This is a genomic window from Cyclobacterium xiamenense (assembly GCF_900109255.1).
GTDB lineage: Bacteria > Bacteroidota > Bacteroidia > Cytophagales > Cyclobacteriaceae > Cyclobacterium > Cyclobacterium xiamenense.
Genome location: NZ_FNZH01000002.1, coordinates 644,963 through 760,305, shown reverse-complemented (window position 1 = coordinate 760,305; position 115,343 = coordinate 644,963). Strand labels below are relative to the sequence as shown.

General features: G+C 49.1%; 88 protein-coding genes (1 of these 88 cut by a window edge). 38 read left to right on the top strand and 50 right to left on the bottom strand.

Annotated features, from left to right (window positions below; all coding sequences use genetic code 11):
• From BMW71_RS07945 to BMW71_RS07925, 6 genes are all read left to right on the top strand, one after another.
• Positions 1–150, top strand: partial view of an efflux RND transporter permease subunit gene (locus BMW71_RS07945; protein WP_092171821.1) — the end only. It extends 3,669 nt beyond the left edge of the window; only the last 150 of its 3,819 coding nucleotides appear in the window; its start codon lies beyond the left edge, outside the window; its stop codon occupies positions 148–150.
• The gene (locus BMW71_RS23680) at positions 151–309 is read left to right on the top strand and encodes a hypothetical protein (RefSeq protein WP_177179592.1); all 159 of its coding nucleotides are present in this window, start codon (positions 151–153) and stop codon (positions 307–309) included.
• A complete protein-coding gene (locus BMW71_RS07940) occupies positions 309–1,637 on the top strand; it encodes a TolC family protein (RefSeq protein ID WP_092171818.1) in 1,329 nt (442 codons plus the stop codon). The genes BMW71_RS23680 and BMW71_RS07940 overlap by 1 nt, the downstream gene beginning before the upstream one ends.
• Positions 1,638–1,698: 61 nt before the next feature.
• A complete protein-coding gene (locus tag BMW71_RS07935) occupies positions 1,699–2,055 on the top strand; it encodes a four helix bundle protein (protein ID WP_092171816.1) in 357 nt (118 codons plus the stop codon).
• 9 nt (positions 2,056–2,064) lie between these two features.
• Positions 2,065–3,870 (top strand): efflux RND transporter periplasmic adaptor subunit, encoded by a 1,806-nt coding sequence (locus BMW71_RS07930; protein WP_092171813.1) that lies wholly within the window; start codon positions 2,065–2,067, stop codon positions 3,868–3,870.
• A 51-nt stretch (positions 3,871–3,921) separates the two neighbouring features.
• Positions 3,922–5,922 carry a copper-translocating P-type ATPase gene (locus BMW71_RS07925; RefSeq protein WP_092171811.1) on the top strand — a complete coding sequence of 667 codons (2,001 nt, stop codon included), beginning with the start codon at positions 3,922–3,924 and terminating at the stop codon, positions 5,920–5,922.
• Here the strand turns inward: BMW71_RS07925 and BMW71_RS07920 are convergent.
• The 6 genes from BMW71_RS07920 to BMW71_RS07895 all read right to left on the bottom strand — a co-directional run bounded on the left by BMW71_RS07920 (position 5,919) and on the right by BMW71_RS07895 (position 16,242).
• Complete coding sequence (locus BMW71_RS07920; RefSeq protein WP_244891115.1) at positions 5,919–6,995, bottom strand: DUF6340 family protein; 1,077 nt, start codon at positions 6,993–6,995, stop codon at positions 5,919–5,921. The genes BMW71_RS07925 and BMW71_RS07920 overlap by 4 nt on opposite strands.
• 126 nt (positions 6,996–7,121) lie before the next feature.
• The gene (locus tag BMW71_RS07915) at positions 7,122–8,780 is read right to left on the bottom strand and encodes a SusD/RagB family nutrient-binding outer membrane lipoprotein (RefSeq protein WP_092171808.1); all 1,659 of its coding nucleotides are present in this window, start codon (positions 8,778–8,780) and stop codon (positions 7,122–7,124) included.
• A gap of 29 nt (positions 8,781–8,809) precedes the next feature.
• Positions 8,810–12,241: a SusC/RagA family TonB-linked outer membrane protein gene (locus tag BMW71_RS07910; RefSeq protein ID WP_092172806.1), complete on the bottom strand. Its 3,432-nt coding sequence runs from the start codon at positions 12,239–12,241 to the stop codon at positions 8,810–8,812.
• A 222-nt stretch (positions 12,242–12,463) separates the two neighbouring features.
• Positions 12,464–13,483 (bottom strand): DUF4421 domain-containing protein, encoded by a 1,020-nt coding sequence (locus BMW71_RS07905; RefSeq protein ID WP_092171805.1) that lies wholly within the window; start codon positions 13,481–13,483, stop codon positions 12,464–12,466.
• Between the two features lie 786 nt (positions 13,484–14,269).
• A complete protein-coding gene (locus BMW71_RS07900; RefSeq protein WP_092171803.1) occupies positions 14,270–14,980 on the bottom strand; it encodes a glycosyltransferase in 711 nt (236 codons plus the stop codon).
• Positions 14,981–15,036: 56 nt separating this feature from the next.
• A complete protein-coding gene (locus tag BMW71_RS07895) occupies positions 15,037–16,242 on the bottom strand; it encodes a pyridoxal phosphate-dependent aminotransferase (protein WP_092171800.1) in 1,206 nt (401 codons plus the stop codon).
• A 245-nt stretch (positions 16,243–16,487) separates the two neighbouring features.
• Here BMW71_RS07895 and BMW71_RS07885 point away from each other — a divergent pair, with 245 nt between their 5' ends.
• On the top strand, positions 16,488–17,339 hold the full coding sequence (locus BMW71_RS07885) for a toxin-antitoxin system YwqK family antitoxin (protein ID WP_092171795.1): 852 nt from the start codon (positions 16,488–16,490) through the stop codon (positions 17,337–17,339).
• Here the strand turns inward: BMW71_RS07885 and BMW71_RS07880 are convergent.
• A complete protein-coding gene (locus BMW71_RS07880; protein ID WP_092171792.1) occupies positions 17,336–17,692 on the bottom strand; it encodes a YraN family protein in 357 nt (118 codons plus the stop codon). The two genes, BMW71_RS07885 and BMW71_RS07880, sit on opposite strands and share 4 nt — an antisense overlap.
• A 41-nt stretch (positions 17,693–17,733) precedes the next feature.
• Between BMW71_RS07880 and lipB the strand changes: the two genes are divergently transcribed.
• The 5 genes from lipB to BMW71_RS07855 all read left to right on the top strand — a co-directional run bounded on the left by lipB (position 17,734) and on the right by BMW71_RS07855 (position 23,181).
• On the top strand, positions 17,734–18,495 hold the full coding sequence (lipB, locus tag BMW71_RS07875; RefSeq protein ID WP_092171790.1) for a lipoyl(octanoyl) transferase LipB: 762 nt from the start codon (positions 17,734–17,736) through the stop codon (positions 18,493–18,495).
• A 98-nt stretch (positions 18,496–18,593) separates the two neighbouring features.
• Positions 18,594–19,349, top strand: a complete 756-nt coding sequence (locus BMW71_RS07870) for a 3'-5' exonuclease (protein WP_092172803.1) — start codon at positions 18,594–18,596, stop codon at positions 19,347–19,349.
• Positions 19,350–19,392: 43 nt separating this feature from the next.
• Complete coding sequence (rnr, locus tag BMW71_RS07865; protein ID WP_092171787.1) at positions 19,393–21,570, top strand: ribonuclease R; 2,178 nt, start codon at positions 19,393–19,395, stop codon at positions 21,568–21,570.
• Positions 21,560–22,546 (top strand): polyprenyl synthetase family protein, encoded by a 987-nt coding sequence (locus BMW71_RS07860; protein WP_092171785.1) that lies wholly within the window; start codon positions 21,560–21,562, stop codon positions 22,544–22,546. The genes rnr and BMW71_RS07860 overlap by 11 nt, the downstream gene beginning before the upstream one ends.
• 5 nt (positions 22,547–22,551) lie before the next feature.
• Positions 22,552–23,181: a rhomboid family intramembrane serine protease gene (locus BMW71_RS07855; protein ID WP_092171782.1), complete on the top strand. Its 630-nt coding sequence runs from the start codon at positions 22,552–22,554 to the stop codon at positions 23,179–23,181.
• Positions 23,182–23,201: 20 nt separating this feature from the next.
• Here BMW71_RS07855 and BMW71_RS07850 read toward each other — a convergent pair whose 3' ends face one another.
• From BMW71_RS07850 to rplU, 3 genes are all read right to left on the bottom strand, one after another.
• The gene (locus BMW71_RS07850) at positions 23,202–23,510 is read right to left on the bottom strand and encodes an HPF/RaiA family ribosome-associated protein (RefSeq protein WP_092171779.1); all 309 of its coding nucleotides are present in this window, start codon (positions 23,508–23,510) and stop codon (positions 23,202–23,204) included.
• A gap of 141 nt (positions 23,511–23,651) precedes the next feature.
• The gene (gene rpmA, locus BMW71_RS07845; protein WP_092171777.1) at positions 23,652–23,912 is read right to left on the bottom strand and encodes a 50S ribosomal protein L27; all 261 of its coding nucleotides are present in this window, start codon (positions 23,910–23,912) and stop codon (positions 23,652–23,654) included.
• Between the two features lie 36 nt (positions 23,913–23,948).
• A complete protein-coding gene (gene rplU, locus BMW71_RS07840; RefSeq protein ID WP_092171774.1) occupies positions 23,949–24,260 on the bottom strand; it encodes a 50S ribosomal protein L21 in 312 nt (103 codons plus the stop codon).
• Positions 24,261–24,843: 583 nt separating this feature from the next.
• On the opposite strand from rplU, the gene BMW71_RS07835 reads away from it, so the two are divergent.
• The 3 genes from BMW71_RS07835 to katG all read left to right on the top strand — a co-directional run bounded on the left by BMW71_RS07835 (position 24,844) and on the right by katG (position 30,768).
• Positions 24,844–25,827 carry a ribonucleotide-diphosphate reductase subunit beta gene (locus BMW71_RS07835; protein ID WP_092171772.1) on the top strand — a complete coding sequence of 328 codons (984 nt, stop codon included), beginning with the start codon at positions 24,844–24,846 and terminating at the stop codon, positions 25,825–25,827.
• 30 nt (positions 25,828–25,857) lie between these two features.
• Entirely contained in the window at positions 25,858–28,257 is a 2,400-nt protein-coding gene (locus tag BMW71_RS07830) for a ribonucleoside-diphosphate reductase subunit alpha (RefSeq protein WP_092171769.1), read from the top strand.
• 267 nt (positions 28,258–28,524) lie between these two features.
• The gene (katG, locus tag BMW71_RS07820; RefSeq protein ID WP_092171764.1) at positions 28,525–30,768 is read left to right on the top strand and encodes a catalase/peroxidase HPI; all 2,244 of its coding nucleotides are present in this window, start codon (positions 28,525–28,527) and stop codon (positions 30,766–30,768) included.
• Between the two features lie 97 nt (positions 30,769–30,865).
• Here the strand turns inward: katG and BMW71_RS07815 are convergent, their stop codons facing one another.
• The 9 genes from BMW71_RS07815 to BMW71_RS07770 all read right to left on the bottom strand — a co-directional run bounded on the left by BMW71_RS07815 (position 30,866) and on the right by BMW71_RS07770 (position 45,465).
• Complete coding sequence (locus tag BMW71_RS07815) at positions 30,866–32,950, bottom strand: glycoside hydrolase family 3 protein (RefSeq protein WP_244891114.1); 2,085 nt, start codon at positions 32,948–32,950, stop codon at positions 30,866–30,868.
• An 81-nt stretch (positions 32,951–33,031) separates the two neighbouring features.
• The gene (locus BMW71_RS07810; protein WP_241684939.1) at positions 33,032–34,138 is read right to left on the bottom strand and encodes a helix-turn-helix domain-containing protein; all 1,107 of its coding nucleotides are present in this window, start codon (positions 34,136–34,138) and stop codon (positions 33,032–33,034) included.
• Positions 34,139–34,198: 60 nt separating this feature from the next.
• On the bottom strand, positions 34,199–35,314 hold the full coding sequence (locus tag BMW71_RS07805) for a GAF domain-containing protein (protein ID WP_177179591.1): 1,116 nt from the start codon (positions 35,312–35,314) through the stop codon (positions 34,199–34,201).
• A gap of 456 nt (positions 35,315–35,770) precedes the next feature.
• Complete coding sequence (locus BMW71_RS07800; protein WP_092171756.1) at positions 35,771–36,619, bottom strand: DUF6671 family protein; 849 nt, start codon at positions 36,617–36,619, stop codon at positions 35,771–35,773.
• Between the two features lie 21 nt (positions 36,620–36,640).
• The gene (locus BMW71_RS07795; protein WP_092171753.1) at positions 36,641–39,118 is read right to left on the bottom strand and encodes a YbcC family protein; all 2,478 of its coding nucleotides are present in this window, start codon (positions 39,116–39,118) and stop codon (positions 36,641–36,643) included.
• Between the two features lie 56 nt (positions 39,119–39,174).
• Complete coding sequence (locus tag BMW71_RS07790; protein WP_092171751.1) at positions 39,175–40,830, bottom strand: proton-conducting transporter transmembrane domain-containing protein; 1,656 nt, start codon at positions 40,828–40,830, stop codon at positions 39,175–39,177.
• A 922-nt stretch (positions 40,831–41,752) separates the two neighbouring features.
• Positions 41,753–43,336, bottom strand: a complete 1,584-nt coding sequence (locus BMW71_RS07780) for a serine hydrolase domain-containing protein (protein ID WP_092171746.1) — start codon at positions 43,334–43,336, stop codon at positions 41,753–41,755.
• Positions 43,337–43,588: 252 nt separating this feature from the next.
• The gene (locus BMW71_RS07775) at positions 43,589–44,791 is read right to left on the bottom strand and encodes a glycoside hydrolase family 18 protein (protein WP_092171743.1); all 1,203 of its coding nucleotides are present in this window, start codon (positions 44,789–44,791) and stop codon (positions 43,589–43,591) included.
• 176 nt (positions 44,792–44,967) lie between these two features.
• A complete protein-coding gene (locus BMW71_RS07770) occupies positions 44,968–45,465 on the bottom strand; it encodes a nuclear transport factor 2 family protein (RefSeq protein WP_143057576.1) in 498 nt (165 codons plus the stop codon).
• 428 nt (positions 45,466–45,893) lie between these two features.
• On the opposite strand from BMW71_RS07770, the gene BMW71_RS07760 reads away from it, so the two are divergent.
• The 4 genes from BMW71_RS07760 to BMW71_RS07745 all read left to right on the top strand — a co-directional run bounded on the left by BMW71_RS07760 (position 45,894) and on the right by BMW71_RS07745 (position 50,365).
• Positions 45,894–46,790, top strand: a complete 897-nt coding sequence (locus BMW71_RS07760) for a tetratricopeptide repeat protein (protein ID WP_092171735.1) — start codon at positions 45,894–45,896, stop codon at positions 46,788–46,790.
• 312 nt (positions 46,791–47,102) lie between these two features.
• Entirely contained in the window at positions 47,103–48,590 is a 1,488-nt protein-coding gene (locus BMW71_RS07755) for a sulfatase family protein (protein ID WP_244891113.1), read from the top strand.
• A 71-nt stretch (positions 48,591–48,661) separates the two neighbouring features.
• Positions 48,662–49,393: a sugar-binding protein gene (locus BMW71_RS07750; protein ID WP_092171729.1), complete on the top strand. Its 732-nt coding sequence runs from the start codon at positions 48,662–48,664 to the stop codon at positions 49,391–49,393.
• Between the two features lie 9 nt (positions 49,394–49,402).
• The gene (locus BMW71_RS07745) at positions 49,403–50,365 is read left to right on the top strand and encodes an alpha/beta hydrolase (RefSeq protein ID WP_092171727.1); all 963 of its coding nucleotides are present in this window, start codon (positions 49,403–49,405) and stop codon (positions 50,363–50,365) included.
• A gap of 326 nt (positions 50,366–50,691) precedes the next feature.
• Here BMW71_RS07745 and BMW71_RS07740 read toward each other — a convergent pair whose 3' ends face one another.
• From BMW71_RS07740 to BMW71_RS07725, 4 genes are read right to left on the bottom strand one after another with little or no spacing between them, the layout of a single operon-like run.
• Positions 50,692–52,158 (bottom strand): glycine--tRNA ligase, encoded by a 1,467-nt coding sequence (locus BMW71_RS07740; RefSeq protein ID WP_092171724.1) that lies wholly within the window; start codon positions 52,156–52,158, stop codon positions 50,692–50,694.
• A gap of 40 nt (positions 52,159–52,198) precedes the next feature.
• On the bottom strand, positions 52,199–55,033 hold the full coding sequence (locus tag BMW71_RS07735; RefSeq protein ID WP_092171721.1) for a PVC-type heme-binding CxxCH protein: 2,835 nt from the start codon (positions 55,031–55,033) through the stop codon (positions 52,199–52,201).
• A gap of 3 nt (positions 55,034–55,036) precedes the next feature.
• Positions 55,037–55,906, bottom strand: a complete 870-nt coding sequence (locus BMW71_RS07730) for a sugar phosphate isomerase/epimerase family protein (RefSeq protein WP_092171719.1) — start codon at positions 55,904–55,906, stop codon at positions 55,037–55,039.
• Complete coding sequence (locus BMW71_RS07725) at positions 55,903–57,618, bottom strand: PQQ-dependent sugar dehydrogenase (RefSeq protein ID WP_092171716.1); 1,716 nt, start codon at positions 57,616–57,618, stop codon at positions 55,903–55,905. The genes BMW71_RS07730 and BMW71_RS07725 overlap by 4 nt, the downstream gene beginning before the upstream one ends.
• 611 nt (positions 57,619–58,229) lie before the next feature.
• Here BMW71_RS07725 and BMW71_RS07720 point away from each other — a divergent pair.
• Together BMW71_RS07720 and BMW71_RS07715 are read left to right on the top strand one after the other, a co-directional pair.
• A complete protein-coding gene (locus tag BMW71_RS07720; protein ID WP_092171714.1) occupies positions 58,230–60,656 on the top strand; it encodes a TonB-dependent receptor in 2,427 nt (808 codons plus the stop codon).
• 324 nt (positions 60,657–60,980) lie between these two features.
• Positions 60,981–62,414, top strand: a complete 1,434-nt coding sequence (locus BMW71_RS07715; protein WP_092171711.1) for a DASH family cryptochrome — start codon at positions 60,981–60,983, stop codon at positions 62,412–62,414.
• Positions 62,415–62,416: 2 nt separating this feature from the next.
• Here the strand turns inward: BMW71_RS07715 and BMW71_RS07710 are convergent, their stop codons facing one another.
• The 4 genes from BMW71_RS07710 to BMW71_RS07695 form a co-directional block, all read right to left on the bottom strand.
• A complete protein-coding gene (locus BMW71_RS07710; RefSeq protein ID WP_092171708.1) occupies positions 62,417–63,646 on the bottom strand; it encodes a serine hydrolase domain-containing protein in 1,230 nt (409 codons plus the stop codon).
• A gap of 15 nt (positions 63,647–63,661) precedes the next feature.
• Positions 63,662–64,264, bottom strand: coding sequence for a DNA-3-methyladenine glycosylase I (locus BMW71_RS07705; protein WP_092171706.1), 603 nt, complete (start codon positions 64,262–64,264; stop codon positions 63,662–63,664).
• Between the two features lie 78 nt (positions 64,265–64,342).
• Entirely contained in the window at positions 64,343–66,862 is a 2,520-nt protein-coding gene (locus tag BMW71_RS07700) for a M14 family metallopeptidase (protein ID WP_092171703.1), read from the bottom strand.
• A 112-nt stretch (positions 66,863–66,974) separates the two neighbouring features.
• Positions 66,975–67,637 carry a Tll0287-like domain-containing protein gene (locus tag BMW71_RS07695; RefSeq protein ID WP_092172797.1) on the bottom strand — a complete coding sequence of 221 codons (663 nt, stop codon included), beginning with the start codon at positions 67,635–67,637 and terminating at the stop codon, positions 66,975–66,977.
• Positions 67,638–67,813: 176 nt separating this feature from the next.
• Between BMW71_RS07695 and prfA the strand changes: the two genes are divergently transcribed.
• Positions 67,814–68,890, top strand: a complete 1,077-nt coding sequence (prfA, locus tag BMW71_RS07690; protein ID WP_092171700.1) for a peptide chain release factor 1 — start codon at positions 67,814–67,816, stop codon at positions 68,888–68,890.
• Here prfA and BMW71_RS07685 read toward each other — a convergent pair.
• The 3 genes from BMW71_RS07685 to mfd form a co-directional block, all read right to left on the bottom strand.
• Positions 68,887–71,694, bottom strand: a complete 2,808-nt coding sequence (locus BMW71_RS07685; protein ID WP_092171697.1) for a YCF48-related protein — start codon at positions 71,692–71,694, stop codon at positions 68,887–68,889. The two genes, prfA and BMW71_RS07685, sit on opposite strands and share 4 nt — an antisense overlap.
• Before the next feature lie 188 nt (positions 71,695–71,882).
• Positions 71,883–73,106 carry a gliding motility lipoprotein GldJ gene (gene gldJ / locus BMW71_RS07680; RefSeq protein ID WP_092171694.1) on the bottom strand — a complete coding sequence of 408 codons (1,224 nt, stop codon included), beginning with the start codon at positions 73,104–73,106 and terminating at the stop codon, positions 71,883–71,885.
• Between the two features lie 252 nt (positions 73,107–73,358).
• Entirely contained in the window at positions 73,359–76,706 is a 3,348-nt protein-coding gene (gene mfd, locus BMW71_RS07675) for a transcription-repair coupling factor (RefSeq protein WP_092171692.1), read from the bottom strand.
• 177 nt (positions 76,707–76,883) lie between these two features.
• Between mfd and BMW71_RS07670 the strand changes: the two genes are divergently transcribed.
• The 4 genes from BMW71_RS07670 (at position 76,884) to BMW71_RS07655 (ending at position 80,012) form a co-directional block, all read left to right on the top strand.
• The gene (locus BMW71_RS07670) at positions 76,884–77,495 is read left to right on the top strand and encodes a cytochrome c oxidase subunit 3 (RefSeq protein WP_092171689.1); all 612 of its coding nucleotides are present in this window, start codon (positions 76,884–76,886) and stop codon (positions 77,493–77,495) included.
• Positions 77,496–77,583: 88 nt separating this feature from the next.
• Entirely contained in the window at positions 77,584–78,561 is a 978-nt protein-coding gene (gene hflK / locus BMW71_RS07665) for an FtsH protease activity modulator HflK (protein WP_092172794.1), read from the top strand.
• Between the two features lie 39 nt (positions 78,562–78,600).
• Positions 78,601–79,539, top strand: coding sequence for a protease modulator HflC (hflC, locus tag BMW71_RS07660; protein WP_092171686.1), 939 nt, complete (start codon positions 78,601–78,603; stop codon positions 79,537–79,539).
• A gap of 20 nt (positions 79,540–79,559) precedes the next feature.
• Positions 79,560–80,012 (top strand): SRPBCC family protein, encoded by a 453-nt coding sequence (locus BMW71_RS07655; RefSeq protein ID WP_092171684.1) that lies wholly within the window; start codon positions 79,560–79,562, stop codon positions 80,010–80,012.
• Between the two features lie 11 nt (positions 80,013–80,023).
• On the opposite strand, the gene BMW71_RS07650 is transcribed toward BMW71_RS07655, so the two are convergent.
• Entirely contained in the window at positions 80,024–80,494 is a 471-nt protein-coding gene (locus tag BMW71_RS07650; protein WP_092171681.1) for a Fur family transcriptional regulator, read from the bottom strand.
• Between the two features lie 292 nt (positions 80,495–80,786).
• Between BMW71_RS07650 and BMW71_RS07645 the strand changes: the two genes are divergently transcribed.
• Positions 80,787–81,959, top strand: coding sequence for an aspartyl protease family protein (locus BMW71_RS07645; protein WP_244891112.1), 1,173 nt, complete (start codon positions 80,787–80,789; stop codon positions 81,957–81,959).
• A 143-nt stretch (positions 81,960–82,102) separates the two neighbouring features.
• On the top strand, positions 82,103–85,126 hold the full coding sequence (locus tag BMW71_RS07640) for a PAS domain-containing sensor histidine kinase (RefSeq protein ID WP_092171675.1): 3,024 nt from the start codon (positions 82,103–82,105) through the stop codon (positions 85,124–85,126).
• 1 nt (position 85,127) lies between these two features.
• Here the strand turns inward: BMW71_RS07640 and nagB are convergent, their stop codons facing one another.
• From nagB to BMW71_RS07555, 16 genes are all read right to left on the bottom strand, one after another.
• A complete protein-coding gene (gene nagB, locus BMW71_RS07635) occupies positions 85,128–85,850 on the bottom strand; it encodes a glucosamine-6-phosphate deaminase (RefSeq protein WP_092171673.1) in 723 nt (240 codons plus the stop codon).
• A 101-nt stretch (positions 85,851–85,951) separates the two neighbouring features.
• Positions 85,952–86,569, bottom strand: a complete 618-nt coding sequence (locus tag BMW71_RS07630; RefSeq protein ID WP_092171670.1) for a trimeric intracellular cation channel family protein — start codon at positions 86,567–86,569, stop codon at positions 85,952–85,954.
• A gap of 18 nt (positions 86,570–86,587) precedes the next feature.
• Positions 86,588–87,211: a class I SAM-dependent methyltransferase gene (locus BMW71_RS07625; protein WP_092171668.1), complete on the bottom strand. Its 624-nt coding sequence runs from the start codon at positions 87,209–87,211 to the stop codon at positions 86,588–86,590.
• 29 nt (positions 87,212–87,240) lie between these two features.
• Positions 87,241–88,392, bottom strand: a complete 1,152-nt coding sequence (locus BMW71_RS07620) for a BamA/TamA family outer membrane protein (protein ID WP_092171665.1) — start codon at positions 88,390–88,392, stop codon at positions 87,241–87,243.
• 27 nt (positions 88,393–88,419) lie between these two features.
• Positions 88,420–90,822: a TonB-dependent receptor gene (locus tag BMW71_RS07615; RefSeq protein WP_092171662.1), complete on the bottom strand. Its 2,403-nt coding sequence runs from the start codon at positions 90,820–90,822 to the stop codon at positions 88,420–88,422.
• A gap of 66 nt (positions 90,823–90,888) precedes the next feature.
• On the bottom strand, positions 90,889–91,602 hold the full coding sequence (locus tag BMW71_RS07610) for a fatty acid desaturase (RefSeq protein WP_092171660.1): 714 nt from the start codon (positions 91,600–91,602) through the stop codon (positions 90,889–90,891).
• Between the two features lie 31 nt (positions 91,603–91,633).
• On the bottom strand, positions 91,634–92,479 hold the full coding sequence (locus BMW71_RS07605) for a 4-hydroxy-3-methylbut-2-enyl diphosphate reductase (protein ID WP_092171657.1): 846 nt from the start codon (positions 92,477–92,479) through the stop codon (positions 91,634–91,636).
• A gap of 15 nt (positions 92,480–92,494) precedes the next feature.
• Positions 92,495–93,196, bottom strand: coding sequence for a lycopene cyclase domain-containing protein (locus tag BMW71_RS07600; RefSeq protein WP_092171655.1), 702 nt, complete (start codon positions 93,194–93,196; stop codon positions 92,495–92,497).
• Positions 93,196–94,041, bottom strand: coding sequence for a phytoene/squalene synthase family protein (locus tag BMW71_RS07595; protein ID WP_092171652.1), 846 nt, complete (start codon positions 94,039–94,041; stop codon positions 93,196–93,198). Before BMW71_RS07595 ends, BMW71_RS07600 begins: the two co-directional genes overlap by 1 nt.
• Positions 94,042–94,066: 25 nt before the next feature.
• Positions 94,067–95,548 (bottom strand): phytoene desaturase family protein, encoded by a 1,482-nt coding sequence (locus BMW71_RS07590; RefSeq protein ID WP_092171649.1) that lies wholly within the window; start codon positions 95,546–95,548, stop codon positions 94,067–94,069.
• 3 nt (positions 95,549–95,551) lie between these two features.
• On the bottom strand, positions 95,552–96,064 hold the full coding sequence (locus BMW71_RS07585) for an RNA polymerase sigma factor (protein WP_092172791.1): 513 nt from the start codon (positions 96,062–96,064) through the stop codon (positions 95,552–95,554).
• 217 nt (positions 96,065–96,281) lie between these two features.
• Positions 96,282–97,358: a dipeptidase gene (locus BMW71_RS07580; protein ID WP_092171647.1), complete on the bottom strand. Its 1,077-nt coding sequence runs from the start codon at positions 97,356–97,358 to the stop codon at positions 96,282–96,284.
• 36 nt (positions 97,359–97,394) lie between these two features.
• Positions 97,395–98,507, bottom strand: coding sequence for a D-TA family PLP-dependent enzyme (locus BMW71_RS07575; protein ID WP_092171644.1), 1,113 nt, complete (start codon positions 98,505–98,507; stop codon positions 97,395–97,397).
• 4 nt (positions 98,508–98,511) lie between these two features.
• Positions 98,512–98,976, bottom strand: a complete 465-nt coding sequence (locus tag BMW71_RS07570; protein ID WP_218145576.1) for a RidA family protein — start codon at positions 98,974–98,976, stop codon at positions 98,512–98,514.
• Positions 98,977–99,002: 26 nt separating this feature from the next.
• Entirely contained in the window at positions 99,003–100,322 is a 1,320-nt protein-coding gene (locus tag BMW71_RS07565) for a gluconate:H+ symporter (protein WP_092171638.1), read from the bottom strand.
• A 248-nt stretch (positions 100,323–100,570) separates the two neighbouring features.
• Positions 100,571–102,892 carry a T9SS type A sorting domain-containing protein gene (locus BMW71_RS07555; RefSeq protein ID WP_092171633.1) on the bottom strand — a complete coding sequence of 774 codons (2,322 nt, stop codon included), beginning with the start codon at positions 102,890–102,892 and terminating at the stop codon, positions 100,571–100,573.
• A 238-nt stretch (positions 102,893–103,130) separates the two neighbouring features.
• On the opposite strand from BMW71_RS07555, the gene BMW71_RS07550 reads away from it, so the two are divergent.
• From BMW71_RS07550 to BMW71_RS07535, 4 genes are read left to right on the top strand one after another with little or no spacing between them, the layout of a single operon-like run.
• The gene (locus BMW71_RS07550; RefSeq protein WP_092171631.1) at positions 103,131–104,354 is read left to right on the top strand and encodes an Lnb N-terminal periplasmic domain-containing protein; all 1,224 of its coding nucleotides are present in this window, start codon (positions 103,131–103,133) and stop codon (positions 104,352–104,354) included.
• A 55-nt stretch (positions 104,355–104,409) separates the two neighbouring features.
• The gene (uvrB, locus tag BMW71_RS07545; RefSeq protein WP_092171628.1) at positions 104,410–106,449 is read left to right on the top strand and encodes an excinuclease ABC subunit UvrB; all 2,040 of its coding nucleotides are present in this window, start codon (positions 104,410–104,412) and stop codon (positions 106,447–106,449) included.
• Positions 106,446–106,886, top strand: a complete 441-nt coding sequence (locus BMW71_RS07540) for a hypothetical protein (protein ID WP_092171625.1) — start codon at positions 106,446–106,448, stop codon at positions 106,884–106,886. The genes uvrB and BMW71_RS07540 overlap by 4 nt, the downstream gene beginning before the upstream one ends.
• Positions 106,887–106,891: 5 nt before the next feature.
• A complete protein-coding gene (locus BMW71_RS07535) occupies positions 106,892–107,536 on the top strand; it encodes an AlbA family DNA-binding domain-containing protein (protein WP_092171623.1) in 645 nt (214 codons plus the stop codon).
• Here BMW71_RS07535 and BMW71_RS07530 read toward each other — a convergent pair.
• Positions 107,517–108,032 (bottom strand): regulatory protein RecX, encoded by a 516-nt coding sequence (locus BMW71_RS07530; RefSeq protein ID WP_092171620.1) that lies wholly within the window; start codon positions 108,030–108,032, stop codon positions 107,517–107,519. The genes BMW71_RS07535 and BMW71_RS07530 overlap by 20 nt on opposite strands.
• Before the next feature lie 73 nt (positions 108,033–108,105).
• Here BMW71_RS07530 and tpiA point away from each other — a divergent pair, with 73 nt between their 5' ends.
• Both tpiA and prmA read left to right on the top strand, forming a co-directional pair.
• Positions 108,106–108,867, top strand: a complete 762-nt coding sequence (tpiA, locus tag BMW71_RS07525; protein ID WP_092171617.1) for a triose-phosphate isomerase — start codon at positions 108,106–108,108, stop codon at positions 108,865–108,867.
• Between the two features lie 83 nt (positions 108,868–108,950).
• A complete protein-coding gene (prmA, locus tag BMW71_RS07520) occupies positions 108,951–109,787 on the top strand; it encodes a 50S ribosomal protein L11 methyltransferase (RefSeq protein WP_092171615.1) in 837 nt (278 codons plus the stop codon).
• Positions 109,788–109,803: 16 nt separating this feature from the next.
• Here prmA and BMW71_RS07515 read toward each other — a convergent pair whose 3' ends face one another.
• Positions 109,804–111,072 (bottom strand): DUF4270 family protein, encoded by a 1,269-nt coding sequence (locus BMW71_RS07515; protein WP_244891111.1) that lies wholly within the window; start codon positions 111,070–111,072, stop codon positions 109,804–109,806.
• A gap of 73 nt (positions 111,073–111,145) precedes the next feature.
• Positions 111,146–111,958, bottom strand: coding sequence for a glycogen/starch synthase (locus tag BMW71_RS07510; RefSeq protein WP_092171612.1), 813 nt, complete (start codon positions 111,956–111,958; stop codon positions 111,146–111,148).
• A gap of 128 nt (positions 111,959–112,086) precedes the next feature.
• On the opposite strand from BMW71_RS07510, the gene panC reads away from it, so the two are divergent.
• The 4 genes from panC to BMW71_RS07490 are packed head-to-tail and all read left to right on the top strand — an operon-like array spanning position 112,087 to position 115,024.
• Complete coding sequence (panC, locus tag BMW71_RS07505) at positions 112,087–112,944, top strand: pantoate--beta-alanine ligase (protein ID WP_092171609.1); 858 nt, start codon at positions 112,087–112,089, stop codon at positions 112,942–112,944.
• An 8-nt stretch (positions 112,945–112,952) separates the two neighbouring features.
• A complete protein-coding gene (gene panD, locus BMW71_RS07500; RefSeq protein WP_092171607.1) occupies positions 112,953–113,300 on the top strand; it encodes an aspartate 1-decarboxylase in 348 nt (115 codons plus the stop codon).
• Positions 113,297–114,307, top strand: a complete 1,011-nt coding sequence (locus tag BMW71_RS07495; protein ID WP_092171605.1) for a lysylphosphatidylglycerol synthase transmembrane domain-containing protein — start codon at positions 113,297–113,299, stop codon at positions 114,305–114,307. The genes panD and BMW71_RS07495 overlap by 4 nt, the downstream gene beginning before the upstream one ends.
• A 24-nt stretch (positions 114,308–114,331) precedes the next feature.
• Positions 114,332–115,024: a zinc metallopeptidase gene (locus BMW71_RS07490; protein WP_092171603.1), complete on the top strand. Its 693-nt coding sequence runs from the start codon at positions 114,332–114,334 to the stop codon at positions 115,022–115,024.
• The last annotated feature ends 319 nt before the right edge of the window (positions 115,025–115,343 follow it).

Sequence of the window (115,343 nt, the reverse complement as noted above, 5' to 3'; positions counted from 1 at the left end):
TCCGGCCGGGGTTCGGATATCATGATTCCCATGGCCCTTCCCGCATTTGGGGGCATGTCCATCGGCCTGCTGACGCTGTTTTTGGTTCCCGTGCTGTATTGCTGGAGAGCGGAGGGCAAGGTCAGTCAGGAAGGAATTACGAAGGCTTGATTGGAAATTGAAGATGAGATATTTGACGCTGTAAAAAGAATACCAATGATACAAAAACTAAAAGATTTAGAGGTGGTTGAATGGAGTCGATCTATTCCTGAGGATGAAGTTTATACATCGCAACTAATAGGTGAAATGATCAAAAACCAGCAGAAATAATGGAAAAGCGCATAAAATTTAGTGAAAGGAAGGTGTCGGATAGCAGCTGGCAGCGCCTGTTGAAGCGGTTCGGAAGCCTGGTGTTTTTGGCATGCTTCGTTGGCCAGACGCTGCAGGCGCAGACGCTGGAGGAGTACCTGCAGCTCGCCCTGGAAAACAACCCCGAACTTAAGGCTTACGACCGGGACTACCAGGCCAGCCTGGAGACGGTTTCCCAGTCGGGTGTCCTGCCCGATCCGGAATTCAGTGCGGGGGTTTTTCCGGCCCCCATGGATCGGCTAATGGGCCGGCAGCACGCCGACCTGCAGCTCATGCAGTCCTTTCCCTGGTTTGGAACCCTGGGTACCCAAAAAGAGGTGGCCAACCAACAAGCACTTGCTACTTTTCAGGAATTCCGGGGAGCTAGAAACCAATTGATCTACCGGGTAAAATCGGCATGGTACCAACTCTACCGGCGCCAGGAAGAAATTCGGATTACCGAGGCGCATGCTGCCATTCTGAATCGATTGGAACGCCTGGCATTGGTCCGCTACCAATCTCAGGGGGCTACGGTAGACCCCGCTCCGGGATCCGGAAGGTCCGCCGGCATGAGCGGCGTGTTGCGGTTAAAAATGGAACTCAACGAACTTGAAACCAGCCTGGCCAATCTCAAAAGCACGCAGCAGGGCTTGATCGAAGCCTTTAACCAGTTACTCAACCGGGACCCGGGAGAAGCGGTATCCCTACCCGATACCTTACCAACGACAAATCTCCCCAAAGAACTTACGGATAATCCAGAAATCCTTACCGGAGCGCATCCCCGGCTGAAACAACTGGAAGCCACCGAGTCCGCCCTGCAGTACCAAACGGAACTACAGGGGTTGAAGGGAAAACCCATGATGGGTGCAGGGATTAGTTACATGCCCTTTAGCCCAAGGCTGGAAAACGGAATGCCCATGGGTGGACGGGACATGGTCATGCCCATGGTCAAAATCAGCCTTCCCATTTACCGAAAAAAATACCAGGCATTGCAGCAAGAAAGCAAATACCGGGAAGAGGCGATCCGTCAACGTAAAGAAAATACGGGCAACGAATTGCTCGCTCAGTGGAGTCAAACGCGTAGCGACTGGGAAAATGCGGAACGCTCGGTAGCCCTCTATCAGGAACAGATTCGCCTGGCGAACCAAACCCTGGAATTGCTGACCAATGCCTATGCAAACAACGAAGGTGATTTTGAGGCCCTGCTGGAAACCCAGCGAAAAGTACTGGATTACCGGTTCAAGTTGCTCGCCACCATCGTCGACCTGCACCTGCTGGAAGCACGGTTTGAAAATTTGGCCGGTAGCTGATGTGGGGATGTGATAATGTGAGGATGTGGGAATTGTAATCAATAGGAAAAACCTAAATGAAATGGAAAAGAGAAATGAAGTTTTGGAATTGAGTTTTGAATTTGCGTTGCAGGTCATCGAATTTTCGGAATTGTTGGAGGAAAAAAGAAAATTCGTAATAGCCCGGCAATTATTGAAATCAGGAACAGGTATCGGTGCCAGTGTAAGGGAAGCCCAAAGTTGCGAAAGTAGGGCTGACTTCATTCACAAGCTCAAGATTTCCCATAAAGAGGTTCAAGAAACGGAATACTGGCTTCTTTTATGCGCCAAAGCAGCCGCTTATCCGGATCCCCCAGAGACGATGGCTGGGCTGCTTCTTAGCATACAAAAGTTATTGAATAAAATTGTTACGACCTCCCGTGCGAATAATCGAAGATAAAAATAAACCATGAAAAAGCTTAATAAACAGGTGTTGGTATTTACAGCGATTGGAATCATCCTGGGTTTCCTGGTAGCGATGCTAATCAGCCCATCAGCAAATCAACACATCAACACATCAACACATCAACACATCGACACATCATCAGATCAATCCACCGGAGCATCAGATCATCAAACCTGGACCTGCTCCATGCATCCTCAGGTAAGGCAGCCGGAACCGGGGCAATGTCCCATCTGTGGTATGGACCTGATTCCTGCATCCACCGCTGGAGGCAACGGCAATTCCTCTCCTGCTGTCCTTGAAATGAGTGAGGCGGCCATTGCGATGGCCGAGGTTCATACGTTTACTGTAAAGGAAAATGAAACCGGGAAAGAGATTACCACTACTGGTAAAGTCCAGCCCAATGAACGAAGCCGTTCTACCATCGCTGCCAACTTTCCCGGAAGGATCGAGCAGCTCTACGTAAATTTCACCGGACAAGCCGTGCAAAAAGGCGAAAAATTGGCGGATATCTATTCCCCCGAATTGGCAAATGCCCAAAAAGAATTGTTGGAAGCTGCGAAAACCAAATCCAATTTTCCCGACTTGTACGCGGCCGCCAGACAAAAACTCCAATCCTGGAAAATCACTTCGGAGCAAATCGAGTCCATTGAATCCGGAGGAACTTTGCTGGACCGGTTTGCTATTTTAGCCGACCGATCCGGCATTGTCAGCCAACGAAACGTGGCGCAAGGGGACTATGTAAGTACCGGAACGCCTCTTTTTGACCTGGTAGACCTAAGCTCAGTATGGGTCATGCTGGACATTTACGAAACGCAACTTCCTTTCGTTCGGAACGGTGATTTGGTCTCGCTGTCCGTAGAAGGAATTCCGGGCGAAACCTTTGAAGCCCCGATTTCCTACCTGGATCCATTCATAAATTCGGATACCCGAGCTGCTCAGGCAAGACTTTTGCTGAATAATCCAGGGGACCGCCTGAAGCCGGAGATGTTTGTAACCGCCCAGATACAAACGCAGGCAAACCGGGAAAAAGGGATCCTCAGCATACCGCGGACGGCATTGCTCTGGTCCGGGAAGCGATCCGTCGTGTATGTGCAAGTGCCGGATTCCGAATACCCGGCCTACGAAATGAGGGAAGTAAGCATCGGTCCCAGAAACGGGGAAACCTACCCGGTATTGGCCGGGCTGCAGGCGGGAGAAGAAGTGGTGAGCAATGGGGTTTTTTCCATTGATGCCGCGGCACAGTTGGCCGGCAAGTACAGCCTGTTAAACCGACCGGAAAGCAAGACCATGGAGGTTTCCTCCACCTTTCAAGAACAGCTTACCCTTTTGGCAGAAGCCTATTTTGGGCTAAAAAATGCGCTGGTAGCGGACGATGGTTTAGCAGCGCGGAATGCCGGCAAACAGGTTGGAGAAGCGTTGAATAAAGTAGATATGCAGTTGGTAGAAGGAGAGGCACATGCGCTTTGGATGGAAGTAAAAGCGGAAGCCGAAAAGGCATTGGAAGGTATTGCGGAAGCTGATGGTCTTCAACCGGTCCGCAAGCAATTCATGCTGCTTTCGGAAAGCATGCTCGAGATAACCGAATCGTTTGGCCTGGAAAAAGACAAGGTATACCGGCAATATTGCCCCATGGCTTTTGGTGACGAGGGCGCCTATTGGCTGAGCGAGACCGAAGAAATCCGCAATCCCTATTTTGGTGCCGATATGTTGCGCTGTGGGGAAGTACGGGAAACCTACGAAAAAGGGAAACCGGTAATGGAGAAAAGCCCCAACACCGGCAGCCCGGGCGGGGGCGGTCACAACCACTAAACGCATCGGCCCAGCGAGTTGAATAAACCAGTAATAAACCAAAAAGTGATCATGAACGAAGAAAAGCACGAACACGAGCAACACGAAAACCACCACAATAACCACTTCCACCACGATCACCACGCACTGATGATCGAAGACTTCAAAAGACGTTTTTGGATCTCCCTGGTGCTGACCCTTCCGATTCTGGTGCTGTCCGAAATGATCCAGCAATGGCTGGGGTTCACCATCTCCTTCGAGGGAGACAAATCCGTCCTTTTTGGCTTGTCCACCATCTTGTTTTTCTACGGGGGATGGCCGTTTTTGAAAGGCCTTTTTGACGAACTCCGGGAACAAAATCCTGGGATGATGACCCTGATAGCTGTGGCCATCATCGTGGCCTACGGTTACAGCAGTGCTGTGGTCTTTGGGCTGGATGGCACAGACTTTTACTGGGAGTTAGCCACCCTGATCGTGGTGATGCTTCTGGGACACTGGATAGAAATGAAGTCGGTGATGGGAGCTTCGCGCTCACTGGAATTACTCGTACAACTAATGCCCGCGGAAGCGCACCTATTGGACGGGAAGGATGTCAAGGAGGTGAAGGTAAGCGAATTAAAAAAAGGAGACCGGATTCTGGTAAAGGCCAACGAAAAAATCCCCGCGGACGGAGTCATTGAGAAAGGAGAAAGCCATCTGGACGAAAGCATGATTTCCGGTGAAAGCAAACCCGTAAAGCGCTCCAAGGGAGATGAGGTAGTCGGAGGTTCTGTAAACGGCAACCAATCCCTGGAGGTGAAAGTCCAGAAAACGGGGGAGGAGAGTTACCTAAACAAGGTAATCGGCCTTGTAAAGGAAGCGCAATCCAGCAAGTCCAAAACCCAACACCTGGCGGATCAGGCAGCCAAATGGCTTACCTTTATCGCGCTGGGTGCCGGAACAACCACACTGGTGGTCTGGCTGTTGATGGGCAAGCCCTGGGATTATGCCCTGGAACGAATGGTTACCGTAATGGTCATTTCCTGCCCCCACGCACTTGGCCTGGCAATCCCCCTGGTAGTGGCCATTTCCACCTCGGTATCGGCCGGAAAGGGCCTGTTGATCCGAAACCGAACCGCTTTCGAAAATGCTCGAAAAATAACGGCCATGGTATTTGACAAAACCGGCACACTGACTGAGGGCAACTTCGGTGTGTCCCGGTACGAAAGCCTGTCGGAATCGCTCAGCGAAAAGCAAGTATTGGCTTTTGCCGCCTCGCTGGAACAGGGATCGGAACATCCCATCGCGCAGGGAATCGTGAAAAGGGCAAAGGAAGAAAAACTGGATCTTCACGAAGTTAGCCAGTTTGAAGGACTTACCGGAAAAGGAGTACAGGGAGAAGTGAATGGCGAATCCTGGAAAGTGGTGAGCCCCGGCTACCTGGACGAAAAAAACATATCCCTTCCCAAAAAATCCCAGTCCGAAAAAGCGGAAACCATCGTTTTTATACTCAAAGGACAGGACCTGGTAGGCTTTGTGGCACTGGCAGACAAGGTCAGGGAAGACAGCCTACCGGCCATCAAATCGCTTAAGGAAGCCGGAATGAAGGTATTTATGGCCACAGGGGACAACGAAAAAACCGCCAAAGCGGTGAGTGAGGAATTGGGTTTGGATGACTACTACAGCGGAGTGCTGCCGGATGAGAAAGTCGAACTAATTAAAAAACTGCAAAAGGAAGGCTACTTTGTAGCCATGACGGGAGACGGAGTAAACGATGCGCCAGCCCTGGCCCAGGCCAATGTAGGCATCGCAGTAGGTTCGGGTACAGATGTGGCCGCAGAAACAGCAGACATTATCCTGGTCAACAGCAATCCCAAGGACATTGCGCAATTGGTCCGATTTGGCACGGCTACCTACAAAAAGATGATCCAAAACCTGGTCTGGGCCACCGGCTATAATGCCATTGCGATGCCCCTCGCCACTGGGTTTATCCCCGGCCTGCTGATCAATCCGGCCATCGGTGCGATCTTTATGAGTTTGAGCACCATCATTGTGGCCGCCAACGCACAACTATTGCGCAAGCAGATGGACTAATTCGGGGTCGGCAGGGCCAATTGCTCACGTAGCAGTTCCTCCTCCATCATTCGCTGTTCCAATTCCCGCGCATAGGTTCGGCCCTTTTTGAATCCAAACTGGGTGTAGGCTCTTCCTGCCCAGCTTTTTGCTGTGGTCAGGTCTCCCAGTACTTCGTGTGCCAGGGCCAAATTAAAGCAAAATTTCCCTTGGATCTTGGGGTCGGAAACCGATGACAAGCCATTTTCCCAGGCAACAATCGCTTCCTCCCACTGATCTACTTCTGCATGGCGTGCGCCCTGGCTTAATGCCGGGTGGTCCTTCGGCTTGCCGTAATAATTGCGCCGAATAGCCACATACATGGGCGCTACCCTTCGGGCGTAGGAAGCACCGGCCATTTGCCCCACTTCTCGGGTAGCAAGGGATTTGTCGATCAGTAAGGCCAATGCCTGGGTACGGGTTTCCGCTTCGGCAGTCCAGACATTGTTGGTACCAAAGTCTGCCTGATCCACCAAGGTGCCCGTGAGGGGGTCGTACAGGCGGAATCCTGCCTGCACGGAGGCGAGGCCTTCCGTCAAAATTCCCGGCACCTCGATGATGCGGGCATCTTTCCCCGAGCCTACTTCCTTTTTGATCGTTATCTTTTTCTCAGTAATCACAAAATCCGAGTCGAATTTCTCAAGCGTGAGCACCCCGTCGGCCTGGTATTTTTCGCAGAGGTACTCGATCTGCTCCCAGCTAAGGGGCTTGGGAAAGACCTGCCCAAATAGCCCACCCTTGAGCCGTTCGGTTGCCCGGATGATTTCGTAGCGGGGCGAGGTGGACAGTTCCTGCTGTATCGTGGCCATGGTGGCATCAATCGCATTCCTCACTTCAAAAGGAGCCTCTCCACTAAGTATCCCTTCCACAATGGATACCCCCTGACTCTCGGGCAGGGTGCGATCCACCAGCAACAGGCGCTGTACGTGATTGGGCACCGGAATCTCTGCCGGCATCAGACGCGTGAGGGAAACATTTTTTGAACAGGAGGCCAAGAAAATGGCGAGTGCAAAGCAACTCAGGCTGACTAAAATGGTTTTTTTCGAAATACCCATAACGATAACTATACGATCAACGCAAATTTAGAAATTTGCAGGTGGCAACGGATAGGTTCGATAAAAAAAAATCGAGACACCCCGAAATCGAGGTGTCCCGTGTTTTCGATTTCCTTTTCCAAAGGGTTACCAGGGTTTTCCGGTTCCCTGGATTACCCAGGGTTTTGACCAGGCACTGTTTTGGCCATCTATTTCCGAGAAGTTGGTTTCTTCGAGCCGTGACATGGCTCGTTCCGTTTCTGTAGCATTTAGGTTTCGCTCCTCGATCATGTAGTAAAACCGTACGGGTAAAGCAGACCGAATCGCAAAGGGACCGGCTTCCAGTACCGGAAAGCCAGTGCGCCTGTAGTCAAACCAGGATTCGGCAGCAGCCGTCCAGGAGGCGATCCATTTCTGTTCCATCAGCTGTTCCAACGTTCCGTCGAAGCGAACATCTATCTCTTCCAGATAGCTTGATGCCTGATCGCCAAGCCCCCAGGTGGTAAAAGATGCCTGAATCGCCGTATTGTAGTAATTTTCAGCAGTATTCCCCACATTCCATCCTTTCAATGCTGCCTCAGCCAAGATAAAATTCACTTCCGAAGCAGAAATAATTCGTGCGCGCAATAAGGGACCCGTTGCCTGCCGGTACCGATCGTTTAACCAGGAAACGTGTGGATTAAACGAAGCTTGATTGGCATCCGGACTGAGGTTGTACACCTGTGGTCCGGGGATTGCCGGCGGAATCCCCACGTAGTCGGGGTTTTGGCTGATGTCTTCGAGCGCCACATTCCGTTCTGCCAACACATCCGGCGAAAGCAGACGTCTGCCGTTTTCAACACGGTCGGTGCCTGGAGGCAGGCTTTCGTCCACCACCAAAGGGATTTGCACCGGGTTGGCCCATACAGTTAGGCGGGGATCGTTTTTGGAGCGCATGGCCTCTACCAGTGTCTGGCACATTTTTAGTCGGCGGTAATTGCTGGCATCGGCATCGTATCGGGTATTGGCCGGCCAGGAGGTGTCGTTACTGATACCGGCAAATCCCATGCTGGCATCGTCCGTGGGATTCACGATTAAGGGATTTGACGTTGGGTCTGCTAGCAAGGCTTCAATACCTTGCCTGGCAAATTCAGGAAGCTTTTCCGATACCCGCATGTAGTAGCGTAGCCTTAGGGAATTGGCCATCTTCCTCCATTTTGCCGGATCCCCGTTGTAATATACATCTACGCCGTCCAGGCTGCTGTTATAAGCAGCTCGTGGCTGAGAAAGGAGTTCATTGGCTGTTTCCAGGTCCGACAAAATTCCGCGATAGATTTCCTCCTGGGTATCGAATGCGGGAAAAGTAGCCTCAGGGGTACCCTCCGCTCCCCGAAGTGCCTGACTGTAGGGGGCATCTCCCCAAAGATCCGTAATCAAACCAAACATCATGGATTTTATGACCAACGTCACCCCCATGTGTAGCTCCTGATCCAATTCAATGGCTTTGTCGTAGACAAATTGATTGTTGCGTAGAATGGCGTAATACCCAGCCCAGCTATTGCTCCGGTTCCAGGCGTACTGGTTATGTGCCCCGGACCATCCATCTTTTTGCGTGTGTTGCATTACCCCCGCAATGTCCTGATATCCCAGGTTAACGATGGTTTTACCTGCCTCGGTAAGTACCGTAGATAGTACCAGATTTGGATTGGCCGTTTCCGGGTTGGCCCCATTTGGGTTGATATTCATTTCTATCAACTCTTCCGTACAAGAAACGGTCAACAAACAAGTCAGTACAAATCCGAAAATAAGCTTATTATTGAATTTCATAACGATTTTTTTTGATCACCGAATCTTGATTAAAAGGTTGCGTTTACTTTAAAACCAATGGGCATTACCCAGGGCATCACGTTCCATCGTTCAATACCTTGTTTAAACTGGGATCCTGCCTGCACGCCTGCCTGGGGCTGAAAAGCCATTTCCGGATCAACATTGATCTTCGCAGCAGTCCACAGGATAATATTTCGGCTGTAGACCGAAAAATTTATTTGTTGCATGCGCAGTGCCTGGGCGAATCTCTGCGGTGCATCGTACCCAAAAGAGACCTCCCTCAATTTCACAAAGGAGGCGTCATACAGAAAGGCTCTGGCAAAACTCCATGCCGTACTGCCGGCATAGGGAAGCGTGAGGGTACCGCCTGGCTGCCCGATATTCTCCCCGAGGTTTTCGGCAAACTCCGTTGGATTTCCATTTTCATCGAAGGCCGTAGCGTAAACACCTGGAATAAAAACCCCTCCGTAGGGCAGTGTGAATGGTCCGAAGGTGAACGGGTACCCGCCATAATCAGGGGTAGGCCCGCCTACAAGGGGAAAGTTATTCCCATTGATCAGAATCATGGACTCCCTATTTTCCAGCAAGTACTCTTTCAAGGCCGCTCCTGATCGGTCACCCGGGTGAATTAACTTGTCTAAAAAAATCTGTGACCTGCCGTGCTCTTCTCCGAAACGGTAGGTTTGAGACACAAAATCACCTCCATTTCTCCAGTCAAAGGTCAGGTTGAGGTGAAAATTTTTGTAGGAAAGGGAAGTTTGCATACCCAAAATAAAATCCGGATTGAAATTTCCAATTTTATTGCGGCTGTTTACCGCATCCACATCCTGCCATTTTCCTGTCTGATCCAGTATTGGAAAGCCGAAATACGGAGATTCCGGATCTTCTACGGTCACCACTTTGGCATCGTAAATATCGCCGATTTCTTCTCCCACATAAGTCCAGGCCCCACCTCTGGCGTCGGTCCACAAGGTGTAATAGGGGAGTTCATCAGCAAGCTCCACTATACGGGTACGATTTCGGGTTAGGTTAAAGTTTGCAGTCCAGTTCCAATTTGGGCTCTGCACCAGGTCTGCCCCCAGGGTTAGTTCTATGCCTTTACTGCGCAGAAGTCCGGCATTGATATTTTTAGCCGAATAACCGGTAGAAGGTGGGAGTCCGGTGCTGAAAATTTGATTGCGGTTTTCTACCATGTAATAGGTGCCGCTAAACCTGATACGATTGTTAAACAGATGCAGATCCATTCCCCCTTCGTAAGAAGTAGCAATTTCGGGCTTCAGCGAGGGGTTTAGCAGGGTCCCCGGCAGAGAAAGTCGGGGAATATTGCCCCATGCGCCTGCATTGGACAAGGCAGCAATGAGGCGGTATGGGTCGGCATCGTTCCCAACGGAAGCGTAGCCGCCGCGAATTTTTACCAGGCTAAACGGCTCGGAAAAGTCCAGGATTTCGTTAACCAGAAGACTTAGCGAGGCAGATGGATAAAAATAAGGTGCCGCATCCGGAAGGGTACTTGACCAATCGTTTCGCGCCGTCAGGTCCAGGTAAATCATGTCCTTGTACCCAAGATTTGCCAATGCGTACAAACTGTGTATGCCCCGCTCAAACCGGCTATTGGCGTACTGTATGTTGTCCGGGGCAATATTCTGAACGGTATATACCCCGGGTGTAATTAAGCCTGCGCCTGGCTTGGAACCGGCGAACAAATTACTCCCGTTTTGGTACCGGATATTGCCTCCTCCGGAGAGCGATACGCTGTAGGGACCAAAATCTTTCGCATAGGTCAACAAAAAATCAGCATTGGATTCAAAGCCTTGCAGTTCGGTAATGCCGTAGGCTCCCTCGGGCTCCTGACTGTAACTTCGTGCTATTTTACTTTCCCGCGTCTCTCGGTACAAATCAAGTGCGTACCGGGCAAACAAACTAAACGAGGGAGATAGCTGCCAATCCGCTTTTATGTTCCCAAATACCCGATCGCGTATAAAACTATTATTTACCTCATTGGCCAAAAAATAGGGATTATTTGTTACCCGAACGGGCTGGTCGGCATCCACCGTCTTTTGTTCCAACCCTTCCTGACCGGGTAGCCAGTAGTCTTTCAGGTCCAGTATATTCACATGAGGAGACGTTTCGTATACCCATTGAAGTGGATTGGTTCCGCGCTCTCCAGCTGGTCGGTTGTTAGAATTGTTTCGGCTCACGTCCAGATTAGTACTTACATTCAGCCGACTGCTGACTGCTACGGAAGAATTGATATTCAGGGTATTGCGAAACAAATCCGCATTGGGAATAATGCCCTTGTTGCGCATGTTGGAATAGGAAATACGGTAATTCATCGCTTTGGTGCTGTTTGCGATGGAAAAACTGTTGGCCGAAGTGATGCCTGTTTGCATAAAATTCCGCACGTTGTCCGGGTAAGATACCAGAGGTATCGGAATGCGGTTCCCATTTTCATCCAACGGGCTGTTCCATTGTACCTCCTCGTATCCCTTATCCAGGGCCGCACCAAAGGCTGCATTCACGTTTTCCTGTACCAGGCTTCCAAAGGGATTGGATAAGGGCGTCCCACTAATATCGGCAGGTATGGCTGAAAACTGACCGGACCCGAATTCGCTGTGCCACTTCAAGAACTTAAAGGGAACATCAAATACCGTATTCGAAGTCACACTGACCGTAAGTCGATCTACATTTCCTCGCTTGGTAGTAATGAGTACTACGCCATTACCCGCTCTAGAACCATACAAAGCCGCTGCACTTGGCCCTTTCAAGATGGAGATTTCTGCAATATCATCCGGATTGAGACCCGAGATGGCATTCCCGTAATCTACCCTGTTTTCGGTCCCTACGGAAGAAACATTATTTAGGGTATTGGCGATGGGCACTCCATCCACGACGAATAGCGGCTGATTGTCCGAACTCAGCGAGGTAGCGCCACGGATGACCATGCTTACTGACGAACCGGTGGCACCCGTTGAACTGATCGTGGCTCCTGCCACTTTTCCGGCCATGGCATTTAAGAAGCTTTCCTGCGCTACGCGTGTCATTTCCTCCCCGTCCACCCGCTCAATCGAGTATCCCAGGGATATTTCTTCACGCCGAATCCCCAATGCCGTTACCACCACTTCCCCCAGGTCGGAAGCGTCGGGAATCATTTCGATGCTGAGGACCGACCGGTTGCCCACCGTTTCCTCGACCGGCTGGAAACCAATGTAAGAAAAAACGAGCACAGTGCCGGCACCCGGAACCTCCAGCGAAAAATTGCCTTCAGCGTCTGTCGCCGTACCGGCTTGAGAACCTTGAATCAAAACGTTAACCCCGGGAATTCCCAGGCCGTCTTCGGATGACCGAACGGTACCTCGCACCTGCCGACTTTGCGCCAGCGCATCCAAATAGCAGGTTCCAGTAAGGAACCAAAACAAGATCAGAACCACGCCGAGCCTGTTCGCATGTAACTGTTTTCCCATAAACTTGCCTTTAAAGTTGCTGTACTTTATTTGTAGTACGCTACTAATCAAAAACATACCCCTATGACAGCATATTTTCACAGCAAATAGCAAAATAATCCCATATACCTCCCAGGCGAAAGCGTTAAGAATGCATATCCTTATTGTTAAATTCGTATTAGCAAAAGGAAATTCGGAAAAACTAGCAGCTCTGGCTCACCCTCCGTGGGAATAACAAACCCCTTACCGTCCGAACAACTTCTTTTTTGTACGATCGATCCAATCCAATTTTTTGGCGAGTTTCGGCCCGGGAGCAAAGCGATAGATCAGATTAAACCGGTAATTTCCCGTCCCTACATGTATACGGTGGCCAGCAACTGGCGCCAGATTTACCTGATTGTACACGTAATTGACGTTTACCGACCATCGGTCGGAATTGTACCCTGTAAATCCGCGCAAAAAATAATTTGGTCGTACCGCCCAATTGCGTTCCTCCGCTCCGGTTGCATCGTGCAGGGAGGTACGCCCGACCGAGAATCCCGAGGCAGCCGACAGGGTAAGGAAGAAATGCTTTTTCACGACCAATGAATACGCATAGCCAATTGTGGGACTCCATTCCATAAATTTAACCTGCCGAAGGTCGAACTCCCTTGCCAGCGAAGTGGGCAGGATCCCATATTGGTTTCGCACCTGCCCGCCGTATACTTCCATACCCGCCAAAAAAGAGCCAGCCGAACGTTGTTGCCATTCGTTTTGCAAAAAAGCAGCCCGGTAGGAAAATTTATCCCCATTAAATAAGTACTGAACCGAGGCTCCTACCTTCCGTAACTTCATGTCTGGAAACAGCCTGTCCTCCCCATCAGCAAGCTGCAAGTTATCCCCGCTTAGGAAATACCCGTTATAAAATTGCCCAAATAGGTCGATGACCCAGTTTTTGGGATACGCGTGTGCCTGCAGATCCAGGTAGTTGGTCTCCCCTCTGCCTCTTTCCGGGTTGATGAAGCCAAACCCATAGGCCAGATTTAGTGTCAGGTTTTGGTAGGTAAGCCCAAACCCCGTGTTCAACGTAGAATTAGGCATGTACCAAAGTCTCTCTCCACCCTTTTCCAGGCCCATTCCGCTGAACTTTCTGGACAAATAGTACCTCCCGACCAGTTTTGAAGGGAAGGTTTGGTAGTAAAGGGTATCGTCCTTTGTTTGTTGCCCTTGCGAATTATGCACCGAAACCATCCAAACACACACACACAACAGGAAAAACTTCATGATTACAAATTAAAACCAATAACCCTACCAAACAACAAAACTCCAAAACAAAGCGAGCAGTGGAGGGACAAATAGAAAGAGGAGGTCAGTAAAAATAATTTCGAAATAACCTCCTTTTTAATCGTGAGAAAAAGATAAGTATAAAAAGTTGCTTAATCACCCGCGACAAAGGTAAGGAAATTTCTCGCAATAACGCAATAAAAAATTCTTCGTAAGTTTCGATAATTTAAAGAAATAATTACAATCAACTTCTCACGGCTAAACGCCTTTTTTTGAGGATATTGAACCTGTCCACCGGTGCCCGATCATAAATTTCATCTGCGTAGCCTCAAAATTTAAACAGGTTTTGCACCTCAAAATACAAATAAATATTACTTTTAGCAGTTTATTTTGTTTTATACAAATTTTTATCGGCTTTAATACTTCATTATTCTAAGATAGGCATAGATAGAAGCGAATAGCTGTACTATTGCACACACGAAAAAAACGCATTGATTAAAATACCCGAATAAAAAAATAATTATTAAAATAATTCAATTATACACAAAGCCTTTGAAGGGGGTAATTGTGGCCACTTAACGCTGATCTTAGTGGCAAGAAGTCCGTACAACGCAACCCAACCAATAGAAAGAATCGGAGACGACGGTCCTAGAATGGATCGGTCTTGCACTTCCATCCCATCGATTCACCATTCCAGCGGGAACCGATTCCCGATAGGAAGGGGCAGTAGCGGGCACGATCAATCAAGGCTGCAGCAGGGACAAGCGAAAAACTGATACGAATTTGCTAAATTTTATCCTTGCCAGAGAACCATTTCTTAAAGTAGTAAACGAGGGGATTGGTGTATTTCAGTTGTTTCCAGGGCCTGCTTCCGTGTGGCCGGTGCAAAACGGGCAGGTCCATGAGAATGTAATTATCAAAGCCTAACTCTCGGGCTTTATGACTGATGTGGGTATCGTACCAGTCCTTGTCCAGGTCCAGATTGGAAAAGTCATAGGCGGATAAGAATGGATTACTTAGCAGGGTGCAGCAGAAGCTGAGACTCCGCTGGGTCTGCAGGGCTCCTGTTCGTTTTTCCTGTTTAAATTTCAGGTAAGGAAAATTGACCTTACCCCGCTCATCCTGCGTAATGGCCCCCACCAATCCGGTAGCTGGATTGGCTGCTGCGAAAGAAACCAGCCGCGCGAAGGTATCCGACTGAACCGTCACGTCGGATTCGACGATGATGAGTGGCAGCCCGGTTTTAAGGGCCTCTTTCTGCGCGCACACCAGCACCTTGTCGTAATTCGGGGAGGGATCCGCCGTAAGGTCTTCCAGGTGCACCAGTTCAAAGTCCATATCCTTTTGGGCTGCCTGTAGGCCCGCTTTGGTGGTCTCTGTAGAAAAATCATCAAACACCCAATAAGAAAACGTTCCTTGCGCCTGCTTTACGGCCCGGATTGTCTCCAGGGAAGCTTCCAGGGCATCTTTTACGGGTGTCACTACGATTGCTTGCATCGGTCAGGAGCGAATTAAAAAAGCCCCGGATAAGCATCCAGGGCTTTGGAGAAAACTCAGTTTAATTTAGCCAGGGCCTCCTTGATTCGCTTCAGGGCTTCCTTCAATTCTGCTTCCGAAGCGGCATAGGATAAGCGAACGGATTTGGGGGCACCAAAGGCCGCTCCCGTCACCAGAGAGACATGGGCTTCGTTTAGTAGGTACAGGCAAAAATCATCGGCACTTTCGATGACTTGCTTCCCGGTGGTAGTTTTTCCAAAGAACTCAGATATATCCGGGAAAAAGTAAAACGCACCTTCGGGAACATGGGTTTTAATCCCCGGGATTTCCCGCAGCAAGCCCAGCACCAGGTCTCTTCGCTTGAGGTAGGCCGCAGCCATTTCCTCCGTAGGCCGCTGATCGCCAACCAGTCCTGCCAAAGCCGCTCGCTGCGCGATGCCGGTACCTCCGGAGGTAAACTGCCCCTGGATTTTTTCACAGGCTTTGGCAATGGCTACCGGCGCACAGATGTACCCGACCCGCCACCCGGTCATGGCATAGCCTTTGGAAAAACCGTTGACCGTGATCGTCCGCTCGAACATCCCCGGAAAGGAGGCGATGCTGGCATGTTGTCCGGTAAAATTAATCAATTCGTAAATTTCATCAGCAATCACCACCAGGTCTTCCGTTGATTTCACTACTTCGGCAATGGCCTCTAATTCTTCTTTACTAAATACCGAACCCGATGGATTGCAGGGAGAGGAATAAATCACCGCCTTGGTCTTGTCGGTAATGGCTTCCTTCAACTGAGCAGCCGTGGCTTTGAAATTATTTTCCAAATTTCCCTCAATCAATACCGGCACCCCCCCGGCGAGTTTGATGATTTCGGAATAGGACACCCAATAGGGCGAGAAAATGACTACCTCGTCTCCCTCGTTGATCAAACACATGAACACATTGGCAATGGAGTGTTTCGCTCCCGTGGAGACCACGATGTTTTCTGCTTTTGCTTCCGCTATGTGGTTTTGTTCACGAAGTTTCCTGGCAATCGCCTCCCGAAGATCCTGATAGCCGGCTACCGGAGGATAGGAAAAGTATTTGCCTTCATCTATGGCAGCTTTCGCTGCTTCCTGTATGTGTTTCGGAGTCTTGAAGTCCGGCTCGCCCAGACTAAGCCCTATGATATCGATGCCCTGGCTTTTAAGTTCCCTGGCTGTTTTTGCCATCGCAAGCGTGGCTGACTCTTCCATATTGATGATGCGATCGGATAGGATGGAATTCATGTATGCGTTGTTTTTAATAAATGAGATTCAGTAGTGTATGCCTGTGCCTTGGGGGAAATTGCAAACAAAATCGTGTGGCCTTTCCAACACATTTTTTAATTTTGCAAAAATAAGGATATTGCCAACGATTCCTAAATCTTTGATCAGTTTTGAACGAACCCTGCCTGGCCTATCCTTGGTGGAATAATACCTGCAGCCCGCCTGCATTCATACTAAAAGCCGCTTGAAGCCGTTACTCCTATACCATGAAAAAGTCGCTATACCTTCTTGGCCTCCTGCTCTTTACCTTCGTCGTGCTTCCGGGTTTCGCACAAGAATCCGATGCGGTTGCCGATCCGGATTCCTCTGGCGTAGAAAAGAGTCGGCTGCTCCCTACTTCTACCCCGGTATTGTTATTCTCTGCCGTGGAAGATGAAGAGAAAGAAGATAAAAAAAAGAAAAAGCGTAAAAAAAACGTGTACTTTGGAGAAAAGACCAAAAAAGCCCTGATCAAAAGTAGTTTCCGGGAACAGGTTACCTATCAGGTCTTCCACTTTACCCTGAATCACCGCCAACCCGACCCGTACATCCGGGACATCTATTGGTACGACTCCCGAAACAAAGCCATAAAGAATTCCGGCTACCAGCCCGCTGCCGGTTACCTGCTACACGGCCCCTACGAAAGGCGCATCGGCGAAAACGTGGTAGAAAGCGGCATGTACTATTACGGTACCAAACACGGACGTTGGATGTCGTACGATGGCAAAAACATTTTACTTGACAAGCGCCATTACGCCGAAGGCTGGCCAAAAGACTCCCGAATCACCTATTACAACCGGGGAGAACGAAAGATTGAGAAACTTACCCCCATCGAATACGAACTGGAGGAGGGAAATTTCTATCATTTTTATCCGGATGGGCAGGTAGCGGTCACCGGAGAATATCGGTATGGAGAAAAAGTCGGCTTATGGACCGCCTATTGGCCTGCCCAGAAAGATAGAACCATAAAAAAACGGGAAATCCAATACCAATCGGAAGCCTTTACCTCCGATTTTAAACCTTACATCCGGGCGGAATGGGACAGGGAAGGAAATTTGATCTACCGAACTACCAATTAGTAAAACGCATCTTCAAAATGTTTGAAGGCCACCCGGCCGTGAGGGTCCCGGTACACCCCCACAATGTCAAAGCGGATATCCCGGTGCCAGTCGATCTCGTAGATGTAATGGTCCGCCGCACGGATGATCAATTGGCGTTTTTTGTAGTCCACAAACTCCTCCGCGTAGCCATAGCCTGTACCGGTCCGGAATTTCACTTCCACAAACACGAGCAGCTCTCGGTGGGTCATGATCAGGTCAATTTCGGCATGCTTGTAACGGTAATTTTCCGCAAGAAAAACATAGCCTTTACCTTCCAGCCATTCCCTGGCCAGTTGCTCGGCTTCTCTTCCCCGATCGTTATGTTCCGCCATTCTGTGATATTGACTATATTTGAAAAAACTATCCGATACGCGTGAATCAATTTATCAATAAAAAAGTAATTTTTCAGGATTTGGGGAGGAAAGATTACCGGGAAACCTGGGATTACCAGGAACAGCTATTCGCAGCCATCGTTTCCGCGAAAATCGCTAATCGCCAGCAGGAACCTACGCTGCAGCAAATCACGGAAAATTACCTGCTATTTGTTGAGCACCCCCATGTCTACACCCTGGGAAAAAGCGGAAAACCCGAAAACTTGCTCCTGGATGAAGCAGGCTTAAAAAAACACCAGGCGAGCTTCTACCCCATCAACCGGGGCGGCGACATCACCTACCACGGTCCAGGCCAATTGGTCGGCTATCCCATTCTGGATCTGGACAATTTTTTTACCGATATCCACCGTTACCTGCGGTACCTGGAGGAGGCCGTCATCGCCACGATTGGGGATTATGGCCTCGAGGCTGGCAGGATTGAGGGGCTAACCGGCGTTTGGTTGGACCATGTGCGCCAGCAAAATCCCCGTAAAATCTGCGCATTGGGGGTGAAATCCAGTCGATGGGTGACCATGCATGGCTTTGCATTCAATGTAAATGTGGACCTGAGTTACTTTGAGCATATCGTCCCCTGCGGTATCCGGGACAAGGCCGTCACCTCCCTGCACGTAGAACTAGGCCGGGCTGTTGACGCGTCCGAAGTAAAGACCCGTCTGAAGGGACATTTGGCACGAATTTTCGAGATGGAACTGCTGGACATAGCGGTCCCACAGGAAAAGCGCGAGAGGTCTTCCGATTTTTAACAAAACGTTTATCTTTGTAACAGGCACAGTGTCCGGCGATAGCCCAATTGTTACATTCCCAAACCGGAACGGCCTGCTCGTGTACCTACCTGATGCCTATGACTGGTTTTTTTGAACAGCTGAGTGATATCCTTTTTCTGGATATCGAAACCATCTCCGGAACCAAAAGTCTGGAGGAACTCCCGCCAAGGATGCAGGAGGAATGGAAGAAGAAGGCCCAATACCTCCCCCAGCGGGAAGACAAGGAACCCGCGGAATTGTATTTCGAAAAAGCGGGTATTTACGCCGAGTTTGGCAGAATTATCTGTGTCGGTGTAGGCTACTTCACCTACCGAAAAGAGGAAGACCTGCTGCAATACCGCACCAAGTCCTTTGCCGCTGAAACGGAACACGAGCTGCTTTGGACCTTTCGGGAGCTATTGGGTAAACGCGATTGGACCCTTTGTGCCCACAATGGCAAAGAATTTGATATACCTTACCTGTGTCGGCGCATGCTGGCAAATCAGATTCCCCTACCGGAGGTACTTCAACTGGCCGGCAAACGACCCTGGGAAATCCGCCATTTGGACACCCTGGAGTTATGGAAATTTGGGGATTACAAGCATTACACGCGCCTGGACCTATTGGCCGCCCTGTTTGACATCCCCAGTTCAAAGGATGGCATCGATGGCTCCGAGGTAAATGCCCGGTACTACCATGCAAATGGACTGGATACCATCCGGGACTATTGCCTGCGGGATGTAGAGGTGACGGCTCGGATTTACCTGGCCTATCAAGGCCTTCCGGGAAATCTGGAATTTGACCGGATCAATCTGGACGAAGACGCGTCGTCGGATACCCCGGCACCGGAATGATTTCAAATAAATATGCGTACCTTTAGTGTTCTAAATCATTTTTATGGGAAGAAAATCAGGAAGAAAAAAATCGGGATTCAGAAACAAGGAGGGAAAAGCCTCTGGATTGTCACAGATAAAACATCAGTTAACGCAATTTTTAGACAGTAATTTCGGTGAGGAATTTGCTGAAAAACAACTGATAAAAAAACTGACCCTGCGGGATGCCCCCTCCAAGAAATTACTTGACGATGCCCTGCAAGACCTTTTGGCAAGCGGAAGCATCTCCAAAAGCCCCCGAAACCTTTATTCTTCCGCGGCAGATCCCGAATTTATTACCGGAGAGGTAGACTTTGTAAACGCCCGGTTTGCCTTTATCATTCCCGAAGATCAGGAAAAAAAAGAGAACGATATCCTGGTGAAGGAAGCCGATCTCAAAACAGCCCTGGACGGAGATAAGGTACGCATTCTGGTCTTGCCGCACAAAGGAAAAGGCGGCAAACGGGAAGGCAAAGTGCTGGAAATCCTCGAACGCTGCCGGGATGAATTTGTGGGGCGGGTGGAAATATCCCCGCGATTCGCCTTTGTGGTTCCTGATTTCAAAAAAATGCACCAGGACATCTTCGTAAAGAAAGCAGACCTGGTCGGTGCCCAGCACAACCAAAAAGTGATCGTCAAACTTACCGAATGGAAGGAAGGTGATAAGAGTCCGACCGGTAAAATTATCCGGGTATTGGGCGAGGCTGGAGACCACGAAGTGGAAATTCACTCCATCATGGCGGAATTCGGACTGCCCTTTGAGTACCCCGAAGACGCCATGGCCGAAGCGGATACCATCCCCGAAACCATTCCCTCCGAAGAACTGAAAAAAAGAAGGGATTTCCGATCCATCGATACCTTTACCATTGACCCGGCGGATGCCAAGGATTTTGACGACGCCATCTCCTTCCGGTATTTGGAAAACGGAAACATGGAAATCGGCGTCCATATTGCCGACGTGAGCCATTACGTCACCCCGAGGTCCATCATGGAAAAAGAAGCCTACGACCGGGCTACTTCCGTTTACCTCGTGGACCGGACCATCCCCATGCTGCCCGAAAGGCTGAGCAATGGGCTTTGCTCGCTTCGACCCAATGAGGACAAGCTTACCTTTTCTTGTGTCTTTGAGATGGACGAGGAAGCACAGGTGCGGGATTTTTGGATCGGGCGAACGGTGATTCATTCCAACCGACGGTTTAGCTACGAAGAGGCGCAGGAAAACATGGATCAGGCGGCAGGAGCATATGCAAAAGAACTACTAACCATCAACGGTCTGGCAAAAAAACTCCGCCGGGCACGGTTTAAAAAAGGCGCCATTAATTTCGAGACCGTCGAGGTAAAGTTCAAGTTGGACGAAAAAGGCACGCCAGTAGGCCTGCTAATCAAGGAACGAAAAGACGTGCACAAGCTCATCGAAGAGTTTATGCTGCTGGCAAACAAGACGGTTGCGCAATACATTTACGACAAAAACAAGGGGAAGAGTACCTTTGTCTACCGCATACACGACTATCCTGATCTGGAAAAACTCAACACCTTTGCCAATTTCGCCAGGAAATTCGGACACGATTTGCAAATCAGCGACGAAAAAAAAGTGGCCAACAGCTTAAACAAGCTGATGGATGAGATTGTTGGTAAGCCGGAACAGAACGTACTGGAGCAATTGGCCATTCGCAGCATGGCGAAAGCCAAGTATACCACCGAACCAAAACTCCATTTCGGACTTGCTTTTGCGCATTACACCCACTTTACCTCTCCGATTAGAAGGTATCCGGATCTGATGGTGCACCGACTGTTGCAGCATTACCTGGATGGGGGCAAACCGCCCGAAAATCAGGCCTGGGAAGAAAAATGCGTTCACTCCTCCGAGCGGGAAAAGCGGGCCGCAGATGCCGAGCGCGCCAGCATTAAGTACAAGCAGGTGGAGTACATGAAACTTGCAGAAGAAAAGGACTACGCGGGCATGGTCACCGGTATTACGGAATGGGGCGTTTATGTGGAAATTACAGAAACCAAATGCGAGGGCATGGTCCGGGTACAGGACATGACAGACGATTATTACGATTTTGACGAGAAAAATATGCGGCTGATCGGTTCCAAAAACAAGAAAATCATCACACTTGGAGACAAGGTCATGGTTCGCGTAACTCGAACCGACATTGACCGGAGAACCATAGATCTGGAATTTGTTAACGATGATAAATGATAAGGTACTCGGGGAAATAAGAGATTCCCTGGAAAAACATATCCTGCAGCTGCAACTAGGAGGCAATCCTCCCGAACTATACGACCCAATCACGTATCTGATGGGATTGGGAGGCAAACGGATCCGCCCCTTGCTCGCAATTCTTTCCTATGGCTTGTATAAAGAGGACTACCAACGGGTAGTAACACCTGCCGCCGCCATCGAGGTCTTTCACAATTTCACCCTGATGCACGATGACATCATGGACAAGGCACCCATCCGCCGGGGCATGCCCACGGTGCACGAAAAGTGGAACGCCAATACGGCAATCCTCTCCGGTGATGTGATGCTGGTCAAAGCCTACGAATTGCTGTTGGAAGTAGCACCGGAACACCTGCGAGAAAGCATTGCGCTGTTTAGCAGAACAGCCGCCGAAGTCTGCGAAGGGCAGCAATTGGACATGAATTTTGAAGGGGTGGAGCAGGTGTCGGAGCCGGATTACTTAAACATGATACGGTTAAAAACGGCGGTACTGCTGGGGTTTTCGCTTCAACTGGGAGCCGTACTGGCCGGGGCCGGAGATGAAGACGGACGTCGCCTTTACGATTTTGGCGTAAACATCGGCATGGGTTTTCAATTAAAAGATGACTTGTTGGATGTCTACGCAGACAAAGAAAAGTTTGGCAAGCAGGTAGGCGGAGACATTCTGGCCAATAAAAAAACCTACCTCCTGATCAAGGCCAGGGAACTGGCCCAGGGAGCAGACAAAGCTACCCTCGAATACTGGCTACAAACAGCGGAACCCGATCCCGAACAAAAGGTGCGGGAAGTGCGGGCGGTCTACGACCGGCTGAAAATAGAAGCGCATACACTGGAACTCATGGGAAATTTTTTTGAAAAAGGATTCGAGCAGCTCAGTCGCCTGCACGTCAAAAGACCGGAAGGGCTACAACTCTTATGGAACCTCACGCATAACCTCGCCAACCGGGAAAAATAACTTGTATGGAACTATCTCTAACGCTGATTACCATCGGCATTACCTGCCTGATTTCGTATTACGGATGGAAAAATCCGGAAGTTATGGAACGGCAACTATTCGTCCCCTACCTGATCCAGCGAAACAAATCCTACGGGCGATTCATCACCTCAGGCTTCATCCATAAAGACGGCACCCACCTGCTTTTCAACATGTTCACCTTCTATTTCTTCGGAAGCGTGGTGGAACAATACCTGATGTATCAATTCGGCGCCAGTCTGGGCGCCCTGGCATTTGTTGTGTTTTACCTGGCGGCGATTGTCGTGGCCGATATTCCGACCTACCTGAAAGAAAAAGACAATCCTTCTTACCGGGCGCTGGGTGCTTCCGGTGGTACGGCTGCCACGGTGTTTGCAAGTATCGTACTCATGCCTTTATCAGACATCTGTATTTTTGGAATCTTTTGTCTTCCGGGCTTTATCCTGGGGCTGCTGTTTTTGGGATACGCCTTTTACAAAGGCAAACAGGGGGATGACGCCATCAATCACGACGCCCATTTCTATGGCGCGGTTTTTGGCATCGCGGTCATCGTCCTGATTTCCCCGCAAAATGCCCTGTATTTCTGGGACGAAATAAAAAGCTTCCGTTTGTTCTAACGGAAGCTTCTGGAATCGAATTATTTATTCTTTTTTAATTGCCGAACCAATTTATCAACGACATCCTTCACCAGGGGGATCCAATGCTCTCCCTTTTCTTCTGCGAAAACGTCAGGGCCCGGGATGCCTACCCGCATGCCAACCACGCTTTTGGCAGTACCACCGTGGCCTTCGGTTTTGAAGTAAATGTCTACGGCATTGATATCCGGAGTGAACTTGGATAATTTATCGATGGAAGATCTGATTTCTTCCTGCACGGCGGCATTGATATCGAGATTAACCGACTGTACGTCAATTTTGATTCCTCTGTAATTTTCAGTATAATTCATGAAGGCAACAAGATTTAGACCCGGTAAAAAACCGGGGATGGGACTATTTGTTAACGAAGGTTCCTGCCGGCAGAAAGCCGGCAATAGAAAAAAAAAGGCCCTTTTACGCAAAGGCCTTTTGGTTATCCCTGAGGAGGGTTCTTATGCTTCGGTTGGAAGTACACTTACGTACGACCTTCCGTCATGCTTTTTGCTGAACGCAACTTTCCCTGGAGTCAATGCAAACAGGGTATGATCCTTACCCAAACCCACATTCAATCCGGGATGATGCTTGGTCCCCCGCTGTCTGACGATGATGTTACCGGCGATAACCGCCTCTCCACCAAATTTTTTCACTCCAAGACGCTTGCTTTCTGATTCTCTGCCGTTTTTGGAACTACCTACACCTTTTTTATGTGCCATAACTTTAGTTGTTTTTCGTGTGTCCTGATCGGATCCTTACAGTACAATATCTTCAATTAAAATCTTCGTGTATTGCTGACGGTGACCGTTTTTCTTTTTGTATCCCTTTCGCCGCTTTTTCTTGAAAACAATCACTTTGTCTCCTTTTACGTGATCGAGGATTTTCCCCGATACCTTGGCTCCTTCCAATAAAGGTGCGCCTACCGATACGGTACCGTTGTCGTCTGCCAAAAGCACCTGATCGAATTCTACGGAAGCGTCAACCTCACCTTGCATTTTTGGTGCAAAGATCTGCTGCTCTTTTGTTACTTTGAACTGCTTACCGGATATGTTTACTATTGCGTACATAATGGTTTGATAGATTACAATTATCAAAATTGAGGTGCAAATATACGAAAAAAATACATATAGATAAAAAAGTAGGCAAGTATTAATTTACTAATCGGTCCGAAGGGAGCCGATCATCCCAAGAATAAGGAAACAGATGCATTTTTTGGGGTATGTTTTCCGAATTTTCTTCTATAAAATAACTAAATAGACGCTATTAAATTGATTTTCAATACCTTGGAAGCACACAAAGCGAGAAAACGGAAACTATTTCTTGACCAATGGTCAAAAAATCGGCTTCTTTTGGGCTTTTCTGCGGGGAATCAAATTAATTCAAAAAAGTTACATCGCCCTATCCGGCCATTATTAATTAAAGTTATTATTTATATTTAGTACCTTATTTTACTATATTATAATTATTTATGATCCTTTGACCGACGGTCAATTTATTAAGCTTTCCTAGGAATTTGGGCTTTACTTTTTCGAATTTCTTGCCCATATTTGTTAAGGTATTGTTACCAAACCCAACGAAGCAAACCGAAACGTGAAGAAAAGGCCGCGAAGCCATTTGTATAAAATTTAATTTATTAAACCATTTGGACTAATGAAGTCAGAACCTATTTTAGAACAGGGAGATAACAGCCGATTTGTCCTATTCCCCATTCAGCATGATGACATTTGGGAATACTACAAAAAGGCGGAAGCCAGCTTCTGGACTGCAGAGGAGATCGATCTGGGTCAAGACCTCAACGACTGGAAAAACCTTAGCGATAGCGAACGCCATTTTATTTCCCATGTACTCGCTTTTTTTGCTGCCAGTGACGGGATAGTGAACGAAAACCTCGCCGAGCATTTTGTATCCGAAGTACAATATACGGAAGCAAAATTTTTCTATGGCTTTCAAATTGCCATGGAGAACATCCACAGCGAGACGTATAGCCTACTTATCGACACCTACATCAAAAATCCGGAGGAACGGGACCGGCTTTTCAATGCCATCGAGCACCTGGATTGTGTAAAAAAGAAAGCCGAATGGGCCCTTCGATGGATCGATCAGGGGGACTTTCACGAGCGCCTGATTGCCTTTGCCGCAGTGGAAGGAATTTTCTTCTCCGGCTCATTTTGTTCCATTTTTTGGTTGAAAAAAAGAGGCCTGATGCCCGGTCTGACCTTTTCAAACGAATTGATCTCCCGGGACGAAGGACTGCATTGTGACTTTGCCTGTCATCTGTACACCCGCCACGTGGTAAATCGCTTGCCGGAGGAAACAATCATTGGCATCATCAAAGATGCGGTTGAAATCGAAAAAGAATTTGTGACCGATGCGTTACCGGTACGGTTAATCGGTATGAATGCCGAACTGATGTGTCAATACATCGAGTTCGTTGCCGACCGGTTGTTGCAGGAATTGGGATGTTCCAAGGTTTGGAATAGTACCAATCCGTTTGATTTCATGGACATGATATCCCTACAGGGAAAAACCAATTTCTTCGAAAAAAGGGTTGGGGATTATCAAAAAGCAGGCGTTATGAAAAACAAAGACGTCGCCAACGGTTCAGGGAAATTTTCTGTAGAAGAGGATTTTTAACCATTTTTTACTAGTAAATAACCAATCAATATGTTAGTAATCAAAAGAGACGGGAGAAGAGAATCCGTGCGGTTTGATAAAATCACCACCCGGATAGAGAATCTTTGCTATGGCCTGGACGGCCGCTACATTCAGCCCATTGAAGTGGCTAAAAAAGTGATCGATGGGCTTTACGATGGGGTGACCACCACCGAATTGGACAACCTCGCTGCAGAGGTATGTGCCTCATTGACCGTTAAGCATCCGGAATACGCCGTTCTGGCCGCCAGAATCGCCATTTCCAATCTGCACAAAACCACCAGTCAGTCCTTCTCCAACACCATGAAGCGGCTGTATACCTACATCAATCCCAAAACCGATGAGAATGCTGCGTTGATTGCGCCCGACGTGTATGGAATTGTAAAAAAGCATGCCGCCAAACTGGACGAAGTAATCGACTACAGCCGGGATTTTGATTACGATTTTTTTGGTTTTAAGACCCTCGAACGAAGCTACCTGATCAAACTCGACGGGAAAGTGGTGGAACGACCCCAACACATGTTGATGCGGGTGTCCATTGGTATCCACAAAGAGGACATTGATGCGGCCATCGAAACCTACCACCTGCTTTCGCAGAAATGGTTTACCCATGCCACGCCAACTCTCTTTAATGCCGGTACACCCAAGCCGCAGCTGTCTTCCTGCTTTCTGTTGACCATGAAAGACGACAGCATTGACGGTATCTACGATACCCTGAAACAGTGTGCAAAAATCTCCCAGTCGGCCGGTGGTATCGGGCTTTCCATTCACAATGTACGGGCCAAAGGATCTTACATCCGAGGTACCAATGGCGTCTCCAATGGAATTGTACCCATGCTGCGAAATTTTGATATGACGGCGCGGTACGTGGACCAGGGCGGAGGAAAAAGGAAGGGTAGTTTTGCCATTTACCTGGAACCCTGGCATGCCGATATCAAGGATTTCCTCGACCTGAAGAAAAACCACGGCAAAGAAGAGCTCCGTGCCAGGGATTTGTTTTACGCCGTTTGGGTGTCGGACTTATTCATGAAACGTGTGGAAGCCAACGAAGACTGGTCGCTCTTTTGTCCGCATGAGGCCCCCGGTCTCGCCGAATGCCATGGGGAGGAATTTGAGAGGCTCTACGAAAAATACGAGAAAGAAGGCCGAGCCCGGGAAACCATCAAGGCCCAGGAGCTTTGGTTTGAAATCCTGGAGTCCCAGATCGAAACGGGAACTCCGTACATTCTTTACAAGGATGCAGCCAATGGAAAATCGAACCAGAAAAACCTGGGGACGATCAAATCTTCCAACCTGTGTACCGAAATCATGGAGTACACCTCCCCCGATGAAGTGGCCGTGTGCAACCTCGCCTCCATTGCTCTTCCTAAGTTTGTACGGATTGGAAAGGACGGTAAAAAATACTTCGACCACCAGAAGCTCTATGAGGTAACCAAGGTAGTGACTCGAAACCTAAATAAGGTAATCGACGTGAACTACTACCCGGTTCCGGAAGCCCGTAAATCCAATTTCAGGCACCGCCCCGTCGGATTGGGTATTCAAGGACTGGCAGATGCATTTATCCTATTGCGCATGCCGTTCGATTCCGAAGAAGCGAAAGGCCTAAACGAAGATATTTTCGAAACCATCTACTTTGCCGCCATGGAAACCTCCATGGAACTGGCCAAACTCAACGGAACCTACGAGACCTACGAGGGATCCCCGGTTTCCCAAGGCTTGTTTCAGTTTGACCTTTGGGGCGTGACTCCAAAATCCGGCAGGTGGAACTGGGCGGAATTGAAACAGAAAGTGAACAAGTATGGCGTGCGCAATTCCCTCTTGGTAGCACCCATGCCTACGGCCTCCACTTCGCAGATTTTGGGCAACAACGAATGCTTTGAACCTTACACCTCCAATATCTACACCCGCCGTACACTCTCGGGTGAGTTTGTGGTGGTCAACAAACACTTGATGAAAGACCTGATCCGTCTCGGTCTGTGGAACGACAGCATGAAAAACCGGCTAATCGGTGCCAACGGATCCGTTCAACATATTCCGGAAATCCCACAACACCTCAAAGACCTGTACAAGACCGTCTGGGAAATTTCCCAGAAAGTCATCATTGATATGGCGGCTGACCGGGGAGCCTATGTCTGCCAGTCGCAGAGCATGAACCTGTTCCTTCAGGAACCCAACTTTGGGAAGTTGACATCCATGCATTTTTATGCCTGGAAAAAGGGACTAAAAACCGGCATCTATTACCTGCGGTCCAAAGCCGCCAGCAGTGCCATACAGTTTACCGTGGACAAATCCCAGCTGGATAAAAAGCCAGTAGAAGCGGCGGCAGCAGCCCCCGACACCAAAAAGCAGCAACAGGACGCCATCGCCTGTTCGCTTGACAATCCGGACGATTGTGAAATGTGCGGGAGCTAAACACCCCTTCCTCTGCCACTACAAAGAGCAACCGCTGCGATGCACCGGTTGCTTTTTTTTACCCCAATTTTTAGTGCCACCTCCCGTCGCCCCTCTACAGCAAACCCAGGGAGTTCGAATTCATTCCCGCGAGCGCTTCCCCACCCGATTCGGAACATTATCGAAATTTCGTAAGAGTCATAGATTTTTTCAATGGAAATAAATTTTTCATAATTACTAAAATTGGTATCTTGGATGTGTAAAGAGTGAATCAATTACTATATACTTATGGAAAACAGCACAAACCCAAACGCAAAATTATCTGACCTCAATGACAGCGCGGCAAAATGTCCCTTTCATGGAGGGGCGCTTAAACAGAGTGCAGGCGGAGGCACCAGAAACAGGGACTGGTGGCCCAATCAATTAAAGCTAAACATTCTGCGGCAACATTCCGCACTGTCCAACCCCATGGGCGAGGGATTTGATTACGCCAAGGAATTTGAATCCCTGGATCTGGCAGCCGTGAAGAAAGATTTAGAAGAGGCGTTGACGACCTCCCAGGACTGGTGGCCGGCGGACTACGGCCATTATGGCCCTTTTATCATCCGCATGGCCTGGCACAGTGCCGGTACCTACCGGATTTCTGATGGCCGTGGCGGGGGCGGGACGGGCTCTCAGCGCTTTGCCCCGCTGAACAGTTGGCCCGACAATGCCAACCTGGACAAGGCGCGTTTGCTCCTTTGGCCGGTCAAGCAAAAATACGGAAAGAAAATTTCCTGGGCCGATTTGATGATCCTGGCTGGCAACGTGGCTCTGGAATCCATGGGATTCGAAACCTACGGTTTTGCTGGCGGTCGGGAAGACATCTGGGAACCCGAGGAGGACGTGTACTGGGGATCCGAAGCCGAATGGCTGGGAGACAAACGCTACACCGGTGACCGGGAATTGGAAAATCCGCTTGGAGCAGTACAGATGGGCCTTATCTACGTAAACCCGGAAGGACCCAACGGTACGCCCGATCCAGTGGCATCGGCGAGGGACATCCGCGAAACCTTCGGGCGAATGGCCATGAACGACTACGAAACCGTCGCACTCATCGCAGGCGGTCATACCTTTGGTAAAACCCACGGTGCCGGAGACCCCACCAAATACGTTGGGCCCGAGCCAGCTGCTGCCGGTATCGAGGAGATGGGACTGGGATGGAAAACTACCCTGGGATCCGGAAATGGAAACAACACCATCACCAGTGGTCTGGAAGGGGCCTGGACGACTACTCCTACCAAATGGAGCAATAACTATTTCGAAAACCTATTTGGCTACGAGTGGGAACTGTACAAAAGCCCCGCAGGGGCCAATCAATGGCGTCCAAAAGACGGGGCAGGTGCAGGTACCGTACCCGATCCGCACGATCCTTCCAAGAGTCACGCTCCGTTTATGCTGACAACCGATTTGGCACTCCGCATGGATCCGGAATACGAAAAAATCTCCCGGCACTTTTACGAAAACCCGGATGAGTTTGCGGATGCTTTTGCCAAGGCCTGGTTCAAGCTTACCCATAGGGACATGGGGCCACGTGCCCGGTACCTGGGACCCGAAGTACCACAGGAGGAACTCATCTGGCAAGACCCGGTTCCTGCCGTGGACCACGAACTGATAGATAGTTCCGATATTGCCGACCTGAAGACACAAATTCTTGCTACTGGATTGTCGGTATCGGAATTGGTAGGTACTGCCTGGGCTGCTGCCTCCACTTTCCGGGGGTCGGATAAAAGAGGCGGAGCAAACGGCGGGCGGATACGACTCGCTCCCCAAAAAGACTGGGAGGCAAACAATCCCAAACAGCTCGCCAAGGTGTTGGACAAATTGGAGGGGATTCAAGAAACGTTTAACGGATCCCAGTCAGGTAACAAAAAAGTGTCCCTTGCCGATCTGATCGTTTTGGGCGGATGTGCTGCCATCGAGAAAGCTGCCAAGGATGCCGGGAAAGACGTGACGGTACCATTTACTCCTGGCCGAACCGATGCAAGCCAAGAGCAGACCGATGTAGAGTCTTTTTCCATTCTCGAGCCAGCAGCCGATGGATTCCGCAATTACCAAAACGAGCAACACATGGTGGCCGCCGAGGAAATGTTGGTAGATAGATCGCAATTAATGGGCCTGACCGCTCCCGAAATGACCGTTTTGGTCGGTGGTATGCGGGCCTTGAATACGAATTTTGACCAATCCGCCCACGGGGTATTCACCAAACGCCCGGGCCAGCTGACCAACGATTTCTTTGTCAACCTATTGGACATGGGTATCAGTTGGAAAGCTCTGGACAATTCCGACAAGGTATTCGAAGGGAAGGACCGAAAAACCGGCGAACGCAAGTGGACCGGAACCCGGGTGGACCTTATCTTTGGCTCCAACTCGGAGTTGCGTGCGCTGGCCGAAGTATACGGCTGCAGCGACGGCGAGGAAAAATTCGTCAAGGACTTCATCGCAGCATGGGATAAAGTCATGAACCTGGACCGTTTTGAATTGAAAGACTAACCCTCTTTTGATACCGTTTTTTTACAAGTAAAGGTGACCTGAATTCAGGTCACCTTTTTTTTAAGCCAATGCCTTGCTGGCAAGAAGGGTTTTTCGTCTAGTAGCTCAACCCTTCCTGGTAGTGAAACAAGGCATACCCTTCGCCCTCTAGAAAGCCCGGTACATCCTCGAGGTTGTCTGTTACCGCCTGATTGGAAACAGGGGTCGAAAAAGGCATTTTACCTGCCGGAGCAAAAGCCCCGGTAATCACCTCAAATAGTGCCTGAGGAGTCGTTCCGAAGGTAGCTAAAACGGCGAGGGTATTTCCTTTATCGGCATCGTCGTAGATTTCATCGATCACCCAGGGATTGGAATAATCCATCACCAGAATGGTGGGTACCTGGGAGGCTATACTTCGCACATGTGCCACGTCGATATTGTTTTCAGATAGGGACAGCGAGATCGGTTCTCCCGTAGCATTGAACAGCGAGAGGGAGGGGATTACCCATTGCACGGCCAGATCGGCTTCTTCCGGGCTTTGTACCAGCTCCAGATCTGGAATACCCGGCAGCTCTTTCCATACAAATTTATCTCCTCTCGGATCGCTCTGAGCACTTCCCTGGATGGTTTCAAAATAGATCTTTTTCCGGGCGTCTACTGGCAGGCTGTTTTCCTCGTTTCGCAGCAATACGATGGATTTCCTCAGCGCTTCGGCCGCCCTCGTTCGAAATTCCTCATTTCCAACGATTTTGTCCGCTTCTTGCGGATCAACATAGGGATTTTCAAAAATCCCCAACTGGAAATTTTCGATCAGCAAGCGCAAGACCGATGCATCAATCAATGCAGGGTCTACCATTCCATTTTCCACCACGGCAATCAGGTCGGATGGGTCGGATATCCCGGAAATGATGTTCGAACCGGCTTCAAGTGCCTTCTTGTACCGCTCGTGCAGGGACAGGTCCTCCACTCCCCAAACCATGCGGGTGAGTGGCCCGGTATCGGTGTTGACGATTCCGGAAAAGCCCAGCTCTCCCCGAAGCAAATCCGTAATCACGGCCTTATTGTACGAGTAGCCTACTTCTTCAAATTCCGTTCCCACTGGCATGGAGTAATACGGCATGATCGCCGAGGTACCTGCATCAATGGCCGCGCGAAAAGGCAGTAGATTCTCGTAAAACCTTCCCCCCGGGAATACCTGTTCCTTTCCCCATTCAAAATGCGAATCCTGGCCGCCTTTTCCCGAACCTCCACCCGGAAAATGTTTCATGGTCAAAGCAATGGATTTAGTGTTCAGTTGCTCGCCCTGAAACCCGATGACCACTTCCCGAATAATTTCTGCCACCCATTCCGGGTCCTCTCCAAAGGTTCCATTTACGCGGGACCAGCGGGGTTCGGTTGCCAGATCGGCCATGTACATATACCCCTTCCGTATGCCGGCAGCAAGCCATTCCTGCCGGGAAATATCGGCAAATTCCTTGATCAATTCCAGGTCGCGGGCGGCAGACAGTCCCAATTCCCCAGGCCAGGCTGTAAAAACGCTCGCATTAAGCGCCGTACCTTCGGAGGCATTTCCCGAAATATGATTTCGGGGATTGGAAGTGATGATGGCCGGAATTCCCAAAGGCTCGGATTCACAAAGCTCCTGCAGGTGGTTGTTCCAGGTCGCAATAACCCCCGCAGGCTCGTTGAGACGCAGGATAAAATGACGGTTATGGAACGTTTGAATCCGTTGACTGGTACTGGTGGACGCGTTCATGCCACCAATAAAATTCGGCCTTCTGGCTCTTTCTTCCTCAGACTCTTTCACCTGCCCCTCGTCCAGATCGCTGGCCTGGTAGGCTCCTCCGGAGGCAGCGGCCTTCCTACTCCCCAACATGTTTAGCGTGTTGATGGACATAAACCCGGCTTTTTGCTCCAGTGACATTTGGGAGAGCAGATCCTGGCTTCGCTCTTCGGGGCTTAGACGCCAGTCTTCGTAGGGATCCAGGGTTCCGTTTTTGTTTAGGTCCTTAAACCGGTAGCCGTCGACTTCGATTAGCTCGAGGCTACGAAAACCAAGATCAGGCTGGGTATACTCGATTTTTTGCCCGCAGCCTCCAAGCAGTGCGGAAAGCAGAAAGGGTCCCGATAACCTAGCGAATCGGCTGTCTACGGGAAAAATGGTCAAATGGCTTTTCAAGAGACCATGCATGACTGAATTCATAGGAATGGTGTTTGGTGATACGGTGGCAAAAATACCCCGTATCCACATCGCAGGCGTACCAACCGATAAGCTGGCACCTGTTTAGGACCTGATTTCTTGCTTGAATTCGCTCGGCGTGCAACCGGTTTCTTCCTTGAATAGCCGATTAAATGACGATTTGGAATTGAAGCCACAGGCGTAGCCAATGCCCAATATGGAATAATGGTCGTATGCCGGGTTCAACAACATCTTTTTGGCTTCCCGAATCCGATACTCGTTTACCAGTTTAAAAAAGTTTTTATTTTGGCCGCTGTTGATTACCTGAGACAACTTGTGCCGGGAAATATTCAGATCCGACGCCATTTGTTGGAGGCTGTACTCGGGGTTGAGGTAGGGTTTCGCTTCGGTCAGATATGCGAGCATGGCTTGGGTGACCTTTTCGATTTCCTCGCCAGTAATGGAAGACCCCGTGTATTTTTTACCTCCAAGAGGGGCTCCATTCGTTTCCGGCCGGATTGCGCCTTCCTCCGGCGTATAGATAACCGATTGATTGATCCCAAAAAAAACCATTATAAATACGAAAATGGTCAGGTTTACAGGAAGTAGGAAAAGGGAAGGAACTTCCAACTGCCACACTTTATGAAAAAAGAAGCGTGTGAAATCCACCATAAACAAGACAAGAAACAGCGAGAGCACCAACGCAAGCCAGCTCATGGAATTTGCCCGGGTATAGTTGGAAAAATGAAGGCGAATGTTTTTACGGTGTTTCAAAACCAACTTCAAACCAGATAGCCAATAATAGAACAGGGAGAGAATTAAGATCGCATAGTATACCTTATTGTAGACGTAAAGCGGGTTTTCCGATGAACTGGTAATGGGTACGGCTGGGGTTACCGACCGGTGAAGGGATACCAGTAAAAGCGGCAGCAGGTGAAGCAGTTGCCGGGGTTTAAGTCGAAAATCTTCTATGGTCAATGATTGCAAGTAAAAATAAAGTAGCGGACCAAACAGCAACAATACAGGGAAAATACCCGGTTTAAAATGGGTTACCACCTCAAAAGGAAGTAAAAGTGCCCCCAGAAACACGGCAATGATACCGAACCAAACCACTAAAAAAACGAAACTTACGTGCCTGGGGCGCTTGCTGATAAAAAGAAGCATCCCGAAAAGGGCTTGCACCAATCCGACTAAGGTAATACTTGTATACACTTTTTTTTGTGGTAGTATGGCGAGATAATGCAAAAAAACAGTCTCTTAACCTCGTTTCGTCTAGACCTGCCAATTTTTTTGACCGGTGATTTTTTCTTTTTTCTTTTGGTATATCTCATTCAATTGCTTGGTAAATACCTCCATCTCCTTTGCAACCGTTTGAATGTATCCGGAGTACTCTCTTAAATTGATTTCGTCAATTTTTTCTTCCTTGCTAATAAGCGTTGTAAGTCCGAGTAAGTTGGTGACTGGTCTTCGTAAGATATGCGAAATATCAAATAGGATTTGTTCCATTGCCAGCTCGTATTCGATATGACTGGTGATATCCTGGAAGCTACCGTACCATACCACGGTTCCATCGCCCAATTTTTCAGGCCTCCCTTTTACCATGTGCCACCGGTGACCATCCTCAGCAGCCACGCGGAATTCATGGTACCACAGTGAAAGGGATTCATAGGATTTCTCGTGACTTTCTCTAAACGATTGAATGTCATCCGGATGAATGACACGGTATCCTGCATTGGGATTTTTCAACCATTCTTCTGGATCAATGGAGGGATAAAGCCGTTGGATACCTTCGCTGATAAACTCAAATTTTATTTTGCCGGAGGGTTTCCGGGTCAACTGAAAGATCCCTCCGGGGATGTTGTCTGTTATTTTTTTTAGCTTGTCTGCACTCAAGGCAATTTTATCTTTCTGCTGCAACATTTTTTTTCGCGTATTCAAATAATCCATCGCTTTCTTTGCGAGCAGTTGGAGTGTCTTTTCTTGATTCCTTGTGAACTCCCTGGGTTTACTATCCAATACGCAAATAGTACCTAACACATGGCCATTTGGTGTTTCCAATGGTGCGCCCGCATAAAACCGGATATTTGGATCCCCTGTCACGTACGGATTGTCCTTGAAACGGGGGTCTTTTAGTGAATCGTTTACAACCAAAATTTCTTTTGGCTTATGAAGCGCATGCTGGCAAAACGAAACTTCCCGGGAAGTCTCTTGAAGGTCTACGCCCATCTTTGCCTTGAACCATTGCCGTTTCTTATCAATCACCGTAATCAGCGAAATCGGTGTGTCGCAAACCAGGGATGCGATTTCCGCCAATTCGTCTAACTCTTTCTCTGGTGGAGTGTCAAGAATTTCGTACGCTTGTAATTCAGCCAACCTTTCTTCTTCCATGCTCATTCCTGCTGTTTATTTCAACAAATGATTAAAAGTTCATCCTGGTACGCCTGCCTGTTGCCTGGCTTCTACTGCCTGCTCATTTTTCACCGTAAAAAAGAAAAAAACGTTCAAAAGCTTTGCGTACGTGTCAAGTTGCTGCTCACCAGACGATACGTGAGGAATAAAGGTATAACATTTTGTTTAAATGGAGAAATCACCTGGTATTATTGTATCGTCCATAGGTCTGATCCATGTACCAGCGAGAATTTCGTTTTCTGAACGCAGGAAAATGATTGGAAATGGGTTCACGCAAGACCAGGCAAGGGCGAAATGTACTCGAAATGCCCGGTGCCTTCCCATCGCATGGCGTCAGCGGTAGCGCCACCACCTGCCGGCAAGCAGAACGGATTCGATCGCACTTCACCACTCCTCCATTGCAAGTGAGCGCGAGAGGTCCTGTACCCCGCAGGTTTACGGATTGCAATAATCACAATACATGGGGTCTTCTGCATCCTTGTCGCATATTTTTTCCGTTTTGCTAAAGCCACATTTGACGCAGCCGTAAACCCTTGCCTGGGGCGAGCGGGTGGGTCTACCGCAGAGGGAACAGGGCATCCCCGGTTGCACCGCCCTGATTCCAAACCCCGGGCTGTTGCATTTTTCGCATTGCACCTGGACTCTTTTTAACAGCTCGTCCGTGGCTTCGCCGATAACCTTCATGCGCATGGGGTTGTACATGGCGCGCATATCCGTTTCCACAAAGGCCTGTCCAGAGCGAGCCAAAAACATCCGAAATGTTGCCAGCAATTCCTGCTGCTCGCAAATTCCCTTGCAAACCGTATCGATCGCTCCCCGACGCTCCCGCAGGATCAGCCCATGAGAGGGGAAATTCGCCTCCCGGGCAAATTCCAAGAGTTCCGCTTCCCTGGAACAGTGCCGGGAACTGAAGTTCGTTTCCGCACTCAGTTTCCTACCAACGATCTCAAGCCCATGTCGCTTGTCAAGCAACATAATAAGCTCCTCGTTACCCGGTAGAAAATAATAAGTCGGGTGCGCTCCAAATGAACCCTCACTGGCAATCGCAAGATCTACACCCGAGTAACTCATGGCCAACTCGCATTTCTTTCGGGCAGTCGCGAGGGGGTCTTCTTTTCGCTCTACTTCTCCGGAAAACGTTCCCAGCAAATCGGTGTCTAATTCCAAACAAACAAAAGGTAGCACCCCCAGTTGGGAGGCTACCTTTGGCCCAATCAGGGTTTCTTTCCCGTGCTTCGTAGCAATGACCAGCCTTCTACCCGCAAAAAAATCCCTGGCTTTCATTTTTCAGTATAGCTACCGCAATCACAGGGCTTCCCATTGTAGGTTGCCCCGATACCGGTGGGTAACCTTACCCCCGGCGTCCAGGGCCAACAGGAATATCCAAGTGTTGTCACAAAGATCTCGTACGGCGCGGTGTTTTTCCAGAATGGCATTCATGGCCTCAATCGGAGCCTCGATCACCACATTGAGGCGTAGCGGTTCGTGCTGGTACCGGGTGCCATCGTGTACCGACTGCATGGGCAGTCCCACCCGCAAATCGCCGGAATACCCTTCCAGCACACCCAATCCTGCAGTGACGTTGTGCAGGGTTTTGTTTCCGGACCCGAAATTCAGGTTGTCGACCGTTGAGCCGTAATATTGCAGGTTTATCCAGCTGGTAACCACCATGGGCGCTGTCATGATCAATTCAAGTATCGAAAAATCAGCATCTTTTTTCCAATCGTACGAATGCAGGAACGATTGTCCACCAAAATTCAGCTTTTTAGTCCGCTCGCGGGGTGCTACCACAAAGGCCGAACAGCCCGCTAGTCCCCATTCCGGGCGAACCTGGGACCAGTCCTTACTGCGCGAAATAAGGGCCTGATCCTGGTTTTCCGTAATGGCCATTCTCAGTGCTCGCTCTGCACGCGCTCCCCGAGCAGCTTTTGCCAGTGAACGCTTGAGCTCCCCAAATTCTCCGATATGAGAGAGGGGTACCTCCTGCTCATTGAATATGCTAACCTCATCGGTGGTGGTATCGTGCAGGCAGGCCAGAAATACCGTATCCTCCGGGATGGATAGTTTCGCCTCGACTAGCTGCTTGCGAACTTCTTTATCGTTTAGCACGGCAGCAGCCACCTTGGCATTTGCTTCTCCGGAATGCCCTCCACAGGCGCCGCAGTCCAGCCCGGTGGCATGGGGATTATTCACGGATGTCGACCCATGCCCAACAATCAGCACGAAAGGGGCAAAATTTTCGGTGAGCGACATGGCGTTCAGCGCGTTTTTCGCCAGTTGAGTGCGTTGTTCCAGCGGTATTCCGACCGATAGGTCGGCATGATTGCCTACCTCCAGGGAAATGCTCTTTTGCTTCGCTTCCTTCCGGTCCAATCCGGCCCCATCGGGGTGGGGAACGGGTCGGGTAATACCGAAGGAGTCGGTAAATAGCTTGGGCAGGTAGGACAGACCCATGGGACTGACAAAGCTAAAACAGGTGATAGCGCCGGATTTAAAGGATTTCCATACCTGCTTTAACTGATGGCGTAGCACCCGATTGCTGTGGGCCCGCTTGTTCGTAGCTGCATCCGGAATTTCTTCCAAAATAGTCGGCCCTGTGGGAATCAGTACCGGACATTGCGCTTCACCTGTGCTGTGAGCGAGCGGCACAAATTGGATCGGAAACGCAAAAAACCCTGCAAATCCAATCGTTTCTACCTCCGAATCTGCCTGCTCCAGGTTGCGCCGATATACTTCCGAACGTACGTCAATACAAAATATGGCCTGCGCTTTCGGACGGGTTGGTTTTGCCATTTCGTTCGCCGGTGCCCGCTGAAATTTTTCGATGAGTGCCCGTTGGGCAGCCAGATCAAAGGCTTCCTGCAAAACAAGCAGGTCAGAAAGCTCCTCACTTAGCTCGGTATCTTGGTTTGCCTCGACAAGCCGTTTCTTTGCCGTCAGCCACGAAAAGCGGAGTTGCGGTCCATCCAGGCATTCGAGCAAGCAGGCTTCCCAGCAAAGGAGCACCGATAAAAATTCCAGGGATACGGCTCCTTTTTTACCGTACAATTCCTTGTCCCAATCCAGCCGCGCCGCATAGGCCGACCAGCCGCCTACCCGAAGCAGCAGTCGATGCAGGTAAAGGGGAAGAGCGGACTCCGGCACATCGAGTACCTCCAATGCCTTTTGGGCTGCCTGCAGGGGGTCCGCTGACAAGGCTTCGACCGCTTTTCGAAATCCTTTTAAACCGGTAATTTCAGTTGTTAAATCCACTGTGGCTTCTTCTCTCCAGGCTTTAAAGAGCCCGATTTGGGGGTTGGAAGCCTTCCACAGCGCCTGTCCTTTATCGAAATAGGAAGCAGCCCAGGTAGAAATTCTGCCCGTCACAAAACGGTTCCAATCTTGCTTTGTAACCTGGGTAGCTACATCGCTATACGTGGCAATGGTGGCCGTACCTACGCCTGCATCCTCCTTTGTCTCCAGGGACTGAATAAAGGCATCTACATCCCTGACGTTACCGGCCTTTTTCGTCAGTGCCTCTCCCAGGTCCTTCCGGGAAATGATTCCCTCCCGAATTTTGTTCCGATAAAACGAAACGGGAAGGGTCGTTTGAATGCCACCAACGGTAGCCAACTGCTGAGCCACCGTTTCAAAATTTTTATCGGTAAGTCCCAGGTAAGGGTTCACCGCAACAAAATTCTCCAGAGGCCATACCGGTGCAATTTTCTTGCAGGCCGTCTGCAGCGTGGTTGTAAGCGTGATCTTTTTTCTTTCCTTGGGTAGTAGTAATACTTGATCTTCCATTTTTTTTTATCAGCGATTGGTTGTTCCTGAAAATGTCTAAGGCTATTTGGGAGGGGTTAGTTATTGTTTTTTTTGTCGGCGGTTACCGATTGGGCATTTGCCGTGGCAGGTGCAGCGAGAACTTGCCTGCTTTGCGGGGAAAGTAAATGCAAGGCATGAATCATCCGGTCAAACCATGCATTGGCGTAAAATCCGTTTCGGACGTGAACGGCCATGGCCTGGTATGAGGGCTTATTGGAAAGTTGGGGCGCTATCATCTGAACAAAGACGACCAAAGCAAAGCCCAACAGCACCAGACCGGCAACCAGTAGCTTGCCGTATCCCAACACGGCCGTTTCCGGAACCTGTGTTCCAAGGAGGTAATGCGTAGCAGATTCCAATGCAAAAAATGCCGTGGTAACCGTAAGCGCCATAAGGAACGCTTGTGCCAATAACCGCGTATCCCAGGCGCGGGCAATGGCAGCTGTGAAAAGGCGGGCCAGGCCCATGACGATGACTGCACCAATTAACACAAGCGCCAGGTCGTTTTGCGGATCAATTCCCCAAACAAATGCAAACCCGGCGTACAAAAGCAAAGCCAACACAATACCCGAAACCACCTTCAGTGGACTGAGCGGACTGGTTTGGTCGGCAACTTTCGCTGCACGGACCAGGTCAATCTGGCTTCCGGAAGAGAGAAATGCGTGCGCTTTGTAAAAAGAATGGGCTACCAGATGCAATAAGGCAGCTGGATAAACGCCCATTCCACAAACCATCAAACTAAATCCCATGTGTCCTACACTGGAGTAGCCCAGGGCCGTCTTAATGGACGGTTGGGTCAGGTAAGCAACCGAGGCAAAAAGTGCTGTAAATCCACCCAGCCCCATGAGTAACAGGGGAGCTATCGTACCGGCATCCACCACAAAGGCCATGCGAATAATTAAGAAGGGACCCGCATTAAGCAGACCGGCGTGCAACAGGGCAGATACCGGAGTAGGGGTCTCCATCACTTCTATCAACCATCCGTGTGTAGGAAATTGGGCGGACTTAAGAATCGCAGCAACGGCTAAAAACAGGGCCGCAAGCTCTACCGTATGGGGGACATCTCCAGAAGAAACGGCCGCTTGCACACCCAAAAACACCTGCTCGAGGTTACCGGTACCGAATTCGTTATACAATAAGAGGATCGCAACCAACAGGCTGGCATCCCCCAGTCTTGCCAGAATAAATTTCTTTTTGGCGGCAATTTGCGCCCCCGGTCGTTCGGGATAAAAGATCAGCAGACGGTGCAGGGAAATACTGGTCAATACCCAGGCAATAAACAGCAAGCCGATATTTCCCGAAAGCACCAGCAATTGCACGGAAGCGATGGTGGCAGCCAGTTTCCCCATAAATGCTCCCTGTCGGGAATCCCCGTCCAGGTAATTCTTACTAAACTTGATAATGATAAAGCCTAAAAGAGCGATCATTCCCAGCATCAGCAAGCTGAGCGCATCCAGCCGAATGCTGAACCCAATGCCACCGATGCCCCACAATCCGGATTCCAATAGCCCATGCTTTGCAACGAAAATGCCACAGAATCCTGCGATCAAGAGGCTGGCGACAGACGCCACGCCACTCAAAAGGGTGACTTGATTGGGCCTGCATCCCGGCTGAAACCAGGAAGCGACGGCTGTCGCTACAAATACCAGAGGTGAGAGAAGTGCAATCAGGGGCAGTAAATTTTCAATCATGGAACTTTTCGTTTTTTACCAGTCAAATTGATCCTTAGATGGAATAATTGCATTCCTGCAAAATTTTCCACGATGCAAAGTTGAAAAAAATAATCCATAAGTTTTCATTTCGATTTAGTATGAAATACATAAATTATTTTAATAAATGTCGCGGGGTTTTCCTCTGGAAGGTCCTTTGAATTGGTATCCGGAGAAAAGCCCATCTGATTGACTGGAAGGTATGAAACCGAACGGTGGGAAGAATACCTACCGTCCTGGTAGTTACTTTTTCATTCCAGCCCGATCCCAAAAATCCGGTGAGCTGGGCCTGAGGTCGTCTCGTAGCTTGCGTTGGTGGTGAGGGGTTTGTCGATTGCTCCCTGTCAGACCATTACAAGCAATGGACGAGTTGAGAAAAAATCCCTGAACAGCCAATACTATCCCGCATCGTACCTAATTCCTACATCTTCTCTGCGAATTCATGCATTAGCTCGGGTTTTAGAAAACAACCACCAACAACGAAACATTTGTTGGAAACGTACACTGGAGGATCACCAAGATGACGGTACGGATACGTTTCGGAACGTTTGGTGAATTCGCCAACTTCATGGCCGAAGCCTCAACGGGTCGGAACCAGGTTTTTGGTGTCACCAGTATGGCCGACGGGGACCGCGCGAAAGCCCTATTTTGGGACCTCGACGGCATAGGCCTGGATGGACAAGTTACCGCGCGCTGTACAGCAAGTCTAGTTTCGGCCGCTCAACGATCACCCAAAACGGGCTGCCCGGTGACGGAAGCTCCACTATGCCCTTCTCGGGAACGTAGCCAAAAAACCGTTTGTCAGCTTTTTACCCTACCCGCATTGGGGAATTGTGGACCCGACCCAAAGCCTGCTTTCACCCAACGCAGAAAATCCGTTCCCGGCTTCCGGTAGTTTACCGGATCATTCGCTGGGAAGCAAGGAAAGCACCAGTTGCTGTATCTTTGGATCGCTTTCGGGGCTGAGGGTAAAAAACACCTCGACTGTTTCTTGATCTCCTTCCATTGGAAAACTACCTCTGAGTTGGTTTTCCGGCTCCATGGTACCGATTTCCCGAATCGTACCCGCTTCTTCCAGCATGGCTTCGATATCCTTCCTGCGGTTTTCACGGGACCGATCCAGGAAGAAATTTTCCGCAAAAATTTCGCTCTCCAACTCCTGCCCTCCCTGCTGTATCCATTCGACCAACTGGGCCTGCCGATGGGCTAGAATGGCAGAAACGGGGAGTTGTCGGGGTTGCAGGGCGAGCGTTTCGAAAAGCAATTCCCCGATTTCTGCATAGGGCCAGGGGCTGGTATACGTGAGGTTGCCAAATGCCATTAGCCCCACCCCGTATTCGGGAAAAAATTGGTAATTGCTACCAAAACCCGGCAATGCCCCTCCGTGACCGACCTGTCGTAAACCATTGCAAAATTCGGTACTACGCAAGCCATACCCATAGCCGGAAAGCTGGGGACAGGGTTTGCCGCTGAAATTCGTACCGTTTGCATTCAAGCGCGCAAATTGGGGCGTTTGCATCGCCCGAACTGAGCTTCTACGGATGGGTCCGTTTTCCGCATCATTTCGGGGAGGCCAGGCGGATAGGTGGAAACCGACATACTTACTAAAGTCTTCGATAGAAGTAATCAATCCTCCCATCGCTCCGTACGAGCCATCATGTAACATGGGTTCCTGCTTCCAGCTTTCGTCTTCCCAGCGGTAACCGATGACCAGTTGCCCGGCAGGAACCCGGTCGTATTCCCAGTAGGTGTGCTCCATACCCAGCGGTACAAAAATATGTTGTCGAATATACTCCTGGTAAGACATACCCGATACCTGAGAGACGATTTTTCCCAACATTGCATAGCCCGTGTTGCTGTATTCATAGGTATAGGCGGGAACATTGGAAAAGGAAATGCCTTCGCTAACCAGGTCTTGCAAGTATTGGTCCGGCTCGTCCAGCTGCCGGTCTCCCCATGGATTGTCCTCCGGAAAGCCGGACGTCATGGTCAACAGGTTTTCGATGGTAATTGCCGGCGCATCCTTGCTGAGGTAGCGCATGGAGGCCATTTCGGGAATGTACCGGGATGCCGGGTCGGACAAGGACAAGCGGCCTTCCTCCATTAGTTTTAAAATAGCCATGGCCGTAAAACTCTTGGTCATGGAGGCAATCCGGAAAGCAGCGGAAGTCGATGCGGGAACGTTCTGCTCAATATTGATCAACCCGGTACTCCCTGAAATCAGCAACTCCTCATCCACCACCAGACCGTAGGCTACTCCCGGAATGTTTCGTTCCCGGGCATGGTTTTCGATAAGCTGCTGCAGCCTGGGCGCAATGCTTTGGATCTTTTCCTTGCGCTCGTCGCTAACGAATACGGGTGGCTGGTACGATTCGGAATAAGTGGATTCCGCCTGCAGCGGGGCAACATGTACTGATTCTTTGCTGCCGCAGGACCACAGCGTAGCGCTCAGGCAGGAATAAAGGAGAAATTGAGTTGTATTTTTCATAGGTTAGTGGATGGGGTTGGTTTACGCGTAATGGCATTAAAGTAGGTGCTGAAGAATCACTGCATACTACATCGATGCCCGCTCCTTGGAGAAGTAGTCGATGATAAGTAACGAAAGGCCAAAAACCGACAGGGCTAACCCAACGGCATGAAAATGGGTTTTTTTGCTCCAGACAAAGGCAGCGATCGTTGCGATGAAACAGGCAAAACTGATCGCCAGGGAAGTGGGGTACAGCACCCGGCCAACTCGCCCTCAGTCCTCTGCGGCTTTATGAATCGCATCCAGTAAGCTTCCTTCCTCCTTGGTGTCGTTGCCCAATTCCCAGAACATGATACCGCCCAGTCCCTTTTCCCGCACGTATTCGGTCTTGAGCCGCACAGAAACGGTATCGTCGTAGGAGACCATCAGGCTATCGTCCGGATTGTACATAAAAGGTGCTTTGGCGCGCTCATCCCAATACCGTTGAAAGCGGCTGTCCGGTTCGTACTGTTCCCGAATCTGATTGTAGGCCAACCAGCCGATATGGATTCCGCCAGCCAGCTGATACAGCCCGTTGTTTTCCGGCGGAACACCTTTCCACACCCTGCCGTAGAACGCACTTCCGATGACGATCTGCTTGGGATCAACCCCTTCATCTAGGAGGAAATTTACAATTTTTTCGGCCGAACGCGGATCAGGGTCTTTGCTGGCTCCCGATTGGTACAAGCTATCCAACCGGGCATGAAACGGTGTGCCCGCAATGGCTTCACTTTTCACATCCCCCAAGGGGGTATGATGCCCGGTGTACCTGGAGACACCGGATACCTGGTCATAAGTCATCACGTTGGTGTAATCTGCATAGTCCATGACCTCGTTCACCTCGATGTGGTCGTAGTAGCGCTTCCATCCCGCCGAGGCGAAGGTTAGCAATTTTGGTTCATCGAATTTGTCCAGCATCTCGCGCAGGCCTTTCATCAAAGCGGTGAAATTTTGCGTGTCTTCTTCCCGTGCCTTGGTACCGGCACCCGATATGCCCGGATACTCCCAGTCCATATCCATTCCATCCAGTTGATAGGCATCAATAAACGCGGCCGCACTTGCAATGAATTTTGACCGACTCGCTTCCGTCAGGGCCATGTCCGAAAATCCATCTGCACCCCAGCCTCCACAGGCAATCATTACCTTCAGATCGGGGTTCCGCTCCTTTTGTCGGACCAGCGCTTCTAATTTTGGACCCGCTTCCTCGGGATTGCTAAACTTCATTTCTCCATCTATCACATGGGTGAAGGAGTAAATAATATGGGTGAGCTTTTCGACGGGCAGCTCCTCCGGTTTGTAATCACGCTCTGGCACGTAGTAGGCCATCACCACTGGAGCGTTAGGAGTGGCATCGGCATTTGTAGCAGATTGTTGGTCTGACTCTTGCGAGCAGCCAACTAATAAAAGCAAGAGGTAGGTTTTCCAGTTAAATAGCATGGTTGTTAGTCTGAATATTTGGTAAGGGAATGTACGATCAATTTACTCCGCTGAAAAACCAAAATTATCACGAATACGGAAACAATACGCAAAAAATTCAAAAAACTAATCGGTGATGAGAAACAAGATGAATTTTCATTCGATAGAATTTAAATGGGACCAGTCCATTTTTTAACCTATTCCAACGCGTCCCATTCTTCTTTTGTCGCGGGGCCTTTTTGGTGCTCCAGCATCATTTTCCAGGTCCCCTCTTTTACCAAGAGCCCATCAAAATGGATGTAATACCCACCCTTTTCGCCATTCGCTTCGAAGGAATAGTAGAAAATTCCGCTCTCAAAGGCAGTAGCGGGATCGCCCATTCGTTTGCTAAATCGAAAGGCCACGGACGATTTGCGTAATCCGGCACGGGTATCCTCAATGTCTTTTTTCCAGCCGGCAAGGGCCTTCGTGATCGGGTACGCGAGTCCTCTCGGGTCGGACACCAAGACCGCCTTTTCATGAAACGTAGCTGCGTAGCCTTCAAAGTCACCCTCTTCGATGGTTCGAGACACTTCGTTCCAGAATGCGTCTAATTCGGCCAATCGGCTGGCATCTGGGGTGTTGCCAGCTTGTGAAAATACATTTAGTGTGCAGAATAGAAAAAAAACGGACAGGCCAGCTTTTACAGTCGTCATGGATGTAGGATTACGTGTTCTGTATGGATATTTTTTTAATCTTCAGAGAGTTGCAGGTTGACTTCCAAAATCGGTTTTACGGAACCGATGCAAGTACCCCGGTGGTAATACCACAATTTACTACTTCTTTTTGTTTTTTAGAAAGTTTTATTTTCCGGTCGTCAGCGCATGTTCATTTTTTTTGCGTTCTTCACACCATCCAACGGAGCTGGCTTCTCAAAACCCGCCTATTGATCTTCGTGTTTGTATTCCGGCTTTGCTCCCGAAACGAAAAAGCACATAAAATGAAAATTTTAGTAATTAATTGTGAACCATCGATTCCTTTGAAGCCTGCATTATCTTTTGCAAGAAATTGTATTATTCATTAGAAATACCGATTTTTAACAAGACCCGTTAGTTACAAAGAATCGTTCATTTCCTCCCTCGCCATGAAATACCTTGAATTGTTCCTACTTCTTTTCGTGTTTCTTGGATCGGGAATAGCCCCGTTGTACCCGGTGATCGGGATCGCGTATGTTCCCTCTCCCGTCGAAGGTATACGCACTCCGTTGACCGAGTATTTGGACAGCCAACGCTGTGGGCCGGGCCATCATTTGGGACACAAGTCGAAGTCAGCTTTTTACGACGTAAAATTGCGTTCTTTCGACTGCGAATACTATACGCAGGAGCTTGAAGAGCTGTACACGACCAATATCGACGATTTCGAGACCGTCGCCTACATCCTGGAGCAACTTAAATCGCTAGGCTGTTTGGAAACGGACCCGACGTTGAAAATGATCCAGGCGCAGTACGACTTGCTACAAGCGGCCATCAAACCCGAGGCTGAACGAGATCCGCTATCGAACAGCGAGGTGGATCAGGCAATACAGGAAGGCAACTATCACGAAGCTATTCGTCTCTTGAACGTGGCTATGGACGGGGAAACGGATGGGTTTAAAAAGGGAATGTATTCTTTCCAGATCGCTTCTATCCAATACAAGGAATTGGGACTTTTCGAGCAGGCACGCAACAATGCCCGGCGGGCTGCTGAATTGGCAAGCGACTTTGGCAAAACGTACTTACTCCTGGGGGATATTTATTTAAAAATGAGCAGGAATTGTGGCGAGAGCTGGCAGGAAAGCCTGGCAGTTCTCGCTGCAATTGAAAAATACGAACATGCACGGAACATCGATACCAGCGTGGTAATTGAAGCCAACCGACGCATCTTGAACCTAATGGGAAGCTTACCTCTGAGAGAGGATGGCTTCCGGCGTTCCGTTAATCCGGGTGATAAGGTTTTTGTACGTTGCGGCATCGATGAAACCATCACAATTCGCTTTCAATAATTCCTGGTGTCCTTTGTTTACGTTATCATCTTTTCTCGTTCCTAACTAAGAACACGAGAAGTTGCTTTTCTAGGAGCGCGGCAAATCTAAAATGGAACAACTTAGGTTATGTAATTCGAAATTCCGAGGAAACAGATTTTGCGCACCATTTGATTGCTTTCGGTAAAAAAAATCGGGCCAGCAACTGCCACATCGACCCTGCATTTGAATTTCATAAAAAGTCCTTACCTACCAAATAAATATCCTATACGTATGAAAAATTCAAATGAATCGTGTATCATTATCGAATAATACCGGGTGAAATACCCGCGATTGACTAACTATAGATCTGCCGTACCCGACATGAATAAATCGACTTGTATTGCATTACTGATCGTATTTTCCGGTTGCTGGCAAACAAAGCCGGCAACGTCGCTCCCTTCCCGGCCCAATATTCTGATCATCCTGATCGATGATCTGGGCAAGGAATGGATCAGCCATTATGGTGCAGCGGATATTTCCACGCCGGCCATTGATGCCCTGGCCAAAAGCGGCATTACCTTTAGTAATGCGTATGCCATGCCCCAATGCACGCCCACACGGGTCAGCTTATTGACCGGTCAGTATCCCTTCAGGCACGGTTGGGTAAATCACTGGGACGTTCCCCGATGGGGTGGAGGAGCCCATTTTGACGAAACACGCTATCCCTCACTGGGAAAGGAAATGAAAAAAGCAGGCTACGCTACCTGCATTGCCGGCAAGTGGCAAATCGATGATTTCCGGGTGGAACCCGATGCGCTCACAAAAAACGGGTTTGATGCCTATTGCATGTGGACGGGCTACGAATCGGGAGTAGCCGCAAGCGCCAATAGGTACCAGGACCCCTACCTGTACACAAAAGCAGGCAGTAAAACCCATACCGGAGCGTTTGGACCCGATGTGTTTAAACGATTCATTATCGATTTTATCCACAAAAACAAAGACAACCCCATGTTCATTTACTATCCCATGGTTCTCACCCACACCCCCTTCGTGAACACTCCCGATAGCAATGAAGCAGACAATCTGGGGAAGCACAAAGCCATGGTAGCCTATACCGATCGGATTACAGGCGAACTGGTAAAAGCGCTGGAAGATGCGGGGATCCGGGACAACACCCTCATTATCTGGACAACAGACAATGGTACTACCGGCGCAATTACCGGAACTCGAAATGGGTTTTCCGTAAAAGGTGGTAAGTCGAAAACCATCGAATCCGGCATCAATGTGCCTTTTCTGGTAAGCTGGCCCAAAAAAATTTCCGCAAATAGGGTTTCAGACGCGCTGATTGACTTTACGGATATTTTCCCTACCTGCCTGGAACTGGCAGGCATTCCCGAAAAGAAACAGCGGGATTCGGAGAATGAGCGATTTGAGATCGATGGCTTCTCCTTTCGGGATGTTTTGATCCACGGGGACCAATCTTCCCAGCGAAACTGGATTTTAGCCATGGGAGGCGGAAACAATGCCGCGCTTACAGAAAACGGCGTGGAAAATCAATACCTCTTTCGCGACCGCGTCGTACGAAACAAACAGTACAAGTTGTACATCAATTCGAAACGGGAACCTGAAAAATTTATCGATTTACTAGCCGACCCGATGGAAACCACCAACTTACTCGACAGCCTGCATACCGAAGAAAGAAAGCGGCATTTCAAGCAGCTCCGTGAAATCATTCCTACCTTCCCAGAAAAGGATAGCGACCCAGATTACCTCCCAAACCCCAGCCAACCCTGGGATGTACCGATCACCGAACAAAGTCAGGTATGGAAAAAGCAATAACCCAGACGGAAACGGACCCGAAACCGCTTGACAGCGTCCGCAGGAAGGACAATCCATAAACGAAAAAAACAATGAAAAAAGCACTCCATTCACGGAAACAGCCCCAAAAAATACGCTCGCTTTTTGAGCGGTACCTGCTGATTTCTCCCCTGGCTTTGCTGTTTTTTGCCTGTGGAGACCCGGCTTCCTCCCGACTCAGCCTGCCAGCCCTGTCGGGAGAAATACAGGTTGACGGGCGAATAGACGAAAAAACCTGGGAACGCGCCTGGATTCTCGAGGGATTGATTTCCCCCTGGCCCGAGGAAAAAAATAATGACCAAACCACATTCAGAGCCTTTGTCTCTCCAACCCATTTCAATTTTTCTTTTGAGGTCCGGGACAATTCCCTGACAACGGTAGCCTTTCAAAACGAAGCATCCGTGGAACAGGAAGATCGGGTGGAACTGTTTTTTTCGGGCGATACTACCCTCGCAAGGTACTATTGCATCGAAATCGACCCGAATGGAAACGTGCTCGATTATTCTGCGGCTTATTACCGCGAGTTTGACCCGACCTGGGATTTTACCAGCAAAGAACTGGCTGCCAGGATCACCGATACCGGATACCTTGTTGAGGGCAAAATCTCCCTGGACGAACTGAGCGAACTGGGGATTTCCTTCCCCTTTTACCTTGGAATCTTTCGAGCCGACTTCAAACCTGCGCCCGACGAAGCGGTTACTTGGTTTTCCTGGAAAAAACCAAACAGCTCAACGCCCGATTTTCACATCCCTTCAGCTTTTGGAGAAACGGTTCGAATGGAGTAAATTTCCTGCATGAGAACGATATTCCTTGCACTCGTTGCCGGCTGTCTCGCTTGCGCCTGCCAAACGGCAACCACCGACGCGGACCGGCCGCTACAAGCTCCCCGGGGATACCTGAATGAAACCCTTCTGAATATCGCGTATGGATTGGGTAGCTTAGACTTGATCGAGTCCACTCCGGCAGTGCCGGAGAACCTGGAAGCGTTCACGGACATCCCCTACAAAACCATCGACGGGCTGGAGCTGCAGCTTGATATCTACCGGAAAAACGGCTTGCAGGAACCGGCGCCCACCCTGATTTTTGTGCACGGCGGTGCCTGGAAAAAGGGCAAGCGGCAGGATTACCTCCCTTACCTGATCGATTATGCTGAAAAGGGCTACGTTACCGCCACCCTCTCCTACCGACTTTCTGGCGTAGCAACGTTTCCTGCCGCCGCACAGGATGTAAACTGCGGCATTAAGTGGATCAAACAACATGCGGACGCGTACGGCGTTGATCCCGATCGGTTGGCGCTCATTGGCGGTTCTGCAGGCGGGCATCTTTCCCTTTTGCTTGGCTACGGAGGTGAGGAGCCTTTGTTTAACCGGGATTGCGAGCAGGGCCCAGACAGCAGGGTGAAAGCGATTGTGGATTTATACGGCCCGGTAGATCTGACAACTCCCTACGCTATTTCCACCGAACAGGTGCAACGTTTTATGGGAAGCAGCTACGAGCAGGATCCGGAGATGTATCGGCTGGCATCGCCTCGTACCTTTATCACTGCCGATGATCCGCCAACGCTTATTTTTCAAGGGACCATCGACTCCCTGGTACCGGTAAGCCAGTCGGATTCCTTGCAGCGTTGGCTGCAGCAAGCCGGGGTACCAAACGAGTACCACCGGCTAAAAGGCTGGCCGCATACCATGGATAGGGCGCGGGAGGTAAATGACTACTGTCAGTTTTACATCGACCGTTTTTTAGAACGATACCTGTAGTCCGCAAAGCGATGGTTTGATGTGCTGCGTTGCTACCATTGACGACATTGGCACCAATGCAACACGTTCCCGTCACTGCGAGGGGGCTAATCGGACCCCAATCGTATTTCACCAATCGCCCCAGCACCCGCGGCAGTCTGTAGGAAGATGTGCACAGCAGCCGTTTTTAACGGCACTTTTTCGTAGTACTGAGTCTACGCTCCGAATCAGATTGCTCCCTTTTCAGGCTGAGCCTGCCGAAGCCCGCAGGCTCAGGGACCAATGGCGCTCGCAATGACGGTCAGTACCAACTCCGCTCAGGGACCGGACGGACCAGGGAGGCAAAATCAAATCTTCTCAAACACCTTCCGAAAACTACAGGCAGCAGCCAACCTGCCATGCAGCTCAGCAATCGCTACCCGCTCCTGCTCCGTACTGTCCCGGTCCCGGATGGTGACGGTGTCGTCTTCCAACGTCTGGTGGTCTACGGCGATGCAGAAGGGCGTTCCGATCAAATCCTGCCGCGCATACCGCTTGCCTATAGAAGCCGCCTCCTCGTAAATAATATTGAAATCGTACTTCAGCTGCTCAAAGATGGCCTTGCCTTTTTCCGGTAAGCCGTCTTTTTTGGTCAAGGGTAGGATGGCCGCTTTTACCGGTGCCAGGGCTGGGTGAAACTTGAGGTATACCCTGCTTTTATCTCCAATTTGCTCTTCCGTATAGGCATTGCAGAGTGTCATTAAAAACAAGCGGTCTGCCCCAATAGAAGTCTCAATCACGTAGGGAATGTAGTTCTGGTTCACCTCGGGATCAAAGTATTGCTGCTTCTTTTTGCTGTATTCCTGGTGTGCCTTTAGGTCAAAGTCGGTACGGGAATGAATGCCCTCCACTTCCTTAAAGCCAAAGGGAAATTGGTATTCGATGTCCAGGGCGGCGTTGGCATAATGGGCCAGCTTGTCGTGGTCGTGCCGACGGATTTTTTCTTCTGGTATCCCCAGCGCCAGGTGCCATTTTACCCGGGTATCTGCCCACTGCTTGTACCAGTCCAGTTCTGTACCGGGCCGTACAAAATACTGCATTTCCATTTGCTCAAACTCCCGCATGCGGAATATAAACTGCCGGGCTACAATTTCGTTTCGGAAAGCCTTTCCAATCTGTGCGATCCCAAAAGGCACTTTCATGCGGGCAGTCTTCTGCACGTTTAGGAAATTGACAAAAATGCCCTGAGCCGTCTCCGGCCGAAGGTAAATCGTAGATGCATCCTCGGCAACAGAACCCACCTGGGTGGAAAACATCAGGTTAAACTGCCGAATTTCGGTCCAGTTGGCCGTACCACTCAGGGGACAGGTAATGCCCTCGTTGATCATCAGGTCGCGCAAGGCGGAAAAATCGGCTGCATCCAGCAATTTCCCCATGGCAGCAAGCAATTCTCTGGCTCGCTCTACTTCTCCAGCCTGCTCGTACTGGGCCGCTTTCTCTTCGATCAACACATCCGCACGGTACCGCTTTTTGCTGTCCTTGTTGTCCACCATGGGATCGTTGAAGCTATCCACGTGACCGGAGGCTTTCCAGGTGGTGGGATGCATAAAAATGGCCGCATCCAACCCTACAATATTATCGTGCAGGCGGGTCATGGACTCCCACCACAGGCGTTTGAGATTGTTTTTCAATTCTACGCCATAGGGGCCGTAATCGTATACTGCCTGAAGTCCATCGTAAATTTCGGAAGATGGGTACACAAACCCATACTCTTTGGCATGGGCGATGATATCTTTGAGCAGATTGCTTTCCTGAGGTTGTGCTGATTTTGCCATGGGCGCAAAATTAAGCAAAAACCCATAGTGTACAAGGTTTTTACAGATCTCCCTGCATCAGGTAGGCACGGATATCGGCAATGTCCTGCGCCATCAGTCCCATTTCTGCCGGTTTGGGCATCAGACTCACCGGCACCTGCCGCTTTTCGGCTACCTCGGAGGCGGGGATTACGAAACGCTGCCCCTGGCTGTCAAGTACCGTGACCACCGGACCGTTGGACTGCAGCAGCCCGTACAGCGCAGCGCCATTTTTCAGGCGAATCAACCAGGATTCGGAACCAAACCCAATGGCTGCATCGGGCTGTACGATGGCGTTCACCAGGGTGGGTGCATCCATTTTTTGGCGAATACCGCTTAGATAAGGACCTATTTCATTCCCGGAATCACCAATTCGGTGACAGGCCAGACAGTTTCTGGCAGCCAGGACCTTTCCATTTGTCACATCGCCCGCTAGCTGGTTGATACCTGCCTCGTCCAAATGCTGTTCGGTTCCAAACAGCCTGGTCAATAGGCTCCTTACAGCCAGACGACCTTCCGTGGACCATTCCTCGGGTAATAGCGTCTTCAGGGAATCCGCTAAACTGCCTTTGACGGCTAAAAATGCCAGGTGCAATCGCCCCTCCGGGCTTTCTACCAGCCTGTTCAGGGCTTCCTGCTGCGCTGCCGTAGTCCCCAGACTATCACTTAGCTGGTCTAGCGCAACGAGGAGCTCGGGCTGAGGGGCAGGTAAGTTATCCAAAGGTGGTTCCCAATCCTCCAAAAAGTCCTGCCATTCGTTGTATTTCCTAAACTGCAACCACCAATCCGCTTGCTCGGCAAGGATCCCCTCTCCTTCCGCTAGCCTCAAAAAGGTTTCTACCGCTTCGTTATGTGGAACAAAGGCCAGCGTCTCCAGCGCCTGAAGGCGTTCCTCCGGGCTTAGCGATTCGCTGTGTACCCGGTGTATCAACGCTGGAATGGCGGCTTCGGGATGCAGCTCCCAAATCAGCGAGGCCTGAGCCGCGCTCCATGCCAGCGGGTCGGTATTTTTCCACTCTCGCTCAAATACCTCATCGGCCCGATCGCTAAAGGCAATCCCCAGAGCATAGCGGTACCAAGGGTCGGTTCCGTCAAATCCGTCAATCAACTGGCTATATAGGGGGGCTGTTTTCTCGTAGTCCAGTTTGCGCAAAAGTAACGCCCATTCCCTCCTCACCAGGGGATGGGCTTCGGAAATAAGCGTCGCCGCTTCTCCCAGCAAGGCCTCGGGAGCAACCGCCGCCATGGCCCGAAGGCTTGTCAAAGCCAATTCCGGATTCTTGTCCCGAAGCAAAGGCCGCACTTTTTCCAGGCCAGGCGCACCCATTTCCGCAAGTAGCCAAATTGCCCGGGCCTGGTAAAAGGGATTGACATGATCCAGCAGGGGCTCCAGCTGGGGAATTACCGCAGCGCCTTGCTCCCGTAAAAGCTGAGCAGCACGGGCCCGTACATGCACCGCTGGATTGCAAAGGGCCGCCACCTGACCGGAAATGGTGCCAAAATCAATCGAAGGGCTGGCATAGTTCCGGCCTTTTTTGGTTATGCGGTAAATCTTTCCCTCCCCTCCCTTGTCGCGCATCTGATGCCCTCCGACAATGGGGTCGTACCAGTCGGCCACAAAAAGGGACCCATCCGTTCCCAGACTGGCATCGCTGGGACGAAACCACTTGCTGGTATCCGCCTCCACCTGATGCCAAATATATCCCTCATTGTCTGTGTCAACAGAAGCAATGAAGTTCTGCCTATTGGCCAGGGAATAGCCGGAGCCCTCCGGCCTGGGATGGTAGCCAAAAATAATGTTTCTTCCCGCATCGGCAGCGAGCAACAAACCCCGGTATGCTTCTCCCAATTCATCTCCTTCGATGCGCAGCATTCCGGTTGGAGAGCCTGCCCCGTACACATCCCCCGAGGGCAAGACTCCTGGGTCGTGTTGGTGCCAGTGTGCTTCGGCGATGGTCTGACCGGGCCGGCGGTCGGCTTGCCAGGTACGGTCTCCCTTTTCGCTGAAAAAACCAGCATTGCCCCCCTCCATCAGCCAGGTGGTGCGGCATGAGGCGGTCTGATCGTCGTTATCGCTTTGCCACATGTTGCCGTAGGAGTCCACAAATACTTCGTAGGCATTGCGGAAATTATGGGCCATCACTTCCATTCCGGTACCGTCGGGATTGATTCGAATGATCAACCCACCGGTATAAACCTTCCCGTCGTCACTTACCTGGGCCGGCACATTCTCTGTACTGTAGGGGGTGTATTCGTTGTACACGCTTCCGGAGCGCAAGGTCCAGCCTTCTTTGTCTTCCACCTGGTGTGGTCCGGCATTGCCGGCAATAAAATACCATTTGCCATCCGGTCCCAATTGCCCGGCATGCAAGCCGTGGTCGTGGTCCTTTCCCCCAAAACCCGTTAAAAACACCTCTTTGCTGTCCGGCAGGTCATCCCCGTCGGTATCGGTGTATACGATTACATGCGGCGAACAAGATACCACCACCTGGTTGCCCACCACGGCGATGCCTAGCGGACTGCGTAAATCTTCGTCTTGTACAAATACCTGCGAAGTGTCTGCCTTTCCATCTCCATCCCGGTCTTCCAGGATGACAACCCGGTCGCCCGCCTCCCGCACCAGGTGACCGTCGGCATTGCGAAAATCGCGGTAATTGACAGCCTCGGTAAGCCATACCCTTCCTTTTGCGTCAACATCCATGTTGGTGGGATTGTGAAAGAGCGGGCTACTGGCCCACAGACTCACTTCCAGTTCCTCCGGTACATACAAAAGTGGCGCCTCCTGATTCCGGTTGCCAGTCCCGCAGGAGAGCAGGGCGAAAAAAAGAGACAGGGATAGTAGGCGGTAGGTTTTCATGGGCTAACTGCGAATGAGTTTTCGAACGAATTTCAAGTTTTGCTGGTAGGCCGGCACGATCTCCGCTCCATTGGGAAGCGCACCCTCCATAATTATCCAGTTCGTATACCCTATTTTATCCAAGGTGCCTTTCACTCGGGCAAAATCGACTTTGCCCTGCCCCAGCAGGTTTCCGTTTTCCTTGAAATGGATTTCGCATATATGTTCGGTTCCCAGCAGTTCCATTTCCCGAAAAATATCGTAGCCCATTTCGGTAGCATTCGCCACGTCGTAATACACTTTGACGTTAGGAGAACCGATGGCTTCGATGAGCTCCAGGTGTTCTTCCGCCGAAAGCCAGGATTCGATGGCCAGGTTGACCCCCATTTCTTCTGCTTTGGGAGCCACCTTTCGAAGCCGGCGCACTACTTCCGCTTTCCCCTCCGGATCGTCCCGCAAGTCGCCCTTGCCAAAGAAAGCCAACAATATATTGGTACAGGACAGGGCACTGGCCACGTCGATGCTGTCGCGAACCCACGCCTCGGTTTCGGGGGCCGATTTGTAGGGCACCCGGTTTAGTTCCCCGATGGCGAGGCTGGCAATGCGCACCCCCTGCTCGCTGGAAGCCTGTAAATAGGCCTGCTGCATAGGCGGCTGGCGCAGGTGCATGTCGTTTTGGGCGGTACCCAGACTGACCTGCACGCCGTCAAGGCCGATTTCCCTCGCCCGGGAAAAGGCGCTGGGATCCGCGGTCTTGCCGATGGACCAATCACAGGCGCCGATGGAACGGTCGGCCCTACGCGCGTGACCCCCGCCGAATACCGGATGCCATACTGCGGTGGCTGCCAAGAGGCCCAGCTTTTTTACAAGTTTTCTTCGTTGAATGTCGATCATGGGTTCGGTTGTTTGGTACCTGCCATTCGGTATACCTTCCCATCGGCTTTGGTGAAGAGGTACATTTCCCCCTGCCGGTCTCTCGCCAGCCGCAAATCCACGCGGTTGCTGCCCGACAGTTCGGACAGGGGTTTCGAGGTCCCCTCGTAGCTTACCTGCCATTCGTATATCGGGGCTTGCCGGCCCCGGACCAAATCATCGGTTTCCACAAAAAACAAGCGGCCACGAACGATGTCGCCAAACAGGTATTTGCCTTGCAGCGCGGGGATTTGAGACCCTTGGTATTCGTACCCTCCGGAGATGGCGTTTCCCTCGTCGTGATCGTACATGGCCACCGGATAGGTATAGCCGAATTCCGCATCGTTTTCGGGAAGCGGAAACACCTGATTGATCGCCACTTCGGAGTCGATCACAAAGGTGCCTTCCCGGACTGGCCACCCGTAGTCGTCCCCGGCATGCACGATATACAGGGATTCGATTTGCCCCTGTCCAATATTAGTGGCCAACATTTTCCCGTCTGCAGTCCAGGTAATCCGGTGGGCATTTCGAAAGCCATGCGCATAAATTTCCGGCAGGGCTCCTTCCCGACCCACGAAAGGATTGTTTGGGGGGATTCCATAGTTTCCATTGGCGCTGTTAAGTCCGGAGGGGTCGATGCGAAAGATGGAACCCCAGGCCTGACTTGCTCCATGGGGAACCCAGGGATGGCCGGCACCTACACTTCCGCCGTCTCCAATGCCTATGTACAACAAACCATAATCCGGGTCTCCTTTTTGGACCAGAGGATTGAAGGTCAATTCCTGCATACCATGGATACCCGTGACCATGTCGATACGGAAGAGTTCGCGGCTGTTGGCTTGCAGGGGAAGTTCCAGCGGTTGCCCGGTTTGCCATTCGGTCACCACCCATTGCAGGGTGGATTTGATACTATCCCCGTAAGCAAAATCTGCGGCTGCGGTCCCCGGTTTTTCGGTGTGCGAGGTATACAGCAGACCGTTGTTGCCAAAGTCCGGATGAAAGGCAAAACTACCAAAGCCAGTAGCCAGGCCCGGTTGGTTAATAAAGGCGGGCATCTCCTGCTGCATGTCCAAATACAGTTGTGTTTCCTCCCCTTGCATGCGGTACATTTTACCCCTTAGGTCCATGATATACAAGTCGCCCGTCACGGGATGGTAATCCATTTTGGCGATGCGGGTGAGGGGTTTGTTTTCGGCAGAGGCCGGAATTGTACTGATCCACTCAAGCTCCACGACCAGGTCGGAAAGGGGAATGGGTTCGGGTATGGGGTTTAGAATGGAATCACCGCGGGCACCTTCGGCTACCTGAGGTGCCGGGTATTGGTGCATGTACGCTATGATGGCGTCGATTTGCTTTTCCTCCAGGTAGGCAAAACCCGGCATGTAGCTATTATAGCGCGCAAAGACGGCCCCAGCTCGCTCGTCTCCACTATCGATCACTTCAGTGGGGTTTTTGATAAAGCGGCGCAGCCATTCCAGAGGCTGCTCTCGGGTAATGCCTCCGAGGTGGGGACCGATCCCGTCCTGTTCGAAACCATGACAGCTGCTGCAGTGGGTACCAAACAGGTCCTCTCCGTTCGCCAGAGCTGCTTCGTCCATGGGAATCAGCTCCTCAAGTTTTTGATCTCCCGGGGAACAGGACCAGGAAATGGCAGTGGCTGCAAACAGCAGGTATCCGTAAAATCGGTTATTCATAAAGGGTATAGTCAGGCGATTGCCGATGATCTTTTTTCTAATTGACCCGACTAATCTACTCTATTCTACCAAAATAAAAAAACGAATGTGCCCGATTGGAATCGGTAGATACAAGCAACGTTTGGAACATACCGTTCACTGTATTGAAATTGGGCTAACTCCTTTTGACTAATTTCGGGACAGGACATCGGAACTGACGAATACAGGTTGATCAAAGAAATAATCGTGTGTTATTTCAATTGGGGGCTGCAACTTGTTGGCTGGTAGAATCTCTGCAGTTTACCTAACTTTTTTTCCAATTTGCTGTAGGGTAGCTTTTGATAATTCGATGAAGAAACTGCACCCGCCTCATCTAATGCCTTGGACCCGGCAATCCCAGCTCTTTTCAGAAGGAAAGATTTTCAACGGTAAACTGACCATTGTCCCCGTCTGAAAAAAATATAGCTCACGTAATCGTCTTTAAAAAATCGTAACCTTGCTTTCCAATGCTCCCTATTTAATCAAAAAATGCACCCTTCCGGTGCGCTTCTTTCGGCTTTCCTGTAAAAATTCAACTTTCCTACCTATTGTATTTCTATCTTTGCGCATACCCAGAAAAATAATTCATACCTATGAAAAAAATCTATCTGCCCGAAATAATCTTATTTTTTCTAATCAGTACCTCGCTTTTTGCCCAATCCACTAATTTCGGAGAAATTCGGGGAAAAGTCCTGGACAGTCAGGGGAAGAGCCCTCTGGGTTTCGCCACTGTGAGCGTATTTGATGCAACAAGTGCTGAAAAAAAACTGGTAAATGGAGGAATAACGTCCGAAGACGGTACCTTTTCCCTAAACCTTCCCCAGGGAGCGTTCGCGGTATTGGTGGAATTCATGGGTTACCGGGCTTTTGAATTAAGCGAACTGCGCATCAACCGGGACAACCGAAACGTGGATTTGGGCAGCATCGAAATGGAAGCGGATACCGAAAATCTGGATGAGGTGGTGGTACAGGGGGAAAAAACGATGATGGAGCTTTCCCTGGACAAACGAATCTTTAACGTGGGCAAGGACCTGGCCAATGCCGGAGGAACGGCCTCCGACATTCTGATGAACCTGCCTTCCATCACCGTGGATCCCGAAGGGGGCGTGAGTCTGCGCGGATCCAGCAATGTCCGCATTCTGGTAGACGGCAAACCTTCTGGTTTGGTTAGTTTCAAAGGCAGCAGTGGCCTGCAACAGCTCCCCGCTAGCATGATTGAGACCGTAGAAGTCATCACCAATCCCTCCGCGCGCTACGAAGCCGAGGGGATGGCCGGCGTCATCAACATCGTCCTCAAAAAAGAAAATAACCAGGGCTTCAACGCCTCGCTGGAAGGAATTACGGGAAATCCGCACAATTTTGGCATGGCTGCCAACCTGAACTACCGGCGTAAGAACATCAACTGGTTTGTCAACTACGGAGTAGCCTACCGACGGGTGCCCCGGGAAGGAACCATCCGACAAGAAGTGAGCAATGCAGACACCAGTTTTTATTCCTACCAGACCACCCGCGGTACCGTCAACGGATTGAACAATAACATTCGGGCAGGCCTGGATTATTTTTTCAGTGAAAAAAGCGTTCTCACCGGGTCCTATCTTTGGAGGAGAAGCGATGCCCGGCGCCTGACCAATATCCGGTACGACGATTATACCCGGGAAGGGGGATCCCTCGATAGCTATACCCTGCGAACGCAGGACGAAGACGAAAAAGAACCCAATTCTGAGTTTAACCTGACATACAAGCGAAGTTTTGACGAAAACGGTCATGTACTAAGCGCAGCGGTTACGTACCTGGATTATTGGGAAAACTCGGACCAGGTGTACACACAGGATGCCTTTTTTCCGGATGGAACGGCTATTCCGGGAGGATCGCTGCTGCAGACCTCCATCAACGACGAATTTGACCGGCAGTGGTTGCTGCAGCTGGACTATACCCAACCCATCGGAAGTGAAGGCAGCTTCGAAACCGGAATACGTAGCAGCATCCGGAACATGGAAAACGATTTTATCGTCAACGAGCGTACCGAATCAGGAGCGATGGAGCCATTGCCTGGACTGGATGATATTTTCCTGTACGATGAAAACATCCACGCGGCCTACGCCATTTTGGGCAACAAAAGCAACAAACTCTCGTATCAGGGAGGCCTTCGGCTGGAATACACCGATGTAAAAACCACCCTGGTCCGCAGCAACGAAGTCAATCCCCGGGACTACGTCAACCTCTTTCCTTCCGCCCATTTTACCTACAACATCAGCCCCGACGATGCCATGCAACTGAGCTATAGCCGCAGGATTCGAAGGCCCGTGTACAACGACCTAAGCCCCTTCATGACCTTTTCCGATGCCCGGAATTTCTTTGCAGGAAACCCCGACCTGAATCCAGAATACACCGACGCATTTGAATTCGGGCATATCAAATACATGAACCATGGCTCGCTGTTTTCAACGGTTTATTACAGAAATACGAAAGACAAAATCGAACGCATCCGACGCGTGGACGAGGATGGGAATTCCACCACCTTCCCGGAAAACCTGATAGGCGAGCAATCCATGGGTTTTGAATTCACCACCGACTATTACCCTGTGGATTGGTGGAAACTGGATGCAAATTTCAACTTTTTTTATGCGCGGGTAGATGGTAGCAATATCCTTGACACGTACACCGCAGACACGTATTCCTGGTTTACCCGCCTGACCTCCCGCTTTACCCTGAACAATGGTCTGGATCTACAACTACGAGGGAATTACGAAGGGCGCAGAAGGGTGGCTCAAGGCGTACAAAAGGCCATTACTTACCTTGACATTTCTGCCAGTAAGGACATCCTGAATGGCCGCGGAACGCTTATTCTAAATGTGATGGATGTCTTTAATTCCCGTAGAAATCGGTATATATTTGAAGGCCCGGGCTTTCTGACGGTTGGGGATATCCTGCCGCGAAAGCGACAAATTAACCTGACGCTCAACTACCGGATTAAGCAATCCAAAGCCCAAAGCAAGCCAACAATTCTTGGTGAGGAGTAAATTTTGGATGGAATAATCGCCTGAAAAATCAATGGCAAACATCTTTCAACAGGAATGCGGCTTTAGCCCATTCCATAGAATATGATTCCATAGATCCTGGGCTTTCGCCAAAATTGGGAAGAGATTATGAAATAAACGCCTTACCGGATAACAGATTTGGCTAAAGCCAATATGGTGGACAGGTCCTTTTTTACCCACGGCTAAAGCAGTGGACAAACGACCAAAAGAAATCCTGGTTTCCGGGTGACCAACCCAACCAAAATATCCGCCAAAACCGGGTTTTTGTAAAAAACACTTTCCCTAAACAAGGCGTTTATCTGGTGTATGAAGTATGAACGAGCACTTGTCTGGCTGAGAAACGACTTGAGGTGGGAAGACAACCTCACATTGAAAAAAGCAACGGAACTTGCAGAAAGCATGTTTCCGGTTTACTGCCTGGATACCCGACAGTTTGGGCCGGGTGATTTTGGACTAAAGAAAACCGGGCCTAACCGGGCCCGTTTCCTTCTGGAAACCCTCCGGGACTTGCAGCAACAAATCGCTGCGAAAGGAGGAAAACTACTACTTATCCATGGCCATCCGGAAAAGGAAATTCCCGGCCTCGCCAAAACCCTGGGAGCCGGGGTGATTTGTTTTTCCCAGGAGGTCACTCCCGAGGAGGTCGGTGTGGAACAAGCCCTGGAAAAAGCTGCCTGGCAGTTGGGAATTGCCACCGAAAGCTTTTGGCAACCTACCCTTTTTCACGTTGACGACCTACCATTTCCAGTGACGCAACTCCCGGAAGTATTCACCCGCTTTCGAAAAGAATGCGAAAAATTGGTACAGGTTCGCCCGCTGGAAACCATTTCCGATCCGGTTCATTTTGCTCCCTTTCCGGAAAATTCAAGCGAAGGGTTTCCCGATTTAGAAGGGTTGGGTTATGCCCCAGCTGTTCTGGAATCTGCAGGAGACATGATTTTCCGGGGAGGCGCTACCGCTGCCAGGGAACGAATACACCACTACCTCTGGGAAACGGATGCACTGGCTGACTATAAAAACACCCGCAACGGCTTGCTTGGGCCGGATTATTCCAGCAAGTTGTCTCCCTGGCTAGCGCTGGGTGCGGTTTCTCCCCGGCAAGTTTACTGGGAAATCAAACGCTATGAAACCGAACGGACCAAGAACCAATCTACCTACTGGCTGATTTTCGAACTGATCTGGAGGGATTTTTTCCGGTTCATTGCTAAAAAACATGGATCCAGAATTTTCCAGCTAGCTGGGATTCGCAACAACGCGGGGTATTGGAAGGAGGATCGGGACCTATTTTTCAGCTGGACCGCAGGTGAGACGGGGATCCCATTTATCGATGCCAACATGCGGGAATTGAACGAAACCGGCTTTATGTCCAATCGGGGCAGGCAATTGGTTGCCAGTTTTCTGGTGAACGACTTGGAAATCGATTGGCGCTGGGGAGCAGCCTATTTTGAGCAGCAACTCATCGACTACGATCCATGCAGCAACTGGGGCAATTGGATGTACATTGCCGGTGTAGGAAACGACCCAAGATCTGATCGGTATTTCAATATTCTATTGCAAGCCAAAAAATACGACCCTCAAGGGGATTACATTGGCCGCTGGATCCCGGAATTGGCTAAACTGAGCGGCTTTGACCGGCATGTGCCCTTCCATCTTTCTTCCGAAATCCTGAAAAAAAACCGATTAAAGCTCGGAACGGATTACCCCATGCCACTTGTTTCTGCTGAAAACTGGAGTGTATGAGGCTATTTCGGCAAACTTTCCAGAACCAGTGCAACCAGCTCAGCTTTTGACGCATTCTTTATCCAACGGCTGACGATCACCAAGTCGTGGTCCTCGTCCACGTACACCATATTGGTACCCGCGCCCAGGTGAAAGAAGGCCGATTCGGGTGCTGCGGGTATTTCCCGACGGCCCGTATTTAAAAAATAATTCATAAAGCCGTAATTATCCTGGGCGGTACCCGGCACACGGGATTTAGCCATCCAATCGGAAGAAATGAGCTGTTCGCCCTTCCACTGCCCCTTTCGAAGGGTTAGGTAACCAAATCGGGCCAGGTCATAGGCATTGATCATCATTCCGCCACCCCAATGCGATCCTCCGCTCACGGATTGCATGATTTGCCCGTCGAGTACAACAAAGGAATTCTCGTATCCCGTCCATCGCCAGGTGGGACTCGCACCGATTTTATCCATCACGCGTTCCCTCAGCACGACGGGAAGCGGCTTTCGCCACACGTTCATCGCTGCCAGGGCAAGCACATTCACCCGGGTATCGTTGTACGTAAATACCGTTCCCGGCTCGTTTCGTTCCCGGCCCAGCCAGGATTCACTAGCGCCCCGGGGTCGGTCGGCCCAATCGGGCTTTCCCCATAAAGAACCTTCCCAGTCCGACGTTTGCCGAAGCAGGTGCTCCCAGGTGATCTTTCGGTTGTGGATGCCAGAAAACAGGTCAATAACGTCTTCTTCATTTAGATGCGCTGCTTTGTCTCGGTGGGCCAAATCCGGATTGTAGGGGATAATGGGCGCCATGTACGGATGGACCAAATCTTTTTCATTGGCGATCAACCCTTGATCCACCGCTAACCCTACCACGGTGGACAAAAAACTCTTAGCCACACTAAATGTCAGGTCTACCCGCTCGGGTTCTCCCCACTTGCCAATTACGTATCCCTTGTAAATAATCAAGCCGGTAGCAGGGCCCCTGAACTTCATGGGGCCGACAGGATATCCAAAAGGCTCCCTGCCAAACCCACTGAGGTAGTGGGCTATTTTTAAATTGGGATCTGCATCACTTTCCTCTCGGATGGCGAGGGCTATGGCTTCCTGAATCCGTGCGCCCTGCACGCCAAGCGCTTCGGGGTTCCTTTCCTCCCAATGTCCCTTTTCGGGGAAAAAATCCTGCCCTTGTACCCAGCCTGGCAGCAAAACGGCCGCTACCAGCAGGCAACTAATTAGAGAATGGCGTAAAATCATGTCGTTCACGGTATATCAACGGGTCATTCGTTTGACTTCCTGATGCCGAAAACATTGCACGAGGTGGTCGTTTACGATTCCGGTAGCCTGCAAATGCGAATAAACGATCGTGCTACCCAGAAATTTGAATCCTTTTTGTTTCAAATCACGGGCTATTTGGTTGGAAAGTTGGTTCGCTGCTGGAACCATGGAAAGGTCCTTCCATTCATTTTGAATAGGTTTCCCGTCCACAAAGCCCCAGATATAATCGGTGAAGGTGCCGTAATTCAGCTGCAGCTCAATTAGCTTACGGGCGTTCGTTACGGCAGCTTCTATTTTAAGACGATTTCTTACAATGGCTGGATTGACCATGCAGCTTTCAATGTCCTTCTGACTAAATCCAGCTACTTTCTGGTAATCAAAGTCGTGAAAAACGCGGGCGTAGCCTTCTCGTTTCTTTAAAATGGTCGCCCAACTCAGGCCAGCCTGCGCACTTTCCAGTACCAGAAACTCAAAATGTTTGCGGTCGGTATAGACCGGGACCCCCCATTCCTCGTCGTGATACCGGATATACTTTTCAAATCCAAGGCACCAGGGACAACGGAAGGTGTCCGCCTGATTGGGAACTAACTCGCTCATACCTGCTGGGTAAGTTTCTTAGAAATATACGCAAAAACCAGGGAAAAACGTTCCCAAAATGGGTCAAGGAGCAATTTTTTAATTACCGGAAAGAAATAGTGCATTTGCCAGAATCAACTTCCCGTCTTCCCAGAAACTTCGAAAGACGGGATTGTCGGCCAGGTAAATCAACTGTCCCGCTCCTTTGGGTGCCACACCGAATACCAGCGAACGGGCCATCCCGGGTTTGATTTTATACCCGATAAACCCGGTACGGTGGCTATCGGTGCTGGCAATATAGCCGGCATTGATCCCCTGATCCATTAGCGCGTAGCGGTCAGAACTGTTCTTTAACGTGTAAAATTTCCCCATTTTCCCATATCCCAGCGGATGGGTAGCATCCAGCTCTACCTCGAAAATGGCTCCTGCCGCATTGCCGGAAATAGCAAGTCGCTCGCGTTCCAAATAGGGCGCCGTCTTTTCTGCCTCCTGCAACGCCGCTGCGGCACTGTCCTGTCGGGCTTTTTCTCCTTCGTCTGCATAGGTCTGAAGCATGCTCCCCTCTTTGTCTGCAAAAAGCGTTAGCGCCTGGTCCAGAGCCACCAGCCTACCGCCAGCAGTGGCCCAGTTGATCAAGGTTTCGTAAAGCTCCTCCGGATAGTTTCCGGAAGGCAGTACCAGTACATCGTACTTGCTAAGATCAGCCCTGGATAATTGATCCCGTTCCAGGACTACCACGGGATACTCTAATTCGCTGTCCAGAAAGTGCCAGATTTCACCAAAATTCAACGAAGATACCCCTTCACCACCGACCAGTGCTATGGAGGGCTTCTGGATAACGCGCACATAGGAAGAGCCAAAATCCTTTCCACTGTCTACAAATCCCGTTTTCGATTGCCCCAACGAGATCCGGAAAGAATTGGCCAAATCGGTTACTTTTTGGTGGAAATTGGAAATGTATTCATTTCCTCCCCGGGTGATGATCAGCGAACCGGTGGGGTAGCTGTTGCCACCCACCTCGAAGGGGTACTCGTTGTAGCGAACGCGAATTCCTTCCTGCAGCAGGCTAGCGAGAAACTTCACGTGAACGGTAGCCTGCCAGGGAGCCACATAGGCCAGCGTCTCCACATCGGGTTGATTCGGTACGAAGTCGGGTATTACGTAGGGTTGTTCCGCATCCAGGCGACCTTCCAGCGCATAAGCATCTAGCCCATAGGCATAGGGAAGGGCCCAGGAGGTGATATCGTAGGTGATGCTGTCATTCAATACCGGTTCGGGTTCAAATAGCACCTGGGTCAATACGGACTTGGGCTGGTAGGCATTGATAACGATGTCGTTTTCTTCCAATCTTAGGCGCTCGGTCTGACCGTTTTGATAGGAAAAACCGGTTAGGTTAGCGGATTTGCCACTAAGACCGTAGCGGATGCGATTTTTATCCAATAAGGCCAAAAAAGCTTGCGTCTTAGCCGCTGGATTGCTACCCTTGATTACAAAGCTTCTGTAGGGACCCAACGGATTGGTGCTACTCTCCGAATAGTATTCGGTAAAGGCGTGCAAAACTTGGTCCTTTAGGTCATATGTGGTCTCAATAGCCGAAATACCAGTGGTATGGTGATGAATAATCCGATCCGAAAGTGTAACGGTATCACCGGTTGCGGTAAGTCCTCCGATTCCGGCTCTTCCGGAGCCTCCCTGCTCGATGGTCATCCCAATCGCCCCGTTGTACAAGGGGTAGGTATCGCCGTAACTAGGGTAAAGTAAGTCAAAACGTTCCTTGGTAAAGTAAAACCAGTCGTTTGCGTCGAAATAGCGCGCCGTATTCCGCCCGAAGCGTTCCTGGTATTCGTGCTGAAAGTCGGTCAATTGTACGTGAAGGGGCTCTGCTGCCGGGGCAAAATAATAGGGAGAATTGATTCCCTGTTCATGAAAATCCAGGTGCACCTGAGGCAGCCAGTCGTTATACAAGGCCAACCGTTGCTGCGATTCCACCTGGGTCTGCCAGGCCCAATCTCTGTTTAGGTCAAAGAGGTAATGGTTGGGGCGCCCCCCGGGCCAGGGTTCCCGGTGTTCGATGGATTGCAAATCCGGTTGCAGCACCTGATTCATTTTTTGCTGGTACCAATTGACGTACCGCTCCTGCCCGTCGGGGTTTATACAGGGGTCCAATACGACCAACACCTCATGGAGCCAGTCGCTGTATTGGGACGTATTGGGATCTACCAGGGAGAAAAGCGTCATCATGCTGGCTTCGGAGGAGACGGCCTCGTTGCCATGTACATTGTAACTCATCCAATGTACCGGAACGGAAAGCTTCGGAGATCCTTCCAGCACACCTGCTCGTTTGAGATTATCCGTGCGGATGGTTTCCAGACGGTTTATATTTTCTTCGGAGGAAACGAAAGCTACCAGCAAGGGACGTAATTCATTGGTCTGTCCGTAGTCCAGCAGGTGTACGGTCGGACTTTCGCTGGCCACATGGCGGTAGTAGTCGATGACTTTGTGGTGCGGCGTAAATCTCTCGCCGAGTGCGTACCCCAAAAATTCAGCGGGACTTTTGACTTGTGCAAACAGGCTGGTATGTAACAGTAGCAGCCCGGCTAGCAGGTAAAATTTCTTCATGAGAGGATTTTATGTAAACACGATGAACCCCTGTGCCAACGCGGGAACAGGCCTTCGATGCGAATATACGCAGGAACCGGTAAAAAAGAAGGAAATAGTCCGTTTGGATGGCTTACATCTTTTTTACTACCTCACTTTTGGGGATGGAAATGCTCCACATGCCGCGCAGGTCACCCACCTTAAAATCGACTGCTTTATCCTCTGGGTACAGGCTGGTAATTTTTTCCAGCGTTGCCTCGTTGATTTCTTTGCCGGGTTCTCCATGGCAATTCAGGCAAAGGCCTCCCGGGATGGTAATGGCTTTGGTATACAACAGTACCTGGCCATCATCTACCTTCTGAATATTGGAACGGCTGTCGACATTGTTTTCCACATTGTACTGGTATGCATCCAGCAGGGTTTTTTCCAATTCGGTGGGCTTATTCTCCGGATTTCGGTTTTTCAAGGAAACCCTTCGTATTTCCACCTTGTACTTATCGGATACTTTTTTGGTGATGGGCAAAGCCTCCACCTGGCAAAAATCGATCGCTCCCGGTACGCCTTTTTCTCCGATGGCTTTTTGGAGGGAACCAATCAGTTCGCCCTGGGCATCCTGGCTAATTTCGTCTCCCCACTGCATGGCGTACGCGATGATATCCGATTCAGAAACTTTTTTTACTTCATTTGCCTGATTCACCTGTTCCACGACATCCCGGTCGATCGTTTTGTTTTCGCTGCAGGAAAGAAGCGACAATGAAATTACGCCAAAAGAAAGAAGTGTTTTTAAATTTTTCATAAGACCAATCATTGATGTCCGTTAGTTAAAGATACACAGTTACCGGCAAAATTGTTCACTTGCTGATAAAAATCACGAATCCATGACCGCCGAAGCAGGGTCACAGCTTTCTGGGCTGCCGGGAGGGGATTCGTCAACAATATTGTTTAATTTTGACCTCCAAACCAAAAGGAACCATGCTGGATAAACTGGAAGCCATAAAAGAACGATTTGAAGAAGTATCCCAACTGATCATTCAGCCAGATGCCATGTCGGATATGGGGAAGTACACGAAACTTTCCAAAGAATACAAAGACCTGGAGAAAGTGGTAGCCGTGTACGAAACCTACCGCCTCACGCTGGAGAACATCCGCAGTACCAAGGCGCTTTTGGAAAAGGAAAAAGACCCGGAATTCAGGGAAATGGCGAAACTGGAGTGGGAGGAGCTAAAGGATACGAAAGAAGAACTGGAGGAAGAGCTGAAAAAAATGCTGATCCCGAAAGACCCCAACGACTCAAAAGACTGCATTCTGGAAATACGAAGCGGTACTGGTGGAGATGAAGCGGCACTTTTTGCCGGAGACCTTTTCCGCATGTACCAAAAATTCTGCGAAAAACAAAACTGGAACCTAACGATTCTCGACCTGACCTTTGGCACCTCGGGAGGCTACAAGGAAATCATCAGCTCGGTCTCCGGGGCGGATGTCTACGGCATGCTGAAGTATGAATCCGGCGTGCACCGGGTGCAACGGGTACCGGCTACCGAAACCCAGGGCAGGGTACATACCTCGGCAGCCACCGTGGCCGTACTCCCTGAAATGGAGGAAGTGGACGTTCAGATCGACATGAACGACGTTCGGAAGGATACCTATTGCTCTTCCGGGCCCGGTGGCCAGTCGGTGAACACCACCTATTCTGCCGTGCGCCTCACCCACGAACCCACCGGGCTGGTAGTAACCTGCCAGGACCAGAAGTCCCAAATCAAAAACTTCGAGAAAGCCCTGAAGGTATTGCGGTCACGGATTTACGAAATTGAATTAGCGAAGCACAACGAAACGGTGGGTGCCCAACGAAAATCGATGGTCGGGAGTGGAGACCGTTCCGATAAAATCCGCACCTACAATTACCCCCAAAGCCGGGTGACCGATCACCGCATCAACAAGACGGTTTACAACCTACCGGAAGTGATGGAGGGAAATATTGAGGAATTTATCAGTGCCCTGCGCTTTGCCGAAAATGCCGAGAAAATGAAAGATGGGGGCATCGAGGCCTAGAAAACGACAATTTTTCGCTGATAGGTAGCCGTTCGCGTGCGGAAGACTAGCAGGTGCATGCCTTTGGGAAGTCCGGTAATGGGGTACACCGACTGGCCTTCCCGGGTCGGAATTTCCCTGATTTTTTGGCCCATGGCATTGATAACTTCCAGACTACTGAGGGAGGGTAGCCCCTCCAGATGCACGTACAGATCGCCAAACGAGGGACTCGGATATACGCGTAACCGCGCGTCATCTTCCCGTTCTGGCAGTGAGGTAATCAGATTCACGTTGACAGACAAGACCTGACTTGGACCCTGATTACAGGCGTTCATGGGCGTGACTTCCAGTTCGTGGTCTCCTTCTCCTTCCCATCGGATTCGTACAAGCGGGCTTCCCTGCCCGCTGATGATTTCTCCACCACTACCCACGGACCATTGGTAGTTGATGTCCTGTTCCGCTGGCACTTCGTAATCTGCCTCCTGAAAACCCACCCGATTAGGACCCTCAATGGCCGCCGGCTGGTCCGGAATGGTAATCACCCGAATCAACTTTTCCGTACTGGGTCCTTGTCCACAAGGGTTCGTTGTGGAAACAGAAACCGACTGTTCGTCCAGGTTTGTCCATTCGAGGGTAATGTGCGCAGTACCCTGTCCGGCTCGCACCACCCCTCCGGTGGCTGACCAGAAATACTGTGTCCCTGGAATGGAGTCTACAAAATATTCTTCCAGGGTATTTACGCAAACCACCCCTTCGCCCTGTATGGAGGTTGTCTGCCGGGGCTGATCCGAAACGACCACCTCCAGTGCCCGGGTATTTCCGTTTCCGCACTTATTCTGACCACGGACCATTACGGCGTTTCTGCCGGGCCTATCCCAACGCACCACTACCCGGGTCGTTCCCTGCCCCTCCAGTATCGTACCTCCATCTACTCGCCATTCGTAACGGGTGCCTTCCTCTTCCAAATCCTGGATGGTGTAGATTTGCTGACTAAGGCAGATATCATCTTCGCCAAAAATCGTGGCAATGTCCTGCGGAACCTGACAGGTATATTGGTAAAAGATCCCATTTTCTCCAACTGCATAACCCACGTTCAAATCGCCGAAGCTCAGCCCGGTAAAATCCTGATAGGTGTTCGTCGGAAGTTTTTCCCAGGTCTCTCCCGCATCAAACGTACGCAAAATGATTCCCTCTTCACCGGTGATAAATCCTACCGACTCATCCAGAAATTCTACGTCACTAAATGCCACATCGAAGCCTGTTTGCAAGCGCTGCCAGGAAATACCCCGATCTTTGGTCTTGAAAACAGTCCCTCCATCGCCAACCAGGATGGCCCTTGTATCGTCGAGCAAAGTTAGCGCACGAAAGTCAGCGGTGGTGCCCGGCACGACACGGCTCCAGTTTGCTCCCCCGTTGTCCGAACGAAGAAGCTGCCCTTGGTCTCCGACAATCAGCCCCATATTTTCGTCAAAAAACACGATATCGCTAAACGAAACATCTCCTGCGCCCGATGGAATGATCTCCCAGTTGATGCCGCGGTTTTCTGTTTTGGCTATCAGCCCGCGCTCTCCGACAGCAAAGCCGCGGTTAAAATCAAAAAAATGCAACCCGTTCACGTTTCGGTTAGTGCCGGGATTCAGCGTAGTCCAGTTGCCTCCCGAATTGGTCGTGCTAATAATGTTACCATTGTTTCCGGCTACAAAGCCTGCGACCGCACTGACAAAATACAAGGCATTAAACGGGAGCGAAATGGGTCGCGAACGGTCCACGAAGGAATTACCCCCATTGCCGGTAAGCAAAATCAGTCCCTGCTCGCCGGTCAGAAATCCCCTTATGTCGGTGATAAACTGTACGGCTGTAAAATCTGTGGACCTTCCTGTGAGCCGCACAGCCCAGGTTATTCCAGAATTGTTGGAGGTAATCAGGGTACCACTGGAACCTACCCCTAACACGTTATTGGTATCCGGTCGGAACGCCAATTTCATTAAGTTTTGTTGGGTGCGGGAATTGCTTGCAAGAAAGGTCAGTCCACCGTTATCGGTTCTTAGGATGGTTCCATTATCTCCGTTGATCACACCAATTTGAGGAAAGGCCGGGTTAAAGGTCACCTCCCGAAGGTCGGTATCAATCCCACTATTGATAAACTGCCAGTGGTTACCGCCATCCTGGGTTTTGATGATGGTTCCTAAATTACCCACGGCATATCCTACCGAGTCGCTGGTAAAATAAACACCATTTAAAGGCGCCTGAAAGCCAGAAGGTATGGTTACCCAATTCACTCCTGAGTTGACGGTTTTTAGAATTTCGGAGTCGGCAGTCACTGCAAATCCGAGGGTATCGTTTGCGAAGGTAAGTCCATGTATATCCGCATGGCTACTCACGGGAACATCAGCCCAACTCAATCCACCGTTTTCCGAACGGATGATCGACCCACCGGTTCCTACGGCTAGTACCAGCTGCTCGCTTATAAAATGAAGACCATGATACACCTGGCCCAAACCATGGGAATAGCTGCTCCAGTCGACTCCTGCATTCTGAGTTCGGTAAATTGTTCCGTCTTCACCAAGCGCCAGCCCTTTTTGCTCGTCAAAAAACGCCAGGTCGAGCAAGGCTCCAGACGTGGGGGATTTGAGTTCTACCCAGCTAAGTCCTCCGTCAATGGACTTAAGAAAAATGTTTTCTCCAGCAATGTATCCCACATTTTCGTTGACCCATTGGATGGCCGTGTAGTCGTTTCCCCAATGCCCTACGCGCCTCCAGCTTTGGCCAAACCCCTCCTGAACCAACAACAGCAGCACGAGAACTAAAAATAAAGCCCGCTTCATACAAATGCCTAAGGTTAAATAAATTATACCTACAAAAATACCATTTAAATCAGTATTAAACAGAAAAAGAACATTTATTGCCAGCAGGACATCCCAACGGCTTTTTTATGAATGCAAAAGAAAAAAAAGAAGGCATAAAAAAAGGGGACTGTTCCCCTTTTTTTCAAATCGTTGCCAGACCAAACCAATTACCGGTCTTTTCCTCCCACGGCAATCATGGCGCATCGGAACCCAATGTGGTTAGAAGCCGAATCCTGATGCATAAACCGCCTGGTACCCGGAGCAAGCCAATAAGCTACGTCTCTCCAAGAACCCCCTTTGTATACCCGGTAGTTATCGTCTATAAGTGTGGTATTGTATGTATTTTCCTCGTCGTATACCCCGTCCTTTCGCAGGGGATTCAAATCGTCAAAGTCCTGGAAAGACAAGGGTCGGTATACGTCCTGAACCCACTCGTTCATATTGCCGGCCATGTTATACAAACCGAAATCATTGGCCGGAAAGTCGTACACGTTGGTGGGAATAATCTCACCGTCATTCGATACACTTCCGGGGATACCCGCGTAATCACCCCGACCTCGCTTGAAGTTAGCCAGAAAGTCTCCCTGTCGGGACTTTCTCTTAATATTATAGGGGTTTCGTGGACCTCTGCCGTCCCAGGGATAAATCCTTCCATTTTCCTGGTTCTCGTCCATGTACTGTGTTCCGATCATGGCTTTGGCGGCAAACTCCCATTCTGCCTCGTTTGGAAGGCGGTAATCGGGAAATACAGAACCCCTTTCAATCAACTGATCCTGTGTTAGCGCAGAATCCAATTCGTTTTTCTCGCGTTCCAATTCATTGACATAAGCCGTGCGCCACTTGCTGTACGCATTGGCCTGTACCCAACTGACGCCTGCTACCGGGTAAAAGTTAAACCCGGGATACCTAAAATAGTACGTGGCGTACACATCGTTATAGGACATGGTCCCATCCCAGACTTTCTCGTTTGGCTCCAACTTTTGAATGGAGTCAGCGCTAACACCGTCTCTTTTGGCCATGTTAAACAAAAACTCTTTGTAATCTACATTGGTGACCTCCGTTTCGTCCATGTAAAACGATGCGATGGTTACGGTCCGCTCTACGTTGTCCCGAAAGCCCATGATGTCTTGTTCCTGCGAACCCAAAACGGCCCTTCCCCCCTGGATAAACACCAGCCTGGGTCCTACCACCTCTTGCGGCAATCGAAACACCTGAAAAGACACGGAATCTTCTTCGTCGAAACTATACCTGGCTCCGGTGGAAGCACTGATACCCCCCGGATCGCTAGCTGTTCGGCGGCTAGATTGATTCCCACAGGAAGCAAATAAAAAACCCAGTACTGCCAGCCCGGCAAAAAAACTAAAATTAAATTCTCTGTTACCCAGTTTCATGTGACAACGTTTTGGTTTTGCCCTATTAAAACGCTAATATAGGATCAATAATATATTATACCAATAAACTTTTTTCCCTGCTGACGAGTCGAAAAGCAAGGAACTGGCCGATTTTGTGAAATACTACAAAAAATTTCATACCATTGTTAGTAATGTTCGCATGAAATTTTTTCCATTTTTTTGATTTTTTTTACCGGTACGCAACCGGGATGCATCCTAACCCACTCTTGACCAGTGGGTAGAGCCATCAAATTATACCTTACGTAGCAAGTCGTGGAGCCATTTTTTGGCCTTACCGATGGTGTCGACACCCTTGATTACCAATAATAAACGATCTTTTGTCTCTTTTATTTTGCAAAACCGTCCGTGGGACTGAATGAAGGCGATGATGTTTCGAAAAACGTCAGAGCTAAAGTAATCGTCGTTCTTTGATGAAACGAAGTAGCATTTCATTTGTTCGTTTTTCAAAGCCAGTTTCTCAAAGCCCAGGCGCTCGGCCATCCACCGCAGTTCCACCGTTTCAAACAAGGATTCTACCCTATCCGGAACGGGTCCAAACCGATCCCGGATTTCGTTTTTAAAGGCAGCAAGCTCGGTATCCTCCTTGATCGCGTCCAATTTGGAATACAAACTCAATCTTTCCGAAATATTGCTGACATAGCTATCGGGAATCAAGAGCTCCAGATCCGTTTCGATCACACAATCCTGAACGAGCACGGCTGTTTTTTCCTTCAGATCGGTTTCAAACAGCGCTGCAAATTCGGTTTGTTTCAACTCTTGTACTGCTTCGTCCAGGATCTTGTGGTACATTTCAAAACCCAAATCAGAAATAAACCCGCTTTGTTCGGCTCCCAAGAGGTTACCTGCGCCACGAATGTCGAGGTCCCGCATGGCTACTTTAAAACCATCTCCCAAATCGGAAAATTCTTCCAGTGCCTGCAGCCGTTTTCTCGATTCTGCACTTAGGGTTGAAGTGGGCGGCGTCAAGAGGTAGCAATAGGCCTTCTTATTGCTTCGACCGACCCTTCCCCGCATTTGATGCAGATCGCTCATGCCAAACATGTGGGCCCGGTTAATAATGATGGTGTTGGCATTGGGAATATCCAGGCCCGATTCGATGATATTGGTGGATACCAGTACGTCGTAGACACCTTCAATAAAGTCCACCATGACCTTTTCGAGTTTTTTCCCATCCATCTGACCGTGAGCACCAATCACCCGTGCATCCGGCACTAGCCGGAGGATTAGATTGGCAATGGCGTCGATTTCTCCCACCCGATTATGGACGAAAAACACCTGCCCCCCACGACTTAACTCGTTGGCAATCGCATCCCGGATGATATCTTCCCGAAAGGTATAGATTTCGGTGGTCACCGGCTGCCGATTTGGTGGAGGCGTGGCAATTACCGACAGGTCACGGGCACCCATCAGCGAAAAATGCAGTGTACGCGGGATGGGAGTAGCGGTCAACGTAAGCACATCAACGTTTACACGAAGTTGCTTGAGTTGCTCCTTTACCTTGACCCCAAATTTCTGTTCTTCGTCAATGACCAATAAGCCCAGGTCTTTAAACTTGATGTCTTTATTTACAATTCGATGGGTCCCGATCAGTACATCAATTTCCCCATTTCCCGTTTTTCTAATGATTTCCTTTATTTCCTTTGCCGTACGAAACCGGTTGATGTACGCGACTTCCACCGGAAAATCGGCTAGTCTTTCCTTAAACGTCTGGTAGTGCTGCATTGCAAGAATGGTGGTAGGAACCAGCACCGCCACCTGCTTGCGGTCATTTACCGCTTTAAATACCGCACGAACCGCTACCTCGGTTTTCCCAAAGCCTACATCCCCACAAACCAGGCGGTCCATAGGATAGGGCTTTTCCATATCCTCTTTGACATCTGCAGTAGCCACAGCCTGGTCGGGCGTGTCTTCATAGATAAACGAGCTTTCGAGTTCTACCTGGAGAACGCTATCCTCAGAGAAACGGTGTCCTGGGGCCGCCTTTCTTTTTGAATACAGGCGAATGAGGTCCTTGGCAATGTCTTTGACCTTTTTCTTTACCTTACTTTTCTTGTTTTCCCATTCCTGAGAACCGAGTTTCGACATGGTGGGAAGCGTCCCTTCCTGGCTGCTGTATTTGGAAATTTTATGCAGGGAATGGATATTGACGTACAGCAGGTCATCGTCCCGAAAAACCAATCGGATCGCCTCCTGCAACTTCCCATTGACCTCTACCTTTTCCAACCCGGCAAACCTGCCGATGCCGTAATCCACGTGTACGATAAAATCTCCTGGATGCAAATTCTTGATTTCCTTGAGGGTAAGGGCTTTTGACTTGCTGCTGGTACGGTTGGTTTTGTACCGGTGAAACCGCTCAAAAATTTGGTGGTCTGTGTAACAGGCCAATTTTAGCGAGGTATCGATAAAGCCCTCCCTAAGGCTAATCGGCAGGGTCTGTACGTCCAAACTAGGGTCCAACTCCGAGAAAATATTCAACAAGCGGCCTATCTGCTTGTCACTTTCCGAACAAATGATATTCCGTATTCCCCTGGCAGCGTTTTCATTTAAATCCTGGACCAACAGATCAAAGTGCTTGTTGAAGGACGGCTGTGGCTGCCCCTGAAACCGGAACTCCGGCACATCCTTCCAGGTAAACACGTGTCCAAAGGCGATTTGTCTAAACGGAGAGATGGCTTCTTCAAAGGCCTTTCCAGATAAAAAGAGCGTGTCGGGCGCCATCAATAGGGACTTAGCGGCCGTTCCTCCCTCCCGAAAATAGGTATCGGCCTTCTCGTACAGGCTTTCCAAGACGCCCATGCAGTGGGCATAATCCTTGATCCAAAAGCAGGTGTCCGGCGGAAAAAAATCCACGATCGGTTGCCTGATTGCATCCTGCATGGTGGTTTGGATGTTGGGAATGATATTGATTTGGTCTATCGGAACGGTGGACAACTGAGTTTCGGGGTCAAATACCCGAATGCTGTCAATTTCTTGTCCAAACAACTCGAGTCGGTAAGGCAGGTCGTTGGCATACGAAAACACATCAATGATCCCACCCCTAACTGCAAATTGCCCTGCTTCGTAAACGAAATCGGATTTTTCAAAACCATAGGTGGTAAACAGCTCTTCCACGAAGGCCAAATCCACCATTTCGCCTTTCCGAACGGTAAATGTACTTTCCTTGAGGCTTTTCTTGTTGACTACTTTTTCGTAGATGGCCTCCGGAGAAGTGACCAGCACCTTTCCATCCGTGGGCGATTGGGATAGCTGATTCAGAATTTCGGCGCGCATGAGCACGTTGGCATTTTCAATGTCCTCGTGGTGGTAGGGCTTTTTGTAACTGGCGGGAAACAGGTAAGGCTGTGTGCCGGTCAGCGCCTGCCAATCCCCGGCAAGGTATGCTGCTTCCTCTCGATCGTGAGCCAAAATGACGTGAAATCCGCCTGCCAGTTTGGTAATCGCCTGAAGCAAAACCATGTCCATACTGCCGGAAAGGCCTCGCACCTGCATGCGGGACTGATCGCCTTTTCCCAGAGTCAAGGCCAGGTTCCGGACGAAGGGATCCTCTTCGTAAAGCGACAAAAATGAAGATCTATCCAAGTATATTTTGGTTTAATGATCGGATAATAATTGGCGCAATTTATCAATTTCCCCGGTAATAAGGTGCCTCTGCTCCGGATTCCAACCGGGCATATTCGTAAAAACCCAAATCCCTTCGCCTATTTACGCCCTTTTGCCAACAAACTGTAAATTTGTTTTGTTATTCGAATACGGCCTATGCAAAAAGAGAAAAAGACCCATTGGTTTCGGAAAATTGAGAACATGCACCCTTACCGCACGTTGATGTATTTGGGCATGTTTGGGAGTGGATTGCTATTTTTCTTCCTCACGACCGCTTTTGTATTGTCTCAACCGGAATCCGGTGTGTTTGAGCGCTCTACCTTTCCCAAATCCTTCATCATGAGTAGCCTGTTGATTGTGGTAAGTAGCTACACCTCTGGCAAAATACTGCCCAGCTTTCGGCTACACGAACTGGACAAAACGAAAAATTTTCTGCTTTTTACTTTTCTTCTGGGGCTATTGTTTTCCGGTTTTCAGTTTCTGGGATGGAAAGAGCTCTCCACCATGGGAATTGACTTTCGGGGCATTCCTTCGGGTAGCTTTCTTTACGTACTGAGCGGCATTCACCTGTTTCACCTGGGCGGGGCACTGATTTATGCACTTGTATTGGTAATACAGGTGGAAAAATCCGGTAAAGACCCGGTAAAATCCCTGATACTTTTAACAAACCCCTATGAACACATGAAGCTGGATTTATTCGCCGTGTATTGGAAATTCATGGACGCAGTGTGGTTAATTCTTTTTGTTTTATTTCTCTGGATGTTTTAGGAAAGATGAAATCATTCCGGTTAGAAATGATCTACTCCCGGAGGGTGAAATCGATCAAATAATCGTAAATTGCAAAAAACACGTATTTATGTCAGACAATCAATTTGAAATCAACGTCAATCCGGATTGGATAAAGAAATACCTATCCAAAATCATCCTGGCGATAGCAGTGATCATTGTGGTATTTTCGGCCGTTAAGACCGTGGGTCCAGAAGAAGAAGGGGTAGTGATTCAATTGGGAGAGTACAACCGTACCGTCTTGCCCGGCCTGAATTTTATCATTCCATTTGTTGAGACCATGTATAAAATACCGGTGCAGCGGCAGCTCAAGCAAGAGTTTGGTTTTCGAACCAGTGCCGCGGGGACCCGTTCGGATTACGTTAAATCCGGATACGGCGACGAAAGCATGATGCTTACCGGGGACTTAAACCTCACCGATGTAGAATGGGTGGTCCAGTACCGGATCGTCAATTCCTACAATTACCTGTTTCGCGTAAGAAATGCGGAACAAACCCTCAACGACATGTCGGAGGCTGCCATGAGAAAAATCGTGGGAGACCGAACGGTCAATGAGGTATTGACGGTAGGACGACAGGAAATAGCCACCAGTGTGGAAGTATTGCTGCAGGAAATGTGTGACGAATACGAAAATGGGATTCGAATCGATCAGGTGGTGTTACAGGATGTTAATCCTCCCGAACCGGTAAAACCCAGTTTCAATGCTGTCAACGAAGCCCAACAGGAGCGTGAAACGCTGATTAACCAGGCAGAAGCCGATTACAATCGGGTGATACCCCGAGCCAGAGGTATTGCGGATGAAACCATACAACTGGCAGAGGCCTATGCCCTAAACCGGGTCAACGGAGCAAAAGGAGAGGCCAACCGATTTAATTCCGTCTTTGAGGCCTACGTCAAGGCGCCCGAAGTGACCCGGCAACGTCTGTACCTGGAAACATTGGAAAAAGTACTTCCCAAAATCGGCAACACCGTTATCACGGATGAAAGCGGAAGCAACGTGCTGCCGCTTTTGAATTTAAATAAGGCCATTCAAAACCCCGCTCCCTGAACGATCAAGCAGGAAGGAAAAATTCCTAATTAGCAAGCCATGAAAAAAAGTAACGTAGTATACATCATACTGGTGGTAGTCGGACTTATAGTCGCAGGTCAGAGTGTGTTTATTCTGGACGAGACCCAGCAGGCCATCGTCACCCAATTTGGTAAGCCAGTAGGCGAACCTCGAACCAGTCCGGGGGTCAACTTTGTCATCCCTTTCATCCAGAAAGTGCAATTTTTTGACAAGCGCTATCTGGAATGGGATGGAGACAAAAACCAGGTTCCTACCAAAGACAAGAAATTCATCTTCGTGGATACCTATGCCCGCTGGCAAATCACGGACCCCTTGCAGTTTTTTATTCGTTTGAGGGACGAACGTTCTGCCCAATCCAGATTGGATGATATCCTGGACGGCGAGACTAGAAATGCCATTGCCAGCAATGACCTACTGGACATCGTGCGGTCTACCAACCGTGACCCGGAGGTGACAGAGGATTTCATGGAGGAATTGGAAGTGCTGGAAGACATCAAAGTAGGAAGGGAAGCGATCGAGGAAATTGTCTTGCAAAAAGCAAATGAACGGACGTCCGATCTTGGAGTGCGGATCCTCGATTTCAGGTTCAAGCGAATGAATTATGTGGACGAGGTTCGGGATCGGGTTTACGATCGGATGATAAGTGAACGAAACCGTATCGCCGATCAATTTCGGTCCGAAGGACAGGGAGAGGCCCGGAAGATTCAGGGTGACAAGGAGCGGGACCTGGCTCAAATCCAGTCGGAAGCTACCCGGGAAGCCGAGGAAATCCGGGGTAGGGCAGATGCAGAAGCCACCGAAATCTATGCCTCCGCGTATAACAAAAACCGGCAATCCATTGATCTGTATAAATTTCTCCGTTCCCTGGAGGCCTTGGAAAAGTCTCTGGACGAAAAAACCAACTTGGTCATCTCCTCAGACAGTGAGCTTTTTCAATACCTAAAGAAAATGCAGTAGCCGAATACACGTTGCATAGGATGAGGATTAACTTAAGTACGCAGGTAGCGCGGCCTTACCTGGAGGTAAAAGCAGGGTTTACCGAAGATCTATTCAGGTCATTGAACCCGCCTTTTCCTCCAGTGAAGTTGCTGCGATTTGATGGCTCGTCCAAGGGAGACCTGGTAAGTCTGGAATTGAATTTTATTTTTTTCAAGCAAACCTGGACCAGTGAAATCATAGCCGACCAAACGGACGAAAGGGAGTTTATCTTTATCGACGCAGGAAGAAAATTGCCATTCTTTCTGCGTAGGTGGCGGCACAAACACCGGGTGGTGAATCAGGGAGAGAAGCATTCCTTGATCGTCGACGAGATCGACTATACCGCACCCAATGCGCTGCTTGGTCTTCTTTTGTACCCGGTCCTTTACCTTCAGTTTGCGCTCCGAAAACCCATTTATAAACGTTATTTTGCCCGTAAAAAAAAGGAGTAGGGTCGTTTGGATCAGATAACCTGTAGGTTTTCACATTCCGGGATCAGACAGTCGCCGTAGAGTACCAGGGAATGACTGGTAATATGGGAAGAAAACTCTTTCCCCATGGCCTCCTTAATCAGGTTGATCCGCTGGTCGGAAAACTCCTTTATTTTCCGGCATTGGTTGCAGACATAATGATCGTGGTGCTTGTAGGTAAGTGCTTGTTCGTACAGGGCTACTTTGTCTTTAAACTGGTGTTTTACGGCAAGGCCACATTCGACCAATAAATCCAATGTATTGTAGATGGTGGCCCGGCTGATGGAGTATCCGCTATTTCTCATTTTTAAAAATAAACCCTCTACATCAATATGTTCATCCTGAGGCAAGGCATATAGTTCGTCAATGACGGAAAACCGCTCCGGTGTTTTTCGGCTTCCTTGCCGGATGAGGTAATTTTCGAATATTTTTTTTGCTTTTTCAATAATTGACTTATCGGCCATATTTTTAGTATTCTAAGGAATAAAGATGGGTTTTTTTTTAGATTTATCAAACCCTGAAACTTTTCAATGCTGCAATACCATAGTTATTTTCAATCTTTCTAAATAAGAGATAGTAAAAACCAAACATACCCAAAGAATAGGGGTTAATGTCAAAGTACTTAAATTAATTTTCTATATTAAACCAATAAATACGAACTACGCATCTATGCACCCTGGCATCAAACAGCTATTCTTGTTTTTTTTGGTCTTTTTCTTTGCCCTTTCTTTGCAAAGCCAGGTACCCGGCTTTTACATGAAAAAAGAAAAGCGAAAAGTAGACCTACCTTTCATCGATTCCAATAGCCTGATTATCCTGCCTGTTTCCATCAATGGAGGACCCGAAGTGAATTTTCTCTTCGACACGGGCGTCAAGTCCAATATTTTTTTCAGCAAAACCCTGGCCGACCAAATGGACATGCAGTACACCCGCAAACTAAACCTGGTCGGGGCAGATGGGAAGACGGTTTTAAGTGCCTCTGTTTCCCCAAACAACCATTTTGATTTGGGGCCTGTGGAGGGAATATTCCAGGCAATTCTGGTTCTGGATGAAGATTTTTTGGAATTGGAGAAAGTAATTGGAATACCAGTATATGGGGTAATTGGCCATGAGTTTTTTAAAAACAATCCGATAAAAATAGACTACGACAATGCTTCGGTCGGTTTTTACAAACGAACGGCCCTCAAATGGCGACCTTTTGGATTTAGAAAAATGGACATTGAAATCGACGGCAATAAACCCTATATCGCCTCTACCATACGTCAGGCAAACGGACCGGACCTGCAATCCAAGTTACTGATAGATACCGGTGCCAATCACGGGCTGCTTTTAAACATGGAAACCAGCGAGGACATCGTGCTGCCTGAAACCACCCTGGAAAGCGACCTGGGCCGCTCATTGGGCGGCGATTTGTTTGGGTACGTAGGCCGGGTAAAACGCCTGGGCATTCACGGACTTAAGTTTAGAAATGTCATTACATCCTATCCGGAAGAAAATGAATTTTCCGAAGTGATCATCGGAACAGGCAGAAATGGAAGCCTGGGATCGGATGTGCTAAACCGGATGAAAATCATTTTTGACTATCCCCGGGAACGGATCCTGTTTAAAAAAGGAGCCAAGTTCAGCAACGAATTCAAATACGACATGAGCGGACTGATGGTACGGGTATATTCGGCGGAAAACAAACGTTTCTACATCAGTCAGGTACGAGAGAATTCTCCCGCACACCGGCAGGGGGTAGAGGCCTTCGACGAAATCATTACGATCAATAAAATTCCAGCAGCCTTCTGGGAATTATCCGATATCACAGATTTGCTTCGTTCAGTGGAAGGCAAGGTGATTTCTTTGGAGCTCCTTCGCAGGGACCCGGAAGACGAAACGGCCAGTACCTTACATAAGATTACCTTTCTTCTCGAAGAACAATTGTAACCCCTTTTTCAACATATAGATGTTTATATGAATTTCAAATAGAAAATTTTGACTAATATAAATTTATTGGGTATTTTTTATAATTTATCTTAAATTTAGGGAATCTTTATCATGACACGTTGGTAACTCAATGCATAAATTAGATGCCCGAAAAGATTTTCAACAACCTGTTTGTAACTTTTAAAAGATCAGGTGAAAGGGATTTTGAAGTCCTGTTTGTATCCAATAGCTTTTTTCAGCTTTTTAATGAAGGCTCAAACGTGTACCGGCCGGACTTTTTTAGTCGGGTTTTTCCAACCGTTCAACGCCCGGTATTGGAGACGATTTTTGATTGCCTGGGAAGAGCAGAAGTCCTGGAAATACCCCTCTTTTTGCCTGATAATACCTTTGTTTGGGTGAAAATTGAGGGATTTACCGTGGCTCAGGCAGCCAACAGCTACCTAATTAACGCCATTATCATTCCCTATCGTCCGGCTCAAATCCAGTCTTCCTGGATCGTGCTTCCGGCATCAAAGCGAATTAGAACCGATAGGTCAAACCCCTCTGGCTTTTTCCCTGAAAACCTGGAAGATTTTTGCACGCATTTGTACGAAAAATACAGGTTTTCGGACCCGCCAACGTTGAAGCAACTTTGCAAGGGAGAGTTGGAGGGTCAGGTTCTGGATTTAGACGTCCTGAAACTGCACAGTGGTACGCTGGAAAACGGCTACCGGCTTTTGGCATTAAAAAAGCAGCCCCGACGGCCGGACTTTCCCAACCTGCTTGAAGACAAACCCAATTACCTATCCCACAGTTTTCTGGACATCCTATATTTCGAGTACTTGAGGGAGGACAAAGAAATGATCTGGAACGGGGCGATTACCGAACTTTTGGGCTTTGAAGAGGAAAGGTTCAAGCACTTCTCTCTATGGGACTGGCTGGAATTGGTTCATCCAGACGACTATAACCAGGTTTACGAGCTATTTTTCACCCAGTCCTACGAGTTGGACTCTTACACCATCGATTACCGGGTAAAAAACAAAACAGGAGACTACCTGCACCTAAAGAACGATTTGAGGGTTTTTTACGATATTCCTTCCAAAAAAACAGTACTGGTCGGTATACTCCGCAACGCATCGGAAATAGACAGGGCGAAGCAGAACCTGCTTGCGCACGAAGGAATCATTCAAAGTCTTTCTGAGAAAGAATTCATCCAGCAAACCCTTCAAAACGTTTCAGAGATTTCCAGCATGTTTAGCGGAAAGCCGCTTTTTGATGAAATAGCCCTCTTATTAGGCAGAAAGCTTGGGTGTACCTACTGCATCATTGCCAACTGCGACCCGGTCAGTCGCTTGTTAGACCCTATTTCCGTCACCCATTCCCACAAATTGGTCAGCTCCTCCTCCAAGATATGGAAGGCATTTCTGAATAATCAATTACCAAAACCGCAGGACCAGCAAAATTTTCTATGGCTTACTTACCCGGAATATCCGGAGCTACAGGATAGCCCACTTTTAAAAAACAAGGGCATTTGCTCGCTGATCCGATTGGATTTGCAGGACAATGAAAAAGCCATTATTGGCAGCTTGTGCTTTCTTCACCGAACCCCTTTACAAAACCCTGCCTTCTATCAGGAACTGCTACGGATTCTCGGCGATTGGATTGGAAAAGAATTGCATCGATTTCGTTTTGAAACCATTCTTCAGGAAAAAAATTTCATGCACGATGCCATACTGAATGGAACCGCTTACGCCATTTTTGCCGTCAACCATCACTTGGAGATCACGCTGATTAATAACAAAACCCTCCCCATTTTCAACCTGGAAAAAAAGGAGCAATTACTGGAAACGGTATTGGTGCAACAGGGCAGTACTCACCGCTTACGGGAGGTCATTACCCGATTTTCACGATCGAAGCGAAGTACCGCCTATTTCCTACTTCCCATCGGTCCGGATGATTACAAAGAACTAAAAATATCCTTTACCCGCGTCCGATACGGTAAAAAAAACCGGGTCTCCTACGTGGTCTTTGTCGACGACATCACCGATAGAACACTATCGGAAAAAAGGCTAATCGCCTCGGAGCAACTGTACCGTAGCATTGCGGAAAATTTTCCCGGGGGTACCGTAGACGTGTTGGACAAGTCCTTTCGCTACATTTTTACGGATGGAGAGGAATACCGGCTTGCCGGGAAAGACCCCAAAACCCTTATCGGAACCTCCCATCTGGATCAGTATACCGGGGAAAACCTGGAAAAGACGCGCAGCAACCTAACGAAAATTCTGACAGGGCATCGGGTATCGTATGAAATCGAAGCAAATCAGCAGCGATTTTTAAACCATGGAGTGCCACTCATGAATGATTCAGGCAGCATCGATCGGATTTTGCTCGTCAAACAAAACACGACAAATGCAAAAAAGCTGGAAACTGAACGAGAAAAACTAATCAAAGATTTAAAGTCCCATAACGAAGAGCTATTGCGCTTCGCCTACATCGTATCACACAATCTGCGGGCGCCTATTGTCAACATTTCCCTGTTAATCGACCTATTTAACGAAGAAGATCCGAAAGACCCCGAAAACAAGGAAATCATGGAGAACCTGAAGATCTCTACCAACCTGCTCGACGCCACCCTGCAGGATTTGATAGAAGTGGTTTCCATAAAGAAACAAAAAATCCCTAAAGTAGAATTGATCGATTTCAAGCTACTCCTAAACAACGTGGAAAAAAGCTTGTTTAACCAACTCCGGGAATCGGGCATACAGATACACCGGGATTTTTCGGAATTGGAGGAAATGAACTACGTGTATGCGCACCTGGAAAATTTCCTTATGAACTTCATGACCAATGCTGTAAAATACAGGCATCCCGACAGGCTGCCAGAAGTATGGATCCGTACCTATACCGAAAAAAACTATTGCATCCTGCGCTTCGAAGACAACGGGATCGGCCTGGACCTGAAACGCTATGGCGATCGGATCTTTGGCCTCTATCAGCGCTTTCACAACCACGTCGAAGGCAAAGGACTCGGACTCTACCTGGTACGGGAACAAATTCGCGCAAACGACGGAAAGATCGAAATTGAAAGCGAACTGGGGAAAGGTACAGTCTTCAAAGTGTACCTGCGAAACCTGATTCTGGACAAAAACCAACGCTCCCAGACAGCACGGAAACCTTCCCCCAGATGACCTATAGCAGTGCCGCCGCTTCCTCGTCCAGGTACAGGGCAACGTCTGGATGATGCTGAAGGACGGAGGCCGGAACATTCTCCGTTACCGGCCGGCGTACCGCATCCCGGATCGTCGCGGCTTTCTTACTCCCATAGGCCAATAATACAATCTGCCTGGCTTCCATTATGGTCTGAATACCCATGGTGACCGCCTCGGTAGGTACTTCCTCTACAGTTGAAAAAAAACGGGCATTCGCTGTTATCGTTTCCTGTAAAAGCCGGGTCACGTGCGTTCGGGAATCAAGCGGTGTTCCGGGTTCGTTGAATCCTATGTGGCCGTTAGTCCCGATACCGAGCAACTGCAGGTCAATTCCTCCCTGCCTTTTGATTTCGTTTTCATATGCTTCACATTCTTTTTCCAAATCACCGATTCCGGAGGGCACATACGTGTTCTCCATGGGAATATTCAGGTGATGAAACAAATGCTCATTCATAAAGTAACGGTAACTCTGGGGATGGCTCCCTGCCAGCCCCACGTATTCATCCAGGTTAAACGTACGGACCCGACTGTAATCGGTGCCCTGCGTCTGATGATCCCGAACCAGATTAGCGTAAGTGTCAATTGGGGAACTTCCGGTAGACAATCCCAAAACGCTTTGGGGGTTTTGCTTGACCTCGGCGATAATTCGCTCGGCTACTGCCCGGTGTAAGGCTTCCTTGTTTTGAAATATTTGAACTTGCATCGACTCGGATAATAAATAGTTAATTATGTGGTAAATGTTATGTATACTACGCCGATCCGGTGGCTTCCTACCATCCCTGCCTCTGTTTGTCGCAGCATTTTTTATTTTAAGGTGGGCAAACTCAGCTTGAACCGGACAGCCACCAAACGAATCAGAATGATCAATGCGATGGATAAAAGAAGGTTGCTGTTTCGTTCCGCACCATAATGATTCAGGATCAAATAGACCACGGCTCCGCTGAGGCAGGCAGACGCATAGATCTCCTTTCTGAACAAAATCGGTATCTCGTTGGTGAGGGTGTCTCGGATCACACCCCCCATTACCGCGCTGAACATACCCATAATCGCCGCTACCTCAGGTCTGAAATCTAACGCCAGTGTTTTTTCTACACCCAGAATCGTAAAAAAGGCGATGCCAAGTGTATCAAACAAAAACAAGGTTTTTCTGAGTCTCGCCACCAGGGGGAAAAACAAAAAGGTAGTGATCAAGCCGGCAAAAATAGCATAGAGGAAATCCACGTTACCTATCCAGACCAACGGATAAGCACCGAGCAGGATATCCCGCAAACTACCCCCACCGATGGCTGTGATAAAACCGGTAAACCCGGCCCCGAATAGATCGTGGTCCCGGTTTTGTACCGCCAGCGCTCCCGATATGGCAAAGAAATACGTTCCTACCAACTCCAACACATATTGTAAATCAAATGGTATCACCGGCATCTGCTTCCCTTTTTCAGTCTATTCCCCTTCCTTTTTAAACAAGTAGGCACCCATGGCACGCTGTCCATGGACCACCACCGACTTAGCCGGCTCCAATAAACTAAGCCGGTAGCACTTCATGACTTCGGATAAGAGCTGCTCCGTGAGCACAAACCGTTCGGTACCGTCGGGAAGCGCTTGTTGCCGATCTGCTGGATCGCCCGAAAGCGGAAAACAGCCTCCTGCGTCCGAACACATCCTCAGCCAGAAAAGACCTCCTTTCTTCAGCACCCGCATTTGTTCACCAAACATTGCGTCAAAATGAACCCTATCTCTGGCAAAATGCATCACCGCACTGCTGATAAGGGCATCAAAAGCACCCCGGTGAAAGGGGAGATCCTCCACAGGCGCCACGATAAATCGCTGAGCGTCAAACGTAGGATCCAGCGTTTTGGCGGTAATTCGAGCCATCTGAATGGCAGTAGGATTACTGTCTACTCCCAAAATCTGATATCCACCACGGATAAAATAATGGCTATTTCTACCCTCTCCGCAACCCGCGTCCAATAGCAACATATCCTTTTCAAAACGCCCCTTTAACAACTGATCCAGCAGGTAAATATCAATATTGCCCAGTAAGTTGTTCAATGCCTTTATTTCCATTTTCACTGTATGTTTACACCATCAAAAGGTTAGATTACTTCGTTCAGGCCAAAATAAAAGGCCGGTCGATCACCATAGGCCAGGTCAATTCTCAACTGGAGACCTTCCTCGTTTAGCCGATACCTGAACCCGATACCCGCTCCCAGCCGCATGTTCCGATTCAAACCAAAATCGCCGGCGTTCCTACCAATTTGACCCGCACTTCCAAAGGCAACCATTCGTAGGTTACGGTATACCGGAAACCGCCACTCAGCCTGGTAGACCATGGCATGCCGGTCCCGATACCTGCCCTCAAAATAGCCCCGCATCAAATCACTCCCACCCATCATGGATAAATGCTGAAACGGAACTTCCCCCTGAGTCAGGCTTACCATTGCCTGCCCCACAAACACCTGATCGTTTCTCATCGGCCAATATTTCCGGAAATCAAAAACCCATTGTGTGAAATCAAAATTACTCCCGAAAACGGAATGAAACTTCATCCAGGACAATTGATGGTACCCTCCTCGGGCAGGTTGGAAAATAGCATCCCGGCGATCCAGAGTCACTGCCAGTCCCAAACCGGACAAGCGCTGCCCATTGCTGCCTGGGATCGTGCCTGCATCCAGCAGTCCTCCTGGGACCTTCTGATATAGGTCATCCGTACGAAACTCATACCTAGGTCCCAGGTAAATGCCCCGGGCAACTTCCTTTTCGTAGTAGACATGTACGTAAAAATACCTGCTGGCATAGGATTCTGCCTCAAAAACCGCATTCCCAATTCCTGAAAACTGAAACGGATAATCGGAAAATTCCATCCGCCCATTCAAAAAAGACTTGTTTTGATTCATCCAAAGCTCCAATTCTCCCGTTAAGATCACCTGATGATTAAGGGTATACAAAAATGTGAGTGGTAAGGAAGAAGGTCTGTTTGCACCCGACAATGAATCGCTACCGGTCCTAAAAATCCTTACCGCCCGGGCTCCAATTCCCAAACTGGTCTCTGGAGAATAGGTGAGTGCGGGAATGAACGTCCATTGATCCGTACTGAACAGATCCACCGTGCGATCTGCCAGGCCAAAAAGCTTTTCTACGAACGATCCCCCTTCCCCCTGCTTAATAACCGACTCCAGATCCTGCGCCCGGAGGTGGCCAAACAGAAGAAATTGTACCGCCAAAAAAAACGTAATTCTTCGTCCCATGTAGGCCCGAAGATACTACATAATGCATCAAAATTCTATAATGAGACCAATTGTTGGAAGCACCGTTCCAGCCGGATTGGGGACCTCCCGGAGCAGGTAACGGGAAGGATCCTCCGGATCCACCAACAATTGCCCCTGATCACCTCTCTGGGGGACCAGGTTTGCCTGCTGCTCTGCCTGAAAATTGTAGGCATTTTGCACGTCAAAATACCAGTTTAGGTTCCACTTATCGTAAAAGTACTTTTTATCTACCCGAAGGTCCAGTTGGTGAAAGCTATTGAGGCGTTCGCCGTTGATTCGGGAAAAATCAAAAACACCCTGATTAAATAAATCCCAATTGGATCGAAGTGAGGAAGCCTGGAAGTCGTAAGGTGTATACGGGGTCCCTCCCAAAAAGCGCCAGCGGGCACCCAACTCCCAGTCCTTCTGGAGCCGCTTGCCGGCTGTTAAACTTACAATGAACCGATTGTCCCAGGAAGAGGGAAGAAACTCGGTGTTGGGATTGGTAAATTCGCTGCGAACCAGCGTAAGTGCAGCTATTCCATAAAACCCCTTAAACAAGCGTTGCTGGGCGAGTAATTCGAGCCCATACGCCCTCCCCCTTGCGTCGGAAGTCACCGGTTCATTCCCGATTACCCCAAAATCTGCCCCCAGATTAGCCAAGGCGATTCCGTTTCGAATCGAACTCGGATAGTTCGCATAGTTTTTATAAAATACCTCCGCCGAAAAACGCCGGTTTTTCTCCGGCAGTTGCCACTCCAGACCAGTAATCAGGTGTGTGGAACGGATAAAGCGGACATCGTTTTCCTGATTTACATAGGCTCCCTCGTTGTTCTGAAAACCCAAAACCGTGTAGGGCGGCTTTTGGTAGTAAATCCCGGCATTGGCATTCCAAAAGAGGTTATCTTTCAGTTGATAGCTGGTTGAAACCCGCGGACTTAACTGGTTCAAAGGGTTACTGGCAGTCGCCCCAAAATCGCTGCCATCCATCCGAACTCCCAAGTTTACCAGCAAGCGCTCGTCCAGGTATTTTTTACTTCCCATCACAAATGCCCCATAACTGTTAAACAGGGAAACGGAAGAAATATCCAATACCTGTCCATCCTGTACCAATACTTGCCGGTCGAAATTTTCGATCAGGTAGCGGCTAAACTCGTAATTGACACCGTATTGAAGCGTGAAACCGTCTTTGAAAACGCTGTTTTCTGCGCGGAATTTATTTTCACTCTCCTGTGAGAGGTAGTCAAACAACAGGTTTTCTTCCTGGGATGCATCGTTTTGAGCGTACTTATAGGACCGGTTGTTGAGCATGTTACGGCTCAAGATAAACGTCCAGAAGCCATTCTCCCGAAACCTCTTTAGCTTAATCCCCGTTGCATAATTCCACTGCGTGGAAATGGGCAGGTTGTCCAACAAAAACAAGCGATTTTCCCGGTCTTCGGTCGTCTCTCCATCCGGTACGTCAAAATTGAGTGCGAATTGATCGATCGCACCAACACCCAAAACTGTCAATTCCGTTTTTTCGTTGATCTGAGTTTTGGTCTTAAATGTAAAGTCATTGAAGGTAGGAAGAAAAGGAAGCCCCAATAAGCGAAACAATCCTTGCAAGTACGATCTTCTGGCCGAAACAATATAGGTCGTCCGCTCGCCAATAGGCCCTTCATTGGAAAACGTCAGTTCACTGGCGCCCACGGTAACTTGCGAAAACATCTTGTCCCTACGGCCGTCTTTGAGCTGAAATTCAAAAAAAGAACTCAGCGCATTCATTCGATTGGCAGGAAAGCCTCCGCTGATAACATCCACATTTTTGATCAGGTTTACATTTAAGATCCCAACGGGGCCTCCCGACGAACCTTGCGTGGCAAAGTGATTGATGACCGGAACCTCGATTTCATCAATAAAAAACTTATTTTCATTTGGGGCGCCTCCCCGAATAATGATATCGTTTCGAAAGCTAGCTGTACTGGCAACACCGGGCAGCGATTGGATCACCCTGCTTATGTCTCTATTTCCCCCCGGGTACCGTTCAATCTCGTTTGCATTTAATTTTCTTGCCGATAGTGGCGTGACATCCGAACGGCTGAATTCAGAACTTACCACCACTTCTTCCAGATTCGACGCATCTTCTTCCAACTCAAAATCGAGCTGCACAGGTCTGGCAAGGGATACCTGCACCTCATAAAATGTCTGTGATTTGAATCCGACAAAAGAGGCCCGCACGTTATACAAACCGGGTTCGAGACCGGTTAATTGATACTGCCCTTCTTCATCCGAAACGGTCCCTTTATCCAGGCCCTGAACAACCACGTTCGCAAAGGGAATGGGTTCGTTATTGACGGGATTAACTATTTTACCCTGAATAATCCCTTCCTGAGCCAGCACAAACCCACAAGTAAAAAACAACGCAAATGTTATCAGAGAAACCTTCATAGAAATGGAGCATTTAGAACAATAATCATTATGAATGAAAAATGTTTGTGGATCAAGGATGTTTTTTCAGGTACGGCTATTCTTGGCCCGCCACAGGCGCCACCAAGGTGTATTGGGTGAGTCGTGGTGCTCGTAATGGTAACCAAAAAAGTAGCAGGACACAAACGCCCAAATATGGTTTGGCGCTAAGGTACCGGAGTGGTGAGCATTTTCCTGCTCCCCTCTATGGGGAAGGTAGGTGCCAAAATAAAACAATTGAAGTGTGGAAAGAACTGCCGGCAGCATCCAAAACAAAACAAGGTTTTCTGTAGGAATCCAGATTTTCAATAAATTAAACGTACCCGCCATCAAGAGAAACTGCCAGATGTTCACATAGCTAAACAGAAAACTGAAGTACCAGGGGATGAACCGATTGGACGCATGGTAATCGGGATCCTTGTCTGTAGCGACGAATCGGTGGTGTTTGTGGTGATTCGGAAATAACCGCCAATAAAAATTGTAGGAAAACAACAAAGCTGCGAGCCAACCTACCGCATGATTCAATTTCCGGTTGGTAGAAACAACCCCGTGCATGGCATCGTGGGCGGTAATGAATAACCCGGTGTACAAATGCGTTTGAACCAAAATCGCCAAATAAACCAACGGATCCGAAAAATCGATGGAGTAGCCCAACAAAAACACCAAAGAAGTTGCCCACAATAATATAATTGATCCGGCAATGATCAATCCCTTCGGATCAATAGTTGACGATAAATGCTGCTTTTGGGAAACGTTGTTCATGCAAAAAAAACACCAGAGAAACGTAAATCATTCAAAACTCCCGAATTCGGTCCCTGACTTTCTCCATCAACCACATGGGTGTAGAGGTGGCACCGCAAATACCCACGCTTTGTCCGTCGGTAAACCACGATTGCTCCACTTCTTCCGGACTGGATACAAAGTAGGTTTGCGCATTTTTTTCTTTGCAAACATTAAAAAGCACTTTCCCATTGGAAGACTTGGTTCCGCTAACAAACACAATATGGTCGAATTTGGAAGCGAATTCCCGTAATTCCTTGTCTCGGTTGGATACCTGCCTACAAATGGTATCATTGGTATTTATTGTAATGCCATTCGCCTTGAGAATTTCATTGATCTCGTAAAACTTGTCGGTACTTTTGGTGGTTTGGCTGTATAAGGTAATGTTCTTTGGAAGCGAGGGAATATCCAATTCGCTGATATCCTGAAAAACGACCGCCTTGTTTCTTGTTTGCCCCAAAAGCCCTATCACTTCAGCGTGACCGTGCTTACCGTAAATGTAAATCGTTTCGTCCTTATCGTACGAATTTTTGATACGGTTCTGAAGTTTTAGTACTACCGGGCAACTAGCATCTACTAGCGTCAGGTTGTTTTTTATTGCCAACTCGTAGGTCGAAGGCGGCTCTCCATGAGCGCGAATTAAAATCTTTTCGTTTTTTAGGTCCTTCAGCGAATCGTGATTGATGATAATCAACCCTTTTTGGGTAAGTCGTTTGACTTCCTCGTCGTTGTGAACGATGTCCCCCAGGCAATACAAACGACCCTCATCGTCCAGGATTTCCTCAGCCATCTCTATGGCATAGACTACCCCAAAACAAAAACCAGAATGCTGATCAATATGTACATCCAAATTTAACATAGACTATAAACCAAACTAGCGTGTAAATGTTTTGCGACGTAGGATCTTTTCGTAAATACTGATATTCAACAGCAACAAACCCAATGAATAAACGCTATCTTCTATCGGTACAGTTCCTATTCGAATCCCCAAGTTTTCCTGATTGTTGTACCCGACGATGGGTTCGTCCAACCAGGTACCGGTAAGAACCCCGTTTACCAGCATGAAAGGCAACAAGCTGACCAGATAGGCGGCCAGAAACCGACCCAGAATCCGATCTTTAAAGACCAGAAAATGAACCGCTACGATAAGCGAGGTAAATATAAAATTAAACGAAGTATACAACTTTTCCCAATGATAGAAACCCAAAACCAATAACAGCGGTACCATTATGTATACAAAGGGCTTTCCGATGGGCTGTAGCCAATCTTTTTTTACAAAATAAATCAAGACTTCGTAGATAAAAATACAGGCAAAAGGCACGATAAAGAAAAACGAAATTTCTTCCAACGGCAATTCAAAGAGGTACCAACCCAGAATGTACCGTTCATTGAACCACCAAACTCCCTCTACCGTAAACCAATGATCCCAAATGAGATAAACGCATGCGGTAATGAGGGATGCCGGCCAGAGCGCATACCATTTCTTGTGGTAAGTAATCCGGTGTTCAAAAGACTGCGCCAGGGGATAAGAAAGGGTGAAGAGCATGAGCCCCAGGTAATAGTATTCTTCTTTCATTAACCAAGTCCTGTTTTGTACCCAAAATACGTTCGTACCAATAAAGCCATTTTTCGCCCGTTCGGGATGCGGATTCGTTGCTGGGTGATAACCTCCGGAGGCAATTCTTTGATTTTAGAGAAAAGCTTTCTGTAATACAGGTAAGCGATCTTGACCCCCAACATGGCTCCCTTTGGCAATTGATGAATGCCAATCAGCGCCTCATCGAAATCCTGCTCTATATCTGCTTCAATTTCTGATTTGATGGCCCGGTTGAAATCCTTGAACTCGACTCCCGGGAAATAAACCCTACCGCGTTCTTCGTAATCGCTTTTAAGGTCCCGTAAGAAATTTACTTTTTGAAAGGCAGCACCTAGTTTACAGGCCGCACCTCTGAGTCGATCATAAGTCTGACTGTCTCCCTTACAAAAAACCCGCAGACACATCAGGCCCACCACTTCTGCCGATCCATAGATGTACTCTTTGTATTTGGAATCGTTGTACCGGGTAAAATCCAGATCCATTTCCATGCTAGTCAGAAATGCATCGATCAATTCCCGCTCAATCTGGTATTGATTCACGATCAATTGGAAGGCGTGAAGTACCGGATTCAGACTAATTCCCTCGCGAATTGCCCGGTAAGTATCTTCCCTGAAAGCGTCCAACAAGGCTTGCTTGTCCTTGTCATGAAAGGTATCCACGATTTCGTCCGCGTACCGAACAAAACCATAAATCGCATAGATGGGAAGGTGTAGCTCTTTGTGAAGTGTTCGAATACCAAGGGTAAAGGACGTGCTGTACCGTTGGGTAATTAGTTTGCTACATTCGAGCGCAGTTTCATCAAAAAGCTGTTTGTGGTCGACCATATCCTGTTAAATATATCGATTATATTTATCTTTTCATCGATTTTATCACTTCTTTGGCAACAACTCCACCCGAAATAAGCGAGGGCGGTACCCCTGGGCCCGGCACTGTCAACTGTCCGGTATAGAAGAGATTGGGTAGTTTTTTATTTTTGAGGGAGGGTTTCAGAATGGCGGTTTGCATCAGGGTATTCGCCAGGCCATACGCATTGCCTTTAAACGCGTGGTAATCTTCTTTAAAGTCCCGATGGGCATAGGACTTTTTATAAACAATATGCGATCGTATCTCCTGCCCTGTTAATTTTTCTAACCGATCCATCACCAAATCAAAGTAGTACTCCCGGGTTTGCTCCGGGTCGTCCAGGTCGGGGGCCAGTGGAATCAGAATGAACAGGTTTTCCATCCCTTCAGGTGCCACCGAAGGGTCGGTCTGGGAAGGGACCGATACGTAAAATAAGGGCTTTTCCGGCCAGGCCGGATTGGTATAAATGGCCTCGGCATGGGGCCCTAGCGGCTCGTCAAAAAAGAGATTATGGTGACGAAGATTTGTCAACCGCTTGTTTACGCCCAGGTAAAAAAGCAGTGAAGAGGGTGCCAGGGTGCGCTTGTCCCAATAGGTGTCGCTGTAGTTGCTCCATGCCGGGTCAAGCAGGTGCTTGTCCACGTGGTGGTAATCCGCCCCGGCGACCAGCACGTCAAAGGCAACGGTCTCTCCGTTGGACAAAAGCAGCGAAACTGCCTTCCCCTCGTGTACGTTGATTTTATTCACTTCTGCTTCTGTCCGTATTTCCACGCCTTTTTCTTTGGCCAGTTGCACCATTCCTTCGATAATGCGGTGCATGCCTCCCATGGGATACCAGGTTCCGAGCGCTATATCGGCGTAATTCATCAGACTGTAAAGGGCTGGAATGTTCTGGGCTGTTTCTCCCAAAAACAAAACCGGAAACTCCATCAGACGAATGATTTTTTCGTGGGAAAAAAATTTCCTCACGTGGGAAGACATGGACTGAAAAATATCCATTCGAAAAAGGTCTTTCAGCAAGGAAAAGTCCAGGAATTCGGTGAGAGAAAGGCTTGGCCGATGTACCAAATCGTGAATGCCTTTTTGGTACTTATAGGCCGCCTGCTCCAAAAACAAATCGAGCTTTTTCGCGGCGCCTGGCTCTAATGCCTCCAATGCCTGCCGAAATTCGTCCAGATTGGCAGGGATATCCATGACATCGCCTTCTCCGAAGAAGACTGCGTAAGAAGGATCCAGCCGGGTCAAGGAGTAGTAATCGGTAACTTTTTTTCCAAATTTCTCGAAATACCGCTCAAACACATCCGGCATCCAATACCAACTGGGCCCCATATCAAATACAAAACCCTCGGCGTCGAATTTTCTTGCCCTTCCGCCGAGGGTGCTGTTTTTTTCCAACAATAGTACGTCTTGGCCTTCAGCTGCCAGATGAGTGGCTGTAGAAAGTCCGGCGAAGCCCGAACCAATGACTACAACTTTCTTATGAATCATTTTTTAGTTTTTGGTAATATAGACTTTAAGTTCGTCTTTTAATAATTTTCGCGCGATATGGATGCGGTTTTTAACCGTTCCAATGGGGATATCCAGCTTATCCGCTATTTCATGATACTTAAAGCCCTTGTAGTGCATCATGAAGGGTGTTTTGTATACCGAATCCAGTTTTTCTATCGCCCGGGTAATGTCCTTCATGGCAAATTCTCCGTAAGCGCCATTTTCAATAACAGTGGACCCTGAATTGATGAAATGCAAGTTGTCAGAGGTGTCGACAAAGGTACCACGTCTTACCATTCGTTGGTAATTGGTAATGAAGGTATTTTTCATGATGGTATACAACCAGGCCTTTAGGTTAGTTCCGTCGGTAAATTTATCTTTATTCGTAAACGCCTTGACCATGGTGTCCTGCAACAAGTCATTCGCATCGTCCATGTCTCGGGTGAGTTTCAAAGCAAACGGTTTTAAGGATTTGCTCAATTTGTTTAGTGAGTAGCTAAATTCAAGAGTTGTCATGTTTTTATCCTTTTGTTTAATCAAAGCTACCCATTGTTAAACACCAAACCAAATATTTTTGTATAATTTTTTTAAAAATCTTTTAAACAAAAAAAACATGTTGTGCCGCCCAACGACAAAAAACCCCTTTTAACTGCTTTAAAAGGGGTTTTTTGAGAACGAAATGAATGTCAAGATATATTTTTCTGTTTAATATTTATTATTTTTATTAAACAAACTATCCCCAGGCATCCCTCAAAAAGCGCAGCCAGTTGCCGTGCATGACCTGTTGAATGTCTTCCAAACTGTACCCGCGTTTTTGCAGCATGCCGGGAATCCGGCTGATATCCGCTATGGTTTCCAGGTCGTAGGGACTTTGCTCCCTACCGTAAGCACCATCTAAATCCGTCCCTATCCCAATATGGTCGGCATTTCCGGCCAGTTGACAGATATGATCCAGGTGATCGACCACTTTTTCCAGGTCACAATTCATCTCACGGGGCAACGACACACCTTTGGTCCAGCCGGGAACCATCATCCATGCATCCAACGCTCCTCCAATTACTGCCCCCCGGTCGATCAGTGCCTTAATTTGCTCGTCACTAAATTGCCGGTTGTGGTTGACTAGTGCCCGGCAGTTGTTATGGCTGGCCCAAACAGGCCCGTTAAAATGGTCCAGTGCCTCCCAAAAGCTTTCGTCGCAGAGATGGGTCGCATCCAAAATAATGGATAAACGCTCCATCTCGCGCAATAAATCCCTTCCTTTCGGTCCCAGGGGCCCGGATGCATCCGTCCCAGGGGCATACCTTCCCGGACCGTAATGCGCCGGACCCAACGCTCGTAGGCCTGCCTGGTAGGACTTTTCCAGGTAGCTTAGGTTGACAATGGAATCTGCCCCCTCCAGGGATAAGATATAGCCCACCGGTTTTTTCCCGGACTCGGTACCGTCCTGCCAGCGGGTGACGTGCTCTTCCAGCGAGGCCAAATTATTGATTTGAACCATTTCTCCCTTGTCCTCCATTGCCCGATACCAGGCCAATTGACCTTGGGTTTGTGCCCAGGCCTGCTCGGGACTGTGCCAGCCTGGCAATGGATTGCCGGGTGCCACGTACCGGGCTATCTGTGTGGCTACCACCAGGCCGATTTCTGCTTCCCTCAGCGCCGGTAATGAAACCGTTGCATTTCCCCGGTCCGGTTTATCATTCATGCCCATTGCCCGTTCCCGTTGATTGATCTGTTCCACGGTAAGCGTTAGATCCCGATTCCATTCCAGCGCATTCATGCTCAGGTCCAGGTGTGCATCGATAGTAAACATATAGTGTCGTTTCGTTAGATTCGTTTAAACTGGCTGTCAATAGGTTATTCTACGGTCACGCGAGAGGGTTTTCCATACGGTTACTTGTTCGCCATTTTCCACCACCACTGCTTCCTGATGCAGGGCCACTGTGGGGCATATATGGTAGGGCACTCCATACAGCACATCTCCAATCTGGTAAGAATGATCGGGTGCCACTTGCAATACCAAGTGCTCTTCGCTTTGACTGACGGGCGATACGTCCATTGCGTTCAGAAATCGAACCCGCTTGTCGATGGGGTTTTCGGAGGCGATGGCTTTGTGTCCCAGATCCACACAGACCAGATTTTCGGCCGGAAGGGAAATCACACGGCTTATCACCAGGGCAGCGTGAAGAAACTCCTGTTCGGGAAGCCCGGTTCCATATCCCTCGTCCCAGTAGATGAAGGTGCCGGGAGCACAAATCACGTTTTGCCTGGCCGCATGGATGGGAAAGGTCGTTGTTCCTCCAGCGATAATTTCCAGAGGAAGGTTATGGATTTTTTCCAGGGTTTCGCACATCTCAGCGATTGGAGCGAAGCCCTCTTCGCACTCCGCTGTCCGGATTTCAAATACCGGGTTCCGCAAATGCCCATCGTACAAATGAAAGCCTCTTACTGACAAACCGGATTTGCCGAGCAGTTTTTCCACCAGCTCCACGGCGGCCGAGCCCGGGGCAATTCCCGTACGATTGGTTCCCGCATTGAGATCCACGTACACGGAAAGTACCTGCCCGGCTTGCCTCGCTTTGGCATCCAATGCCTCGGCTGCGGTTTCGTGGTCTGTCAGGCAATGGAAGCGCACATCCGGATAGGCTTGGATTAGTGCAAACAGGCGGTCAATTTTTGGTCCTACGGGCTGATAGGCCAGCAGGATATCGGTAGCTCCGGCAAGTACCAGCATCTCCACCTCGGCAATTGTGGCAGCCTTGAACTTGCTGATTCCGGCATCCATCAATAGCTGACAAGCTTCTATGGACTTGTTTGTTTTTACGTGTGGGCGCAGGCGGTCCGGAGTCCCGACGACTGCAATCGCACGCTGTATGTTTTCCCAGGCTCGGTCTCGGTAGACCAACAGCGCTGGACTATCGACCGTTTCCGGATGCTGTAATTCATACCATGTATCTGACATACGATTACTGGTTAATCTCGAAGGTTGCTTCGATTTCCACGGAAATATTTCCTGGCAAGGAGCCAAAGCCCACCGCACTTCTAGAGCCTATGCCGTTTTCTTCACCCCAAATTTCTGCGAAAAGCTCCGAACACCCGTTGATTACATAGGGATGGAATTCAAAATCCAAACTGCAATTGACCATGCCCAGAACTTTGATCACCCGTTTGATCTTATTTATACTGCCAAGCTGGGACTGCAGGGTAGACAGCATGGTCAGCCCCACCTGTCTGGCGGCAGCCTTTCCCTGGTCCTTGTCCAGGTCTATCCCCACTTTACCCGTAATCAGCGTACCGTCTTCCAAGACTGGCCCGTGGCCCGACAAAAACAATAAATTTCCGGTAATAACAATTGGCCGGTATACACCTCCCGGAGGAGGCGCCGGAGGTAACACCAAACCCAATTCTTTTAATTTTCCTTCTGCAGACATGTTTTCCATTGTTTATTTTTCTTTACTTATACAAACACATCCAATACCAACACACCTACCAGACCGATTACGGCCACCGCCGTTTCCAGTAAGGTCCAGGATAAAAAGGTCTGTTTGATACTGAGATTAAAATATTCTTTCACCAACCAAAATCCTCCGTCGTTGACATGCGAGAAGATGAGGCTACCGGTTCCAATGGCCAGTACCATCAAGTTAGGATCTACCCCGCCCGCGGCCACAAGGGGAGCACTAATGCCCGCAGCCGTCAGAGCCGCAACGGTGGCCGAACCCACAGATATCCGTATCACAGCAGCAATTAGCCAGCCCAGAAGCAAGGGATTGACTGGCAATTGCTGCAGGGAGGCACCAATTTCGGCACTTACCCCACTATCCATCAAGACCTCCTTGTATGCACCCGCGCCGGCAATAATTAACAAAATCAACGCGATGTCCTTCACCGCAGTTCCGTAGCCTTCCATGATGGTTGCCATGCGTTGTCCCCTGCCAATGCCCAAACTGTACGTTGCCCAGATAAGTGACAGCAGCATGACCACATTTGGGTCGCTAAAAAAAGCAATCCAACCATAAGCCGGATGGTCTTCGGGAAAATTCAAACCCAACAAGGATAGGACAATCAGTAAAAAAACCGGCAACAAGGCCGTAAATAAACTATTCACCAACCCAGGCAATTGCTCTATTGGTTTTGGCTTTGCGCTAAAGACTGCCAAAGGTTTCACTTGAATGGTTCCGAAATAGGGCAATTTTCCAAGCAGAGGACCTGCCAAGATCACCGTCGGAACCGCCAAAATCAGTCCATATATGAGCGTGGTACCCATGTGCGCATCAAATTGAGCCACCAGGGCTACCGGCGCAGGATGGGGGGGCAATAAGCCGTGTGTAACGGAAAGCGCTGCCAGCATGGGAATGCCCACAACCATCACCGGAATCCTGTGCTGGTTGGAGACGGCAAAAACGAGCGGAATCAGTAAAACAAAACCTACATTAAAAAACAAGGGAATCCCCACAATAAACGCTGTCAAGGCGATGGACCATTGCAACCGGCGCTCTCCAAAACTTTCGGTAAGAAACAAGGCAATCCGCTGAGCCGCGCCGCTGTCTGCTACCACCTTTCCCAACATCGCACCCAACACAATCACAATCACCAAGGCACCCATGAGACTGCCAATTCCCCGCTGAATGGAACCGGAGATGGATGCCAAGGGAATGCCCAGGAACAGGCCAGCTGCAATGGATGTCAGGAGAAATGCAATAAATGGCTCTACCTTCATCCAGACAATCAGCCCTACCAAGAACAAAATGCTTACGCCAACAATCAAAAAGGTCATCATGGAATGGAAATGAATCCAAAAAATACAGCATATTCTGCTGAATGCCTATTCTGACCCCACAAACTTAAAAAAAAATCTGCCAGGTAAGGCCAAATTCCTTCCGCTGGCATCGCCTCTATTCCTGAACGTAAAGCAGCGTGCGCCCCGGGCAAAGGCTCACCACGGCAGAAGGCAATCAACCGGTTTTCCAACGATACACCCGTTCGCCGCAACCCAGTTGCCTGGATTCAATCAATAGTGAGGAGTCAATGGCTGCTCTTTTGCCACTTAAACGTAAATGTTTTGCCCCTCCCGGTAAGTTGGACCAGGTAATTTCCAATGGGCAGGTTCAACAGCCGATTTTCAACCAATGCCGGCTCAAAGTCGCCGGAAAAGAACTGGGAATCTATTCCAACCCCTTTGAGATTCCAGATGCTGAACGCATCAATTTCCTCGGAACTCCACGAGCCCAGCGTCAGGTGTACAGGGCCGGAAATATGGGGATTGGGAAAAAGTTTTGGACCATTGCCGGCGAAATGTGGATGTTCCACCCGGAGCACCGGGCTATAGCTCAGCTCTCCACTTTCCTCTTTTGCGATAATCTGGTAGTACCAAAAGGGTACGTCTGCCGGATACCGATCATCTTCGAACCTAACCTCTCCGGCCCCTTGGGCTGCCTCAAAACTGCCGATAGGTGAAAACTCCAGTATGTGTCCAGTTGAGCGGGTAACGGTGTAGGCGATGGAGGCTTCAGATCCCGTTTTCCAGGTCAAGCGAACCCTGTCTCCCTGAAGTTGGGCCGTTAATCCTTTCCAATCCAAGGGCAATACGCTTAATGGACTAATGCTTCCGACGGTGAACAAGCTGTTTTGGGCAGTCTGAAACGGAAAAGACCTTCTCGCCCAGAGCCATCCTTGCTGCTCTCCGGCCGTCACGTGTTGACCGATTGCTGCTTCCCCGTCACCTACCAGCCTCAAGTGCTGCAGGTCCTGCACCGAAAGGTCCTCGGCACTTACCCAAGCCACCACCTGTCCGGAATCACCTCCGGTCGTGCTTAACGAGAAAAAGCTATTCAAATGATACACCACCGCCTCTCCTTCATCCATAAAACCCGGATCGTAGGTAACCCCGGGATTTTCCAAATACCGTACTACCAGCCCTTGTCCAGGAGCTGACAAACTCCCTTCCAACAGAAAGTGTCTCGGAGCATCCAGCCATTGATCATAATAGGGAAAGCGTGCGTTACTGGCGGTAAGGGTTAGTGGCAAATTCTCGTAAGTGAATTCACCCAAGTTGAACCAATTTCCGCCCGAATAGGTGTAGGTTCCCGTGGGACCAAAATCCAACAGCAGGTCGTTTTGCTGAAAATCCAGGTTTCCGCTCACCTGTTCAAATCGATCTCGTAGGGTTAGGTCGTTGTTTATCCACACCGTGCCTGCCTCTTTGTCTACCAATAAGCCAGATAGAACCAGGGAGGGTACCTCCAATTCCTGATCAGCAGGCCCTATCAAGTCCAGATCGGTACCCGAGGCTACCACGGCGCCTCCGGAGAGAACGGTAAAATCACCCTTAACGGAGACCTGGGGTGGTAAGAGTTTCGTGGCTGCACCCTGCAAGTACAGGTGGGTATACACAAAATTCTCCTGGGAAGCTGGCAGGGAGGCTTGTAAAAACTGCTGGGACACATCATCCGAGGAATAGTAAACATTCCCATCCAGAATCAGGTTTACCGCATCTAAAACTGGTTCCTGGCCCAGCAATACCAGGTTGGCACCTTCTTCGAGAACGAACAAACTGGCAGGTTTGGATACCGTTCTTCGCAGGATTTGGTCAAATTCTTTGCTTGCCTCGGAAATCAGCGTGGCGCCGGATGCAATGCGGAGTTCGCCAAAATCCTCGGTACCAAAGACCGCCGTGGACGTAAAGGAAAACGTGGACGTGGCAGGGTCTCCATTGGTATTAACGGTTTGCCGGACGGTGCCGCTTTGTATCAAAAAATCACTGGCCTTAAATACCGCATTGACCACCAATATTTCGCCCGGGTCCGGGTTGAACACCACCGAAAACCTACTGCCCAGATTCTGCCCACTCCAGGAAGCCCTGTCAACGACCGTTCGTGAGGAACCCTTGAATACGATACGGCCTGTTTCCGGATAAATCCAGTCGTCTCCCAGCCATGCACTGCCATGCAGTAGGTAGTCGCCATTTCCATCAACAGTAAAACTATGCAGGCTCCCGTAAACATCGAGGTCGTAGTCCTGCAAATTCAATTTTTTTCCTGCATTCGCATCACCAAAAAGATAGACGTTTCCGATCTCCTGGTTTTGCGTCAGGCGTACTTCATGGCCTTGCAAGATAAATACGTCGTGGTTGCGATCCGGAGGCGTCGCGGCCGCGATCCAGGCGGTACCGTCAAAGACTTGCCATATTGCGGGATTGGCCCAGTCCCCCAGCGGGAGCAGGGTTCGGTAACTATTGGTTGTCAGCCCAATCTGCCCGGAGGCGATAAAAAACACCCCTGCCAGCAAGCAGATCGTACAGATTGCCCGCCTGTACCAAAACTTCCCGATGCAAATGTAAGGTTTCATGGAATAAAAAATATCCACAATAAAAATAAATGATTACTAAAACTAACACTATTTCAGTAAAAACCAAAGAATATACTACTTATTTTTTTATGGTAAATTCGTTTTTATGGATACAAGCGGTTCCGGCTCCCTCGCGGATAGTCGGGAATGATTTGGCAAAAGAATAGCCGGATAACTGAATTAATCCCGTAAATTTGTCGTAGACAACCAGGTAACTGTTCCAACATTCGCCATTTCCATGAAAGGTTCTTCGTGTTTTACACTTCCTAAACCCGTTCTATTTTTCGGCCTCGCCCTGTTTTTCGGAGTAGTAGTGGCGGTCCCGGACAGTCCTGCGCAGCAGTACCAAATAAGCCTGCTGACCTGCGATCCCGGGGAGGAGCTGTATTCCACATTTGGCCATAGTGCCATTCGGGTACGGGAATTGGATTCTGGCCAGGACCTGGTTTTTAATTATGGCACCTTCGATTTCAACACCTCCTTTTTTTACCTGAAATTTATCCGCCGTACCCTGGATTACCAATTATCGGTAACCACCACGGAAAATTTTTTATACGAGTACAATTATTTCAAACGCAGCGTGCGCGAACAGGAACTGGCCCTATCGGAAGCCCAGGCAAGGGCCGTGGTGGCGTTTCTACAAGAAAACTACCGCCCGGAAAATCGGAAATACCGGTATGACTTTTTCTTTGACAATTGCTCCACCCGAATTCGTGACCTGTTTGAAGCCGTGCTTGGCCCTTCCTTAACATGGAATCATCCCGGAACCGCTCCCTCGAAATCGTTCCGAAACATGATTGACGAATACGTGTATCCCTTGCCCTGGTCCGATCTGGGCATTGACCTGGCTTTGGGAGCCGTCATTGACCGGGCTGCCGACGAAGGCGAAAAAATGTTTTTACCGGATTATCTGGAAGCCGCTTTTAACCGGGCCACCATCATCGGAGACGGTCCGGAACGTGGGCTGGTAGGGGAAACCAAGACCCTATACGATTTTCCGGAGCGGGCAGCTTCCGGCTGGGATTTGTCCAGTCCCTACCTGGTATTTTGGATTCTGGCCGTCACCGTTGGGGGCATTACCTTTGTTGGTTTTAAGAAAAAACGACTGTACGCCGGCCTGGATGCAGGTATTTTCACGCTTTTGGGTTTGCTCGGACTGTTGTTGGTGTTTCTATGGTTTTTCACGGAACACTCCCAAACAAAGAACAATTGGAACCTGTTTTGGGCCTTTCCCCTGCATCTGGCACTGGCATGGCTCCTTGTCAAAAATCCACTCAGCTCAATGGTAAAAAAACTCCTGCTCGGAGCCATGATTCTGACCGATTTGGGACTGGTAGTGTGGATTCTGGGATTTCAGTCCTTTCATCCAAGCATATTGCCCTTGCTGCTGCTCGTTCTGCTTCGTACCAATTTCCTTTATTATAATCTCAACGCATTCAGTAATTTGGACAAAAGGAGGTAAGCGGGAAAACTATTCACTACCTGTCCGGCGTTGTATTGAAATAAATTAAAATTATATGGATTTTAATATAATTTCCGATTATCAACCTACCGGAGATCAACCAAATGCCATCAAAAACCTGGTCAGAGGGGTGAATGAAGGCGAGCCCGCGCAGGTACTTTTAGGTGTAACAGGTTCCGGAAAAACCTTTACAATTGCCAACGTCATACAGGCGGTCCAAAAACCGACCCTGGTGTTGAGCCATAACAAAACGCTGGCGGCGCAGCTTTACGGTGAATTCAAACAGTTTTTCCCAAACAACGCCGTAGAGTATTTCATTAGCTATTACGATTACTACCAACCCGAAGCTTTTATCCCTACCAGCGGCACCTATATAGAAAAGGACCTCTCCATCAACGAAGAGATCGAAAAATTACGGCTTTCTGCAACTTCAGCCCTTCTTTCGGGCAGAAGAGACGTAATCGTAGTGGCCTCTGTTTCCTGCATTTATGGCATCGGAAACCCCGAGGAGTTTGGCAAAAACGTGATCAAACTCCAGGAAGGAGACCGGATCCCCCGAAACCAATTTCTTTTCAAACTGGTGGAGGTACTTTACAGTCGTACTACCGGGGAGTTTACCCGGGGTACTTTTCGGGTAAAGGGGGATACGGTGGATATATTTGTAGCATACGGCGATTTTGCTTACCGCATATTCTTTTGGGGGGATGAAATCGAGGCCATACAGCGGGTAGACCCGGAAAGCGGGAAAAAACTCTCGGACGAAAAAATCATCACGATCTTCCCAGCAAATCTATTCGTAACAGGAAGAGATGTCATCGAGACGGCGATTCACGAAATACAGGACGACCTGGTTGCTCAGGTTGGGTTTTTTGAGCAAGACCGGAAACTCATGGAAGCAAAACGCCTGAAAGAGCGGACCGAATTTGACCTGGAAATGATCCGGGAGCTCGGGTATTGCTCGGGGGTAGAAAACTACTCCCGGTACTTTGACCGTCGTCAGCCCGGAACCCGACCCTTCTGTTTGTTGGATTATTTTCCGGATGATTTTTTGATGGTAATCGATGAGAGTCACGTCACGCTACCCCAGGTACGCGCCATGTGGGGAGGGGATCGCTCCAGAAAAATTAACCTGGTCGATTTTGGTTTTCGGCTGCCCTCCGCCCTGGACAACCGGCCTTTGAAATTCGATGAATTTGAATCCCTAACCAACCAGGTGATTTACGTTAGCGCCACCCCTGCCGATTACGAATTGACCAAATCCGAGGGAGTGGTGGTGGAACAAATCATCCGGCCCACCGGGCTTTTGGATCCGGAAATCGACGTTCGGCCCAGTGGAAACCAAATCGACGATCTGTTGGAAGAAATTGATCAAACGATTCGGAAGGGTTTTCGGGTTTTGGTAACCACGCTTACCAAACGAATGGCGGAGGAACTTGATAAATACCTGGCTAAAATCGGGGTGAAATCCCGGTACATCCACTCGGAGGTAAAACCGCTGGATCGGGTGGAAATACTTCGGGAGCTCCGTCTGGGTGTTTTTGACGTACTCGTGGGAGTAAACCTGTTGCGGGAAGGGTTGGATTTGCCGGAAGTTGCGCTGGTAGCCATTCTGGATGCGGACAAAGAAGGTTTTTTACGAAACGAACGGAGTCTGGTACAAACGATCGGGCGGGCAGCCAGGAATTCGGAAGGCCGGGTGATCATGTACGCAGATAAGGTCACAGAGAGCATGCAATCAGCCATGGACGAAACGAACCGAAGGCGGGCAAAGCAGAAAGAATACAACGAAGCCCATGGAATCACGCCGACCACGGTCATCAAATCCCGGGAGCGCATCATGGGCCAAACGAAGGTCGCCGATAGCAAGCGAAATGCGAAAGTCTATGTAGAAAACAATCCCGAAGACGTAGACGTGGCAGCGGATCCGGTTATTCAATATTTAAGCAGGGAAAAGCTGGAAAAACTCATCAAGCAAACCCAGAAACGAATGGAAGCCGCCGCAAAAGAACTCAATTTCATGGAGGCAGCACGCCTCCGAGACGAGTGGTTGGGATTGCAAAAGCGGCTGGAAACCCTAAACGGAGGAGCAGAATGAAAAAAATAGGTACAATACTGGTTTTCCTGCTCACGGTACACCTGGGTACGGGCACGTTGCAGGCCCAGCAGGCCGCGGGGAGCTTTTTGATCAGCGGTGGATTGGATTTAATTCGATCTGATTTGGATCAGGTCCTGGAGCGGGCCCAATTTGGTGCGGAAGTAAATTATTTTTACCTGCATCAATTGTCCTTTTCTGGCGGGTACGAATACAACCTCAACCAACCGAATCATATCACGGCAGGAATCCGCTGGTACCCACTTGAACCGGTCTTCCTTCGGGCCCGTGCCTTGGTGGGCAACCAAGCCGACCTGGGTATTGGCCTGGGGTATACCTATAACCTTACTTACCGGACCCGTCTGGAGACCATGGCGGACTATTACGTACAGGGAAGCGCATTGGGGGCTCGACTAGCCATTGCCGTACTAATAAATTAAAGGAGATGACACTTCGGGATATTGGGAAAATCGCACAAAAAGGAGAAGGTCTGCACGTAGAGTTTAAGAAAAAAGCAGCCCACCCGGAAAAAATCGTCAAAGAAATCGTGGCCCTGGCCAATACCGAAGGAGGCCATTTGCTGATTGGAGTGGATGACGACGGCACCCTAAGCGGGCAACGCTACATCGAGGAAGAAGTATACGCGATGGACAAGGCCATCGCCGAGTTGATTTCCCCCGCCATTCCGCTCAGAAAGCACGTGATCTCCCTCGGTCCAAAAAAAGGGCTGGCGGTATACGAAATCAAAAAAAGCAAAGCTGCCCCTCATTTTATTTGGGAAAACAAGCGAAAAAAAGCCTATGTGCGGGTGGCGGATAAAAGCATACAGGCCAGCCGGGAAATGTGGGAAATCATGAAACGAAAGCAACGACAGGAAGACATCGTTTTTAAATACGGTAAAAAAGAGGAACTTCTGATGAAGGCCCTCGCCTCACGCCCCCACATCACCCTAAAGGAATACATGGAACTGGCCAAAATCCCCATTTACATTGCCTCTCGGACACTGGTGAAGCTGGTATTGGCCAACGTAATCGAAGTAGTCCCCAGAGAATCGGAGGATCGTTTTGTTCCTAAATATCCCTTTCATTAGCCAGGGACTCGATCTCCTCGCGAATGAGATCAGGTTCGAATCCCCTGAATACGAGAAAACGGGTGACCTTCGCCTTTTTTTTATAAGCATCGGGCTCTCGGGTCAACTTCCATTTTCTATCTGCCAAAAAGCGCAGCGTTTCCTGGTAATCCGCTCCGTCAATGGCATCCAGCGCTTCCTGAATCAGCGAATTGGGTAATTCCCGCATTTTTAATTCCTGTCGTATGCGTACCTTGCCCCACTTTTTCAATCCAAACTTGCCCCTGACGAAACTATCCGCAAATCGCTGCTCGTTGAGGAAGTCCTGCTCCAGCAATTTGGAAATAATCGTGTCGGCGTCGGCAGGTACCAGCCCCCATTCCTCCAACCTGTTTCTCACTTCCATCTGGCAGCGCTCCTGATAGGCACAAAAAGAGGAAATTTTTTTTTGCGCTTGCGCAAACCCCACTTTCTTTTTTGTGCCGGAAACCGAATTTTCTTTTTCTGGAATTGACATTTTACGTAATTTTAGACTTTGGTTTATCAACGGGATAATCCTGACCAAATATATAAATCTTAACTAATATATCATGCGAAAAAAAATTGTAGCAGGTAACTGGAAAATGAATTGTCTGCTGGAGGAAGGGCAAAAACTTACTTCAGAGATTGTACATATGATCAAGGATGAACCAACCGCCGGGGTGACTGTCGTACTGAACCCGCCTTATGTGCACCTTCAGGCGGTCGGTAGATTGCTAGCTGGTGTGGATCAGCTGTTTCTGGGGGGACAAAATTGTTCGGACAAAGCCTCGGGAGCATATACCGGCGAAATCTCCGCAGCCATGCTGGCTTCTTTCGGTGCGAGCTATGTCATTATCGGTCACAGCGAACGCAGGGAATATTTCAACGAAACCAATGAGTTATTGACGGAAAAAACCAAACAAGCGTTGAGCAATGGACTGCACCCTATTTTCTGCTGCGGCGAACCCCTGGAAATTAGGGAATCCGGATCACACGAGGCCTATGTGAAAGACCAACTCACTGCCAGTCTTTTTGGCTTTACAGAAGAAGAACTCAAAAAAATTGTCATCGCTTACGAACCCATCTGGGCGATAGGTACGGGCAAGACGGCCTCCTCCGATCAGGCACAGGAAATGCACGCAGCGATTCGAAACCACCTTGCCGGAAAATACGGGGAAACGGTCGCCCATGAGATTTCCATTCTATACGGAGGAAGCTGCAAGCCCGACAATGCCAAAGAGATCTTCTCCAAGCCAGATGTGGATGGAGGATTGATTGGCGGTGCTTCGCTTAAATCCAGGGATTTCGTCGACATCGTGAAATCATTCTGATTCGCTAGCGACTGCATCCGGAACCCGGGCCGGTACCTGCCCGGGTTATTTTTTATACGATACCTCAACTAACCCGCTTTGACGTGGAATACCTGGCCTTTAAAATCAGCTGTGCTCCGGAATATACCGATATTTTGATTGCCGAAATGGCTGGCATTGGTTTTGACTCCTTTTTGGAAACGGAAACGGGTTTTGAAGCCTGCATTTTACCCGATACACTGGATGCAGCACTGTGGGAAGCGTTGCTCCTACGGTACCGCGTGGCTGCCGGACTAATCGTGCAGGAAAGTACCCTTCCCAAGACCAACTGGAACGAAGCCTGGGAGAAAAATTACGATCCAATTGAATTACAAGATAAGGTCTACGTCAGAGCCACTTTTCACCCAGGAAGGGCAGCCGATTTCGATCACGAGATCATCATCACTCCCAAAATGTCCTTCGGTACCGGACACCATGCGACTACCTATCTGATGTTAGAATGGCTCCTCGAACTGGACTTAGCTGGTAAAAATGTCGTCGATGCAGGCTCAGGAACAGGTATTTTAGCAATTATGGCAAAAAAGCGGGGCGCAGCGGAAATCGTCGCTTTTGATATCGACGAGTGGAGCGTAGAAAATGGCAACGAAAACTTTGACCTAAACGGGTTCTCCGAACTGCGCATGCAGACCGGCACCATCCAATCGGTAAACCCTACCGGAACCTACGACCTAATCCTGGCCAACATCAATAAAAACGTACTACTCGAAGAGATGCGTACCTACGCAGGGAAGCTATCGGTCGGGGGAAGCCTACTACTGAGTGGGTTTTATGCAGAGGACGGGGATGAAATACGTTCTGAAGCCGGCAAACACGGACTCCATCCAGCTGGTCAAAAGACCCGTAGCCAATGGGCGGCACTGCTGTTTACCAAAATCCGGTGAGGGGAATTTCAGCACATTACCGCACCCGGGTGTAATACACTTTTAGTTTGATCGCATCCTTGTTTACCCGGTATTCCCGAAGCGACCGTTTGAATGAATCGAAGTTTACCGGTCCCCGCTCTGTACTGGGCGTATTTGGGTACAAAAATAGATCCGTGCGTACCAGACCCGAGCGGTACAGGGCATTCACATAGGAAGTAACCTGGTTGGCGTAACTTCTGTTTTCCGTATTGAAAGCCAATCCGGTTTGGTTATTGGTGGTGGGGACCACGTTACCTTCCGCATCCAGGCCCGTGTGCCCCTGTCCTTCTGCTTGCACCGCTACTTCTGCTCCGTCAAACCTCCGGTAAATCGTATTGTTTTCGGTGGCAAAATACATGACAAACGTACTGAAAGGCCGCATGAATTCGGGATATTCTTCAACGGGACCTACTTCGAGCATGATCTGGTTAAAGGTGATGTTTTCCAGGGTGTCCAAAAACTCATGCAGGGGGTTCATGTCTAACTTCACCATCAATCCCAGGCCGGATTTTCCGCCTAGCAGGGGTCCCGGCACATCGTAGGCAACTCCCCTTTCCTGAATATCCGCAATGGGCGTATTTTGGCGGTCGCTGATGATTCCATTAAAATGCCTGGATTGGATGGTATTGATGGGGTAGGTCAACGACACCGTATCGCCCTCGTAATGATAATACAGGATGAATCCCGTCCCGCTTCCCACACCTACGGAAAGCGAGGCGTTTTGCTCCGGATCACCGGTAACCGCTATTCCTGGAAAGTACTCCCGAAATGCAAAAATATCGTCGAAAGCCGGATCATTCGTGGTGAGTTTTTCAAAAAACTCCGACGAAAGCTCGGGCGCGACATCCATCCGCAGCTGGTTTACCGTGTCTGGCTGAAGCAGGAACGAGCCGGAAGCAATCACTTCCTCCTCGTCAAAGGCGAGGTGGTTGAAATTGTAATAGGCGGTATCCAAAATGGGTTCGGTGAGCCGATGTACCCGGAAGGATTTTTCCTCATCAAAATCTTCTCCTATAACGTTGATCACATTCATTGTGAACACTGCCGAATCAAATATCGCATCTTCCTGGGGGGGGACACCGGTTGGGTTAAAGGAAAGTCGGCTGTACCCAATGGCTTGGGTCGAACCGAAGTAGTCGCTCTGATCACCTCCGACCAAAAGCCTTCCCTCGCTTGTAGTATTGAAGGAATCGGCAAGCACCATATACGAAGATAGGGGTATCTCTTCGTAGAATACCCCTATCTGGTTTGAACCTGGGTCCAAGACCAACCCGATCTCGGATGGGTCGGAACAAGCACTTGCGAAACTAAGAACGGCAAACAAAAATACAGGGACGTTAGCCAGCCAGGTCCGTGTAGATGTTGTAATAACTTTCAAAAAGCTGGTCTTCTTCTTCACTATTAATTTCAAACTGCTTGTCTTTTGATGATTCCTGTATCATGGCGGTAAGGCTTTCGGAAATATCCTCACCCTTAACTACAACGTCTGCATACTCCATGCCCAATTTCAGAAATCCTTCGTAATCTTTGGATTTCAATGGAGCGAGCAACTGATCGTCGATATCCACCATCTTAATTTTTTCAAATAAATCGTCCCCAAATTTATGACTAAATCCGTTATTATAAATGGCAAACACGGATTTTGTTTCTTTAAACAGGGGCTCGTTCTTATACGTGGTTTTCAGGTACAAGGGTATCAAGCTAGTCATCCAATCGTTGCAATGCACCACGTCCGGGGCCCATCCCAATTTCTTGACGGTTTCCAGCACACCTTTGCAGAAGAAAATCGCCCTTTCGTCATTGTCCTCGTAGAACTTGTCCTGCTTATCAAAGAAAACGCTTTTTCGTTGAAAATAGTCTTCGTTGTCAATGAAATAAACTTGAAGCTTTGCGTTTGGGATAGAAGCCACCTTGATTATAAGGGGCTTTTCTTCCTCCCCTACAGAAATGTTGATTCCGGAAAGCCGAACTACCTCATGCAATCTATTCTTTCTCTCGTTAATTAATCCAAACCTGGGTACTAAAATCCGGATTTCCATTCCTTTCTCCTGCATGGCCTGAGGCAGCGCCCGAACAAAATTGGCTACTTCTGAGGTCTGGAGAAAGGGATTGATTTCGCTTGCTACGTAAAGGATACGAAGTTTAGACATAACTTGTGTGTTTTGTTAAGGGATATAACGGGACTACAAATTTACAAAAAAATACAGGAATTCCCATTGTTTTTCTTCAGAATAATATACTTTTGCACCTATTTTCCTAAACCATCCCAACGAAGCACTTGGAAAAATTTGAGACCATACCTGCCGTAAGGCATTATTTGAAAGAGGAACGGAGACGGGGCAAATCCGTCGGGCTGGTCCCTACCATGGGCGCACTTCACCAGGGCCATGTGGAACTGATCCGCCAATCGAAAAACAGCACCGACACGACAGTTGTCTCCTTGTTTGTCAACCCCATTCAATTCAACAGTCCGGAAGACCTGGAAAATTACCCCCGTGATGTAGTCCAAGACCTGGAGTTGCTCGCCCGTGAAGCCGTGGATGTTGTTTTTATTCCGGATGAACGCGAAATGTACCCGGAAGCCGTCATTACCGAATTTGATTTCGGTCCCATGGAGCAGATTTTGGAAGGACAATTCCGACCCGGACACTTCAACGGCGTAGGTATCGTCGTATCCAAGCTGCTTCACATCATTCAGCCGGATGACGCGTTTTTTGGACAAAAGGACCTGCAACAGGTCACGGTAATACGGCGGCTGGTCCGGGACCTTTCCTTCGATACCAGGGTGGTTACCGTCCCGACGGTACGGGAAGCAAACGGGCTGGCCCTTTCCTCCCGCAACCGCCGCCTTTCGAAAGAGGGAGGAGATACCGCATCCCTGTTGCACCAAACCTTACTTTTTTGCCAGGATGAACTATTGAAGGGCGGCGATTGGTTATCCATAAAAAAACAGGCCATTAATCAGAAGCTACGACCTGCTTCCATCGAGCCAGAGTACCTGGAAATGGTGGAACTAAACCGTTTCTCACTTATTTCCAGGCCCATGTCAGGAGTACCCTACGCCTTATGTATTGCCGCGTTTATTGAAAAGATCCGATTAATTGACAACATTGTCATCGGCGAGGAGCAGAATTAACCATTGTCATGCACATCCAACTATTAAAGTCAAAAATCCACCGGGTTAAAATCACGCAGGCGGAGCTCCATTATGTGGGAAGCATTACCATCGACGAGGACCTGATGGATGCTGCCAATATCATTCCCAACGAGAAAGTACAGATTGTCAATATCAACAATGGAGAACGCCTCGAAACCTACGTGATCACGGGAGAACGGGGCAGCGGACAGGTCTGCCTGAATGGCCCTGCGGCCCGAAAAGCGCAGGTAGGAGACGTAATCATCATCATCTCCTATGCCAGCATGGATGTAGAAGAAGCCAAGGCATTCAAACCGATCGTTATTTTTCCTGATGAACAAAACCGGCTGATTTGAGCAAATCGTTGAAAAGGGGATTTCAGGTAGGACTATCCTTGCTAGTAGCCGTAGGTATTCTCTACTTTCTTTACAAGGATATCGAGAAAGACGCCATTGTTACGGCGCTCAAAGACACCAGGCTATTTTGGCTGACCGCTTCGGTATCGATCGGAATAGTCGGCTACCTCCTTCGGGCTTGGCGTTGGAAGCTCTTGATTGCGACCAAAGAAAACTTTTCGATTACCACCGCTCCCGTATTTTGGGCGCTCATGGTGGGCTACCTAATCAACTTACTGATTCCAAGGGCTGGAGAGCTGGCTCGATGCGGTGCTGTAAACCGTGTGTATCCCGTTCCTACTGCGAAACTGTTGGGAACCGTGGTACTCGAGCGAACCATTGACATGGCATTTATGCTTCTCCTGGTTGCATTGGCCCTGGTTTCTCAGGGGGCGATCTTTTCGGAAATATTCGAGATGCTGGTTTCCCTGCCTGCCCTGAATCAATTCGTTCAACGTTACTTTATTCTGGGCCTCGTGCTGGCAACCGGACTGGTCTTTCTGCTGTACGTTGCCTACAGAAACCTGAAAAATCGGCAGTGGATGGGGAAAATCCGGCAGATTTCCCGCCAATTTGTCAGTGGTCTCGAAACCGTGGTGCAAATGAAAAACCAATGGGCGTTCTGGGCAGTTTCTTTGCTGATATGGATTATTTATTTTTTTATGATGTATTGGATTGCGCGCGCCATGCCAGCTACTAGCTCATTATCAGCTGGTTCGGTATTGATGGTGCTCGTTATGGGAAGCATAGGCATGGTAGCACCCGTACAGGGAGGTATCGGCACCTTCCACGCCCTGGTTGCGTTTATCCTGTTGTTTTACGGGATCGCAGAAGAGCAGGGCAAGATTTTTGCGATGGTGGTGCATGCCTCGCAGATGCTAACCATCCTGGTTCTGGGAGGCATAGGATTGCTCTATTTTCTGATCATGAAAAAAAGCAACCTTCAGCAAAAGGAAAACGTTAATTAGCAAAAATAACAATCAACTATAGCAATGGGAATTATATTAATTGTAGTGGTTTTCGGAATTTTGGGGTATGTTGTCAGCAACAGACTCAAAAGTAAATTCAGGAAGTATTCGCAGACTTCTCTACGAGCCAATCTCTCCGGCAAAGAGATCGCAGAGTTAATGCTCGCCGATCATAATATCCACCATGTACGGGTAAATTGTGTAGAAGGTCAGTTATCCGACCATTACAACCCGATGGATAAAACGGTAAACCTGAGCCCGGATGTGTATTATGGCAGGAATGCAGCGGCGACAGCCGTGGCTGCACACGAATGCGGCCACGCCGTCCAACACGCGCAGTCTTACGCCTGGCTACAGTTGCGTTCGACGCTGGTTCCTATCCAAAATGTAAGTGGTAAAATACTAAATTTTGTCTTGATCGCTTCCCTTTTTGGAGGTATAGCCTTGCTTGGGCTTCCCTACGAGGCAGTAGGTGTCGTCATTGTGGGGGCATACAGTGTACTAACCTTGTTCAGTGTGGTCACACTTCCGGTAGAGTTTGACGCCAGCAGGCGGGCACTAGCCTGGGTACAGGAGCGAAACATCGTGACGCCCCAAGAGTATGGTATGTCAAAAGACGCATTGAAATGGGCAGCCATGACCTATGTGGTCGCTGCGCTTGCCTCTTTGGCCACATTGGCTTATTATTTCTTCATCTTCTTTGGAAACAGAGACTAATCAGATGATCACAAAATCCTTGAGCGCACAAAGGGGCATTAGTTGCCCCTTTTTTTATTCCCTCTTAAAAATTTCGCGTCGTTTTCCCGATGGGGCATTCTTGCTGCGGGGCTGGTTTTAACCTGCCAAGACCCCCAAATCGGGAGGACGTTACCAGGCAGAACAACGTCAGTTGGGTGCATGTGTCTGTGCTTTTTGTAGCCAAGACGGAAGGTCTTCTTTAGCATAGCGGCCCTTTCGTTTCCGCTTGCTTCCGTTTTCCAACCTTTCCTTTCCCTGGCTTAATCATGGACAGATCTCCTGGCTTTGGGGTTGGGGA

Excerpts from the sequence above, each read along its gene's own strand:
- BMW71_RS07940 (WP_092171818.1), top strand. The coding sequence starts at position 309 with ATGGAAAAGCGCATAAAATTTAGTGAAAGGAAGGTGTCGGATAGCAGC.
- BMW71_RS07935 (WP_092171816.1), top strand. The coding sequence starts at position 1,699 with ATGGAAAAGAGAAATGAAGTTTTGGAATTGAGTTTTGAATTTGCGTTG.
- BMW71_RS07930 (WP_092171813.1), top strand. The coding sequence starts at position 2,065 with ATGAAAAAGCTTAATAAACAGGTGTTGGTATTTACAGCGATTGGAATC.
- BMW71_RS07925 (WP_092171811.1), top strand. The coding sequence starts at position 3,922 with ATGAACGAAGAAAAGCACGAACACGAGCAACACGAAAACCACCACAAT.
- BMW71_RS07920 (WP_244891115.1), bottom strand. The coding sequence starts at position 6,995 with ATGGGTATTTCGAAAAAAACCATTTTAGTCAGCCTGAGTTGCTTTGCA.
- BMW71_RS07915 (WP_092171808.1), bottom strand. The coding sequence starts at position 8,780 with ATGAAATTCAATAATAAGCTTATTTTCGGATTTGTACTGACTTGTTTG.
- BMW71_RS07910 (WP_092172806.1), bottom strand. The coding sequence starts at position 12,241 with ATGGGAAAACAGTTACATGCGAACAGGCTCGGCGTGGTTCTGATCTTG.
- BMW71_RS07905 (WP_092171805.1), bottom strand. The coding sequence starts at position 13,483 with ATGAAGTTTTTCCTGTTGTGTGTGTGTGTTTGGATGGTTTCGGTGCAT.
- BMW71_RS07900 (WP_092171803.1), bottom strand. The coding sequence starts at position 14,980 with ATGCAAGCAATCGTAGTGACACCCGTAAAAGATGCCCTGGAAGCTTCC.
- BMW71_RS07895 (WP_092171800.1), bottom strand. The coding sequence starts at position 16,242 with ATGAATTCCATCCTATCCGATCGCATCATCAATATGGAAGAGTCAGCC.
- BMW71_RS07885 (WP_092171795.1), top strand. The coding sequence starts at position 16,488 with ATGAAAAAGTCGCTATACCTTCTTGGCCTCCTGCTCTTTACCTTCGTC.
- BMW71_RS07880 (WP_092171792.1), bottom strand. The coding sequence starts at position 17,692 with ATGGCGGAACATAACGATCGGGGAAGAGAAGCCGAGCAACTGGCCAGG.
- BMW71_RS07870 (WP_092172803.1), top strand. The coding sequence starts at position 18,594 with ATGACTGGTTTTTTTGAACAGCTGAGTGATATCCTTTTTCTGGATATC.
- rnr (WP_092171787.1), top strand. The coding sequence starts at position 19,393 with ATGGGAAGAAAATCAGGAAGAAAAAAATCGGGATTCAGAAACAAGGAG.
- BMW71_RS07860 (WP_092171785.1), top strand. The coding sequence starts at position 21,560 with ATGATAAATGATAAGGTACTCGGGGAAATAAGAGATTCCCTGGAAAAA.
- BMW71_RS07855 (WP_092171782.1), top strand. The coding sequence starts at position 22,552 with ATGGAACTATCTCTAACGCTGATTACCATCGGCATTACCTGCCTGATT.
- BMW71_RS07850 (WP_092171779.1), bottom strand. The coding sequence starts at position 23,510 with ATGAATTATACTGAAAATTACAGAGGAATCAAAATTGACGTACAGTCG.
- rpmA (WP_092171777.1), bottom strand. The coding sequence starts at position 23,912 with ATGGCACATAAAAAAGGTGTAGGTAGTTCCAAAAACGGCAGAGAATCA.
- rplU (WP_092171774.1), bottom strand. The coding sequence starts at position 24,260 with ATGTACGCAATAGTAAACATATCCGGTAAGCAGTTCAAAGTAACAAAA.
- BMW71_RS07835 (WP_092171772.1), top strand. The coding sequence starts at position 24,844 with ATGAAGTCAGAACCTATTTTAGAACAGGGAGATAACAGCCGATTTGTC.
- BMW71_RS07830 (WP_092171769.1), top strand. The coding sequence starts at position 25,858 with ATGTTAGTAATCAAAAGAGACGGGAGAAGAGAATCCGTGCGGTTTGAT.
- katG (WP_092171764.1), top strand. The coding sequence starts at position 28,525 with ATGGAAAACAGCACAAACCCAAACGCAAAATTATCTGACCTCAATGAC.
- BMW71_RS07815 (WP_244891114.1), bottom strand. The coding sequence starts at position 32,950 with ATGAATTCAGTCATGCATGGTCTCTTGAAAAGCCATTTGACCATTTTT.
- BMW71_RS07805 (WP_177179591.1), bottom strand. The coding sequence starts at position 35,314 with ATGGAAGAAGAAAGGTTGGCTGAATTACAAGCGTACGAAATTCTTGAC.
- BMW71_RS07800 (WP_092171756.1), bottom strand. The coding sequence starts at position 36,619 with ATGAAAGCCAGGGATTTTTTTGCGGGTAGAAGGCTGGTCATTGCTACG.
- BMW71_RS07795 (WP_092171753.1), bottom strand. The coding sequence starts at position 39,118 with ATGGAAGATCAAGTATTACTACTACCCAAGGAAAGAAAAAAGATCACG.
- BMW71_RS07790 (WP_092171751.1), bottom strand. The coding sequence starts at position 40,830 with ATGATTGAAAATTTACTGCCCCTGATTGCACTTCTCTCACCTCTGGTA.
- BMW71_RS07780 (WP_092171746.1), bottom strand. The coding sequence starts at position 43,336 with ATGAAAAATACAACTCAATTTCTCCTTTATTCCTGCCTGAGCGCTACG.
- BMW71_RS07775 (WP_092171743.1), bottom strand. The coding sequence starts at position 44,791 with ATGCTATTTAACTGGAAAACCTACCTCTTGCTTTTATTAGTTGGCTGC.
- BMW71_RS07770 (WP_143057576.1), bottom strand. The coding sequence starts at position 45,465 with ATGACGACTGTAAAAGCTGGCCTGTCCGTTTTTTTTCTATTCTGCACA.
- BMW71_RS07760 (WP_092171735.1), top strand. The coding sequence starts at position 45,894 with ATGAAATACCTTGAATTGTTCCTACTTCTTTTCGTGTTTCTTGGATCG.
- BMW71_RS07750 (WP_092171729.1), top strand. The coding sequence starts at position 48,662 with ATGAAAAAAGCACTCCATTCACGGAAACAGCCCCAAAAAATACGCTCG.
- BMW71_RS07745 (WP_092171727.1), top strand. The coding sequence starts at position 49,403 with ATGAGAACGATATTCCTTGCACTCGTTGCCGGCTGTCTCGCTTGCGCC.
- BMW71_RS07740 (WP_092171724.1), bottom strand. The coding sequence starts at position 52,158 with ATGGCAAAATCAGCACAACCTCAGGAAAGCAATCTGCTCAAAGATATC.
- BMW71_RS07735 (WP_092171721.1), bottom strand. The coding sequence starts at position 55,033 with ATGAAAACCTACCGCCTACTATCCCTGTCTCTTTTTTTCGCCCTGCTC.
- BMW71_RS07730 (WP_092171719.1), bottom strand. The coding sequence starts at position 55,906 with ATGATCGACATTCAACGAAGAAAACTTGTAAAAAAGCTGGGCCTCTTG.
- BMW71_RS07725 (WP_092171716.1), bottom strand. The coding sequence starts at position 57,618 with ATGAATAACCGATTTTACGGATACCTGCTGTTTGCAGCCACTGCCATT.
- BMW71_RS07720 (WP_092171714.1), top strand. The coding sequence starts at position 58,230 with ATGAAAAAAATCTATCTGCCCGAAATAATCTTATTTTTTCTAATCAGT.
- BMW71_RS07715 (WP_092171711.1), top strand. The coding sequence starts at position 60,981 with ATGAAGTATGAACGAGCACTTGTCTGGCTGAGAAACGACTTGAGGTGG.
- BMW71_RS07710 (WP_092171708.1), bottom strand. The coding sequence starts at position 63,646 with ATGATTTTACGCCATTCTCTAATTAGTTGCCTGCTGGTAGCGGCCGTT.
- BMW71_RS07705 (WP_092171706.1), bottom strand. The coding sequence starts at position 64,264 with ATGAGCGAGTTAGTTCCCAATCAGGCGGACACCTTCCGTTGTCCCTGG.
- BMW71_RS07700 (WP_092171703.1), bottom strand. The coding sequence starts at position 66,862 with ATGAAGAAATTTTACCTGCTAGCCGGGCTGCTACTGTTACATACCAGC.
- BMW71_RS07695 (WP_092172797.1), bottom strand. The coding sequence starts at position 67,637 with ATGAAAAATTTAAAAACACTTCTTTCTTTTGGCGTAATTTCATTGTCG.
- prfA (WP_092171700.1), top strand. The coding sequence starts at position 67,814 with ATGCTGGATAAACTGGAAGCCATAAAAGAACGATTTGAAGAAGTATCC.
- BMW71_RS07685 (WP_092171697.1), bottom strand. The coding sequence starts at position 71,694 with ATGAAGCGGGCTTTATTTTTAGTTCTCGTGCTGCTGTTGTTGGTTCAG.
- gldJ (WP_092171694.1), bottom strand. The coding sequence starts at position 73,106 with ATGAAACTGGGTAACAGAGAATTTAATTTTAGTTTTTTTGCCGGGCTG.
- BMW71_RS07670 (WP_092171689.1), top strand. The coding sequence starts at position 76,884 with ATGCAAAAAGAGAAAAAGACCCATTGGTTTCGGAAAATTGAGAACATG.
- hflK (WP_092172794.1), top strand. The coding sequence starts at position 77,584 with ATGTCAGACAATCAATTTGAAATCAACGTCAATCCGGATTGGATAAAG.
- hflC (WP_092171686.1), top strand. The coding sequence starts at position 78,601 with ATGAAAAAAAGTAACGTAGTATACATCATACTGGTGGTAGTCGGACTT.
- BMW71_RS07655 (WP_092171684.1), top strand. The coding sequence starts at position 79,560 with ATGAGGATTAACTTAAGTACGCAGGTAGCGCGGCCTTACCTGGAGGTA.
- BMW71_RS07650 (WP_092171681.1), bottom strand. The coding sequence starts at position 80,494 with ATGGCCGATAAGTCAATTATTGAAAAAGCAAAAAAAATATTCGAAAAT.
- BMW71_RS07645 (WP_244891112.1), top strand. The coding sequence starts at position 80,787 with ATGAAAAAAGAAAAGCGAAAAGTAGACCTACCTTTCATCGATTCCAAT.
- BMW71_RS07640 (WP_092171675.1), top strand. The coding sequence starts at position 82,103 with ATGCCCGAAAAGATTTTCAACAACCTGTTTGTAACTTTTAAAAGATCA.
- nagB (WP_092171673.1), bottom strand. The coding sequence starts at position 85,850 with ATGCAAGTTCAAATATTTCAAAACAAGGAAGCCTTACACCGGGCAGTA.
- BMW71_RS07630 (WP_092171670.1), bottom strand. The coding sequence starts at position 86,569 with ATGCCGGTGATACCATTTGATTTACAATATGTGTTGGAGTTGGTAGGA.
- BMW71_RS07625 (WP_092171668.1), bottom strand. The coding sequence starts at position 87,211 with ATGGAAATAAAGGCATTGAACAACTTACTGGGCAATATTGATATTTAC.
- BMW71_RS07620 (WP_092171665.1), bottom strand. The coding sequence starts at position 88,392 with ATGGGACGAAGAATTACGTTTTTTTTGGCGGTACAATTTCTTCTGTTT.
- BMW71_RS07615 (WP_092171662.1), bottom strand. The coding sequence starts at position 90,822 with ATGAAGGTTTCTCTGATAACATTTGCGTTGTTTTTTACTTGTGGGTTT.
- BMW71_RS07610 (WP_092171660.1), bottom strand. The coding sequence starts at position 91,602 with ATGAACAACGTTTCCCAAAAGCAGCATTTATCGTCAACTATTGATCCG.
- BMW71_RS07605 (WP_092171657.1), bottom strand. The coding sequence starts at position 92,479 with ATGTTAAATTTGGATGTACATATTGATCAGCATTCTGGTTTTTGTTTT.
- BMW71_RS07600 (WP_092171655.1), bottom strand. The coding sequence starts at position 93,196 with ATGAAAGAAGAATACTATTACCTGGGGCTCATGCTCTTCACCCTTTCT.
- BMW71_RS07595 (WP_092171652.1), bottom strand. The coding sequence starts at position 94,041 with ATGGTCGACCACAAACAGCTTTTTGATGAAACTGCGCTCGAATGTAGC.
- BMW71_RS07590 (WP_092171649.1), bottom strand. The coding sequence starts at position 95,548 with ATGATTCATAAGAAAGTTGTAGTCATTGGTTCGGGCTTCGCCGGACTT.
- BMW71_RS07585 (WP_092172791.1), bottom strand. The coding sequence starts at position 96,064 with ATGACAACTCTTGAATTTAGCTACTCACTAAACAAATTGAGCAAATCC.
- BMW71_RS07580 (WP_092171647.1), bottom strand. The coding sequence starts at position 97,358 with ATGTTTACTATCGATGCACACCTGGACCTGAGCATGAATGCGCTGGAA.
- BMW71_RS07575 (WP_092171644.1), bottom strand. The coding sequence starts at position 98,507 with ATGTCAGATACATGGTATGAATTACAGCATCCGGAAACGGTCGATAGT.
- BMW71_RS07570 (WP_218145576.1), bottom strand. The coding sequence starts at position 98,976 with ATGTCTGCAGAAGGAAAATTAAAAGAATTGGGTTTGGTGTTACCTCCG.
- BMW71_RS07565 (WP_092171638.1), bottom strand. The coding sequence starts at position 100,322 with ATGACCTTTTTGATTGTTGGCGTAAGCATTTTGTTCTTGGTAGGGCTG.
- BMW71_RS07555 (WP_092171633.1), bottom strand. The coding sequence starts at position 102,892 with ATGAAACCTTACATTTGCATCGGGAAGTTTTGGTACAGGCGGGCAATC.
- BMW71_RS07550 (WP_092171631.1), top strand. The coding sequence starts at position 103,131 with ATGAAAGGTTCTTCGTGTTTTACACTTCCTAAACCCGTTCTATTTTTC.
- uvrB (WP_092171628.1), top strand. The coding sequence starts at position 104,410 with ATGGATTTTAATATAATTTCCGATTATCAACCTACCGGAGATCAACCA.
- BMW71_RS07540 (WP_092171625.1), top strand. The coding sequence starts at position 106,446 with ATGAAAAAAATAGGTACAATACTGGTTTTCCTGCTCACGGTACACCTG.
- BMW71_RS07535 (WP_092171623.1), top strand. The coding sequence starts at position 106,892 with ATGACACTTCGGGATATTGGGAAAATCGCACAAAAAGGAGAAGGTCTG.
- BMW71_RS07530 (WP_092171620.1), bottom strand. The coding sequence starts at position 108,032 with ATGTCAATTCCAGAAAAAGAAAATTCGGTTTCCGGCACAAAAAAGAAA.
- tpiA (WP_092171617.1), top strand. The coding sequence starts at position 108,106 with ATGCGAAAAAAAATTGTAGCAGGTAACTGGAAAATGAATTGTCTGCTG.
- BMW71_RS07510 (WP_092171612.1), bottom strand. The coding sequence starts at position 111,958 with ATGTCTAAACTTCGTATCCTTTACGTAGCAAGCGAAATCAATCCCTTT.
- panD (WP_092171607.1), top strand. The coding sequence starts at position 112,953 with ATGCACATCCAACTATTAAAGTCAAAAATCCACCGGGTTAAAATCACG.
- BMW71_RS07490 (WP_092171603.1), top strand. The coding sequence starts at position 114,332 with ATGGGAATTATATTAATTGTAGTGGTTTTCGGAATTTTGGGGTATGTT.